Origin of the sequence: Amnibacterium soli (assembly GCF_039544415.1) — a bacterium.
Lineage (GTDB): Bacteria > Actinomycetota > Actinomycetes > Actinomycetales > Microbacteriaceae > Amnibacterium > Amnibacterium soli.
In genome coordinates this window covers 1-87,782 of sequence record NZ_BAABLP010000010.1, presented here as the reverse complement: position 1 = coordinate 87,782, position 87,782 = coordinate 1, and the positions used below count along the sequence as shown (strand labels likewise).

The window sequence follows — 87,782 nt, the reverse complement described above, 5'->3', positions numbered from 1 at the left end:
CGTCTGGGGGCGAGAAGGAACATTACGTGGACCCCCACCCCACCGCAAACACCACCGCCACCTCGGGCGTGTCGCACCCGGGTCTCCCCCTGAACGCGACGAGCCGCGTCCTCCCGATCGGCTCGGGTGGGCGCGGCTCCGTCGGAGGATCAGCGGCGATCAGGTCGTGGCGGTACCGGGACCGGTCGCCTCGGTCGCCTTGCCCGGTCGGTACGGCCCCCGACGGAGCGTGCCTCGTGCGGGAACGGGCACGGCACCGAAGCCGGCCTGCAGCTGCATCGACGCGAGGACCGCGCTCGTGTGCCGGCCCACCCCGAGGCGCATCGCGATCTCGAGGTCCTCCGGGGTGTCCACGTCACGGCGCAGCCGCTCGGTGCCGCGGATCAGCCGGTGCCCGAGGTCACGGTGCCGCATCGCCGATCCGACGCCGAACGCAGGGAGCAGCGGCATGCCCGGCTGCCCCGTGAGCAGCACGGTGCCGGTGCCCGGGGCGTCGGCGACGACCCCGAGAGGGATCTCCTCCGCGATCTCGAGCGTGCGTTCGAGGTCCTCCGGCGTGAGCGCCGGCAGGTCACCCGTGAGCACCGCCTGCCCGAACTCCGGCCAGCGGTCGTTCGCGACGCGCAGTCCCGTGGCGATGGCGTTGTTCAGTCCCGGCGCCTGCTGCGTGACCACCGTCACCGCGACGGGCAGGCCCAGGTCGTCGACCAGCTGCGGGTCGTCCGTGACGACGAGCAGCATGCGCACGTGCTGCGACGCCGCGACCGCGTCGAGCGTGTCCCGCGCGAACGCCTCCGCGAGCGCGGGCCGCTCCGGCCGGTCCCCCAGCCGCCGCTTCCCGTCGCTGAACCGCTTGATGGGCACCAGCACCACCCAGTCGATCACCAGGCACCTCCGTCGACCTCGTCGTCGGACGAGCCGCTCGTCTCCTGCGACCCCTCCGCGTAACCGTTCCGGTAGCCCTCGGCGTACGCCTCGGCGCTGCCCTGCCGGAACATGTCCTCGTTCCCGAGGCGCACGATCGAGCGCGCTCCCGGTCCGTCCACGTCCAGCACGTGCTCCCCCAGCCCCCGCACCACGGCGACGGGCCTGTTCTCGGCCTTGCCCTTCACCAGATCCGCCAGGGCGGCGATCTCGTCGGCGACGGCGACCACCGTCACACCCATGGTGCGCCCGTTCGCGTCGGGCAGGCCGCGCAGGTCGTCCACGACCCGGATGCCCGCCGCACCGATCGCCACGTCCGTCTGGCCTCGCCGCCACGGTCTGCCGAGCGTGTCCGAGACCACCACGCCGACCGGTGCCCCCGTCACCGCGATCAGCGCGGTCCGGAGACGCGCCGCGGACTCGTCGGGGTCGACCGGCAGCAGCAGCACCGTGCCGGGCTCGACGTTGCTGGAGTCCACCCCGGCGGCCGCGCCGACGATGCCGAGACGGTTCTCGACGATCCGGGTGACGCCGCCGCCCGGCTGCTCGCGCACCGCGACGACCCGCACGGTCTCGTCGGTGATCGCCTGCTCGCGGTCGTCCGCGACGACCTGCCGACCCTCCGCCTTCGACACCACCTTGCTCGACACCACGACGACGTCCCCTGCCTCGAGGCGCCCGGTCGCCGTGACCAGGATCGCGGCGAGGTCGTCGCCCGCGTGGATCTCGGGCACGCCGTCCGGCGCCCAGCAGCGGATCTCCGCGACGCTCATCGATGCAGCTTCGGCAGGACGTCGCGCGAGAAGACGTCGATCCACTCGCGCTGGTTCCGGCCGACGTTGTGGAGGTAGATGCGGTCGAAGCCGAGGTCGGCGTACCGCTGCAGGGCCCGCAGGTGCTCGTCGGGGTCGGCGGAGACCACCATCCGCCCCTCGAAGTCCTCCGGACGCACCATGCGCGCCATCTGCTCGAACTCGAACGGGCTGCGGATGTCGCCCTTGGGGAACTTCATGCCGCCGTTCGGCCACTCGTGCATGGCGTTGGCGAGGGCCTCCTCGTCGGTGGGCGCCCAGGACAGGTGGACCTGCAGCACCTTCGGCGCCTTCGACGGGTCCTTGCCCGCCTCCCGCTGCCCGGCGTCGAAGCGCTCGAACAGGCCGGAGATCTTCTCGAGCGGCGCACCCACGGTGATCAGGCCGTCGACCGCGCGACCCGCCCGCTTGGCCGTGACCGGGCCCGCGGTCGCCACGAGGATCGGCGGGCGCTCGTCCATCGTCCACAGCCGTGTGGACTCGAGCTTGAAGAACTGGCCCTGGAACTTCACGTCCTTGCCCGCGAGGGAGGCGGTGAACAGCTTGTCGATGATCTCGATCGCCTCGAACATGCGGTTGATCCGCTCGGGCGCCTCGGGCCAGTAGCCGCCGACGACGTGCTCGTTGAGCGCCTCCCCCGAGCCGAGGCCGAGCCAGTGCCGCCCCGGGTACATCGCGGCCAGCGTCGCGGACGCCTGGGCGACCATCGCCGGGTGCCAGCGGAAGCTCGGCGCCGTCACGCCCGGCCCGAAGTCGCCGGTGGTCCGTTCCCCGAGGGCGCTCAGCACGTTCCAGACGAACGCGCTCTGCCCCTGCGCCGGCACCCACGGCTGGAAGTGGTCCGCGGCCATGACGCCGGTGAAGCCCTTCGACTCCGCGTAGGCCGACAGCGCCACCGCCTCCGTGGGGTGGAACTGCTCGAGCATCGCGGCGTAGCCGATCTGGAGGGCGGACACCTGTTCATCCTCTCATTTCCCGATGATCGGCCCGTCTGAGGAGGCGGTGGGCCGACGCGGTCGGTCCCCGGCGGACCCGGAGGGTTCCGGGCGCACGACGGCGGCCCGGACGTGCTCGTAGACCACGCTCGTGCGCACGTCGGCGACCTCGGGCCGTTCGGTCAGCCGGTCGATCACGAAGGCGTAGAGCGCCTCGTTGTCCGCCACGGCGACGTGGAGCAGGAAGTCCTCCGCCCCCGCGACGACGAAGACCCCGACCACCTCCGGCAGCTCGATGGCCCAGGTGCGGAACCCGTCGATGTTCGCCCGGCTCGGCGGCCGGATGCGGACGGCGATCAGCGCCTGCACGCCGCGACCGATCGCGGCGAGGTCGACCTCGAGCCTCGCGCCGCGGATCACGCCGCGGCGGATCAGTCCGCGGACCCGGTCGAGGGCGGTCGTCGGGGCGATGCCGACCGCGGCCGCGACCGCGCGGTTCGTCTGCCGTGCGTCGCGCTGCAGCTCGGCCAGGATCGCCGTATCCAGTTCGTCCACGGACGGCATTCCAGCACAGCACCCGTACGTCGTACGGCGGAGCATCCGCCGGGCCGCGTCCTGCTCCTATCGTCGGCCCGCGAGATGGAGGAGGTACGGATGAGCACGATCGGGTTCGAGCCGGGCGAGGTCGACCAGAGCGCACCGACGCGGGACGCGCGACTGAAGTGGGTGGTGGTCGTGGACGACCAGCAGCCGGAGGGGCGGCGCGCCAACGCGGTCGCCTGCATCGCGGCGGCGTTCGGAGCGCGCGTGCCGGGCCTGCTCGGCACGGACGGGGCCGACGCGGACGGCGCCGTGCACCCGGGACTGCCCTGGGCGGGCTGCAGCCTGCTCGCCGGCGACGCCGAGCGGCTCGTCGCGCTGCGGACGCGCGCCGCGGAGGAGGAGGGCGTGCTCGTGATCGGCATGCCCGCCGCCGCCCAGGAGTCGCGGGTCTACGACGAGTACCTGGCAGCCCTGGCCGGCACGCCGACCGCCGAGCTGCGGGAGATCGCCCTCGGGCTGCTCGGCCCGCGCAAGGCGATCGAGCGCCTCACCCGCCGGCTGCGGCTGCTCGGCTGACCCCGCCGGGGTGCGGCACCCGACGGAGCCGGGTGCCGCACCGCCCCGCCGGACGGACGGTCAGGCGCGGGCGAGCGCCTTCTCGATCTTCCGGTGCACGTCGTCCTGCAGGCGGACCGCGCCGCTCGCCTCGGCTGCCAGCAGAGCGCGGGCGTCGGCCGGGGCCTGCTCCGTGAACCAGCGGCCGATGGTCACGCCGTGCGCCGGACGGTCGACGACCTCGATCGCGTCGCCGGCCTGCACGTCGCCCGCGCGGATCACGCGGAAGTAGACGCCCGGCGCACCGTGCTCGTCGAAGCGCCGCTGCCAGCCCTTCACGCCCATCCGGCGCTCGAACACCCCGCAGGGCGTCCGCGGGCTGGTCACCTCGAGCACGACCTTCTCGCCGATCCGCCAGCGCTCGCCGATCACGGCGCCGGTGACGTCGACGCCTCGGGTCCGCAGGTTCTCGCCGAACAACCCGGGCGGGATCTCGCGGCCGAGGTCCTGCGCGAACCACGCGGCGTCCTCCTCCGCGTAGGCGTAGACGGCCTGGTCCGCGCCGCCGTGGTACTTGCGGTCGGCCTGCACGTCGCCGTGCACGCCGAGCGCGCGGATCCGCAGCGGTCGCTCGACCGGGCGCTTGTCGATGGCGGTGACGCCGATGCTGCGCTCCGGAAGCAGCTGGTGCACGACGCAGACCGCGACGACCTCAGCCACGGGACGGCCCCTGCGGCTGCAGCGCGGCCGCGACGACGCGCGGCACGTACGGCGACACGTCGCCGCCGAGTGCGGCGACCTGCCGCACGAGCGAGCTCGAGACGTGGCTCGTCGCGGGCTGGGCCACCAGGAACAGCGTCTCCACGCCGGCGAGGTCGCGGTTCACGAGCGCCATCGGCGTCTCGTAGGCGGCGTCCGTCGCGCTCCGCAGCCCCTTCACGATCGCCTCGGCGCCGACGTGACGGCAGTAGTCGACGAGCAGCCCCTGCGACCAGGAGTCGACCTCGACGCCGTCGACGCCCGCCTCCGCGAGCGCCTCGCGCACCAGGCGCACCCGCTCGTCGACCGCGAGCAGAGCGGACTTGCCGGGGTTGTGCGTCACGAGCACGTGCAGGCGGTCGAACAGCCGCGCAGCGCGGCCGATCACGTCCAGGTGACCGAGGGTCACCGGGTCGAACGAGCCTGGGACGACCGCGATCCGCACCCGCCCATCCTGGCGGATGCCGCGTTTCCGAGGGATGACGTGCCTGCGGCGCGCGTCAGCTCTTGTCGAGGAACGCCCGCGACTCCTCGTCGCTGGAGCGCTCGATCGCGGCGCGCAGCACGGGGTAGGCGTCGAGGGCGGGGTCCTCCGCGAGGATCGCCGCCGCGGTGTCGCGCGCGAGCTCGATCAGCTCGCCGTCGCGGGTCACGCGCAGCAGCTTCAGCTGCGACCGGCCGCCGGACTGGCTCGCGCCGAGCACGTCGCCCTCGCGGCGCAGCTCGAGGTCCGTCTGCGCGAGCGCGAAGCCGTCGGTGGTGGCCGCGACCGCCTCCACGCGCTCGAGCGCCGGCGTGCCCGCCTCCGCGTGGGTCACCAGGAGGCAGAGCCCGGGCAGCCCGCCTCGGCCGACGCGGCCGCGCAGCTGGTGCAGCTGCGAGACGCCGAACCGGTCGGCGTCGAGCACCACCATGAACGTCGCGTTGGCGACGTCGACGCCGACCTCGACGACCGTGGTCGCGACGAGCAGGTCGATGCGGCCATCGGCGAAGGCCGTCATCACGGCGTCCTTCTCCTCCCCCGACATCCGCCCGGTGAGCGCCTCGATGCGGCGGCCCGCGAGCGCCGGCTGCGTGCGCAGGTCGGCGAGCACGCCGGTGACCGTCGCGCGCGGCACCGCGCCGTCCTCGCCCGCGAGCAGGTCGCCCTCGTCGTCGTCCGCGCCGATCGCGGGGCAGATGACGTAGCCCTGCCGGCCCTGCTCGATCTCCTCCCCCGCCCGTCGCCACACGTTCGGCAGCCAGCGCGGCTTCTCGGCGAGCGGCACGACGTGGGAGGTGATCGGCGCGCGCCCCGCGGGCAGGCCGCGGATCGTGGAGGTCTCGAGGTCGCCGAAGACCGTCATGGCGACCGTGCGCGGGATCGGCGTCGCGGTCATCACGAGCGTGTGCGGTGCGCTGCCCTTGCGGCGCAGGATCTCGCGCTGCTCGACGCCGAAGCGGTGCTGCTCGTCGACGACGACGAGGCCCAGGTCCTCGAACTCCGTGGTGTCCGACAGCAGGGCGTGCGTGCCCACGACGATCTTCGCCCGGCCGGTGATGATCTGCAGCGCGGCCTTGCGCCGCGCGGCGATGCCCATCTGCCCGGTGACGAGCGTCGGCATCAGCTCCGCGGAGAGGTCGGGGCCGAGGATCTTCGCGATCGAGCGGAGGTGCTGCGCGGCGAGCACCTCGGTGGGGGCGAGCAGCGCGGACTGGCCGCCCGACTCCGCGACCGCGAGCATCGCCCGCAGCGCGACGAGCGTCTTGCCGGAGGCGACCTCGCCCTGCAGCAGCCGGTGCATCGGCGCCTCGCCGGCGAGGTCGGCCAGGATCTCCGCGCCGACGGCCTTCTGGTCGTCGGTCAGCTCGAACGGCAGCCCCGCGTCGAAGCGCTCGAGGTGGCCGCCGGGCGCGGGCCGGCGCTCCGTCGCCGCGAACATGGCGCGGACCGCGCGGCGCTGCAGCAGGGCGGTCTGCAGCAGGAACGCCTCGTGGAAGCGCAAGGTGCGCTTGGCCTGCACCCAGTCGCCGTCGTGCGCGGGGCGGTGGATCCGCTGCAGCGCTGCCTCGTAGCCCATCAGGTGCGCGATGCGGCACACCTCGAGCGGCATCGGGTCCTCGAGGCCGCCGATGCTCGCGAGCGCGAGCTCCACCGCCTTCTCGATCTTCCAGGTGGTGAGCGCCGCGGTCGCCGGGTAGATCGGCAGCGGGATCTCCTCCCACCGCTTCGCCCCCTCCGGGTCCACCTCGGGGTCGGGCGGCTCCTGGCCCTCTTCCGTGAACATCTGGTGCTGCGGGTGCGCGAGCTGCCGCATGCCGTTGTAGAGCTTCACCCGGCCGCTGAACAGGCCGCGCCGACCGGGCACGAGCGCGTTCGCGTTCTTGTCGTCGGTCAGGAAGGGCTGGTTGAAGAAGACGAGGGAGAGCGTGCCGGTGCCGTCGGAGATCAGCACCCCCTGCATCGTGCCGCGGCGCGCGCGAAGCCCGCGGCTCGTGGCCCGCAGCACCTCCGCGACGATCGTCACGTCGGTCTCGAGCGGCAGGGCGTCGAGGCGGCTGAGCTCCCCGCGCTTCACGTAGCGGCGCGGGTAGTGCGAGAGCAGGTCGCCGACCGTGCGGATCTCGAGCTGCTTCTCGAGGAGCTTGGCGGTGCGGTCGCCCACGACGGCAGCGAGACGCTGATCGAGCGGCCCCGCCATGCGCCCCATCGTACGAACCCGCGCCGACACCGCGGGAGCGCGGGCTCCGCCGCCTGCGTGCATCGCGCCTCCGAGCGGCGGCTCCGGCCTGATCCGGCCGTCGGCGGCCGCCCGGCACGGGCCGCAGACGCCCGTCGTCCGGATGCGGGAGGCTTGCCGGATGCCGAGGATCGTCGCCGGGTGGGCCGGCTCGCTGCAGCTCGCCGTGCCGCCCGACGGCACGCGCCCCACGAGCGACCGCACGCGCGAGGCGATCTTCTCGATGCTGGAGGCGCGCGACGCGATCGAGGGCGCGGCGGCCGTCGACCTCTACGCGGGCTCCGGCGCGCTGGGTCTCGAGGCGCTGAGCCGCGGTGCCGCCTCCGTCGTCCTCGTGGAGAAGGCGCCGCGCGCCGCGAAGGTGATCCGCGACAACGTCGGGCGCATGCGCAGGGCGGCGCCCGGACCGCTCGACGCCAGCGTCGTGCAGCACGCCGTCAGCACGTGGCTGGCGACGGCCGCTCCGGGCATCGGGCTCGCGTTCCTCGATCCGCCGTACTCGATCTCCGACGAGCAGGTCCTCGGCGACCTCGCCGCGCTGCTGCCGCTGCTCACCGACGACGCGGTCGTGCTGCTCGAGCGCTCGTCCCGCTCGGGCGACCCCGCGCTGCCGCCCGGGCTCGAGCTGGTGCGCACCCGCAGCAAGGGCGACACCGCGGTGCACCTCCTGGTCCCCGCCGCGTCCTGAGCGGCGCGCGGGTCAGGAGGCGGTGAAGGAGTCCCAGCCGGAGGGGTCGACGGGCTCGCCGTCCAGCCGCACCCCGGCACCGCCCGCGCGGACGACGCCGAGCACGCGGAACGACTCCGGCACCGCTCCCGGGAAGCAGGCGAGCAGGCCGTGGTCCTCGCCGCCGCCGAGCACCAGGCCGAGCGCCTCGTGCGCGGTGAGCGCCGGCACCCGGGCCGGCAGGCCGTCGGGGTCCGAGACCGCGAGGACCCCCTCCGCCTCGCGCTCGAGCGCCGCCCGATCGAGGTCGAGCACGACGCCGCTGGCCTCCGCGATCCGCGTCGCGTCGAGCAGCAGCCCGTCGGAGACGTCGAGCATGGCCGTCGCTCCCGCTTCGGCCGCGAGCACCCCGTCGCCGATCGGCGGACGCGGTGCGAGCTGCTCCGCGAGCACGCCGGCGCGGGCCCGGCGGAGGGCCGCGATCGCCGCCGGGTCCTCCTCCCCCGTCGCGAACAGCAGGCGCAGACCCGCCGCCGCGAGCCCGAGCCGGCCCGAGTAGGCGATCGTGTGGCCGGGGCGGGCGCCGGAGCGGAGCACCGGGTCGCGGCCGTCCGCCGAGCCGGTCACCGTGAGGGCGAGCGACAGCACGGGCGAGCGGGTGAGGTCGCCGCCGACGACGCCGACGCCCGGCGCCAGCCGCTCGCACGCGGCGGCCATGCCGTCGGCGATGCCCTCGAGGTCGGCGACCGGCGTCGTGCCCGGCGCGGCCAGGGCCACGAGGAGGCCGGTCGGCCGCGCGCCCATGGCGGCGATGTCCGCGAGGTTCGTCGCGACGGCCTTCCAGCCGAGTTCGAACGGCGTGGACCAGGCGCGGCGGAAGTCGGGCCCGTCGACCATCGCGTCGGTGCTGAGCAGCACGCGGCCGTCGGGCGCCGCGAGCATCGCCGCGTCGTCGCCCGGCCCGAGCAGCGCCTCCGCCCGCGCGAAGCGGGGCAGGATCCGGGCCAGAGCGGCCCGCTCCCCGGCCGTCGCGAGGTCGTCGGTCATCGCTGCGTCTCCGAGATGGAGAGGCACCGGACGCCGGTCGCGCGGGTGGCGGCCGTGATCGGCTCGGCGACCGCGCGCAGCGCCGCGTCGGCGGGCACCTGGGTCGAGTCGATCACCAGGCGGGTCCCCGGGCTGCGCCCGTAGGTGGTCGCGACCTGCCGCTCGACGCCGTCGATCTTCTTCGTCTCGATCAGCCAGTCGATGCCGGCGACCGTGGCGCACTTCGTCGTGGCGACCTGCGGCGTCTGCACGCCGCAGGTCAGCGTCACGCCGGCGGGCAGCCCCCACGCGGCGGTCCCCTGCGCGTCCGTGGTGCGGCGGGCCGCGCCGTCGATCGCGTCCGGCAGCCGCACGACCACCCCGGCGCAGCGCGCGCTCGTCGCCTCCGGTGCGGGCCGCAGGGACACGGTCGGCGCGCAGGCGGCGAGCGGCAGGGCCAGCAGCAGGACGGGCAGCAGCGCCGCCCGCCTCATCGAGCGAGCTCGATGAGCTCCGCGATCAGGTCCGGGTAGGACAGGCCGGACTCCTGCCAGCACCGCGGGAACATCGAGATCGGCGTGAAGCCCGGCATCGTGTTGATCTCGTTGACCACGAAGCCCTCCTCGGTGAGGAAGACGTCGACGCGGGCGAGGCCGCGGCCGTCGATCGCCTCGAAGGCGCGGATCGCGGTGCGCTCCAGGTCCATCTGCTCGCCGTCGCCGAGGCGGGCGGGGCAGATCAGGTCGACGCCCGGCGCGTCGAGGTACTTGGCGTCGAAGTCGTAGAACTCTCGGCCGGAGACGACGACCTCGCCGACCGCGGAGGTGCGGGGGGCGCCGCCGGTGCGGCTGCCGAGCATGCCGATCTCGAGCTCGCGGCCGTGCACGGTGCGCTCGACGAGCACGCGGGAGTCCTCCGCGAACGCGACGTCGAGGGCACGGTCGAGGTCCTCCGGTCCCTCCACCTTCGAGACGCCGACCGACGAGCCGGCGCGGGCCGGCTTCACGAACACCGGGTAGCCGAGGCCCGCGACCCGGCGGCGGAGGAAGGCGCCGTCGCCGGCGCGGTCGGCGGGGGTCAGCGTGACCCAGGGCGCGACGGGCACGCCGGCCGCCTGCAGCACGGTCTTCGTGAAGTGCTTGTCCATGCCGACGGCGGAGGCGAGCACGCCGTTGCCGACGTAGGGCAGCCCGATCAGCTCGAACAGGCCCTGGACAGTGCCGTCCTCGCCCCACGGCCCGTGCAGGATCGGGAAGGCGACGTCGATGTCCCCGAGGGACTCCTCGGTGCCGTCGGCGCGACGGACGCGCAGCTCCCGCGTCGTCGTCGAGTCCGGCCAGAGCACGCGGGAGCCGTCGTCCCGCACCTCGGGCAGGTCGTCCGGGTCCAGCGCGAACGCCTCCGGGTCGTCCCGCTCGAGCACGAACGCGCCGTCGCGCGTGACGCCGACCGGCACGACCTCGTAGCGCTCGCGGTCGATCGCGCCGAGCACGCCTCCCGCGGTCGCGCAGGAGATGCTGTGCTCGCTCGAGCGCCCGCCGAACACGAGCGCCACCCGGACCTTGCCGTCGTTCCCCGTCACACGGCGAGGCTACCGACCGGAGACACCCGTCGCCCGCGTCGCCGGCCGACCCGCACGGCGGTGCCGGACGAGACCGGCTGTCCCGAGCCCGAGCGCCACGACGAGCGAGATGCAGAGCGCGATCAGGGGCGCCGGCACTCGAGCGACCTGCCGGTCCCCGATCGCGGCGACCGGGCCACCGGCGGAGGATCCGCCGCTCACGGTACCGGTTTCGAGATCACCGGGACCGGCCTCTGCGATCGCTTCGGTCGCCGACGCGGGCCCGTCACCTCGCGACACGGACGAGCCCGGTGCTCCTGCAGCTGCCGACGACCCGCCTGTCGCGTTCTGCGAAGCGGTACCCGGCGTCGTCGATCCGCTCGGATGGGGATTCGTCCCGATCGGCCGGGACGGGCGGCCCGGAGCACTCGGCTGTCCGACACCTGCAGACGGAACCGGCACGCCCGGCCCACCAGCACCAGCGGACGGGATCGGAACACCCGGCTGCCCCGCACCAGCGCTGCCGCCCGTCGGCGGAGCAGTCGTTCCGGGAGACGGGTCACCGGCGGCCGGCCGGCTCCCGCCCGTCGTGTCGCAGCCGGGCACTGCGACGGGAAGACGCACGGAGCGCGGCGCGTCCGAGTCCGCCGCCGTCACCACGGCGCGGCTGCCCCGGACGAGTCCGCCGAAGGCGACGGTCGCTGTGGAACCGGTCGGATGCAGCTCGCGTTCGCGCGGCGAGCCCGAGCCGACCTCGATCCCGACGCGGTAGTCGCGCCCTGGGACGAGGCCGGTCAGATCTGCCGCCAGCGACGCGGCAGCATCGTCGACCGAGCACGGGGAGAACCGGACGGACATGGTCGGGGTCGTGGCGCAGTCGCCGATCCGGACGACGGCGGCTCCGGACAGCACCGGGTTCGACTGGTCGGTCACGCGCGCGAGGTACGTGGCGCCCGCGGTGAGTCCGGTGAAGCGGTGCTCGACGACGGGAGCGGTGCGGAACTGGAAGTGCTTCACGACCTCCCCGTTCGCGTCGAGGACTTCGCTGACGTAGGTGATGCTTCGACGGAGGCCTGTGAACTCGAGCGACACCGACTGCTTGCCGGCACCCGACGAGCTCGTGCAGTTCGACCCCGCTCCTGTGACGACGACGGGCGAGCAGGGCGTGGTGCTGCCGGTGACGCGGACGTCACCACCGGTACCGGGCTCGAACGCTCGGCCGTTCGAGCCGTCTCCGAAGGAGTTGATCTCGACGGTGTACCGGTGCACGGCGTCCGGCTCGAAGGCGTAGACGCCGGGGAAGCTGCCCTTGAAGGTGGTCCAGCCGGTCTCGTCGCCGTCGGTCTGCACCTCGCCGTCGACGACGATCCGCAGCTCGCCCTTGGCGGCGTAGCCGTTCGGCTTGACCGTGAGGCCTGCGCAGCTCGCGGCGACGCCGGGCGTCTCCGCCTGCGCAGGGGTAGCGCCGAGTGCGACGAGGGGAAGCGCGATGAGCGCAGTGCCGATCACGCCCGTGAGGGCGCGACGGAACGGATGGATGGGTGCCATCGGTGAGGTTCCTTGGGTGAGGAAGACGCGGTCCGTGGGTGGCGGTCCGCGAGGGGGGTCGGGCCAGTATCGCGGGACGACGGACGCCGCCGCCGCCCCGCGATCAGGGGTCAGCCGGCGATCGGGTTCCAGCCGTCCGAGCCCGCGAGGTAGGCAGCCGCCGTGTAGCCGGCCTGGTTGTCCGCGGTCAGCTGCGGGCGGTTCGCATTCACCGCTGCACCGTCGCCGGTGTTCTGGTACTCGGAGAAGCGACCGCTGGACCAGAGGAGGGACCCGCTCCAGTCGTTCCAGGGCTTCGCCACGACGATCGCCGCCGGCAGGACGGAGTTCCTCACCACGACCTGCGCCTGCGCCGTGGCGCCGTCCGGGTACGGACGCCCCAGGTAGATGGAGTTCGGGGCGCCGTCGGCGACGATCGTGCTGTCGGTGATGAGGAAGCCGAGCGGGAACGCGGACGAGATCGAGGAGTCCGTCAGCGAGGCGCCGGGCCTGTCCAGGACGTGGATCGTGCTCTTCCGCACGACCACGACCGCACGGCCGAGCAGCAGATCAGAGCCGCCCTCGAGGTAGGACCCCGTGACGTAGACCCGGCTGGCGGTCGTCGTGTTGGCGGTCGATGCCAGCAGGGTCTGCTTGTCTCCGAGAAGACGGACGTTGTCGACGATCTGCTTGTCGCCCGACTTGATCTGGAGCGCGGTGGCCTGGTTCCCCGACGCCGTGGCCACGCTCTGCAGCGTGACCGCGCGGAAGGTCCACCCGTTCCCCGAGACCGAGAAGGTCGGCACGACCCCGCCCGGAGCGGTCAGCACGACGTCCTTCGGGTCGCCGGTGGCACCGATGATCCGGACGCCGTAGCGGTTGCCCGACACGAGCGCACCGCTGTAGGTGCCCGGCTTCACGAGGATCGTCCGGTAGCCCTGCGACGAGTAGTCGGCGTTGTTCGCGAGTGTCCCCGGGGCCGCCGGGTCGTATGCGCCGCCCGCCGTGGGGGTGCCGAGCACCGCCTGCAGCGTCGTCGCGTCGCCCGAGCCGTCGGCCGCCACCACGATGTCCACCTTGATCGGCGTCGCCGAAGCGGCGCTCGACGCCGCAGAGACGTTCGCCGAGGCATCCGACGCGGTCACGGTGTAGGCGTAGGTGGTCCCGACGACGACCGACGAGTCGGTGTACGAGGTCGTCCCGGCGCCGACGGAGGCGAGCTTCGTGCCGTCCCGATAGACCGCATAGCCGGCGAGGTCGTCGGCGTCGACCGCGGACCAGCGGACCGTCACCGAAGTCTTGCCGAGCACGGTGGACACGCCGGTCGGCGCGACCGGCGCCGTGTGGTCGCCGGGAGCGGGCGTCGACGTCACCGGGTCCGACTTCGCGGACTCGTTGCCCGCGGTGTCGACCGCGGCCAGCATGAACGTGCTCGCCGTACCGTTCGTCAGACCGGTGACCGTGTACGTGGTCCCGGTGATGAGGGCGTCGTTCAGGCGGGTGCCGTCCGCGCCGTACACGCGGTACCCCGCGAGGTCCGTCTCCGGATTCGCCGTCCAGGAGAGCACGACCTTCGAGTCCGCGCCGGTGCCGACGAAGCCCTTGGGCGCTGCCGGCGGGAGGCTGTCCGCGGGCGACGAGGTCGCGATCGCGGCGGCGGAGGCGTTGCCGGCGGCATCGATCGCGACCACCGCGTAGCGGTACGTCGTGCCGTTGGTCAGGCCCGCGTCGGAGAACGAAGCCGTCGTCGGGGACGCGACGAGGTTCGCAGCGGTCGGTGCGACCGACGCTGCGGTGGAGCGGTAGACCCGGTAGCCGGCGAGGTCGGCGTCCGAGGGAGCGGTCCAGCTGAGCGCGATCGCACCGTCGGAGGGGGTCGCCGTCAGGTCAGCGGGCGACGCCGGTGGGGTGACGTCGGACGGCGCAGCCGGGTCGGCCACCGCTGGGTGCCAGGATCCGGTGCCGAGCCACTGCGACACGGTGTAGGACACCGAGTCCGCGGGGCTCAGCTGGGGACGGGTCGCGCTGCTCGTCGCACCGGCGCCGGTGTTCCCGTACTCGGCGAAGCGGCCGAGCGTCCAGGGCTCGTTCGCCGGACCGGTGCCCCACGGCTGGGAGCTGCGGATGCCGGATCCGAGTACGGAGTCGCGGACCACGGCCTGACCGACGGACTTCGGGTCGTAGGTGTCGCCCCATGCGCGGTACGGGCGACCGAGCTGCACGTTGGTCACCCCCGTCGTGTCGACCGTGCTGTTGATCAGCAGGAAGCCCTTGAAGGTCGACGCGGTGCTGGGGGTCAGCACCGTCCCGCTCTGCCGGGGCCGGATGGTGCTGTCGTTGATCACGAGCGTCGCACGGCCGAGCACGATGTCGGAGCCGCCCACGATCGTCGAACCGGTGATCATCTGCCTCGCCGAGGCGTTGTAGGTGACGGTGTCCGCGAAGACGGTGCGGTTCGCGGTGCTGGTGAGCACGCTGTTCGCGACCAGGTCCTGGTCCCCCGTCATCGAGAGCGCGGGCGCGCTGCCCGAGGTCGACGTGTTGGCGAGCGTGAGTCCGCTCAGGGTCACGCCGTCGGCGGTCACCGAGACGGTCGCATCCGCCGTGCCGTTCGTGAGCACCACGTCGCCGGGCGTCGTCCCGCCGCCGATCACGGTGATCGACTTCGCGATGGCCGTCGTCCCCGTGTAGGTGCCGGGCTTGACCTTGACGACCCAGCCGGTCTTCGCCGCGGCGACGGCGGCGGCGAGCGTGGTGTAGTCACCGCTCCCGTCCGAGGCCACGACGGCGTCGACGACGAGCTTCGGCGTGACGACGGCGGGCGCGCTCTCCTTGGAGACGCGACCGGCGGCGTCGACGGCGACGACCGTGTACCGGTAGGCGGTGTCGTTCGTGAGGCCGGTGTCCGTGAACGAGGGCGAGTCCACCGTGCCGACGACCGCGCCGTCCCGCAGCACGCGGTAGGCGACGACGTCGGACGCCGTGCTCTCGTCCCAGGTGACGAAGGCCTGCTTGCTCGCGGCCGTCACGCCCAACCCCGTCGGGGCGGCCGGAGCGACGTCGACGGGCGCGTCGACCAGCGGGTTCCAGCCGTCGCTGCCGGCGAGCCAGCCGGTGGGCGTGATGGCTGCGGCCTGCGCGTCGGTGAGCTGGGGGCGGTTCGCGCCCGTCGTCGCGCCGGCACCGGTGCTCCGGTACTCGGCGAAGCGGCCGTCGGTCCACGCGTTGGGAGCGAAGTCCGTCCACGGGTGATCGGTCGTGAACCCGGCAGCGAACGAGCTGTTCATGATGACGGTCTGTCCGCGCGAGTCGTCGGCATAGGCGCCGTCGCTCCAGGCGCGCCACGGGCGGCCGAGGTAGAAGGACCCCGGGTCGTTGCGGCTGGTGAAGCGGCTGTCGAGGACGAGGTACCCGAGGGCCTTCTTCGCCGTGGAGGGCGCGAAGACCGTGCCGCCGCTGCGCTTCGTGGACGAGAAGGTCACGCGCTCGAACACCGCGCTGGCCCGGCCGAAGACGTAGTCGACGTTGCCCTGGATGAGGCTGTCGACGTAGTACTGGCGCGGGTAGCCGGAGCCGTCGGCGGAGATGCCCCCGGAGGCGTCGGCGTTCAGGGTGTCCTGCGCGCCGAGCAGCCGGACGTCACGGTAGACCTGCCGGTCGCCGGTGGCTCGCAGGGCGACGGCCTGGGTGTTGAAGTTGCCGATCTCCGGGTGCTGGGAGGCGTCGAAGGTGTTGGCGATGGTGAGGTCGCGGACCTGCACGCCGGCACCCGTGAGGGTCACCGTGGCGCTGCCGGCCGTGCCGCAGGTCGCGGTCGTCACCTGTGGGCAGGTGGTGGCGGACGTCGCGGTGCCGTTCGCGTTGTCGCCGGTGATGACGACGTCCGCGGCCGATCCGGTCGTCCCGGCGATGATCACGTTCGCCTTCGCGGACACGACCACCTCCCGGTAGGTGCCCGGCTTCACGAGCACGACCTTCGGCGCTGCGGCGGTACCGGCAGACACCGCGCTCAGCGCGGCCTGGACGGACGTGTAGTCCCCCGAGCCGTCCTTCGCGACGGTGACATCGGCGACGAGCGGCTTGACGGCGGCGGTCGCGCTGACGGCGGCGGAGGCTGCGGAGGCGCGTCCAGCGGTGTCGACGGCGACGAGCAGGTAGTGGTACTCGGTGCCGTTCACGAGGCCGTTGTCCGTGTAGGCGGGCTTCGCGACCTCGGCGACGAGATGCGCGGGGTCCGCGGTCACCTGGTCCGCACCGGAGGACCGGTACACGCGGTAGGTCGCGGCGTCGGCCTCCGGGTTGTCGTCCCAGGCGAGCGCGACCTGGCGGTCGCCGCCCGACGCGGAGAGCCCGGTGGGCGCCGAGGGGGCGGTCTGCGGCGCCGGATCGGCGACCGGGTTCCACCCGTCGGCACCGGCGAGGTACCGCTCCGGCGTCGCGTCCGCGGCCTGCGCGGCCGTCAGCTGCGGCGAACCGGCACCCGTCCCGGCGCCCGGGCCGGTGTTGGCGTAGGAGCCGAACCGGGCGGAGGTCCACGACGTCGTCGTGCCGCTGTTCACCATGTTGGTCCACGGGGCGGTCGGCGAGACGACGGGACCGAGCCAGCTGTCCCGCACCGTCACCTGAGCGACGGCGGTGGTGTCGGCGACCGAGCTGCCGTCCGGCTGCGCGATGCCGGGCTGCCACGGACGACCGAGGTTCTGCGAGCCGTCCGGCGCTTCGCCGATGATCCGGCTGCCCGTGATGAGGAAGCCGTGCGCGTTCGCCGCGTTGGTGCTGGCAGCGGTGACCGCTCCGTTCGGCGACGTGCCGTGGTCGAGCACGTGCAGCGTGGAGTCGTCGATGACGACGGTTCCACGACCGAAGACGAAGTCGACGTCGCCCTCGATGAACGAGTCGTGGATGTACGTGCGAGCGGTCGTCGTGGTCGACGGGCTGTTCGCGTAGAGGGTGTCCTGGTTGCCGAGCAGTCGGACGTGGTCGTAGCTCAGTCGGTCACCCGTCGACCGGACGGCGACGGCCTGCCCGTTGGCATAGGTGCCCTCCTCGTAGGCGTTCTCGACGGTCAGGTCGCGCAGGGCCACGTTGCTGCCGCTGATCACCAGCGTCGCGCTGCCGGAGGTGCCGTACGTGTCGGGCACCCCGTTCGTCGCGGTGCCCGTCGGCGTCCCCGCCGCGCGGTTCCCGGTGATCACGACGTCTTCCGGGTCACCGGTCGCGCCACGGACGATCGTCCACGGCTTGGCGATGGTCGTGTACTCGGCGTAGCGGCCCTTCGCGAGCTCGATCACCGTCGGGTCGGCGGGCGTGCCGGCCGGTGCGGCGGCGAGGGCCGCTGCGAGCGTGGTGAACGTGGTGGCGCCGGGCGTCGCGTTCGCGTCGACCGTGTAGTCGGCGGCGTGCGAAGCCGCGGCGACCGTGACGGCGACGATCGCGCTCTGACCGGACTCGACGCCCTGCCGGGTGATCGCGGTCACCGCGTAGCGGTAGGCGGCACCGGTGACGGCCGTCGAGTCCTGGTAGGCCGCGGTGTCGGACTGGCCGACCTTCACGAACGGGCCGGTCTGGTCGGCGCGGTACACGTTCCAGCCGACGACCCGAGCGGAGTCGTCGTCGGCCCAGGTGAGGTTCACGAGACGGGTGTCGGTCGAGGCGACGACAGCCGTCGGCGCGCTGGGCGCCGTGCCGGGATCGGCGACGACCGGGTTCCAGCCGTCCTTGCCGGCGAGCTGGATCTCGGGCGTGATCTTCGCCGCGTTGGCAGCGGTGAGCTGCGGCCGGTTCGCGGAGACCGTGGCGCCGGGACCTGTGTTCTCGAACTCGGAGAAGCGTCCCGTCGTCCAGGGGAAGTTGACCTTGGTGCCGGACGAGTTCGTGGACGCCATGTCGTCCCACGGCTGCGCCGTGTCGATCGCCGCGGGCAGGTAGGTGTGGACGATCACGACCGACCCCTGCGCGTCCGGGTCGGCGCTCGGGTGCCACGGGCGCCCGAGGTTGACGGTGCCCTTGGCGGCGTCGGACTCGACCTTGCTGTTCCAGACGAGGAAGCCGTACTTGCTGCCGATATCGGTGCTGGCCGCGGTGAGGTAGCCGTTGTTGCTCTTGCCGCGGTCGAGCGCGTGGAAGGTCACGCGGTCGAACACCGCGTTCGCGGCGCCGAACACGAAGTCGACGTCACCCTCGATGTACGAGTCCACGTAGTACTGCCGGATGCGCGTCGTCGGCTTCGGGGTGTCGGCGAGGAGGGTGTCCTGGTTGCCGAGGAGCCGCACGTGGTCGGCGACGAAGCGGTCGCCCTCGACTCGGAGCGCGACGGCCTGCTGGTCGTCGATCTGCGGGTTCGCGGCCTCGTCGAAGGTGTTGGCGACGGTGAGGTTCTTCAGCGCCACGTCGGACGCGTCGACGCGCACGACGGCGCTGCCGGCGGTGCCGAGGGTCTCGCCGGGTTCGTCCGGGTCGGGGCTGCCGGAGGCGCGGGCGGCGCTGATGACCGTCGCGGACGGGCCGGTGCCCGTGCCGTGCAGCTCCACGAACGGCGAGTCGATCGTGAAGTGCTCGGAGTAGGTGCCCGGTGCGATGTCGATCCGGTAGTGCTTCAGGTTGTTCGTGGGGATCGAGTCGACCGCTGCGGCGACCGACGTGAACTGCGCGCCCGGGCCCACGGTGAGCACCGTCGTGTCGACGGCGACGGGGACCGGGTTCGTGAGCGACGTCCCGGAGACCGTGCTGGAGGAGGACGAGGCGTTGCCGACCGCGTCGACGGCGGAGACCCGGTAGTAGACGGTCGCGCCCTTCGGTGCGCTCGTGTCGCGGAACCGCGGCGTCTGCCCGGCGGCCGCGGTGGTCAGCGTGGAGAGCAGCGCGAAGCCGCTCGAGGCGTTCGTGCTCCGGTAGACGGAGTAGCCCGCGAGATCGACGTCCGCCGGAGCCTTCCATGCCAGCGCGAGGCCGGCGGTGGGGTCCTGCGAGACGACGAGGGACGTGGGCGCGGCCGGCGCCTTGTCCGGGTTGTTCGCGGTGATCGACTTGTAGCCGGACAGGTTGCCGGAGGCGTCGACGGCTCGGAGTCGGTAGTAGTGCACGGTGCCCTCGATCGCGCCGTCGTCCGTGAAGGACGTCAGTGCGTAGGCGGCACCCGCGGTCGGCAGCCAGTCGCGGTACACGCCGTCGCCGTCACGGCGCTGGACGGTGTAGCCCGCGAGGTCGGCCTCCTTGTTCGCCGGCCAGGACACGGTCATGCCGCCGCCCGGGACGACCTTCACCGTCGGGCTGCCCGGGGTGGCGGGCGCCGTCGTGTCGCCGGGCACGGCGACCGAGGCGGTCGCAGCGCTCGACGCGCCGGCCGCGTTGACGGCGACGAGCCGGTAGTAGGCGGTCTGCTTCGCAGGCGCGGCTCCGTCGGAGTACGTCGTGCCGGTGAGCGTCGAGGACAGCACGACGCCGTCGGCCGCGGAGGTCGAGGCCCGGCTCAACCGGTAGCTGGAGGCCCCGGCGGACGCGGTCCAGGACAGCTGCGGGACGCCGGCAGACGACAGCTTCGCGGTGAAGCCGGTCGGCGTGCCGGGTGCCTGCGCGGCTGGCGGGACGACGACGGTGCCGGAGGGGCGCGTCGCCGAGGTGCTCGCGTACGAGGAGACGTTGCCGCTCAGGTCGGTGGCGGTGACGCGGTAGTAGCTCTTCACGGCCGCCGGCGCCTGCGTGTCGCTGAACGCCGAGGAGGTCAGCGAGGAGGCGGCCTGGGTCCAGGGGCCGCTCGAGGACGTGCTGCGGAGGACCTGGTACCCGGCGAGGTCCGGCTCGCCGTTGTCCTTCCAGTCCAGCGCGATCCCGGAGGTCGACGTCTTCGCCGTGAGGCTCGAGGGCGTGGAAGGCTTGTCCGTGTCCTTCGCGGTGACCTGCTTGATCGAGGACAGCCCGCTCTCGTTCCCGCTGCGGTCGACGGCCGTCAGCGCGTAGAAGAGCGTGGCCCCCGCGGTCGCAGCACGGTCGGTGTACGACAGCGACGTCGTGTCCCCCAGGCGCGTCGAGTTCGCGAGGGTCATCGCCTTCTGCGTCGAGCGGTAGACCCGGTAGGACGCCAGGTCGCTCGCGGACACCTTGCTCCAGGTGAGCACGGTGCCGACGCCGCCGTAGTAGCTGCTGGCCACGCTGCCGGGCTTGCCGGGAGCGGTCGTGTCCGGGGCGGCGGAGGCCATCTGCACCGGTACGGCGACGGCGACGACCACGAGTGCGGCGAGCGCCGCTGCGGTCCTCGGGCGGCGGAGCGAGGGCAGGACGAAGCGGGCGCGACGAGCAGAAGGCATCGGGGAGGTGCTTTCGGGTGCACCGTCGTACCGTGCGGCGGACGCGCGCGGAAGACGGGATTCGGGGGGAGAGAACCCGTTGCGGGGACAACGGGCGCCCATAGCATGCGGCATGGATCGAACCTGGACAACCGCTTTCGTTGTTCAGGGCTGCAAACTGCGCAAGATGTCCCTCGAACTGGGGACGCGCCCCGAGCGTGTCGATGACGCGCCCGGTGCCGCCGGACCGATCGCCGACTACTCCCCGACGGGGAGGGCGTCCTCGACGGCGTGCGGCGCGAGGTCGCGGGGGTGCAGGGTGCCTGCGATCACCTGGGACACCTGGGTGCAGATCGGCATGACGACGCCGCGCGCCGCCGCGAGGGCGAGGACCGGTTCGAGGGAGGCGAGCCCCTCCGCCACCTGGTCCATCGTGCGCAGCACGTCGTCCTTCGTGTAGCCCTGGCCGAGGAGGCGGCCGGCGCGGTTGTTGCGCGACCGCGGCGACTCGCTCGTCGCGATCAGGTCCCCCATGCCCGCGAGCCCGGCCAGCGTGTCGGGCTGCGCACCGAAGGTCGTGGCGAACGCGCTCATCTCGGCGAGGCCGCGGGTGAGGATCGACGCCTTGGTGTTGTCGCCGTACCCGACGCCGACGACGATGCCGACGGCCAGCGCGATCAGGTTCTTCAGCACGCCGCCGAACTCGGTGCCGATCACGTCCTGGTTGACGAAGGTGCCGAAGTAGCGGGTCGAGCACACCTCCGCGACGCGCATCGCGGTCGCGGCCGACGTGGAGGCGACGACGGCGGCGGTCGGCTCCTCGCGGGCGATCTCGAGCGCCAGGTTCGGCCCGGACACCACCGCGATGCGCTCGTCGGGCAGGCCGAGCCCCTCCCGGACGACCTCGCTCATGCGGAGGCCGGTGCCCTCCTCCACGCCCTTCATCAGGCTCACGACGATCGCGTGCTCGCCGAGCGCGGGCGCGACGTCGCGCAGCAGGCCGCGGAGGGACTGGCTCGGCACGGAGAGGAACACGATCTCGGCGCCGCGCAGGGCCCGGTTCAGGTCGCTGACCGCGTCGATGTCGTCGGGCAGGGCGATGCCCGGCAGGTAGTCGTCGTTGCGGTGGCGGCGGTCGATCGCATGCGCGACCGCGGGGCGGCGGGCCCACAGCACGACGTCGTTCCCGCCGTCGGCCAGCACCTTCGCGAACACGGTGCCCCAGCTGCCCGCTCCGAGCACGGCGACCCTCACCGGACCGCGCCCATCAGAAGAGCCCGGTCTCGGTCTGCCCGTGCTTCGCCGGGTCCCAGCGCTCGGCCGGCGCGGTCTCCCCGCGCAGCTCCTCCACCAGCGCCGTGACCGCGGCCATGATGCGGTCGGTCGCGGTCTGCAGCGCCGCGCGGTCCGCGACGCGGCCGAGGTCGGACAGGTCGACGGGGTCGCCGAACAGGACCTCGATGTGCGCGCGGGGCCGGAACCGGAGCCTCGTCGTGTTCACCGGCATCAGCGTCTGCGTGCCCCAGTGGGCGACCGGGATCACCGGCAGGCCGAGCTGCAGCGCGAGCCGCGCGGCGCCGGTCTTGCCGCGCATCGGCCACAGCCGCGGGTCGCGCGTGAGCGAGCCCTCGGGGTAGACGATGACGCCCTGCCCCTCCTCGATCAGGCGCTTCGCCGCCGAGATCGGGATCGCGCCGCGGGAGGCGCCGCCCCGCTCGACCGGGATCTGCCCGGCGGAGCGGAGCGCGGCGCCGACCAGGGGGATCGTGAACAGCGACGCCTTGGCGAGGAACCGCGGCGCCCGCCCGAGCCGCCACACGGCCATCCCGATGATGATCGGGTCGATGTTCGAGTGGTGGTTCGGCGTCAGGATGAACGGCCCGGAGGACGGCAGCTTCTCGCGGTCCCGGATCCGGATGGTCGCGATGGAGCGGATGAACGGCACCACCGGCGTCGCGAGGAGCCAGAAGACGGAGGGCCTGCGCTTCTCCGCGTACGGCTTCGCGGGCCGCGTCCGGACCCCCGCCAGCGCCGGGTCGGCGCCGCTGCGGTCCGTCATCAGCCCTCGACCGAGAAGCGCGCCCCCAGCGCCTTCAGCTTGTCGCCGAAGTTCTCGTACCCGCGGCTGATGATGCCGACGTTGCGCACGGTGCTCTGCCCCTCGGCGGTGAGCGCCGCGATCAGGTGCGAGAAGCCGCCGCGGAGGTCGGGCACGACGATGTCGGCGCCGTGCAGCGGGGTCGGGCCCGTGATCACGGCGGCCTGCTCCAGCTCGCGGCGGGGCACGCGCCGGTTCGGGGCCGCGAAGCCGCGCGGGTGCACGCGGATGTCCGCGCCCATCTTGAGCAGTGCGTCCGTGAAGCCGAACCGGTTCTCGTAGACCGTCTCGTGGACGGTGGAGACGCCGTCCGCCTGGGTCAGCGCGACGATCAGCGGCTGCTGCCAGTCGGTCATGAAGCCGGGGTGCACGTCGGTCTCGATGACGACCGGCTTCAGCGCACCGCCCGGGTGCCAGAAGCGGATGCCGTCCTCGAGCACGTCGAACTCGCCGCCGACCTTCCGGAAGACGTTGAGGAACGTCATCATGTGCTCCTGCACGGCGCCCTTGACGAACACGTTTCCGCGCGTTGCGAGGGCCGCGGAGGCCCAGGAGGCGGCCTCGTTGCGGTCGAAGATCGCGCGGTGCGTGTAGCCCCGCAGCTCCTTGACGCCCTCGATCAGGATCACGCGGTTCGGCTCGACCGAGATGATCGCGCCCATCTTCTGCAGGATCGCGATCAGATCCATGATCTCGGGCTCGATCGCGGCGTTCCGCAGCTCCGTGGTCCCCTCCGCGCGCGTCGCGGTGAGCAGCACCTGCTCGGTCGCGCCGACGCTCGGGTACGGGAGGTGGATGTGCGCGCCGTGCAGCCCGTTGGGCGCCGACAGGCGGATGCCCGCCGGCAGCTTCTCGACGATCGCGCCGAACTTCCGCAGCGCGTCGAGGTGGAAGTCGATCGGGCGGTCGCCGATGCGGCAGCCGCCGAGGTCGGGGATGAACGCCTCGCCGAGCTGGTGCAGCAGGGGCCCGCAGAACAGGATCGGGATCCGGCTCGAGCCGGCGTGGGCGTCGATCTCGCGGACGTGCGCGCGGCGCACGTTGCGGGTGTCGAGCCGCAGCTCGCCCGGCTGCGCGCCCTCCTCCACGATGACGCCGTGGATCTCGAGCAGGCCGCGGACCACGCGGACGTCGCTGAGGTCCGGCACGTCGCGCAGCACGCTGACGTCCTCCGACAGCAGCGACGCGACCATCGCCTTGGTGACGAGGTTCTTCGCCCCGCGCACGTCGACGGTGCCCTCGAGGGGCTTGCCGCCCTCGATGGTGAGCCGGTCGAACGTCAGGCCGACGCTCGCGGCGGCGCGCGCCGCGTCGGAGATGACGGCGATCTGGGCGGTGTTCGGCGCCGTGTCGAAGGTGGTGCTCAAGATTCCCTCACCGGAAGGGTCACGGGTCGCCACGCTTCGCGGCCCTGTTCGAATTGGGTGATGAGCGCTTCGTCGCGCAGCGTGAGGCCGATGTCGTCGAGGCCCTCGAGGAGCCGCCAACGCGTGTAGGCATCGATCTCGAACGGGTAGGTCGCCCCAGCGAGGGCGACGGTCCCCGCCTGGAGGTCGACGGTAGCCGTCGCCCCCGGGTCGGCTTCGATCGCGGCCCAGCATGTCGCGATCACGTCCTCGGGCAGCACCCCGGTCAGCAGCCCCTGCTTGCCGGAGTTCCCGCGGAAGATGTCGCCGAAGCGGGGCGCGAACACGGCGCGGAATCCGTAGTCGCGCAGCGCCCACACGGCGTGCTCGCGGCTGGAGCCGGTGCCGAAGTCGGGCCCGGCGAACAGGACCGATCCGGAGGCGTACACCGGGTCGTTCAGCACGAACGACGGGTCCTGCCGCAGGTTCGCGAACAGCGCGTCGTCGTAGCCGGTCTTGGTGACCCGCTTGAGGTAGACGGCGGGGATGATCTGGTCGGTGTCGACCGCAGATCGCGGCAGCGGGACGGCGACGCCGGTGTGCGTGGTGAACGGTTCCATCAGACCAGGGCCCCTTCCAGCACGTCGGAAGGCGCGCTCAGCGTGCCGCGGATCGCGGTCGCCGCAGCGACCAGCGGGGACACCAGGTGCGTGCGGCCGCCCTTGCCCTGCCGGCCCTCGAAGTTGCGGTTCGAGGTGGAGGCGCAGCGCTCCCCCGGCGCGAGCTGGTCGGGGTTCATGCCGAGGCACATGGAGCAGCCGGCGAACCGCCACTCCGCACCGAACTCCTCGAAGACCTTGTCGAGGCCCTCCGCCTCCGCCTCCAGCCGCACGCGGGCGGAGCCCGGCACGACCATGACGCGGACGCCGTCGGCCTTCGTGCGCCCCTTGATGACGGAGGCGAACGCGCGCAGGTCCTCGATGCGGCTGTTGGTGCACGAGCCCATGAAGACCGCGTCGACCTTGATGTCCTTCAGGCGCGTGCCCGGCTGCAGGTCCATGTACTCGAGCGCCCGCTGGGCGGAGTCGCGCAGCTGCGGGTCCTCGATGGCGGCGGGGTCCGGCACCTCGCCGGCGAGCGTGGTGCCCTGCCCCGGATTGGTGCCCCAGGTCACGAACGGCTCGAGCTCGTCGGCGTCGAGGAAGACCTCCGCGTCGAAGACCGCGTCGTCGTCGGAGGGCAGCGTCCGCCAGTACTCGACCGCCGCGTCCCAGTCCTCGCCCTTCGGCGCGTGGGGCCGGCCCTCGAGGTAGTCGAAGGTCGTCTGGTCGGGTGCGACCATGCCGGCACGCGCGCCCGCCTCGATCGACATGTTGCAGATCGTCATCCGGCCCTCCATGGAGAGCGATCGGATGGCGGACCCGCGGTATTCCAGGACGTAGCCCTGGCCGCCGTTCGTCCCGATCTTCGCGATGACCGCCAGGATGATGTCCTTCGCCGTCACGCCGGGCTTCAGCGCGCCCTCGACCGTGATCGCCATCGTCTTGAACGGCTTCAGCGGCAGCGTCTGCGTGGCGAGCACGTGCTCGACCTCGCTCGTGCCGATGCCGAACGCCATCGCGCCGAACGCGCCGTGGGTGGAGGTGTGCGAGTCGCCGCACACGACGGTGACGCCCGGCATCGTGAGGCCGAGCTGCGGGCCGACGATGTGCACGATGCCCTGCTCGGCGTCGCCGAGCGAGTGCAGGCGGACGCCGAACTCCTTCGCGTTCCGCCGCAGCGTCTCGATCTGCGTGCGGCTCGTGATGTCCGCGATCGGCTTGTCGATGTTCAGCGTCGGGGTGTTGTGGTCCTCGGTCGCGATCGTGAGATCGGGCCGGCGGACCGGGCGCCCCTCGGCGCGCAGGCCGTCGAACGCCTGCGGGCTCGTGACCTCGTGCACCAGGTGCAGGTCGATGTAGATGAGGTCGGGGGCGCCGTCCTCCCCCCGCTTCACGAGGTGGTCGGACCAGACCTTCTCGGCCAGGGTCCTGGCGCCGTCCGGGTTCGCGACCTGGGGCGCGGGAGTCGTCTCGGTCATGCCTGTCCTTCGGTGTCGTGCGATGGCGCGTCCTTCACGGACGCATCCCGGCAGGTCGAGACCTCCGCGACGAGGGAGCCGGTGGGTTCAGACCTCGTCGCGGCACGGAAGGAGGAGGACGCCGCGAAGCATGGGCGGCACGTTACCACCGTGTTACGCCGCGCGGTCCTCCCGCGTCCGACGGCGTCGTGCACCGCCGGCGGACACGTGCACCCGCCGGAGCCGGTGCACGTGTCCGCCCGCCGTGCACGACGGGCGGGCGCTCAGAGCTCGACGCCCGGCGGCACGGGCAGCAGCAGCTCCGTGTTGCGGTCGGACCGGGCGCCGCGGTAGCGCAGCGCGGTCGCCCTCGGCCGGTCCCAGCGGTGCGGGTCGTTCGCGGCGAGGTCGCGCGACAGGGAGGCGAGCTCGAGCGGCGAGTCGAGTCCTCCGCTCCAGCCGGCCTTCGCGGCCGAGTCGATCAGGGTGGTGAAGACGGAGAGGGTGCCGTCGCGGTTGTCCGCGAGCTCGATGCTGCGGGACTGCTGCGGCCAGTCGATGTGGCTCGCGGTCGTGACCTCCCAGAAGCCGCCGGGTCGGCCCGTCGCGCGGTGCGCCACGACGACGTTGCGGTGCACGTGCCCGTTGATCCACAGCAGCACCTGGGGGTGCGCGAGCAGCAGCCGGACCACCTCCGGGCCGAGCACGCGCGGGGCCGGTGCGCGCCGGTGGCCCGCGAGCACGTTCGCCATGGTCTGCGAGGTGTGGTGGCTGCAGATCACGGTCGGTCGCGTCGGCTCCGCCTCGAGCACGCGTCGCAGCCAGGCGAACTGCTCGAGGTCGAGGGACCCGTCGCCGTCGCCGTGCTCGTTGACGGAGTCGAGGACGACGAGCCGCAGCGGCCGCTGCGAGCCGCCGGGCGCGAGCGGTGCATCGGCGACGTAGTAGGCGGTGCCGTCCCGGAGGTTGTCCTCGGTCAGACCGTGCCCGACTGGGGTGCCGGTCGTGCGGAAGTGCTCCGCCACGACCTCCCCGCGGGTGAGCAGACGCCGCTCCGGGTCGGCGCTGACGTGCCGGGTGGCGAGGCGGTCGAGCACCTTCGTCTCGCCCTCCATCAGACGATCGACGAACGCCTGCGGCGCGAGGTGCTTCGGCAGGCCGACCGGCTTGCGGTCGCCGACGACCAGCTCCGCCAGCCGATCGGTGATCGCGATCCCGCCGCGCAGCAGCCCGTCGTGGTTGCCATGAGCCGAGAACCAGGGCATCGCCAGGCCCGTCGCGCGGAACCGGCGCAGCGAGGCGGCCTGCAGCCCGTGCACGCGCGGGAAGCCGTAGCGGCGGACGTACGTGTCGGCCTCGCCGCCCTCCGGGTGCCAGTAGGAGGGGTCCCGGTGGTCGAGCCCGCCGCCGACGCCCTCGTACACGCCCCGGCGCCCGCTGTCGGGCGTGATGGTGCCGCCGTCGAGCAGGTCGATCGACCACCGCATCTCGTTGTACTGGCAGCTGTCCGCCGCATCGCCGGTGCTGACGGCGAACGCGGGGCGCAGGCCGGTCGCGGGCGCGGTGCGCAGCGCGCTCACCGCCCGCACCATGCTCTCCGCGACCTGCGTCGCCAGCACGTCGTTCGGCCGGTAGGCGCCCCCGAACAGCGGCTCGCCCTTGCGATCCCGGTGGTGGTCCAGGAACTCGAACCGGCCGGGCGACTGCGCGTCCTGCACGTGGATGTCGGTGAGGTGCACGAACGCCGCGAGCGGGGTGCGGCGCTTCGCGCGGGAGGCGGAGGGGCGCGCGAGGTCGTCCCTGACCAGTCGCGGATCGCCGGCTCGAACGACGTGGTGGCGCCACCCGTGCGCGTTCGGCGCGCTGCGGACCACGGTGCGCGTGAGGGTCGTCCGCGCCGCGGCGGCCGCGGCGTGCGCCTCAGGAGCCGCCGCGGCGGGTCCGCCGATCGCGGCCGCGGCGCCGGTGGCCGCCGCCAGCCCGAGCGCCGTCCTCCTGGTGATCGCACCGATCGATCCGGTCGCCCGCTCGTCCATGCCGCCGCCTCCCCCTGGCCGCCGTCGGGGGCGCGACGACCGGTGGCAGCGTGTCCACCGCCGGTGGCGGGCCCGTGAACGACCGGCAGCGGCCCCGCGACCGCCCGGTGACCGCGGGCGTCGCGACCGCCTGCGCGGTGTGCACGACCGGCGGACGTGTGCCCGCGCCAGGGCGGGCGCACACGTCCGCGCGTCGTGCAGACGGCGGATCAGCCCCGGTTCTCGCTCATCCGGGCGGCGACCACCTGCGGCAGCAGCGCGGCGAGGTCGGACTGCACGTGCAGCGCCATCTCCACCTCGTCCGCCTCCGACGCGTTGACGCCGACGAGCAGCTCGTGGAACCCCTGGGGCCACGGCGTCTCCGTCACGGCGGCCCAGGTGCGCCACGCGACGAACGCCGTCTCGAGCGACTGAACCGAGACCACGTCCTCGACCTCGTGCGCGACCGTCTCCACCATCTCGCCCACCGAGAGGTCGTCGCCGCGATGCGCGCGGATGCGCTGGTCCGCGAGCTGCGCGATGGGCACCCACGCGTCCGTGCGGAGCAGCTCGTCGGGGTGGCGCGGCAGCCGCGCCGAGGCGGGCGGCGGCTCGTTCCGGCCGATCACGTGGTGCTCCACGGACCGCCGATGCCACACCGCGGATCGACGGATCCGCCCGAAGATGCCGCCCCGCACGAGGCGATGGTAGGCGCCTCTCGCCGGGAGCGCACCGCTCAGTCGTGATGCTGGGCGCGCTCCTCCTCCTCGGCCTGCCGGTTGCGCTCCGCCTCGACGTGCGAGGGCTTGAGGTCGGCGAGCGAGGCGTTCGGGTCGCGCTTGATGCTCACGAGGCTCGCGATGGTCGCGACCGCCATGGAGACGACGATCACCACGAGCGACAGCACGGTGCCGATCTCCGGCACGGCCGTGATGTGCTCGCCGCCGTTCAGGAACGGCAGCTCGTTCTCGTGGAGCGCGTGGAGGATCAGCTTCACGCCGATGAAGGCGAGGATGAACGCGATCCCGTACTTCAGGTACTTGAGGCGCTCCACCAGGTCGCCCAGCAGGAAGTAGAGCTGGCGGAGGCCCATCAGCGCGGAGATGTTCGCGGTGTAGACGATGAACGGGCTGTCCGTGATGCCGAAGATCGCGGGGATCGAGTCGAGCGCGAACAGCACGTCCGTCGCACCGATCGCGATCAGCACGATGAGGATCGGCGTGAACATGCGCTTGCCGTTCACGGTCGTGCGCAGCTTGCCGCCGTCGTACTCGTCGGTGACGGACAGGTGGCGCTTCGCGAACCGGATCAGCGCGGTGTCGGTCTGATCCCCGTGGTCGCCGCCGAAGGCCTGCGTGATGGCGGTGTAGATCAGGAACGCGCCGAAGATGTAGAAGATCCAGCTGAAGTTCTCGATCAGCTGCGCGCCGATGAGGATGAAGATCCCGCGGAAGATCAGCGCCAGGATGATGCCGATCATCAGGACTTCCTGCTGCCGCTTCTTCGGTACGGCGAAGCCGGTCATGATCACGATGAAGACGAACAGGTTGTCGATCGACAGCGAGTACTCGGTCAACCAGCCGGCGACGAACTCGGTCGCGTGGGTGGGGCCGTCCACGACGAGCAGCACGCCGGCGAACACCAGCGCGAGCACGACGTAGAAGACGACCCAGAGGGTCGACTCCCGCGTCGACGGGACGTGCGGCCGACGGTAGGCCAGCACGATGTCGCCGATCAGGATCAGGACGATGACGGCGAGCGAGACGATCTCGAACGCGACGGGGACTTCGGGCACTTCGGACTCCTCGAGGGCAGGGAACGGCCTCGAACGTCTCTCCCCGCCCTGACGGGCGCCGCGCCCCCGGATCCGCCGACGGTGCGGATCGTGCTGACGGGTGGCGCGGTATCGGGATACTCCCCTTCGCGAGCCGAACCCTACCGTGCGAGCGGAGCCCCCCGCTCGTGATCCGTCGGGCGGGTCGTGCGTCCCCGGGCGATCAGCACCGCCAGCACCAGGGCGACCGATCCCCAGATGAAGCCGGCGAGGTCGAGCCCGAGCTGCATCGCCCAGAACGGCGGCACCGTGGCGAGCGCACCCGCGACGACGAGCGCCGGCACGGAGGGCACGGGCCCGACGCGCTTCGGGCCGCGCTCGAACCGGGCGACGCCGAGCGAGAGCACGAGGAGCAGCACGAAGACGGACAGGTCGCCGGGCACGCGGGCCAGCCACCACGCGGTCGTGCCGACGGCCGGCACCACGTCCGGCGCGATCAGGACGGTGGCCGCGACGGCGATGACGAGCAGGAGGTGCCAGAGGTAGACGGTCATGAGGCGGGTGCCGGCGATCGCCACGAACGCCTGGGCCGGGCGACGCGTCATCAGCGCGTCGAGGGCCGGCTTCGCGAGCACGAAGAGCGCGGTCTGCCCCACTCCGATGAGCACGAGCGGCAGGGTCGGCGGGTTCAGGTCGTCGAGCATGTCGGGCGAGTAGAGGCCCGAGCTGCCGAGCACCCCGACCAGCGCGAAGGCGACCGCCGCGACCCCGAGCAGCGCCGGGCGGCCGAGGCGCCCGATCGAGCCGTCGGCGTAGAGGAAGCCGATCTGCTGCACGAGGGGCCAGACGAGCAGCAGGTTGAGCAGCCCCACCGCGTCCACGCCGGTCGCACCGCGCAGCGCGTCCACGGCCACGACGCCGGCCAGCAGCGCGGCGAAGGTCGTGACCGGCCGGGTCGTGTGGAGGCGGACGAGGAGGGGCACCGCGGCCTGGCAGATCAGGTAGGCGGCCAGGAACCACAGCGGCATGCCCAGCCCCTTCGCGAGCAGCTGCGCGACGGGCACGGGCAGCCCGGCGGCGGCGGCCGCCCACACGACGGCGCCGACGAGCACGTACCAGACGGCGGCCGGCGTCCCGAGGCGCAGGAGGCGGGCGCGGAAGAAGTCCGCGCCTCCCCCGCCGCGGCGGACGGTCGACGCCCAGCCCTGCCAGCTCGCAAACCCGCCGACGACGAAGAAGAGGGGCATCAGCTGCCCGAACCAGCTCGCCACCGCGAACCAGGGCTGCTCCTGCACCACGTTCCGCCAGCCGATGGCCCCGTCGGCCCGCACGTCGAGGCCGAGCATGAGGGAGTGGAGGACGACGACCAGCAGGACGCAGAGGACGCGCACGAGGTCGACGGCGAGGTCGCGACCGGCGAGCAGCTGCTGCCGATCGGTCGTCGTGAGGCTGGTCACGGGTGCTCCACTCCTGCCCGGCGGCTCCGCCGAGGTGGATCGATCGTGGAGGCGCGACCATGGACCGCGCGGATCGTTGTACGGATCCTGCAACCCGGGAGCCCCGGATCAGGAAGCGACGCGAGAGGAACCGCAGTGCTGCCCTGGTCCTCCCGGGCACTCGGATCCCGCTCGACCCGCGGCTCGCGCCCCCGCCCGTACCCCATGACGCTGGAGGCGTTCATCGGGGAATGCGCACCGCGCGTGCATCCAACGCAACGTGGAAGCACAGGCGGAGTCCGCACGCTGGTCCGAACGGAACGGAGAACACATGTCTGGACGGAACACCGTCGTGCACAGCATGCACGACCTCGGCTTGGCGGCATGGTTCGGCGGCGGCCTCATGGGCGTCATCGGCTTGAACGGCGCGGCGTCGAAGGCGAAGGACCCCACCGAGCGGCTCCGCCTCTCCTCGATCGGCTGGGGCCGCTGGGCTCCGGTGCAGTTCGCCGCGATCGCCGTGCACGGCATCGGCGGCATCGGCCTGATCCTCGGCAACAAGGGCCGCCTCGCATCGCAGGGCGAAGCCCGCACCAACACCGCGATCAAGCTGGTCTTCACCGGCCTCGCCGGTGCGGCGACCCTGACCGCCGCGATCGCCGGCTCCGGCATCGCGAAGCACGCGGACGAGGGCGCCAAGAGCGTGACCGAGCCCAGCGAGAACGCCTCCGACGAGCTGAAGACCGCGCAGCGCAACGAGAAGTGGCTGCAGTGGTCCATCCCGCTGCTCACCGGTGTGCTGCTGGTCCTCGGGGCGCAGCAGGACGAGCAGTACCGTCCGGTCGCCGGCTTCGGCGGCAGCCTCGGCAAGAAGGTCAAGGGCCTCGTCGGCCGCTGACACGACGAAGGGCGGGCCGGCTGCGGATGCAGCCGGCCCGCCCTCCGCGCGTCCGGACCCCGGGCTCAGTAGCGCCGCGGGCGGCGGGCGCCGCCGTCGGGCGCGGCCCGGCGCAGCGGGCCGCCGTCGGCGCCTAGCTTGATCAGCACGCCGCTGATGCGGGTGCCGCTCAGCTTGTCCAGCACGTCGCCGCTGAGGTCGACGGGCAGCTCGATCAGCGAGAAGTCCTGGCGGATGTCGATGCCGCCGAAGTCCTCGCGCTGCAGGCCGCCCTCGTTCGCGAGGGCGCCGATGATCTGGCGGGGCTCGACGCGCTGGCGCCGCCCGACCTCGAGCCGGTAGGTCGTCCGGGGACCGGAGGGGCGTGCGCGGCGCTCCGGGCGGTCGCCGCCCTCGTTCCGGTCGCGGCCGCGGTCGTCGCGATCGAAGCGCGTCGGCCGGTCGTCCTCCGGGGACAGCAGCAGCGGCGTCTCGCCCTGCGCGACGACCGCGAGGGCCGCGGCGACGTCCGCCTCCGGCACGTCGTGGTGCTCGACGTAGTGGGCGATGATGTCGCGGAACCGGGCGATGCGCTCGTTCTGCTCGAGCGCCGCGGTGATCTGGTCGTCGAAGCGCGTGAGCCGCGTCGCGTTCACGTCCTCCGCGGTCGGCAGCTGCATCTGCTGCAGCGGCTGGTGCGTGGCGCGCTCGATCGAGGTGAGCATGCGGCGCTCGCGCGGGGTGACGAAGCTGATCGCGGCGCCCGTGCGGCCGGCGCGGCCGGTGCGGCCGATGCGGTGCACGTACGACTCGGTGTCGATCGGCAGGTCGTAGTTGACGACGTGGCTGATCCGGTCGACGTCGAGGCCGCGGGCCGCGACGTCGGTGGCGACGAGGATGTCGAGCTTCCCGGACTTCAGCTGGTTCACGGTCCGCTCGCGCTGGGCCTGCGCCACGTCGCCGCTGATCGCGGCGGCCGTGTAGCCGCGGGCGCGCAGCTTCTCGGCGAGGGTCTCGGTCTCGTTCTTCGTGCGGACGAAGACGATCATCCCCTCGAAGTTCTCGACCTCGAGGATGCGGGTGAGGGCGTCGACCTTCTGCGGGTACGAGACGACGAGGTAGCTGGCTGATGTTCGCCGAGGTCGAGGTCTTCGTCTCGACCGTGATCTCCTCGGGATCGTGGAGGTACTGCTGCGAGATGCGGCGGATCTGCGACGGCATGGTCGCGGAGAACAGGGCGACCTGCTTCGTGTCCGGGGTGTCCGCCAGGATCGTCGCGACGTCCTCCGCGAATCCCATCTTCAGCATCTCGTCGGCCTCGTCGAGCACGAGGTACTTCAGCTGCGAGAGGTCGAGCGTGCCCTTCTCGAGGTGGTCCATGATGCGGCCGGGCGTGCCGACGACGATGTGGACGCCGCGACGCAGGGCGGACAGCTGGGTGCCGTAGGCCTGCCCGCCGTAGACGGGCAGGAGGCGGATGCCCTTCAGGTGCGCGGCGTAGCTCTCGAACGCCTCGCAGACCTGCAGGGCCAGCTCGCGGGTCGGCGCGAGCACGAGGGCCTGCGGCTCCGCCTGGTTCAGGTCGAGGCGGGAGAGGATCGGGAGGGCGAACGCGGCAGTCTTGCCGGTGCCGGTCTGGGCGCGGCCGACGACGTCGCGGCCAGCCAGCAGGGACGGGATTGTGGCGGCCTGGATGGCGGACGGGGTCTCGTACCCGACGTCCTTCAGGGCCTTCAGTACGGGTGCGCTCAGGCCGAGGTCGGAGAAGGATCGCTCGGTCGGCGCGGGCTCGACAGCATCCTGCTGCTCGGAGATATCAGGGTCGGACACCGCCCAAGGGTACCGGACGCGGCGCGGCGATTTCGGGCTCCCGTCAGGGGGCCCGCGGAGGTCGTGCCCGCGGGTCCGCCCGTCAGGGCCGCCGCAGGGCGCCGACCAGCCGGCCGAGCACCTCCGGCTCGATCGGGTAGCTCGCGCTGAACGACAGGCGCGTGACGAGGCCGGTGAACCGCGAGCGCAGCTCCGCCGCCACCGCCGTCGCGGAGCCGACCGCCGCGAACGCGCTCAGCACGTCGTCCGGCACCAGGTCGGGCATCGCCGCCCAGTCGCCGCGGCGCGACGCGACGTGCAGCCGCTCGTGGAGGTCGCCCCAGCCGTGCGCCTCCAGCACGGGGAGGTAGGTCGGCGTGCTGCCGTAGAAGGCGATCTGCCCCTTCGTCGCCCGGATCGCCGCGTCGAGCGACGCCTGGTCGTCGCCGACCGCGATGAGGGCGGGCAGGGCGACGCCGAGCTGCGCGGCGTCGCGGCCGGCCCGCTCGGCGCCGCGGCGGAGCGCGGGCGCGCTCACCTCCGCGAGGTAGCGGCGGGTCGTGAAGCTGTGGGCGTGCAGGCCGTCGCCGACCTCGCCGGCGACCTCGGTCATCCGCTCCCCCACCGCGGCGATCCAGATCGGTGGCAGGCCGACCCGCAGCGGCGGCGGGCTGAAGAACGGCGTCATGAGGGTGTGCGTGTAGAACTCGCCGCTGAACCGCAGCGGCTCCCCCGTCTGCCACGTCGCCCAGATCGCGCGGACGGCCCGCACGAACTCCGACATCCGCGCGGCCGGGCGGGACCACGGCATGGAGAAGCGCCGCTCGACGTGCGGCTTCACCTGCGAACCGAGCCCGAGCAGGAACCGCCCGTCGGCGATCGACTGCAGGTCGAACGCGGTCTGCGCGACCGTCATCGGCGAGCGGGCGAACGCGACGGCGATGGTCGACAGCAGCTCGATGCGGCTCGTCTCGCGGGCGGCGAGCGCCAGCGCGAGGAACGGGTCGTGCCGGGTCTCGGCCGCACCGACGCCGTCGAAGCCCTGCGCCTCCGCCTCGGCCGCTCGCGCGGCGAGGGCGACGGGGTCCATGCCGGGGTCCCCGCCGACGTCGAGGCGGAAGGGGACGGCGTCGTCGACCGGCATCGCCCCATCCTTGCTCACGCTTCGTGCCGCGCGACGACCGCGGCAGCGGCACGAAGCGTGAGCGAAGGCGGTCAGGCGGACTCGCGCAGCAGGAGGCGGTGCCGCACGGTGCGCTCCGCGTCGGCGCCCGAGCGGGGCGTGCGGCCGGCGACCATGCCGACCGCGAGGTCGAGCGCCTGCCGGGCGACCTCGTCGACGTCGACCTCGAGCGTCGTGAGGGCGGGGGCGACGAGCGCGCCCAGCGGGAGCCCGTCGACGCCGACCACCCGCACCTCGCCGGGCACGTCGACGCCGGCCCGGCGGCAGGCGGCGAGCACGCCGAGCGCCATCACGTCGTTGAAGGCGAGGACCGCGTCGGGGCGCGGGTCCTGCCGCAGGAGGCGCTCGGTCGCCGCCGCCGCGCGCTCGGCGGTCGGCTCGGCCACCGGCTCCACGGCGACGTGGAGCCCGCGGTCCGCGAACGCCGCCCGCATCCGCGTCGCCCGCCGGCTGGGCAGGTCGGGGCCAGCGGCGTCGAGCACGACCGGGTGCCGCACCCCGGCGGCGAGCAGGTGCTCGACGAGGCGCTCGACCGCGTCGCCCGGGTCGAGGTGCACGGCGGCGCCGGTCACCGGACCGGAGGGATCGAGCTCGACGACCGGAACGCTGCCGAGCAGTGCGATCCACTCCGGCGCGCGCTTCCCGAAGTAGCCGACGACCGCGTCGGTCTGCACGCCGAGCGCCTCCACCATGCGATCGGCGTCACCGGTGAGCGCGATGTCGGCGAGCATCACGTTCCAGCCCCGCCCCGCCGCGGCGCGCACGACCGCGGCGGCGAGCGCCGGCGAGTAGGGGTTCCGCAGGTCGTCGACGATCAGGCCGAGCTGCTGCTCCCCGCCGAGCACGAGTCCGCGGCCGAAGCGGGAGGGGCGGTACGCCAGGGCCTCCGCGGCGGCGAGGACGCGCTTCTTCGTCGCCGCGCTGATCCCCTCCATCCCGTTCATCGCGCGGGTCACGGTCTGCCGCGAGACCCCGGCGGCCGCCGCGACGTCGAGGATCGTCGCGCGGCCGGCCGGGTCCCCGGCGTCCCCCGGGGTCAGGCCCGCAGGTCCAGCCACTCGACCTGCTCCGGCGTCAGCTCGATCGTCAGCCCGCGCATCGACGACCGCGCCTCCGCGATGGTCCGCGGCCCGAAGAGCGGGAAGGTCGGGAAGGGCTGCGCGAGCACGTAGGCGAGGGCGATCGCGGTGGCCGGCACGCCGAGCCGCTCGCCCAGCTGCTCCGCCCGCTGCAGCCGCTCGAAGTTGTCGTCGCTGTAGTAGCAGCGCACGAGCTCCTCGTCGTCCAGGAAGTCCGGACGGGCCCGGGCGAAGAAGCCGCGCGCCTGCGACGACCACGGCAGCAGCGGCACCTGCCGCTCCTCGAGCCACTGCTTCGACGCCGGGTCGGTGACGTGGCGGCAGCCCGCCCACGGCACGTCGTAGGCCTCGGCGAGCCCGAAGTGGTTGCTGAGGACCGCGAGCTCCTCCTTGCCGTTCGCCCGGGCCCAGGCGTTGGCCTCGTCGAACCGCTCGAGGCTCCAGTTCGAGACGCCGTAGACATGGATGCGGCCGGCGCGGCGGTGCTCGTCGAGCACATCGACGAACTCCCCGACCGGCACCTCGGGGTTGTCGCGGTGCATCAGGTAGAGGTCCGCGTAGTCCGTGCCCTGCCGCTCGAGGCTCTCGAGCAGCTGGCGACTGAGGGACTCGGGGTCGCAGTACGGGGTGTGGGCGCCCTTCGTGATCACGACCACGTCCTCGCGGATGCCGCGGTTGGCGATCCACCGCCCGACGCGGCGCTCGTTCTCGCCGCCGCCGTAGATGTACGCGGTGTCGAAGACGTTGCCGCCCTGCTCCACGAAGTGGTCGAAGATCGCGGACGCGTGCGCCAGGTCGGGCTGGTTGTCGGCGCCGAGCACGAGGCGCGACATCCGCTTGCCGACGCCCGGGATCTCGCCGTAGCGCATCGGCGCGACCGGCGTCACGCGGAGGGGACGCCCGGAGACCGGCGGGATCGTCGCGTCCTCCGCCTCGAACGGGTAGCGCAGCCCGACCGCCGCGCGCCACCGGTCGAGGGTGCGCGCGGTCGCGAGCGTCTCGTCCTGCGTCATCTGCGGCACCTCGGTGGCACCGGAGGCGATCGCGTCGGCCAGCGCGGCGGCCTCGAGCCCGTACGCCTTCGCGTCGGGGAAGTCGAGCGTGCGCGGCTCCTCGTCCGTCACCGCCAGCTCGATCGAGGGCGTGCCGCCGATCGTCCACGGGGTCGGGAGGTGGATGCGGCCGCGGGAGCCGATCACCGTGACGGTGTTCGCGTCCTCGACGCGCACGCCCGTGCGGAGGGTCGCGGTGATGCCGCCGCGGTAGACGAGGTCGGCGACCGCCCACTCGTCGACGCCGGTCGGGCCGATCACGCCCGAGCCGACGAGGTCGACGGGCTCGGCGGCCGGCACGCCGGTCGCCGCGCTCACGATCGCCGCCGTCATCGTGACGGGGTAGCCGCCGACGTCGAGGATGCCGCCGCCGGCTGTGTCCACGTCGAACAGCCGTCCCTGCCGCTCGCCGACGCGGAAGGCGAAGGAGGCGTCGACGTGGCGGACCTCGCCGATGGCGCCGTCGCGGATCAGGTCGAGCAGCGCGGCCGTCGCGGGGTGGAAGCGGTACATGAACGCCTCGACGAAGGGCGTGCCCGCCTCCCGGGCCGCGTCGACGAGCGCCATGGTCGTGCCGAGGTTCGGGGTGAGGGGCTTCTCGCAGAGCACGGCCTTGCCCGCGGCGATCGCGTCGAGCACGAGCGGTGCGTGACCGGTGTGCACGGTCGCGATGTAGACGGCGTCGACGCGGGGGTCCGCGAGCGCCTCGGCGTAGGTGCCGGCGGTGACGTCGTCGTAGCCGAGCCCGGCCGCCTCCTCGGCGAAGGCCGCCGACCGCGCCGGGTCGCTGCTGCCCACGGCCACGAGCCGACCCGTCGTGGACGGCAGCTCCTTCAGGAACGTGCGGGCGATGCCGCCCGGTCCGAGGACCGCCCAGCCCGTGGCCGTGGTGCTTCCGCTCTGCGCTGACATCGTCGTCCTCCCGCCCGACCGTGAACGTTCACGGTAGCGCCGACGCTACGCCGACGGGCTCGTCGTGGTCAACGCGACGGGCCGCCTCAGAGCGTCGAGTGCGTCTCGTAGCGCCAGAGGGTCGGCGGGCCCGCCAGCACCCGGCCGAGGTCGGACGCACCCTCCGGGGTCGCCCGCCAGGCCCGGTAGGCGTCGTCGTGCTGCAGGGACTCCCAGCGCTCGACGACCGTCACGTGGGCGGGGTCGGCGACGTCGCGCAGCACCTCGATCCCCTGCGAGCCGTCGAAGGCGCGGGTGTCCGCGAGGACGGCGGCGAGCACGGCGGGCGCCTCCTCGAGGGCGTCGGCGCGGAGGTGCAGATCGAGGAACGCGGTGACGGCCATGGGGGCTCCTTCTCGAGCATCGACGGGGTGCGGGAGCGCCCTGCACCGCCGGACCATGGTCGACCCCCGCTCCCCGGGATTCCCCTGTGATCCGTCGCACCGCACGACGTCCCCGGACGCAGGACTCCTCGAGATGTGAGAACGTTTCCGGCCGATGGCGAGTGTGTTCGGGCGCAGGGCGCGCATGGAGCGGGCGGCGACCCCTCCGACTCCGGACGTCGAGGTGGAGCCGGCCCGTGCGGCGTCCCCCGTCACCGCATCCGCCGCGAGCGCACCGCTCGTGCTCGACGGGCGCTACGAGGTCGGCGAGCGGCTCGGCTCCGGGGGCATGGCGTCGGTGCACCGCGCCCGCGACCTGCTGCTCGGCCGCGAGGTGGCGGTGAAGCTGTTCCGCCGCGAGGTCACGGCGTCCCCCGACCTGCGGCTGCAGGAGATCGAGGCCCGCGTCGTCGCGGCCCTCAACCACTCCGCGCTCACCACGCTGCTCGACGCGGGCATCGACGCCTCGCACCAGCACGCGCCGCAGATCTACCTGGTGATGGAGTACGTCCGCGGGTCGACGCTGAAGGAGCGGCTGCGCCGAGGCCCGCTCGGGGTCGCCGACGCGTGCTGGCTCTGCTTCGACCTCGCCGAGGGCATCGACTACATGCACCAGCAGGGCTTCCTGCACCGCGACGTCAAGCCGGCGAACATCCTCATCTCCAGCCAGCGCAGCGCGAGGCCCGTCGTGGCGAAGCTCACCGACTTCGGCATCGCCACCGCGATCGGGCAGCCGGACCTCAGCGAGTACACCGTCGGCACCGCCGCCTACCTCAGCCCCGAGCAGGTCGAGGGGCACGACGCCCGGCCCGAGTCCGACATCTACTCGCTGGGCCTCGTGCTGCTCGAGGCGATCACCGGCGAGGTCGCCTTCCCCGGATCGGTGGAGGACTCGGCGTTCGCGCGGCTCGTCCGCGACCCGCACATCCCCGACGACGTGCCCGAAGCGGTCGCCTCGGTGCTCCGTCGCATGACGGCGCGCGCGCCGGAGGCTCGGATCGGGCTGCACCAGGTCGCGATCGAGCTGCAGCAGTTCCTCGCGGACGACCTCGTCAGCCGACGCACCGGCGGCGCGACGCTCGCCGCGCCCGCGGCGCCGCCCGCGGCCGTCGCGATCGACGACGCGCCGGACGCGGTCCTCGACGCGCTCCTCGCGCTCACCGCCCGCGCGCTGCAGGCGCCGAAGGCGCTGCTCGTGCTGGAAGGCCCCGCCGGCCCGGTGGTCAAGGCGCAGCTCGGCTGGGAGCGCCGCGTCGTGTCCGGCGATCTCGCGACGCCCCTCCTGAGCCAGGGAGCGGACGGTCCCCGGGTGCTGCCCGACGCCTTCCAGCGCCAGCCGGTGCGGATGCCGCCGCAGGTGCGGCAGGACGTGCACGCTGCGGCGTCCGCACCCCTCCGCGCGCACGACGGCACGCACCTCGGCGTCGTCGCCGTCTTCGACCACGCCCCGCGACCGTTCGGCGGTGACGACCTCGGCGCGCTCTCGGACTCGGCGACCCTGGTCGCGCACGAGCTGGAGCTGCGGGGAGCCGCACGACGGGCGCTGTTCGACGCATGATGCCGTCGGCACGAAGCGTTTCCTCAGGTCGGTTCCGGCAGCATCCCAGGCCGCGGATGGCGACTGTCGTCATCGAGAGGAGGCAGCCGCATGGGTGAGGTCGTCGCGCCGTGGGCGGTCCCGCTCACGGGTCTGGAGCGCTCGCTCACCTCCTACGGCCTCGTGGTCGCAGGGCTGGCGCTGCTCGCGATGCTCGTGCGCACCTGGACCGTGCGCACCGAGGTCAGCGGCCGCTACCGCCCGGCGATCGCCGCCTCGCTCGGCGTGCTCAGCGTCGCCTTCCTCTCCTACGTGCTGCTCGTCGTCAGCTTCGACACCGGCTACACCCGTCAGGGAGCGATGTGGGTGCCGAACGAGCAGGCCATGTGGGCCTGGTCGGCGCGCTACATGGACTGGACCGTGACGGTGCCGCTGCTCGTCATCGAGCTGATCGCCGTCAGCAGCCTCGCGGGTCGCGCGGTCGCCCGGACCCGCGTCATCGGCGTCGCCTCCGCGATCGCCATGATCGCAGCCGGCTACATCGGCGGGGTCGCGGTCGACGGCGGCGAGAACCGCGCCGCCCTGCTCGTCTGGGGCCTGATCAGCACGCTCTTCTTCGCGGTGCTCTACGTCGTGGTGCTGCTGACCGTGCTGCGGTCGATGCCGGCGCTGCCCACGGTCGCCCGCCCCGCCTACCGGAACGCGATGATCCTGCTGATGGGCACGTGGTTCGTCTACCCGATCGTGTTCGGCCTCCAGGGTGCGACGAGCGGGGGCGCCTGGGCGGTCACCGGGCAGCTGCTGCTCTGCGCCGCGGACGTCGCGGCCAAGGTCGGCTTCGGCCTGCTGATCCAGCGGGTCGCGAAGCTGCGCACGGCGTTCGACGTGCAGGCCGGCCTCGACACGCACCCCGAGACCCTGTGGCTGAACGGTGAACGACACTCCGACGCCCTCTACCCTGCGACGGCCGAGCCGGGCCACGCTGAACCCGTCGTCCCCCTGCACCGCTGAGCCCGACCCGGAACCCTCATGAACCTCGTGCCCCTGATCGTGCTGACGGCGATCGCCGTCGTCGGAGCGGTGATCGGCGTGCTCATGGCCCTGCGCGGCGAGCGCACCGGCGCGAGCGGCGCGTCGGCGCACGACGAGCAGGAGCAGGGCCTCGTACGGCTGACCGGCGAGATCCACACCGGCTGGGAGCAGACCCTCATCGGCCTGATCCGCGAGCTGCGCCTGCCCAGGGACGCGAACGACATCGCGTACGGGGCGCTGTACCTCGAGTCGCGCAGCGAGCACCGGATGCACGTGCGGACCCGCTCCGAGATCGGACGGGGGTTCCTCGGCGTGATCGACATCACCCCGAGGCGAGGTCCCACGCAGTTGACCTACTCCATCCGCCGCCTGCCGGGGGACGACCAGCTGCACGCGCGGGTGCTCGACTTCGAGCTCGACCTCATCTCCGCCGTGCGCCGGATCGACGCGAACGCGAACGTGCACCTCGCCGCCGAGGCGCTGCGGGAGTTCGACCGGCCGCGGTCGGCGGGTTGACCTCCCTGAGCGGCAGCCCGCACCGACCCGCACAGCACTTCACCCCACGACCGAAGCCGCATCCGCTGCTCCTGTCAGGACCGACCAGGAGACGATGACGATGCTGCAGCCGCCGTGGAGCGTGGTGCTGACGCAGAGCGAGCACGACCTGATCCTGTTCGCGATGGTCGCCGCCGGGCTCTCCCTGCTCGCGACCCTGGTCCGTGTCCGGTTCACGTCCGGGGAGGCGCACGGGTCGTTCCGCGTCGCGAGCCTGACCGCGAACGCGGTCGTCGCGATCGCGTTCGTCTCCTACCTCGCGATCATCGCCGCCTTCGTCATGGGGTACACCCAGGTCGGCGGCGAGTACCGCCCCAACTCCGGCGCTCGGCTCTCGTGGGAGCTGCGGTACATGGACTGGGTCGTGACCGTCCCCCTCCTCGTGCTCGAGCTCGTCGCGATCAGCGCCCTCGCGCAGCCGACCGCGGATCGGATCCGGCGCATCGGCATGGTGAGCGCCGTCGCGATGATCGCCAGCGGATTCCTCGGCGCGTTCATCGTCGCCGGCGGCCGGGACTCGACGTCCTACGCGCTGCTCGGCGTCCTCGGCGCGGTCTTCTTCGCGGTGCTCTACGGGCTCTTCGTCTACGCGATGCGGGTGTCGCTCCCCCGCCTGCCGGCCGCAGCCCGCGGCTCGTACCGCTCCGCCGCCGTCGTGCTGCTGATCACCTGGCTGGCCTACCCGATCGTCTACGGCCTGGTCGGCGCCTTCACGGGCGGTGCGGTCGTCGTCGTGGCGCAGCTCGCGCTGTGCGCCGCGGACATGATCGCGAAGATCGGATTCGGCACGCTCGTGCACCGCACGGCCGTGCTGCGCTCCCGGAACGACGAGAGCCTCGATCCGAGCACCGTCCGCCGCCCCCGTCCCGCCTCGCGGGACTCCGTGTACGTCGCCGACTCGCGCGTGGTCGAGTTCGACGAGGAGTGACGGCCACCCACCTTCTCTGAGAGCTGGCCGACCGACTCCTCCGCCCGCGCTGCCGGGACCTAGCTTTCAACCCATGGCGCGCAAGAAGGCTTTCATCGCGGTGTTCGACGACTACGGACCGGCCGAGGGCGTGCACGTCGACGAGGTCGACCGACCGATCCCGGGGCCGGGCGAGGTGCTCGTGCAGGTGGTGGCGTCCGGCGTGAGCCACATGGACGCCTACATCCGCGAGGGCCGCTTCCGCGACGCGCTGGCGCTCGAGCTGCCGGCGCGGCAGGGCGTGAGCTTCGCGGGCATCGTGCGCGCGGTCGGCTCGGACGTGCCGCACCTCGCTCCCGGCGTCGACGTGCTCGGGCACGACCCGCGGCACGGCGCGCACGCCACGCACGTCGTCGTGCCGGCAGGAGCGCTGGTGCGACGTCCGGCGCGGTTGTCGTGGGAGGTCGCCGGAGCGCTCTACCTCGTGGGGCTGACCGCCTACGACCTCGTGCAGGGCCTCCGGCTCGGGTCGGACGACGTGGTGCTCGTCTCCGCCGCGGCGGGCGGCGTCGGTCACATCGAATGCCAGCTCGCCCGGCTCGCCGGTGCCCGCGTCATCGGGATCGCCGGGCGGGAGAACCACGACTACCTCCGGTCGATCGGCGTGCGACCGGTGGCCTACGGCGACGATCTCGCTGCGGCGATCCGGAAGGCGGCCGAGGAGCGGCCGGTCACCGCGCTGCTCGACAACTACGGTCACTACGAGCAGCTCGCTGAGGAGCTCGGCGTGCCAGCGGGGAGGACGCGGACGAGCGACGACCGCCGCGCGGTCGAGATCCAGCACTGGTCGGCGGGCCCGGACGAGCGGGTCGCCCTGCAGCTGGCGGACGTCGCGGAGCTCGTCGCGTCATGGGACCTGAAGGTGCTCGTCTCCGGGTACTACCCGTTCATGAACCTCGTCGAGGCGCTGGTCGACCTCGACGCCCGGCACAGCCGCGGGGTCGTCGTGGTCGGCATGAGCCCGACGGCGCCGGCGCGCGAGTACCTGGGCCAGAAGCTGCGCGCCCGCTACGAGGCGACGGCTCCCGCGACCTCCTGAACGCCCGGGTCCTGGAGATCGCGTCGCCCTCGCTGCGGCGTCCCGTCCACCGGCCGACCGCCGAGCAGGATCGGCGCACCGGTCAGCGGCTGCGCTTCGCCCTGCGGCGCTCGCGCCAGGTCATCGCGGCGAGCGCCGCGGCCTCGCACTCCCGCTCCTCGGCCTGCGCGCGCTCGCGGGCCGCGCGGCGCTCCAGCGCGCGGGTGCGCCACGCCTCCAGCTCCGCCTCCACGTCGCGCGGCCGGGTGATGACCGGGGGTCCGCCCAGCAGCTGCCGCCGCGCCTCGCGGACGCGGTGGTTGAAGTCGTCGAGCGCCTCCCGCACCCTCGCCTCGGTGGGCAGCTCGTCCAGGCGGTCGCTGAGCCGCGCGTCCTCCGTGCGCAGGGTGAGCGCGGGCGGGCCGAGACCGGTGAGGTTCTCCCGCTCGATCTTGCGGCGGATCCACCAGTCCGGATCGCGCACGGTGCCGAGGTCGGCGAGCGGCTTGCCCGCGCCGGGCAGGTCGTCGAACTCCCCGCGGCGCATGGCCTGCTGGATCGCGATCTCGACCGCCTGCGCGCGCTGGTCCGGGCTGATCTGCCCGCGGTCGGTCGGCTCCTCGTCGTCCTGGACCTCGCGGTCGAGGGCGTAGCGGGCGGCCGCGAGGCGGCTGTCGGGCGGTCGTCGTTTCGTCATTCGCGTGAAGGCTCCGCCACGACGGTAACCGCGGCGGCTGGACGCGCGACCCCTGGACGCAGGGGGCGGGTCAGCGCGAGTCGACGACCGCGCCGGTCGCGTCGTAGCGGATCCAGCGGCCGCCCGACACGACCTCCGGCACCTCCGCGGGATCCCGGACGAGCAGCGCCGACTCGTCGTCGAGGAACCACACCGGAGCGCCCAGCGCCGCCGTGCCCGCAGCCGCCCACCGCTCGGCGTCCTCGGGCATGAAGTCCGCGCCGAGGTGGCAGAGCACGACCCAGTCGAGCAGCGGCGCCGCGGCCGCGACCTCCGTCAGCTGGAGCATCGCCACCTCCTCGTGGTCGTCGAACGCGTCGACGGCCTCCGCGTGCCGGGTCGAGAAGATCATCGAGCCGGCGCTGTGACCGACGTAGACCTTCTCGTCGAGCAGCTCGCGCAGCAGCGGGGCGAAGCCGGTGGTCCGCCAGGCGTGGGCGAGCCAGTGGTTGCTGCCGCCGTATCCGAACACCACGTCCGCCGATCGCAGCCGCGACTCGATCACCGAGCGGGGGGCGGAGAAGAGGGAGAGCACGTCGAACTCGGCCCAGCCGAGCGACCGGTTCTGCTCGAGGTGCCGCAGCAGCATCGACTTGTCGCCCGGGAACGGCAGGATCGCGTCGACGACCACCGCGATCCGCGCCTCCGCGATCGGCTTGCCGAGCAGCGCGACCAGCGCGTCGAGCACGGGGCCGGGCCGCAGTCCGCCGGAGGTCAGGAGCATGCGCACGCCCGAATCCTCGCACCGCGGGTCCCGCCCGGCCAGGGCCGGTCCGTACGCTTCGGCAGCGTGCGACTGCTCGCCCTGGTGCTCCCCCTCGCGCCGCTGCCCCTCGACGCGCCGTTCCCGCGTCGGGAGTGGCCCGCCCACCTCACCGTCCTCTCCAACTTCCTGAGCGACGGCACCGACGAGGACGTCGCCCGCGTCGTGCAGCCGGTGCTGGCGAGGACCGGGCCGGTGCACGGCCGCGTCGGCGAGCAGGCGTGGTTCGGGCTCGCGTACGACGTCCGCGTCCGGCTCGTCGACTCGGCGGAGGCGCACGTCCTGCACGGCGCGCTGCTCGACGCGATCCGCCCCGCGGGGTTCGAGCACCCGACGCACCAGGGCGCGGGGTACCGCCCGCACGTCTCGGTGACGCCGACGCCCCCGCTTCACGAGGGGGCGGACCTGGTGCTGCCCGAGATCGCGCTCGCGGCCATGGACGGCGCGCACGCGCGCATCCGCTGGGCGCAGCGGCTCGGCGGGCATGTCGATGCCGCCTGAGGCCGCCTCCGACGGCGGCGGTGCGGACCCGGAGGAGCCGGTCGTGGTCCTGATCGGCGCGCCGGGATCGGGCAAGACGACGGTCCGCGAGCAGCTGCTCGTCGATCGGCCCGGGACGCCGGTGCTCAGCCCCGACGACGAGCGGGCCCTCCTCCGCGAGCGCGACCTCGCCGCGGGCCGGGTGCCGCACGGCCTGCAGGACTACTCGCTCGCCGCGCTCGCGCGGTGCGCCGACGCCGCCGCCGACCTGCTCGCCGAGCGGCGCGGCTACATCGCCGACGCCACGAACCTGCGCCGCAAGGAGCGGGTGGCGCACGTCCGCGCCGCGCATCAGGCCGGGCTGCGGGCGATCGCCGTGCTGCTGCCGGACCTGCCCGTCGACGCCCTCGTGGCTCGGAACGCCCCGCGATCCGAGCTGCGCCGCGTGCCCGAGGACAGCCTCGCGCGGCACGCGAACCGGCGCTCGCTCATCGACGCGGCGACGCTGCGGCAGGAGGGGTTCGACGACGTGGTCGAGATCGACGCGGCGCCGTCCACGGCGTACGAGGAACGATCGACGTCGCTTCCCGGCGCGGAACGAGTCGGCCGCGCGATGCTGCTCCCCGTGCACGACCACGTCGACGACCGGGAGCCCTCCTGATGGACCTGTTCGACCTCACGGGCCGCAGCGCGCTCGTCACCGGCTCGAGCCGCGGCATCGGCCGCGCGCTCGCCGGCGGGCTCGCGCGGCCGGAGCGCACGTCGTGCTGCACGGCCGGGACGCCGAAGCGCTCGCGCGGGAGACGGACGCGCTCACGGCGGACGGCGCCTCGGTGTCGAGCGCGGCCTTCGACGTGACGGAGGAGGACGCGGTCGAGCACGGCGTGGCCCGCGTGCTCGAGCGGGTCGGCGCGATCGACGTGCTGGTGAACAACGCCGGCGTCCAGTCGCGAGCGCCCTTCACCGAATTCCCCACCGCCGAGTGGCACCGGCTCGTCGCGACGAACCTCACGAGCGCCTTCCTCGTCAGCCGGGCCGTCGCGCGCGGGATGCAGCAGCGCGGCAGGGGCAAGATCATCCACATCGGCTCCGTGCAGTTCATGCTCGGCCGGCCCGGCATCACGCCCTACGCCGCGACGAAGGGCGGCATCGCGATGCTGACGCGCGGCATGTGCGCCGACCTCGGGCCGTCCGGGATCCAGGTGAACGCGATCGCCCCCGGGTACTTCGCCACCGACCTCACCGCTCCCCTCGTCGCCGACCCCGACTTCAGCGACTGGGTCGAGCGCCGCACCCCCGCGGGACGCTGGGGACGCGTGGACGAGCTGATCGGCGCCGCGGTGTTCCTCTCGAGCCGCGCCTCCGACTTCGTGAACGGGCAGGTCCTCACCGTCGACGGCGGCATGACCGCCGTCGTGTGACGCGCAGCGCGGCGTGTGTAATGCCCGCCGCCCGTGCGAACACTTGGGAGGTGTGAGGGATCCTTCCGCCGACGAGGCCGCGCTGTGGGCCGCGGCGCTCGCGCAGGACGGCACCGCCTTCGGGCGCCTGTTCGACCTGCACCGCGACGCCGTGTTCCGTCAGGCCCTGCGCCTCACGGCCTCGCCGGCGGATGCGGAGGAGGTCGCGGCCTCGGCCTTCTTCGAGCTGTGGCGGAAGCGGGAGTCCGTGCGGCTCGTCGCCGGGTCCGTGCTGCCGTGGCTGCTGGTCACGGCCGCCAACCTCTCCCGGAACAGCCGGCGCTCGCTGGTCCGCCGCGAGCGGCTGCTGCGCCGCGCGCCGCGCGAGCACGACGACGCGGCGGCGCGCGCGTTCGCCCGCATCGACGACGACCTGCCGCGCAGCGCCCTGGTCGCCGCGCTGCGCCGTCTGCCGCCGGGCGACGCGGCGCTCGTGACGATGGCGGCGCTCGAGGGCTACCGCGTCGCCGAGATCGCGGAGCTGCTCGGGCTGACCGAGAACGCCGCGCGCGTGCGACTGCACCGCGCGCACAAGAAGCTCCGGGGCCTGCTCGCCCCGACGGACACCGGCCGGACCGAGACGCAGGAGGTGGCGAGGTGACCGCACCGCGCTGGAGCACCCCGTACGCGGACCGGGTGCGCGACGACCTCGTCCGGCTGGTCGAGGCACCCGAGGCGTCGACCGGGACGGCGCCGCGACGCACCCCGGTCGACCGCCCGCGCGTGCTCGTGACGGGCGTCGTCGCCGCGATCGTCGTGGTGCTCGCGGCCTTCGCGATCCGGGCCGGCATCGACCGTCCCTCCCCGGGACCCGCCGCCTCCCCCTCCGCGGTGACCGCGCAGCCGGCGCCGACGCGGCCTCCGGCCGAGGTCCGGGCGGAGCTGCACGAGGCGCTGTTCGCCCTGCTGCCGACGTCCGCCCGGAGCGCGCCGTCGCTGACCTGGAGCGACGACCGCGGCGCCCCCACAGGCGGCGCGATCGACACCGACGGGCGGTCGATGCTGCTCGCGGCCGCCTGCGAGGGCGGCGGCACCCTCTCCGTCATCGTGTCCGGCTCGAACGTCGAGCGGCCGACCAGGGTGCTGCGATGCGCCGAGCTCTCGACGCTCGGGCCGATCGACCTGTCGCAGGCCGGCGGCACCGACCCGCCGGGGCCGGTCGGGTTCGACGTGCGGGTGCGCAGCGGCCATCCCCGCTTCTTCGCGAAGGCCGTCGCGGTCGACCCGGAGGAGGTGGACCGGGCCAGGACCATTCGGCCCTGACGGACGCGGGCGGCCCGCAGCGCCTCCCCGTGCACGATCCGGCGTGCGGACGGTGCACGGGGAGGCGGCGTCCGCGGTTTCCCGGGGCAGCGCTCAGCGGACGCCCGCGCTACGGTCAGCCCATGATCCTCGACGGCGTCGCGAGCTGTCCCCGCTGCCTCCGGCCGCGCGAGATCACCGGGGTGGGCGAGTCGCTGTTCTGGGTGTGCGCGTGCGCCATCACACCGGTCGACCCGGAGTGACCGCCCGCCCCGCCGGCCCCGTCGCCTAGCGCGAGCCCGACAGCACGGGGCCGTAGAACTCCATCGGGTCGCGCGCGAGGGTGCCCTTGATCATGCGGCTCCAGTCGTCGGCGAGCACCTCGACGTCCCCCCGCTCGAGCCCGTCGAGGGAGGCGCGCGCCACGTCGCGGGGATCGATCTTGTCGCCGTCGTAGCCGGCGGTCATGTCGGTGTCCGCCGCCCCCAGGTGCACGCCCTGCACGAGCGTCCCCTGCCGGGCGAGCTCCAGCCGCACCCCGTTCGTCATGCTCCACTCCGCCGCCTTGGCCGCCGCGTAGGGGTTCGCGCCCTCGACCGCGAACCAGGACAGCGCGGACAGCACGTTCACGATCGCACCACCGCCGGTGCGCGCCAGCACGGGCGCGAAGGCTCGGACGACCGAGAGCGTGCCGAAGTAGTGGGTCTCCATCTCGAGCCGGATGGTCGCCAGGTCGCCGGTGAGCAGGGAGGTGGACGACGAGATCCCCGCGTTGTTCACGAGCAGCGTGACGTCCGGTGCGGCCTCGGCGGCCGCCGCGACGGACTCGGGCCGCGTGATGTCGAGCGGCAGCGCCGTGACGCCCGGCATGTCGACGGCGTCGGGCCGGCGGACCGCCGCGTACACCTTCACCGCCCCGCGACGCTGCAGCTCCTCGACGAACGTGCGGCCGATGCCGCGGTTGCCGCCGGTGACGAGCGCGACCGATCCTTCGATCTCCATGACTTCCTCCCGAGCGGCGGGGATCTCCCCCGCTCGAGCACCAGCCTGTAACCTGACACCCGTGTCAGGTGCAAGCGCCCTCGTCGTGACCGTGCGGGAGGTGGAGCACACCTGCTCACCGGTGGACGCGGACCGCGAGGACGAGGGCCAGGAGCTCCGGATCGGCGAGCTGGCGCGCCGCGCGGGGGTGAGCGTGCGCTCGCTGCGCTACTACGAGCAGCAGGGGCTGCTCGGGTCCGAGCGCACCGCCGGCGGGCAGCGCGTGTACGCGCCGAGCGCGGTCGAGCGCGTGCACTTCATCCAGCAGCTGTACGCGGCGGGCGTGCCCAGCCGGGTGATCGTCGACCTGCTGCCCTGCTTCGCCACGGGCGTGGCGACGACCTCGATGCTCGCGCTGATGGAGCACGAGCGCGACGCGATCGCCGAGCGGCTGCGCGAGCTGACGGCGGCCCACGAGCGGCTCGACCGGGTCATCGACGACGTGCGGCGCGCGGGTGTCGTGTCGGACGACGGGAGCCGGGCCTCGGCCTGACCCGCCCGGTCAGTCGGCCTGGTGCTGCCGCACGTAGGCGACCAGCGCGTTCGCGTGACCGTGCCCGAGACCGTGCTCGGTCTTGAGCAGGTCGACGACCTCCATGTGCCGGCGTCCCTCGAGCCGTTCGACGACGAGGTCGAGCCACTCCTGGATCGGGCGGCCGTACGTCCGCTCGATGCTCGGGAAGTAGGAGGCGGGCCCCTTCGTCCCGGCGGTGACGGTCGGGGCCAGGACTCGGCTCGGGGGCACGGTCGAACCCTGCTGACGAGCGGGGCGGTCGGCCACGATCTCGTCGAGGGCGGCGAGCAGGCGGTCGAACGCGGGATGCGCGGGGTCGATGACCGCCATGTGATCGCCCTCGACGACGGCGATCGCCACGTCCTGGCCGAGCCGCTCCGCCGCAGCGACATAGGTGTCCGTCTGGTTCATCGGCACGACGTCGTCCTGCCGGCCGTGCACGATCCGGACGGGCAGCCCGGGCTCGATGCGCGACACCGGATCGGCCGCCGCGTAGCGGTCCGGGTGCTCGGCCGACCCGCCGCCGAGGAAGCCCACCACCGCACCGTCGCCCATGTGCTCCTGCTCGCCGAGCCGCAGGTTCAGCGCACCCGCGAGGCTGACCGCGCCGGCGAGGGGCAGCACCCCGCTCGGCCGGGACAGCGCCCAGACGGCGAGGTGGCCGCCCGCGCTGTGCCCCACGGTGACGACCGAGCCGGTGTCGAGCCCCAGCGAAGCCGCGGCGACCGCGAGGTGCTCGACGCCCGCCGCGACGTCGTCGAGCGTGCCCGGCCAGCCGCCGCCGTTCGGCGTCTGGCGGTACTCGATCTGCCAGACGTGCCACCCGTGCTGCACGAGCGCCTCGGCGAGCGGCGTCGGGCCGTCGAAGTAGTCGGGGGTGCCGCGCCAGAAGCCGCCGTGGATCAGCACCACCGTGCCGCGCGCGGTGCCCTGCGCGGGATGGAGCACCCCGTACTGCATGGGACCGTCGCCGTACTCGAACCGTTGCGCCACGCGCCGGACGCTACCCCGCGCCCGCTGTGCCCGGGGCGGACTCGGCCGCCGTCGGCGAATCGGCCACCGCCGTCCGGGTCCTGCCGCTGCTGGGCGCGGCCCCACGGGGTCCCCGCCCCTCGCGGCTCCCGATTCCGGGGATGCGGGCGCCCGCCCGCATGCGCGAGCATCGGCGGCGCGGGTCACGGTCCCGCCTCGGAACGGAGCACCGCATGGCCATCGAAGCCCCCGCTGCCGCGACGCTCGAGATCCGCTCGCGAGCCGCCGGCCGGGTGCCGCCCCTGACGTGGGTGCTGCTCCTGCTGTCCTGGCTCGTCGCGGCGGCGACCCTGGTGCTGGCGCTGGTCTCGCCGCCCGGAGAACCGGTGCTGATCGCCGCACGGCGCATCGCGATCGTCCGCAGCAGCACCGGGCGGGAGGTGACGGGCGGGGTCTCCCCCGTGCTGCGCTCGCGGCGGCTGGTCGCGATGATGCGGCTCGATCTGACGCGGCTGACGGAGGAGCGCTTCCTGGCGGAGTGGGGCGACCGCGCCGCGTGGAAGGAGCGGTTCGCCGTGCGCGAGCGGGAGGCCGAGCGAGCGTGACGCCGCGACGCTCTTCCGCCCGCGGGCCGGCAGCGGGAGACTGGCGCCCGTGACCGACGAATGGGCCGCCGACTCGATCCGCCCGCTGCAGCAGGACGCCGCCGACGACTGGCGCTTCGTGCCGGCGGCGCTGCGCCCGGTGCGGGCGCGCGGCCTGCTCGCGGTGCTCGTGATCGCGTTCGCCGCGGCGCTCGTGGTCGTCTTCGGGCTGCCCTCGTACGGCTGAGCCCGAGCCGGCCCGGGTCCGCGGTCGCGCACGCGTGCGAGTCGGGGGTCAGGCCCGCTCGATGCCGGCACCCGTCGAGCGGGGCTGCGCGAGCGCCTCCTCGACGAGCTCGAGCAGCGTCACGTCCGTCGCGGTCCTCCCGAGCACGCGCGGCGCCGGTCGCGGACCGGGGATCGTGTGCCCGCCGCCCCGCACCTCGTGGAGCACGACCGGCGGCGCCCCCTCCTGCCGGTACGCGGTCCGGACGACCCGGGTCCCGGAGGCGGACCCCGCGCGCGGCGGGACGACCTCGATGACCGGCTCGGCTCGGATGCCGTTGCGGGCCGCGAAGTAGGCGGCGGTCTCCGGCGCCGACAGGGTCCGGCCGCCCACCCGGAAGACGACCTGCGCCCAGCGGCGCATGCCGCCGCCGGCGAAGGGCGCGATCGGGTCGCGGGTGCCGTGCACGAACGCGACCGGGACGGGCGCGGCGGGCAGGTCGGCGACGCCGTCGAGGAGGTTCTCCGGCGCCGGCATCGTCGCCGCGACCACCACGGCGGCGGCGACCAGGTCCGGCGCCTCGTGCAGCAGCCTCAGCACCATCTGCCCGCCGTTCGAGAAGCCGACCATCACGGCCGAGCGGCCCTCGAGCCCGCAGGTGGCGCGCAGGCGGTCGACGACGGCGCGAGCGAATCCGACGTCGTCCACCCCTCGGCGTCGGGCGGGGAAGGAGCTCTCGCTGCGCGCGTCGTTCCAGTTGCCCCGGTAGCCGTCGAGGTACGCGACCACGGCCTCCCCGCGCTGCGCGAGCGGCGCGAGGGCGTCGCCCGTGAACCGCCGGTGCGCGGCGGCGGACTGCTTCGACCCGTGGAAGACGAGGACGAGCCGTCGGGAGGCGGCCCCCTCCTGCGCACCGAGGACGGTGAAGGTCCGGCGCACGCCTCCGACGAGGACGGCGTCGTGCTGCACGACGGGTGCGGGATGCCTGCTCATGCCGCCGACCGTAGAGTCTGACATCGTGTCAAGGTCAAGCCGACGGAGGCGTCCGTGCAGATCGGCGAGCTGAGCCGGCGGAGCGGGGTGAGCGCGCGCTCGCTGCGGTACTACGAGCAGCACGGGCTGATCAGCGCCGAGCGCGGCGCGAACGGCTACCGCGAGTACGGCGACGACGTGGTGACCGCGGCGCGCGACCTGCACCTGCTGTTCGAGCTCGGGGTGGACCGGGAGCTGGCGCGCTCCGTGCTCGCCTGCAGCGGCGACGCCTCACCGGAGGTGCACCGCGCGACGCACGATCAGCTCGCGGCGGTGCTGGCGCAGATGACGCGGCGGATCGACGAGCTCTCGACCGCTCGGGAGGCGCTGGCCGCGATCGTCGATCGGACCCGCTGAACCCGTGACCCGGCGGGCGCTCCGCGGTAGCGTCCGCCCGTGCCCGGCATCCTGACCTCCTGCACGATCGGGACCGAGGTCTGCGACGACTCGAATGGCGTCGAGACGGGTCTGCTGCCCTGGTGGGGGCTCCTGGTCGTCGCCCTCGTGCTGGTCGCCCTGGCCGCCTGGCTCATCGGGATCCTGGTGCGCTCGCACCGCCGTCGCCCCTGGGACTGACGGAGTCCGCTCAGCCGCCGGGGGTGCGGTCACGCCACCGGCGCCTGCACCAGGCGCTCCGACTCCTCCCACAGGCGGCGCGCGTCGTCCATCCGCTCGAGCGGCGCCCACAGCGCCTGCCGGGTCGGCGGCCCCGCGAGCGTGCGCTTCGGACCGAAGAACTCGTCCCCCTCCGAGTCGGGCCCGGTCGCGGCGAGCAGCGCCGGCAGCGCGGAGCCCGCGACGGTGCCGACGACGCCGATGCGGGAGAGCGCGCCGATCAGGCGACGCTCGGGCGCGGCGCCGCTGCGGCCCATCCCGGGCTGGGCCGCCAGGAGGTTGCTCGGCGCGACGCCGGGGTGGGCGAGGTTGCTGCTGATGCCCCACCCGTTCAGACGGCTGCGGGCGTCGAGCTCCCGGGCGAAGAGGCCGACGGCGATCTTCGACGCCGCGTACGCTTGCATCACGCGGTAGTCGCGCTCGGACTGGAGGTCGTCCCAGCGGATCCCCCCGCTGCGCGCGGCGACGCTGGTCTGGTGGGTGACGCGGGCGCGCCCCTCGCGGAGCAGCGGCAGCAGGCCCGTCGTGAGCGCGAAGTGCCCGAGGTGGTTGGTGCCCAGCTGCAGCTCGAAGCCGTCGCTCGTCACCTGACGCTGCGGCGGCCGCATGACGCCCGCGTTGTTGACGAGCAGGTCGACGGGCCGGCCGTCCGCCTCCATCTCCGCGATGAACGCGGCGACGGACCGCAGCGACGACAGGTCGAGCGCGCGGAGGCGGAGGTCGGCCGCCGGAGCGTCCGCGCGGATCCGCTGCGCCGCGGCCTCGCCCCTCTGCTGCGACCGCACCGGCAGCACGACGGCGGCGCCGGCCTGCGCGAGCCGGGTCGCGATGACCAGGCCGATGCCGTCGCTGGCGCCGGTGACGACCGCGAGACGACCGGTCTGGTCGGGGACGGTGAACGGATGGGAGCGGGGCATGGAAGTCCTCCAGGTGGCCGGGCATCGTGCTGTCGCACTCATGCTCGGCGCGGAGAGGGGGCGCATCCAGGGCCCGCCGATCCGCGGCTCGGCGGATCCTGCCGAGCCGGAGGGCTCAGGCGGGCTGCGCGCCGATCACCGCGAGCAGCTGCAGCTTCTCGGCGCTCTCGCTGCCCGGGACCGCGGTGTACACGAGCAGCCGGTGCGACTGGTCGGGATCGAGCAGGGTCTGGCACTGCAGCTCGAGCGCACCGACCGCGGGGTGCAGGAACCGCTTCACCTCGGGCGGCCGCAGCCCGACCTCGAAGTCGTCCCACACCCGGCGGAAGGCCTCGTGGTCCTGCAGCAGCGCCACGAACCGCGCCGCCCTCGATGCGGGACCGCGCAGCGCCACGAGCTCGCGCAGGCCCGCCGCGTACACCCGGGACAGCTGCTCCCGCTCTTCCGGCGGGTACGCGTCCCGCAGCCGCTCGTCGGTGAACCACCGGTAGCCGAGGGCCCGCTCGGGGCCGGTCCGCTGCGTCGCGTCGCCCAGCAGCGCGATCCCGAGCGGGCTCTGCTGCAGCGTCTCGCCGAGCTCCGTGACCACCTCGGCGGGCGTGTCGTCCAGCCGGTCGAGGATCCGCAGCAGCCCGGGCGCCACGAAGTCGCTCGCCGCGCCCCGCACGGGCGGCCGGTGCCCGGCGAGGCGGATCAGGTGGTCGCGCTCGTCGAGCGTCAGGTGCAGCCCCTGCGCGATCGCGAGGATGATCTGCTCGGAGGGGTGCGGCCCGACCCCGCGCTCGAGTCGCGCGTAGTAGTCCGTGGACAGGTGGCAGAGCGCCGCGACCTCCTCGCGGCGCAGCCCGTCCGTGCGGCGCCGCTGGCCGCGGGTGAGGCCGACGTCCTCCGGCTGCAGCACGCCGCGGCGATGGCGGAGGAACGCTCCGAGACCCGCTCGATCGAACACGCGCGCCCTCCTGCCGCCCCGTCGTTCCTACCGGACCACGGGACGCCGAGCCACGCCCTGCCGATCCGCCCCTCGGGGCACGGCGGGCGGCCGCGCTCAGACGGCGAAGGACGACCCGCAGCTCGGGCAGGTGATCCTGCCCAGATCGCTGCGGACGTCGACGGCGAAGCGCTCGTCGCACTTCGGGCACCTGCCGTCCACCGCGGCCTTCACGGTCTGCGGATCGTAGGGCTCGAGGCTCGTGCGCACCCGGTGCGCGCGGTCGGCGATGGAATCGGACTCGGCCACGGATGCCTCCAGGATCGGCGATGGCGGCAGCGTATTGAGGCCTGCACACCAGCGACAGGGACAGCGGATCCCGGGCGTGTCAAGGGGCTGGCGCGGCGGTGCGCGGAGCGCTACTCGCCACCGCCGTCGTTCGAGTCGGGCTCGAGCGCCGCGGCGAGCTGCCCGGCCAGCGCGGCCACGGCGGCGCGGAGCTCCTCCCCGCCCTCGACGCGGAACGGGAAGGGCACGACCGGCAGCCACTCCCGCGCGTACATGTCGGCGTTGCTCGTCGTGCCGATCAGCACGCAGCCCGCCTCGTGCGGCTCGAGTCGCCCCATCGGCGGCCGGATCCACGGCCGCACGGCCTCGAGCGGCGCGGAGAAGACGACCCGGGTCGCGAAGGGCCACCCGGTGCCCAGGTGCTCGCCGAGCGCGGCGACCGGGTCGAGGTCGTCCGGCGGATCGAAGCGGCGCGTCGTGCGCTGCACCGAGCCGATGCGATCGACGCGGTAGGTGCGGACGGCGGCCACGTGGTGCGCCCAGCACAGGAGGTACCAGCGACCGGCGCGGGCGACGACGCCCCAGGGGTCGACGTCCACCGTCAGGGCCGTGCCCGCTTCGCTGCGGTACTCGATCACGACCCCGCGGCGGACGGCGATCGCCGTGATCAGCTCGCTCGCGAGCAGCGGGTCCGGCTGCTCGCCGGCGCGGTCGTCCGGCGTCGCCGCGGCCCGCTCCCGCAGCAGCGTCGCCTGGCGGCCGACGGCGTCGGGCAGCGCCCGGACGACCTTGTGCAGGGCGCCGCCGATCAGGTCGTCGTCCCGGCCGGCCGCCGGTCTGCCGCTCAGGACCTGGAGGACGAGGCCGAGCGCCTCCTCCTCGGTGAACCCGACCGGCGCGAGGGCGGTCCCCCTGCTCAACCGGTACCCGCCGGACGGCCCCCGGACCCCCTCGATCGAGATCCCGGCGGCGCGGAGCGTCGCGATGTAGCGGCGGGCGGCGCGCTCCGTCACGCCGAGGCGCGCGGCGAGGTCCTCGGCGGCGATGCCGGGATGCAGCCGGAGGATGTCGAGCGTCCGCATCGCCCGCGAGGTCGGGCTCCCGGTCTCATCCACGGCAGCAGGCTAGGACGCGGGACGGACCGCGCCCCCCGGGCCGATCAGCAGAACGGCATCGGCTGATCGCGACGCGGTGCGGCGACCGCTCCATCGACGGCCCTCGCACCGCCGTGACCGGGGTGCCGGTGCAGGACGGTCAGCAGCCAGGAGGCCCGGAAGGGCACCGCGGCCGTCCGCTCGGGCCGGCTCGCCGCCGGCGTCGGACGCCTGCCGGCCGTCGGCAGGTCGTGGCTCGAGATCGCTCCGATGGTGCGCATCCGTGTTCCTCCGCTCGGTGTGGAGCAGCGAAGCTACGAGCGGATGCGGATGGAACCGGTCCGCTTCTCGGACGCACCGATGCTTCCGGATCGAGTCCGTCCGCATCCCTCCCGGAGCTTCGTGGGACGGCCCGCTCAGGAGTGCTGGACCCGTGCGCCGCCCGCCGCGCCCGACCTCCGGGCACGGCGCCGGGCGAGCCGCAGCGCGATCGCGGCGAGCACGCCGCCCAGCACCGCGCCCAGCGCGTTCGTCAGCAGGTCGCTCGTGTCGCAGGCGCGGCCGATCCCCGGCAGGACGGCCTGCACGGTCTCGATCGCCGCCGACAGCAGCACGGCGCCGCCCGCCGCGACGGCGGGGCGGCGCAGCAGCACGCCGGCCAGCAGCGCCGTCGGTGCGAGCAGCAGGACGTTCGCCAGGGACTCGACCGAGGTCGCGCTGAGGTACGGCAGCTGCGCCGCGCACGCCACCGCCGGTGAGGGATCCCCGTCCGGCGTGAGCGTCAGCGCGACGACCGCGACGAGCGACCCCGCGAGCAGCGCCGCGCAGGCACGGGGCCGCCGGGCGAGCAGCCCGCCGAGCAGGGGGCCGAGCACGACGAACACGAGCAGCGACGTGATCGGCAGCCATTTGGCACCGACCAGGAGGGTGGAGAGCACGCCGCGACCCTAGGTGCGGAGGCGGCCGAGCCCTTCATCGACGCGGCGCTCCCGGCCGGCGCACGAAGCCGACCGGGAACGCCGGATCAGGTGGCTCCGGGCTGCGTCAGAACCCTCCTGCGGCGTTGCACTTGACGCCCTGGTCGAGGCAGTCGCGCACCCGCTGCGCGAGCGCGTCGTCGTCCCACGCGTTGAAGAAGTCCGCGTGCATCGAGAACGTCGTGCCCGACGCGAGGCTGACGTGGGAGACGTCCATCCCGGCCGGGTAGTCGATCACCAGCGACACGTTCGGGATCGGCACCGGGAACGCGGCGGGGCACTTCCCCGCGACGACCTGCGCGACGTGCGACTTGTGGTCGGGGCTGTCCAGGTGCAGGCCGTCCCAGCAGTCGGCGAACACGACCTGGCGGACGATGTGCGCCGTCTTCGCGCAGATCGGCATCGTGCCGTCCGCGGAGCGCCCGATCGACCCGCCGGTCCCGGCGCACGAGAAGTGGTTGCCCTGGTGGTCGGGGGTGTCCGTCTGCGTGGCCGCGTTGCCGGCGAGCTCCTTGAACCCCGCGGGGAACGGCTGGGTGCGGCTGGGGTCCTTCAGGCGGGAGCCGTAGTAGACGGTCACCTGCGTCGGGTCCTGCTGCACCCCGTTCGCGTACAGGGTCGGGACCCAGTACGCCGAGTGGTCCTGCTTCGGGTCGCAGTTCGTGGTCGCGGCCCGCAGCGAGTCGAGCGTCGACGACGCGTCCGTGGAGTCGTTGCCGAAGAACGTGTGGTGGTGCGACGCGCCGGGCATGCCCGGGAACACGATCGGGTCGTCCTTCGCGAAGTGGCTCACGGTGCAGGTCGCGTGGAACTCGGGGACCTTCACCGGCGCCTGGCGCGACACCGTGCTCTCCAGCCGCCTCCGCGACGATCCGGCTCCGGAGGAGGGACCGTCGACCGGTCCCGCAGCCTGACGGCAGGCAGGCGAACCGGCAGGCGGGCGCGCGGGTCGACGGGCCGGCGGCGGCCGTGTCAGTGCCCGTCGAGCGCGCGCTGGAGCGTGCCGACCAGCTCGCCGCCGCCGTCGATGAGCGCCTGCGGACCGACCAGCTCGAAGGGTGCGCCGAAGCCCGCGAACCGCGCGGCGAGCGCGGTCCACGACCAGGAGCCGAGCGTGACCCGCGTGCGCTGCGGCCCCAGCGGCTCGAGCGCCGCGTCCGGATCGACGAACGGCGCCACCCGCGCGACGGGCAGGCGCACGACGGCGGTGCCCGTGCAGGGCCATACGTCCTCGGTCGACGAACCCTTGAACCGGGCCGCGACGAACCGCGCCGCGTCCCCGCCCGGGATCGGTCGCGGGCGGAAGGTCCGCCGGGTCGGCGCGCTCGGCGCCAGCCGGTCGATCCGGAAGGTGCGCCAGTCCCCCGCCGCCTCCGGGTCGGCTGCTGAGCGGGCGTCCTCGTCCCACGCGAGCAGGTACCACCGCCCGCCGCGGGCGAGCACCGCGTGCGGCTCGACCCGGCGCGGCGCCCCGTCGCCGGGCTCGCCCGGCGAGGCGTAGGCGAAGCGGAGGACCTCGTGCTGGCGCGTCGCCTCGCTGACCGCGACGAGCACGTCCGGATCGACCACCGAGGCCCCGGGGGCGGCGACGACCTCGACCGAATCGATGCGCGCCCGCAGGCGGGACGGCATGACCTGGCGCACCGTCGCCAGCGCCCGGGTCGCGGCCTCGGCGATGTCCGCACCCGAAGCGGGCGCGACGGCGAGGGCCAGCGCGACGGCGACGGCCTGGTCGTCGTCGAACAGCAGCGGCGGCAGCTCCGATCCGCTCGCGAGCCGGTAGCCGCCGGCCGGACCGCGCAGCGACTCGATCCGGTAGCCGAGCTCCCGCAGCCGGTCGACGTCGCGCCGGACCGTGCGGGGGCTGATCCCGAGCCGGTCGGCGAGCACGTCACCGGCCCAGTCCCGCCGCACCTGCAGCAACGAGAGCAGGGTCAGCAAGCGCGAGGACGGATCGGCCATGCGAGCAGTCTGCCGCGAGAAGCGGACAGGATCTGACCGCATCGGCCGGAAGCATCATCGGCGAAGCGGCCGGACCCGGCTGCCACACCGAGGAGTCCACATGACCATCGCCACCACGCCCCACCTCAACTTCGACGGCGACGCGCTCGCGGCGCTCACCTTCTACGCCGCCGCGTTCGGCACCGAGCCGGTCGCCGTCACCTACGGGCAGATGGGTGCCTCCGACGACCCCGCGTGGGCCGACCGCATCGTGTTCGGACAGGTCGAGACCACCTCGGGGATCCGGATCATGGCGTTCGACGTCTGGCCGCACCAGCCCTACGACCAGGGCTCGAACGCCTTCTACGTCTTCCTGAGCGGGGACGACGCGGAGGAGATCACCGAGGCGTGGCACGGGCTGTCGGACGGCGCGGAGATCCGCCAGCCGCTCGGCGCGTCCGCGTGGTCGCCGCTGTCCGGCCAGCTGCGCGACCGCTTCGGCGTCGTGTGGCAGCTCGACGTCCGCGCGGACGAGCCCGCGGCGCAGTGAGGCCGAGGGCGCAGCGGGTTCCGCCCGCTGCGCCCCCGGACCCGATGAGGAACACCGGGGGCCGCGGAGCGTTGGGGCCCAGATGCCCGACACGATCTCCAGCCCCGACTTCGCCGCACGCGACGCCGCGATCGCCGTGAACTCCTACACGACGGTCGTCGGCCGCAGCACGGTGCCCGAGGAGCGGTTCCGTGCGTACTGGCGCGATGCGCACGGCCCGCTCTGCGCGCGGATCCCGGCGCTCGGCTTCTACGTGCAGCACCACTTCGCCCGCACGCAGGACGCCCACCTCTGGCCGGTGATCGACGGGGTCGCACCGCTGCCCGGCTACGTCCTCGACGGCGCGGTGGAGATCGGCTGGCCGTCGGAGGCGGCGCAGCAGGAGTTCCAGCGCGCGTCGAGCATCCTCTTCGGCGACGAGCAGAACGTGTTCGAGGAGACCGTCGCCTACCCGCTGCCGACCGGATCGACGACGGTCTTCGACCGGGAGCCCGACCCGATCCCGAACGGGCCCGACCGCTACGACCGCCTCCACGTGCACTTCACGCCCCGCGCCGGGCAGGCGGAGCGGCTCGCCGACCTGCTCCGCGGCGAGGTCGCGGACGCCGTCGCCACCGCGCCCGGCGCGATCAAAGTGCGGGTGCACGCTCCGGACGACCACGACAACAGCACCCCGAACCCTCCGGCGCCGAACGTGGCGCACACGGTCGTCGCCGAGCGGGTGCGGCTCGTCGTGCTCGAGGTGGCCTTCACCGATCCGCTGGCTCGCCGCCGCGCGTTCGACACCCCCGCGTTCACGGCCACGCTCGCCGCGCAGCGCGAGCTGGCGCAGCACATCACCGCCTTCCCGGTGAGCGGCGTCTTCACCTTCGTGCGCGACAGCGCCCTCACGACGGCCGGCCTCCGCGGCAGCCGGGTCGCCGAGGTGATCCGCGACCTGGCCGCGACCAACCAGGTCGCGGACGACGTGGTCGGGCTCATGCGCACCGGGGCACCGACGGCCTAGGCCGATGCCCCCACGCGGCAACGGGACGCGGTCATGTCATTTGCACGGTCCGCGACGGTCGGTGACGCCTCGCCGAGCGCACACGTCCGGTTCCCCTCCCGTTCAGCCGCGGTTCACGGAGGGCACCGGACGGCCTGGTGCCCGCGGATTAGAACCGAGGCGTGAGATACCTCCACCCCCCGCGACGCGCTCGAGCGCTCGTCGCAGCGGTCGCCGCCACCGGCCTCGTGCTGGCCGGCGTGTTCACCGCGACCTCGTCCACCGCTGCTCCGATCCGCTCGAAGCACTCCGTCTCCATCACGAGCACCGGCCTGAAGGCCGGGCAGATCAAGCACGTGTGGCTGATCATCCTCGAGAACAAGTCGTACGACGCGACCTTCACCGGGCTGAACCAGAACAGCTACCTCTGGAAGACGCTGCCGAAGCAGGGCGTGCTGCTCAAGAACTACTACGGCACCGGCCACTCGAGCCAGGACAACTACCTGTCGATGGTGTCCGGTCAGGCGCCGGAGGAGGACACGCAGTCGGACTGCAGCGTCAAGGACTTCGACTTCGGCAGCAACGCCTCCATCGTCCGCTCCGGGAAGAACCGCGGCCAGGTCGCCTCGCTCGCGAACCCGGCGCAGCCGAGCGGCGCGAACGCGCCCAACGGGGTGAACGGCTGCACCTACCCGCAGGACGCGCCGACGCTGTTCAACCAGCTCGACGCGGCGGGCAGGACCTGGAAGGGCTACGCCCAGGACCTCGGGAACCAGCCCGGCCGCGAGGACGCCGTCTGCGGCGGCCCCGGCACGGCTGCGAACGACCCGACGACGAACCCGACGGCGATGAGCGCGACCGCCGCGAACCCGTTCCCGGCCGGGGTGACGAGCTTCACCGGCGCCCAGCCGAACGACCAGTACGTCGCGAAGCACTTCCCGTTCCCGTGGTTCCACAGCCTGACCGGCACGAAGTCGGTCACCGGGATCACGAAGCCGGCGCTGACGAAGCCGGTGCACGGCGGCAGCGACTGCGACGCCAACCACATCGCGAACCTCGACAGCGCCTCGAAGGGGCTGTTCCACGACCTGCAGAAGAAGTCGACGACGCCGGCCTTCAGCTGGATCACGCCGAACAACTGCAGCGACGCGCACGACGCCGTCTGCAAGGGGAACAACCTCTCCGGTGCGTTCACCTCGACCGGTGCGGCGATCTACCAGAAGGGCGCACCGGACCCGCAGGCGACGACCCCCAAGAACCAGACCGGCGGCCTCTACGCCTCCGACCTGTTCCTCAAGTACTACGTGCCCATGATCGAGCGCTCCGCGGCGTTCAAGGACGGCGGCCTCATCGACATCACGTTCGACGAGGCGAACCCGCCGTTCACCTACACCGGGAACAGCTTCAACAACGCGAACGCCTACGGCCCCACGCGCAAGGACCAGCCGAACGCGAAGACGGCCATCAAGGCGGACGCGGCGGGCGAGAACATCTTCGGGCGCGACGTGCACCACGAGCCGACCGGCGTGAACTCGACGCTGGGCACGGACGCGAAGGGCGACCAGCTCTACCCCGGTCCGGGCAACAACGCGTTCATCGACCGGCCGGCCGCCTGCACGGCGACCTCCCCCTCCCCCGTCCCCGCGAACTGCGTGCCGGGTCTGGTCCGCGGCGGTTCGGGCACCACGCCTGCAGCGCGCACGGACGCGGTCACGGGCTCCACCGGCTCGACCTTCATCGCCGACCAGTCCGCCGTCGCGATCGACACCGGCCGGCAGGTGGTCGACACGGTCGACCGGACCGGCCCCGGCGGGACCAGCCCCATCCCGGCGGACACGTTCGTCGGCACGGTGAGCGACACCGGGCCGCAGTTCCCGACGACCAGCACCGGATCCGCGGTCAAGGGCTCCCTGCAGCTCGTCGACCAGTCGGGCGCGCCGGTGACGCCGACGGGGGCCGTGACCAGCCTGACGCTCAGCGCCGAAGGCCAGCCGGGCCACCTGGCCGCCGGTCAGACGCCGGACCCGCTGTTCGACGCGACCGACCCGACGCCCGGCGGCGGCGACACCGGCAGCGTGCTGATCAGCCCGTTCATCAAGCCGGGCACCTCGACGACGCGCTTCTACGACCACTACAGCTGGTTGCGGACGATGGAGGACGTGTTCCAGGTCGGCATCGGACGGGACCACGCGGCGCTGCCGGCCGGCACCGTCTCGGGCGGCCTGGACCGCAAGGGTCACCTCGGCTTCGCGGCCACCCCGGGTCTCGCCCCCTTCGGGCGGGACGTCTTCAACAACGCGTCGCGGAAGCACGCGTGAACGCACCGGCCGGCGCCGCGTCCTCGACGCGGCGCCGGTTCGGCGCGCTCGCGGGCGTCGCGGTCGTGACGGCGGTCCTCCTCTCCGGGTGCGCGACCGCCGCCCGCCCGACGCCGACCGACACCTACGGCGGGCTGCCCAGCTGGCTGCCGAAGGACACCGGTACGCCGAACAGCATGCTGATCGCCGACGTGCAGCACCCCGCGGTGACGTCCGAGGGCGACCCGGTGGAGGTCCACCTCGACGGCGGATCGGTGCAGGTGACCGTCATCGGGCCGGAGGTGCCGGGCGAGGGACTGCCCGTGCAGCCCGAGGACACGACCTGCACCTGGACCGTCACGATCAGCCGTGCGAGCCGCCCCCTCCACCTGCGCGCCGGCGACTTCAACACGCTCGATCACCTCGGCACCGTCTACCGGGTCGCCGCCGTGCCGGGGCAGCCTGCGATCCCGGACACGATCCGCCCCGGGCAGACGGCGCGGTTCGAGCTCCGCGCCGCGATGCCGACCGGGGAGGGCGTCATGCGCTACTCCGGCGGCACGGACGACGTGCTCGCGAGCTGGGACTTCGTGGTCGAGAACGACTGACCGGTCGCTCCGGCGGGTGCGCGCCCTCCGGACGCACCCGCCGGATCGGCGCTCGAGGCTCCGGAGATCCCGTACCCGACCTCCGACCAGCGGCCGGCCGCGGATTCGGCCCGCACGATCGCGTGCCCCGCAGCCTGTCGGTCCCCGACGCGCCCGGTGTCGAGGTGTCGCGCGACTCCTCCCGCTCGTGCACAGGCGACGGTCGATGGACGCGGCTGCAGCACGCTCCCTGCTCCAGGAGCCGGCACCCGCGCATCCACCCGAGGGAACAGGTGCACCATGAGTGCTGCACCTGCGGAGCGCTGCGGCTCCGCGTGCGAAGGAGGTCGCGATCATCGACTCCAGCCCCGAGTACGACGCGTTCGGCCCCTGGGTCCTGCCGGTGTCGGAGGAGTCCGAGGTCCCGCGCGTGTTCGCGGCCCACGACATCGACTTCCTCCGTGCGCAGGCCGTGCTGAAGGTGCCCCGCGACGTGGCGCGCCGCGACGTGACGCCGAGGTCGCACCTCTACGACCAGCTGCTCGTGCTGACGCCGACCGAGCTCGAGGTGCTCACGCGACGCGGGCACCGCTTCTCGGTGCAGCGGGTCGCGCGGGCGGAGGTCGTCGCGGTGAGCAGCGGATCGACCCTCCTCGACGGCTGGCTGACCGTGTGGGCCGCCGACGGATCGATGATCGACGTGCACTTCAACGGGTCGTCGCTGCCGACGATGACGACGTTCGCCGACCGGTTGGCCGACTGGGTCGACGAGTCGGAGTTCTCCGGCACGAGCCAGGAGCTCGAGCGGGATGCGCTCGGTCCGCTCGACGTCGGTCTCGTGAACGCCTACAACACCGTCGCGGGTCGCCGTGCGGCGTTCGAGGTGCTCACCGCCTACCCGAGCCGCCTGCCCGCCGTGCGCAGGTACCGCGTCCAGCGGCTCCGACGCGCCCGACCCCGACTGAGCGGTGCCGTCCTGTCCACGGGCAGCGGCGACCTCGTCGTCCTGTCACGCCGCGACTGGGTGCAGCACTCCAGCCAGCCGGACGTGTCGACCAGCAGGACGGTGATCCGCGGCGACCGCGTCACCGCGGTCTCCGTCCGGCCCGACCCGCTCCTCGAGGGCTGCGCGGAGGTGCTGGTCCACGGCGGGGCCGCGCACCTGCGGCTCATCGTCCCCGCGGACGAAGCACCGGCGTTCACGCGCGCCCGCCCCGGCGGCTGATCCCGGAGGCGCGGCCTCAGGCGCCCGTCACCGCGACCGCCCGTCGTCCCCCTCGCCCGTGTCGGCGGACGGATGCGTGCGGTCGTACTCCGCGGCCGCCTCGAGGGCCTCGTCCGCCACGAGATCCCGCTGCGCCCGGAAGCCCACGATCGTCGACCACACCCCGACCGCGAGCAGCGGAACGACACCGGCGGCCCACCACGGGCTGCGGCCGATCAGCGCCGCGCACGCCACTCCCCCGAGGAGCGCGAGCCGCCCGAGGACGTCGGACACCCTCCACCGCATCCGAGACCGCCGACTGCTGATGACCACGGATGGAGTGTGCCCGGTCGATCGACTGCGGAACCAGTGCAGCGTCCGGGTGGAGCGGCGGCACCCGACGGCCCCGGGCCGCACCCGTCCATCGCTGCGCCCGCCGGTCGCCTCCGATCGCACGACCGGACGAGGACGTCAGGTCCAGTCGCCGTCCTCGGTGCCGAGGCGCTCGTGCCCGAGGGGCGTGATCGGCACTGCGGCGAGGCTCGTGAGCCCCATCTGCAGCAGGGTCGCTCGGGCGACGCCCGCCCGGCCGAGCGTCGACATGCCCTCGATGACGGCGCAGAAGTAGGTGCCGAGCGCCTCGGCGTCGGCGTCGACCTCGATCTCACCGGCCTGCTGCGCGTCGGCGATGCAGGCGGTGTAGTCGGCGCGGATCGAGTCGAAGGCCGTCGTGACGGTCGACGCGACCTCGGGGTCGCTGCCGGAGAGCTCGACAGCGGCCCGCAGGAACAGCGACGCCGGCGCCTTCGCGGCCCCGTGCTCGACGGCGGTGCTCACCAGCTTCGTGCGAATGCGGGCGATCGGGTCCTCAGCGCTCCGCATCACGGTCGTCACCGCGTCGACGGCGCTGGCGGTGTCGCTGAGGAAGGCGCGCATGAACAGCTCCTTCTTCCCGCCGAACGCGTTGTAGAGGCTCTGCCGCGCCAGGCCGGTCGCTTCGAGCAGGTCGTCGAGCGAGGTCCCGGCGAACCCGGTCTCGGCGAACGTCCGGCGAGCGCGGTCGATCACGTCGGCCTCGTCGAACATGCGCGGTCGTGGCATCGGAACCTCCCGGGACGGGTATTTGACTGATTGATCCAGTATGTCGTACGGTTCTGGAACAAGCAGTCTACAACTCGACTCGGAGGACATCATGGCAGGAGCACTGCAGGGGAAGACGGCGCTGGTCTCGGGCGGCACGTCGGGCATCGGCCTGGCGGTCGTGCAGCGGTTCGTGGCGGAGGGCGCCCACGTCTTCGTCACCGGCCGTCGCCAGGAGGCGCTCGACGCCCTCCGCTCGGAGCTCGGCGACGCGGTCACGCCGATCCGCGCGGACGCCACCGAGCCCGAGGGCATCGCCACGGTCTACCGCGCGGTCGCGGAGCGCGGCGACGGCCTGGACGCGGTCCACGTCAACGCGGGGATCGGCGAGTTCAAGCCGCTGGCGCAGGTGACGGCCGAGGACATCGACCGGACGTTCGGCACGAACGTCCGCGCGACGACCCTCACGGTGCAGGGCGCGCTGCCGTTCCTGCACGAGGGGTCGGCGATCGTCGTCACCGGTTCGTCGTCCGCGTCGGGCACCGAACCGGCCTTCGGCCTCTACGGCGCCTCGAAGGCCGCCGTCGCCACGTTGACCCGCACCTGGGCGGCCGAGCTCGCGCCGCGCGGGATCCGCATCAACACGGTCGTCCCCGGGCCCACCGAGACGCCGGGCCTCAAGGGGCTCGCCGGGGAGGACGGCGACGCGCTCGTGGCGAAGATCGCGAGCAGGCTCCCCTTCGGCCGCGTCCTCGCGCCGGAGGAGGTCGCCTCGGCCGTCCTCTTCCTGGTCTCCGACCAGAGCTCCGGCATGACCGGCAGCGAGCTCGCCGTCGACGGCGGCAGCACCATCGTCTGACCCCGCCGCACCGGGCACGCGGCAGCCGCATCGAGCGCGGCCGCCGCGTCCCGGCGCCTCCTCCCCGGCCGGTGACCGCCGGCTCCAGCGGGACCCGACGTCCCGCCCAGCAGAGACAAGGAGCACCTCCATGACCCGCACACGCACGGGCGGCTGGTTCGGGATCGCGGCCGTCGCCGCCGGATCCTTCGCGACCGTCCTGTCCGAGTTCCTCCCGATCGGGACCACCGGCCTGATGGTCGTCACCACGGGCCTCGCCGCCGCCGTCGCAGCGCCCGCCGTGGCCGTGACCACCTCCCGCCTCGACCGGCGGACGGTCCTCGCCGGCCTCAGCGCGGTCCTCGTGCTCGCCGACGTCGTCGCCGCGACCGCGGCCGCGTTCCCGGTCCTGCTCGTCGCCCGCATCCTGGTCGGCGTCGCACTCGGCGGGTTCTGGGCCGTCGGCGCAGGCATCGCGCCCCGACTGCTGCGCGCGGAGGACACCATCCGCGGGACCTCGGTCATCACGGCCGGGATCTCGATCGCGACCGTCGTCAGCCTGCCGCTCGGCGCACTCGTCGCCGCGACGTCGACCTGGCGGCTCGCCTTCGTCCTCGGCGCCGCGCTCGGCCTGCTCGCGCTGGTGCTGCAGCTGATCGCACTGCCCTCGATCCCCTCGCGCGAGCGCGTGCGCCTCGTCGAGCTGCTGTCACTGTTCGGCGTGCCGCGGGCCCGGACCGGCCTCGTCGTGGCGGCGCTGCTCTTCGCCGCGCAGTTCGCGGCCTACACCTTCATCAGCCCGTTCCTCCAGGAGACGGCGAGGATCAGCCCGGCCGGGATCTCGGCCGCGCTGCTCGTGTTCGGCGTCGCCGGCATCGCCGGCAACTTCGTCACCGGCGCCGCGCTCGCCCGCTCCGTGCCGGCGACGCTCGTGGCCGGCGGCCTCGTGCTCGCCGCGGCCGTGGCGCTGCTCCCCCTCGCCGCGCACCTGCCGATCGCGGTCTTCGCGCTGCTCGTGGTCTGGGGACTCGTCTGGGGCGGGCTCCCCCTCGGCCTGCAGACGTGGATGGTCCAGGCGACGCCGTCAGTGGCCGAAGCCGGGCTGGCGATGTTCGTCACGACGCTCCAGGTCGCGCTCGCGATCGGGTCCACGATCGGCGGCGTCGTCGTGACGTCGTCCGGCATCGCCGTCGACTTCGGCCTCGCGGCCGTCCTCGCGCTGCTCGGCTCGGCCGCCCTGGTCCTGCTCGGCCTGCCGGTGCGCAGGGCGCGGGTCGCCCTCGCCCACCGCTGACACCGCCCCCTCCACGACTCCACACCCCCGCAACGGAAGGAATCGATCGATGACGAACCACGACCAGAAGCGCCTCCTCCTCATCGGAGGCAGCTCCGGCATCGGACGCGCCATCGCGCTGGCCGCGCTCGAGCGCGGCGATCAGCCGATCATCGGCGCCCGGGATCCGGAGCGCACCGCGTCGGCGCTGCCGGAGGCGCTTCGCGGCGTGCCGCTGGTGCACGCCGACCTCGCGGACGAGCGCAGCATCGCGGTGCTCGCGCAGGAGGGACCGTTCGACGCCGTCGTCTCCCTCGCGGCCGCGTCCGCGAACGGCCCCGTCGCGACGCTCGAACGGGCGGCGGTCCACGCGGCGTTCGACGCCAAGGTCGTCGGCCCCATGCTGCTCGCGAAGCACCTCGCCGACTCCATGCGGCCGGGCGGCGTGTTCGTGTTCTTCTCCGGGGTCGCCGCGTGGAAGCCGGCGCCGGGCCTCAGCGCGATGGCGACCGTGAACGGCGCGGTGGCGTTCATGGCCGAGGCGCTGGCGGTCGAGCTCGCTCCGGTGCGCGCGGTCGCGGTGTCGCCGGGCGTCGTCGACTCCGGGCTGTGGGACTTCATGGGCGACGACGGCAAGCGCGAGTTCTTCGCGGCGACTGCGGCCTCGAACCCCGCACGCCGGATCGGCGCTCCGGCCGACATCGCCGACGCGGTCCTCTTCGCCGTCGACGACACCTTCCTCACCGGTACGACCCTGCACGTCGACGGAGGCGGGCGCCTGGGCTGACCGGCCGGGGCGGCCCGCGCTCCCGGTGGCTCGGGCGGCCCTCGCGTCAGCCGATCAGGGCGTCCGCCCGACCGCGACGCCGCGACCGACGAGGAACCACGCGAGCGGCCCGGCGATCGGGAGGACGAGCGTCACGAGGACCCACAGCGCGAGCAGCGGGGTGCGCTCGCGTCGAAGGATGCTGATCAACGCGCCGATCCAGAGCAGCAGCGGCGGCACGGCGATCAGGAGGAGGAGTGCGATCTGGGATGTCTGCACGGCCGCGACGCTCCAGGGGTTCTGCCTCGGATCCGCCACCGCGGGATGCGGCAGCGGAGCGGCGTGAGACCGCGAGCAGGACGCTAGGAACGCCGGCGCCGTCGCGGATCGCCCCCGGGTGCCGAGGCCCGAGGCACCCGGGTACCACGGGCAGTCGCACCGGTCCGCGAGCGCGATGACGGCGCCGAGGCACGTGAACAGTCCCTCGGAGCGTCCGCCGGCCCACCTCCGTGCTTCGAGGAGGAGCGCGATCCGGCTCAGCGCGCGAGCTGCTGCTCGATGGACTTCGTGCCCTCGACGACCACGTCGCCGGTGTGCGCGGTGGTCACCGTCTCGACGAGCACGATGTGCACCTCCTCGTCCGCGATCGGGTTGTGCCGCACCCCGCGCGGGACCACGAAGAACTCGCCGGGGCCGAGCCGCACCTCGGGCCGATCCTCGAGCTCGATGCGCAGGGCGCCCGACACGACGAGGAACAGCTCGTCCTCGTCGTCGTGCGCGTGCCACACGAGCTGCCCGAGCAGCTTCGCGACCTTGACGTACTGATCGTTGACGCGCCCCACCACGGTCGGCGACCAGTGCTCGGTCACCCCGCGGAGCGCTGCCGCGATCCCCACCACGTCCTGCTGCATGTCGCTCATCCTCGAATCATCCGCGTGCTTCCGCAGCTTCAGGTGCATCCCTTCGCCGGTGCCGCGACGCCGCGAGGAGGTCATGCAGTCGGTGGACCCGAGCGGCGTGCAGTGCTCTACTGAGCATGAGGCACCGAGGGAGGAGCACGCCGATGGAGCTGCTCGCGTCCGCGGCTGCCGGTGCGGCGGATCTGGTCGTCCACGCCCTCTTCGACCTCGGCGCCGCCGTGCACAGGCGGTTCCGTTCGTCGCGAGGGCGGACTCCTTCGTAGCCGATCTGCACCGCGGCGCCTGAGGCGGTCCCTCGCTGCCACCGCTTCCCGGGGTCGAGGGCGATCCCCGGTCGCACGGCTGCTCCCTCGTGACCCGCGCTCTGGGGCCGGTTCGGACCTGAGCGTGCGCCTGTGTCCCGCAGTGCACCGGCGCGTCGGCCGCCTCCGGTGATGTGCTCACGGTCACATGCCCACCCCGCTGTCGGAAGGACCCCCATGTACGAGAACGAGCTCACCCAGGCTTTCTGCGTCCCCTGCTTCACGCCCATGGTCCGCATGGGGGACGCGCACGAGCGGGCCTGGGAGTGCCCGGAGTGCGGCCCCCGCGCCGCGGGACGGATGAGCGCCGCCGCCTGAGCCGCGGGTTCCACGCTGCCGGCTCGCCGCGCCGTCGCCGAAGGCACGGCGGGGCGGCGGCACGGCGGCGGCACGCAGAGCGTCGGGTGCCACCGACGAACCGCGGAGCCCGCTCAGCGAGCCGCGCCTACAGTGCCGCGACGCGTCCGAGCACCTTGGAGATCACATGCCCCTCGTCAGGATCGACCTCATCGCCGGCACCGAGCCGGAGCAGGTCCGGCGGATCGCCGACGCCGTCCAGGAGGCGCTCGTGAGCACCTTCGGCATCCCGGAGCGCGACCGGTTCCAGATCATCACCGAGCACCCCGCGTCGCAGGTCATCGCGCTGGACGCCGGACTCGGGTTCGAGCGCTCGGAGGGCGTCGTGATGATCCAGATCTTCACGCAGCAGGGCCGCACCCCGGAGGCGAAGCAGCAGCTGTACGCGGCCGTCGCCTCCGGTCTCGCAGCACTCGGCGTCCGCCCCGAGGACGTCTTCATCGGCTACGTCGAGAACGGACCCGAGGACTGGTCGTTCGGGTTCGGGCGCGCCCAGTACGTCACCGGAGAGCTCGCCGTCCCGCACGCCGGCTAGCGGACCGCTCCCCTGCAGGTGCACGGTCGAGACGGCGGGGCGGATGCCGCGGGCCCCGTCCGGGCCTACCGTCGTCCGGGATGACCGATCCGGTTCAACAGCGCACGTGCAGCGCACGAAGCTGATCCGCAGGAACGGAAGAGGTTCGGAAATGGGTGTGGTGTCGATCGCGGTCCCCGCAATCGATCGGTGGTACTTCACCGAGATGGTGCGGGGTGCGCAGCAGCGGATCGTCGCGGCCGGCCACGAGCCGCGCCTCCATCGCGTCGCGCTCTCGGACGGATCGACGGCCGTCGCGACCGCCACGCTTCATGCGGACTTCCAGGATCCGGAGGTCATCGGCGCGGTCGCGGGAGGCTTCCGCTACCGAGCAGGCGCGCAGACCGTCGAGACGTCGTGGAAGCGCCCGCTGGTGCTCGTCGGCGGGAGCGCACTCGGCTTCCCCACCGTGATGGTCGACGATCTGACCGCAGGACGCACCGCGACGGAGCACCTCCGCGGTCTCGGCCACACGCGCATCGCGCACTTCACCACGTCGATGGAGCACCAGGCCGGGCATCTGATCATCCGACGGCGCGCGAAGGGCTACCACCTCGCCATGGGGGCGGGCGGCCTCGAACCGCTCGTCGTCGAGCACGACCTCGACCAGACCGCGGCGTTCGAAGCGGCGCGCAGGGTGCTGCGCGCTCCCGATCGACCCACCGCGGTGTTCGGCGTGACCGACGACATCGCCATCGGCGTGCTCGAGGCCGCCCGCGAGCTCGGCCTCCAGCCCGGACGCGACCTCTCCGTCGTCGGCTTCAACGATCAGCCCGAGGCCCTCGCGGAGGACCTCACGACCATCCGGATCCGACCGGCCGAGATGGGCGCAGCCGCCGTCGACATGCTCCTCGCCGGGCTCACCCCGGGCCTCGATCCCGCCCGGTCCCACCTGCACTCCAGCACCCTCGTCATCCGCAGCAGCACGGGCCCGGCCCGCACCGCGACGGGCCGGAGCTCAGCGGTCCGGTGAGCCGCGATCGACCGTGGGAGTGCGCTGGATTCAGCACGTGGACGACCCTCGACGATGACCGAGCAGCAGCGGAGGCGCCTCATCGTCATCTGCGGTCCGAGCGGCAGCGGCAGGACGACGCTGGCCGATGCGGTCTCCCGCGAGCTGCACATCGCCTGCCCGCACGAGGACGCCATCAAGGCCGCACTCCACGACGTCGGCATCACGACCCCGCACTCCTACGAGATCTTCCGGACCCTCGCGGAGCAGCAGCTCGCGAACCGGGTCGACCTCATCCTGGAGGCGACATTCCACGGTCCCGATGCCCCGGACCTCCTTCGCAGATGGCAGCGCACCGACGAACTCGACCTCACGACCGTGGTCTGCTCCGCCGCTGACGGGACGCGACGCATGCGCATCCTCGCCCGGCCACGCCACCCTGCGCACGCTGAAGCCGACCGACAGCAGCTGCAGGACCCCGGCTCCACGACGGACCACACCGCCTTCCCCGGTCGGCTCGTGCTCGTCGACACGGACCACCCGTTCGCCGACACCCTCCGGAGCGCCCTCACCCAGTCGCTCTGAGCGGCGCGCATCGCCCGTGGCCGAGCTTTCAGACGCCCGGCCGCGGGAACCGGGCAGCGGGCGTCAGAGGATCGGCTCCCACGGCGAGAGCAGCGTCCAGGTCCGCGCGTCGAATCGGAAGCAGCTGCCGAGTCCCGGCTGGTCGAACGCGCGACTGATCGGTGCGGACATGAGGCTCGCCATGAGCAGGGCACCGACCCCGCCGTGCGCGACGAACGCGATCGCGGGATCGGCTCCGGCGCACAGGTTCCTCCGCACCGCGGTCTCGATCCGGTGCTGCGCGTCGATCCCGCGCTCCCAGCCGCGCACCGACACCTCCGGCTGCGCGAAGAAGTCGTCGGCCGTCTGCTCGAACTCGCCCGGCGGGAGGTAACCGGTCGCGGTCCGGTCCATCTCGCCGAGCCCGGGATCGACGGTCGTCTGCAGGTCGAGTGCCTCGGCGAGGATGGTCGCGGTCTCGATCGCCTTCCTCTCCGCGCTGCAGATGACCGCTTGAGGCGCATCACGCAACTGGCCGGGAAGTCGAGTCGCCCGGTTCCTCCCGACCTCCGACAAGCTCCAGTCCGCGATCGGCACGCCTGGATCGACGACCACCTCCGGGTGCGTGATGGAGATGCATGCCACGCGCTGAAGCTACCGATCGACCGGTGCGCGCTTCATGCCGGACGGAGTGCTGAGGCGCACTCCCCCGACTCGACGGAAGGCACCGTCCCGGGCGACGGACCGGCTCGTGGTCGCCCCGGGCCGTCGCCCCTCGAGCGCGGTGGTCAGACGGCGATGCGGCCTCCGTCCACGGGGACCACGGCGCCGTGGATGAAGCCGGCTCCATCGGTGGCGAGGAAGACGATCGCCTCGGCGATCTCCTCGGGCTGTCCGGGTCGTCCTGCGGGTCCGGCCGCAGCGAGCTGGTCGAGCGCCTCGCCCATGGCGGCGGTGCCCTCGGTGCGGGTCGGGCCGGGGCTGACGGCATTGACCCGGACGCCGGCGGGCCCGAACTCGGCCGCCCACGACTTCGTCAGCAGCACGAGAGCCGCCTTGCTCGCGCCGTAGAGCGCCATGCCGGCCGCGCCGAACTCGGCGACCATCGTGGTGACGTTCACGATCGCGCCATCGCCGCGCTCGGCCATCCCGGGTGCGAGGGCAGCCACGAGGAAGTAGGGCGCCGCGACGTTGGTCGCGAAGACCTGGTCGAAATCGCCCTGGGTCGTCTCGGCGGTGGGACCGAACGGGAAGATGCCGGCGCTGTTGACCAGGACGTCGACGTGCCCGCTGCCGAGCTCGGTCGCACGAGCGGCGAGCGCGCGGGCGCTGTCGGCGTCGGCGAGGTCGGCGCGCACGAAGTCCGCCGAGCCGCCGGCGGTCCTGATCGCGGTCACGACCTCCTCACCACGAGTGGAGTCGCGGCCGGACACCACGACGTGCGCGCCGCGCGCAGCGAGCATCACGGCGGCGGCACGACCGATGCCGCTCGTCCCTCCGGTCACCAGCGCGGTCTTGCCTTCGAGCGATGCAGTCATGTCGAGTCCCTTCAGACTGGAGTAGTCGCTCCAGACTGGCCGTCTCATTTTGGAGTGGCAACTCCATTCCGCGCTAGGCTGCCGTCATGCCATCGACGACCATCGCGGAGCACGCAGCACCGACGCGACGACTGACCGCGAAGGGCGAGGCAACCCGTGCGCGGATCGTCGAGGCGGCATCCGCCCTCGTGTTCCTGCACGGCGTCACGCGCACGGGCGTGGAGGACGTCCAGCGGGAGGCAGGGGTCAGCGCCTCGCAGCTGTACCACTACTTCGGCGACAAGCAGACGCTCATGCGCGCCGTCATCGCGCACCAGACCGTCGAGGTCCTCGCCGCTCAGGGGCCTGAACTCGACGCCCTGGACAGCTTCGAGGCGTTGGACCGGTGGCGAGACGGGCTCGTCGCGCTCCAACGGGCACGCCACTGCGCCGGCGGCTGTCCGATCGGGTCGATCGCGGCCGAGATCGCCGAAGACGACCCCGACGCTCGAGCCGACCTCGTCGACAGCTTCGAGCAGTGGGAGGCGCCGCTCCGGAGCGGGCTCGCGACGATGCGGGACCGAGGGGCCCTTCGCAAGGACGCCGACACGGACCGGCTCGCACTCGCGCTGCTCGCCGCCCTCCAGGGCGGCCTGGTGCTCACCCAGCTCCGCCGGACGACCCTCCCGCTCGAGACCGCGATCGACGCCTCCCTCGAACTCATCCGCAGCTACCGCGCCTGACCGACTGCGTCGCCCGCGCCGCCGCCTCACGCACTCCAGAGCTGGTCGCCGTCCTTCGGCCGTGCACCGCCGGTGGCATGCACGACCTTGAGCAGCAGCCGGTTCAGCTCCGCGCTCTCAGGCAGGGACAGCCCCGCGTCGGTCAGGTCGTTCGCGCCGAGGGCGACGTCACGGACCTCGTCCAGCGCCCGGCGCCCCTGCTGCGTGATGCGCACCGGGTTCCGCCGGCCCCGCGCCCGGTCACCGCTCCGCGCGATCAGGCCGCGCTGCTCCAGGCCGTCCACGAGCGGCGCGACGCTCTGCGGCCGCACCAGCACGGACCGGGCGAGATCCGCCTGCGTCATCTCCGCTGCGACCGCCAGGTGGGCGAGCACGCCGAACTGGATCGGGTTCAGGTCGTGCACGGCGAGGCGGTCGGTCAGGCGTTGACCCGCCAGACGGGCCACCCGCACGAGACTCCAGGTCAGGTTGGCGTCGAGCTCCCCCGCGGTCATCGCCCCGTCCGGCACGCGCACATCCCTCCACCAGGTGGCCGACCTACCGTCAGCATGCAGTTTCCTGTTAGTCCTCGAGAGGATACGACCATGAGCGACTCCACGACCGATGACCGCCAGCACGTCGCCGACCTGGTGCGCGACGCGAAGGTGGCGATGCTGACCACCATGACCGCGGACGGCAAGCACGTCAGCCGGCCGATGGGCCTGCAGGAGGCCGAGTTCGACGGCGACCTGTGGTTCTTCGCCTACGACGACTCCGCGAAGGCGGCGCAGATCCGGCAGATGCCGTCCGTGAACGTCTCCTTCTCCGACACCAGGGGCCACTCCTGGACCTCGATCGCCGGCCGGGCCGAGGTCGTGCACGACCGCGCGAAGGCCGAGCAGCTGTGGTCCCCGGTCCTGAAGGCCTGGTTCCCGGACGAGCTCGAGACCCCGGGCATCGCCCTGATCAGGATCGAGGCGGAGACCGCCGAGTACTGGGACGCGCCGACCAGCACCGTCGCGTTCGTCGCGGGCAACCTCCGCGCGGCCGTGACCGGCAACCCGAAGAAGGACCCGATCACGAACGAGACCGTCGAGCTCTGACGACGAATGGCTCGGACGGCCCGAGTGGACCCGCCCCCGAGCGCGCCCGGGCGGTTCCTCGTCCTCGGCGCAGACGGGCCGTCCAGCCGACTCGTCGTCCAGCAGCCCCTCGATCACGGGCTCCGCATCGCCTCCACACGCGCTGATCGAGCAGATCCGGGCGGTGTCGAGGGCGCCCTCGTGGTCCGCCACCGCGACCCGATCCGACATGATGTGCGCGTGATCACCGGAATCGCGTCCATCGCCGTCGTCGTCATCGTGGTCGCGGTGATCCTGCTGATCGTGCTGTTCACGCTGCTGCGCGGCATCAAGGTCGCCAAGCCGGACGAGGCGATCATCGTCACCTCCCGCCAGCGCGGAGCGCGCACCGGCGAGGAGGCCGACGAGAACGCGGGCCAGCGCGTGGTCTTCGGCTCGCGCGTCTTCGTGAAGCCGATCGTGGAGGCGCACTTCAAGCTGAGCCTCCGCAGCCGGCAGCTGAACGTGCAGGCCACCGCGCAGACGCGCGACGCGATCACGATCAAGGTGAACGCCGTCGCCGTGGTGAAGGTCGGCGGGTCGGAGCAGATGGTCCGCGCGGCCGCGCAGCGGTTCCTCAACCAGCAGGACCAGATCGAGTCCTCCACCGAGGAGGTCCTGTCCGGCTCCGTCCGCTCGATCGTCGGCCAGCTGACGGTCACCGAGATCATCACCAACCGTCAGGCCCTGCAGGGGCAGGTGCTCGAGGCCGTGCGGGAGTCGCTCGACGTGCAGGGCCTGCAGATCGACACCCTGCAGATCAAGGAGATCGACGACGACAACGGCTACATCCGCGACCTCGGTCGCGGTGAGGCGGCCCGGGTGAAGCAGGTCGCCGAGATCGCCGAGTCCGTGGCGCGGCAGGCGTCGGAGGAGGCGCGGATCGGCGCCGACCAGGCGGTCGCCGAGCAGCAGCGCAAGCTCGACCTCCGGCGTGCGGAGATCCGCAAGGAGACCGACCGCGCCGGTGCCGAGGCCGCTGCTGCCGCACCGCTCGCCGAGGCGATCGCGCAGCAGGAGGTCGTGTCGCAGCAGGAGGTGACCGCGGGCAAGCGGGTCGGCCTCCGCAGGCAGGAGCTGGACGCCGAGGTGCGGGCCGTCGCCGACGCGGAGGCGTACGCGGTCGCCACCCGCACCCAGGCCGAGGCGCAGGCCGAGCGGAACCGCCGCATCGCCGCCGCCGAGGCGCTGCGGGCCGAAGGCGAGGCGGAGGCCGGCCGCATCCGCGCGACCGGTGCCGCGCAGGCCGAGGCCAGCCGGGCGCAGGCCGAGGCGCTGCAGGAGCGCGCGGCCGAGCTGCTCCGTCAGCAGCTGATCGAGCAGCTGCCGGAGATCGTCCGCGCCGCCGCAGGCCCGCTCTCCGGGATCGGCGCGCTGACGATCGTCTCCACCGACGGCGACCCCACGGGGCAGCTCGGGCAGAGCGTCGCGGGCCAGCTCGCCACCTCCACGAAGCTGATCAAGGACCTCGTCGGCATCGACATCGCGGAGATCGTGAACGGGCGCGCAGCAGGGGCGGCAGCAGGCGCGGCCGCGGGCGAACAGCTCGCGCAGCGGGCCACGCGCACGACGACGCCGGACGCCGCCGCCGCGGAGTGACACGAGGGGCTGATGCAGGAACGGTCGACGGAGCGGAGACTGACGCCGTGAGGATGCTCCCCGCGAAGAAGTCGACGCTGCTGCTCCTCGACCGCGGTGTCGTGTTCGTCGTGCTCCTCCTGCTCGGCGCCCTGGCCCTGAGCTCGCCGCTGCTGGCCGGCATCAACGGCATGCGCATCACGGGATGCCGAAGCGCCTGCAGCGCCTCGCTCGTCGGCGCCGGCGGCGCGGTGATCATGGCCGGAAGCATCGGGGCGACGGCGATCGCGTTCATCGGCCTGCTCGTCCTGCCCCGACCCGACCGCTACCTCTGGTGGCTGCCCTGCTCGGCCCTCGTGATCGCCGCGGGCATGCTGCTGCTCGGGAACCACCTGATCGACCTCGGGGTCGGAGCCTGAGGCCTGCCCCGGAGGCGGCATCGGGACGTCCCGCTCCCGTTCGCTCGAAGGCCGGGAGCACGGCCACCGGAGCAGGTCCACGATCACGGACCTGCGAGCGCCGTACTCAGCCGATCGCAGATGAGCGGATCAGGCACGCAGGGGCGCGACCGGTGCGTCCCTGGAGTCGGTTCGTGATGCCCGACGACAGCATGGTTGCGATGCGTGCAGCCCTGCTCAGCGCGCGTGATGTTCTGTCGTTCGTCCGACTCTCGCGGACGCCGAAGCACGCGGACGTGCTCGACGGGTTCATCACCCACGTCGGCGACAAGTGGGCCCTGGTCCAGACGACACGGGACGGCAGCTACTCCGACGGCTGGAACGCGTTCCGGATCGTCGACGTCGCACAGGTGAAGCCGCACGGCGAGACGTTCGAGACCCGCGTCAGTGAACGACAGCCCGAATGGCCACCCCGTGCTCCCTTCCCACTCGAACTCGACGAGACGGCCGACCTGCTCCTCAGCGTTCCTCGGTCGGAGTTGATCGGCATCGAGAAGGAGCGCCGGCGAGCCGCCGTGTGGATCGGGCAGGTGGTCGAAGTCGATCAGCGACGAGTGCGGCTCCATGAGGTCGACCCTCGAGCGCGATGGGCAGATGAACCGCTCGGATACCGGCTCGGGGCCATCAGCCGTGTCCAGCTCCGCTCCACCTGCATCACTGCGCTCAGCAGCGTCATCGACCTGACCATCGACGGCGGCTGGTCCCCCGGGCGGCCGTGACAGCGCCGCCGCACCAGGTCTGGGCCCGCCGAACCCCGCACCGGCTGACAGCCAGGCGCGGCGTCGAGCATGTGCACATGCGGCACCTGGAGCACGTCGACGTCCTCATCGTCGGATCGGGGCCCGCCGGCAGCGCAGCGGCGCTCGCTGCACTCCAGCAGCGCCCGGACGCGAGGGTCGTGATCCTCGACCGTGCGCCGCTCGGTCGGGACAAGGTCTGCGGTGACGGCATCGCACCGCAAGCCATCGCCGGCCTCGCCACGCTCGGAGTCGACGCGGTGGTGCCCAGCGAACTCGTCCCGGCCGTCCGGCTCTCGATCGCCGGCGGCGGGGGCACGGCCGCGGTCACGGCCGACCCCGGGGCGGTCGTCCCTCGCACCGTCTTCGACGAGCGGCTCGCTCGGGCCGCGATCGGGGCGGGGGCGGAGTTCGTGCAGGAGCGGGTCACCTCGCTGGTCCAGGACGGCGACGGGGTCGAGGTCGACGGGCGGTGGAGGGCCGGCGTGGTCATCGGCGCGGACGGAGCGCACTCCCGCGTCCGGCGGTTGACCGGGACGCCCGGGAACCGGGGACGCTCGCTCGCGATCGCCGTCCGCGGCTACGCGCCGACGCCGACGGCTCGGCCGCACGAGCTGCTGATCCGGTTGGACGCGCGCCGCGGCGGCGGCCTCTCGTACGCCTGGGCGTTCCCGCTGTACGACGGAACCACCAACGTCGGCTACGGCCTGTCGAGCGACGCGAGCGGCGGCGGCCGCGACGCGCTCACCCGCCGCCTCCGCGAGCTGCTGCCCGAGTACGACCTCACCGGGGTGCAGCTGACCGGGCATCCCCTGCCGCTGTCCACGTGGACGCCGCGCGCCGCGATCGGGCGCGTGCTCCTGGTCGGCGACGCCGCGAGCCTCATCAACCCGCTGACCGGGGAGGGGATCTACAGCGCCATCGTCTCCGGTGCGCTGGCCGGCGCGGCCGCGGCGGTCGAGGCGGCGACCGCCTCGACGCGGTACCGGCGGGCCCTCGCCCGACGGTACGGCCGACAGCACCGACAGCTCCGGCTGCTGATGCCCCTGACCGGCGTACCCGCCGTGCTGGATGCGGTCGTGCGGGCCGGCGCCGACGAACCCGCGCTCTTCAACCGGCTGCTCGATGTGGGACTCGGCGAGGGCGTCTTCCGGCTGCGGGACGCGGCGGCACTCCTGGCGCGGATCGACCCGCTCCGCTCCGCGCTGCGACCCTGACGAGCATCACGAGGTCACCCGGGCCAGACCTCCGGACAGCACCAGCATCGCGACGCAGAGCCCCGCCGCGAGCATCACCGCGACGAACGCGAGTCGGAGGCGTCGACCTGTCCGGGCGATCGCGATGGTCGCCCCGGCCAGCGCCACCACCAGCGCGGCCAGCGGCACCGCGGCCGGGCTGACGAGCACGGCCGGGGTGAACACCAGCGCTGCGGCCGACACGACCGCCGCGGCCGCCACGCTCGACGACAGCGCCGAGCCAGCCCGCTGCGGAAGCCCGAGCACACCCGCCTCGCGATCCGCTCGGATGTCCGGGAGCACGTTGCCGAAATGGGCCCCGACACCGAGCAGCGCCCCGGCGGTGACCGCCCACCACGGAGGCGCCGCGGGTGCGGATCCTGACAGTGTCGCGACGGCGGGCAACGCACCGAAGGCGACCGCGTACGGCACCGGGGAGAACGGCGTCGCTTTCAGCCCCAGGTTGTACGCCCACCCGAACGCGACTCCGAGCAGGTGCGCAGCGGCCGCCTGCCAGCCCAGCGCGAACGACAGCGGCACGACCGCCGCCGTCGCGACGGCGAGTGCGATGCCGAGCGTGCGCCGGGGCAGTGCGCCGGCAGCGACCGGTTTGTCCGTCCGCCCGGCGGACCGGTCGCGCTCGGCGTCGAGGAGGTCGTTGGACCACCCGATCGACAGCTGCCCGGACAGGACGGCCAGCAGCACCAACGCGACGACGCCGGGCGCACCGCCCGCGGCCAGTGCCTGCACGGTCGCGATCGCGGTCACCGCCGCCGTCGGAACCGGGTGGCAGGACAGGAGCAGCGAGATCCAGGGGGATCGGGCCGCGGGCACGCCCCACCATATGTGCGTCCGCGGAGAACACGCCCGCGCGGCGGCCCGCGCCCGTAGCGTCCAGCCATGCACATCGGCCAGCCCGAGCACCGACGGTGATCGACGTCCTGGTCGTCGGCGGCGGACCGATCGGTCTTGCGACGGCTCTGCATGCCCACGCGGCAGGTCTGCGCGTCGAGGTGCTCGAGCCGCGGTCGGGCCCGATCGACAAGGCGTGCGGTGAGGGGTTGATGCCTGCGGCGGTCGCCTCGCTCGCCGCACTCGGTGTGCGACCGGTCGGGATGCCGCTGCGCGGCATCCGCTACGCCGACCGCGGCCGGGCGGTCGAGGCGGCCTTCCCCGACGCCCCGGGCCGCGGAGTGCGCCGGCTCGAGCTGCAGCGCGCGCTCACCGAGGCGATCGAGGAGGCCGGCATCGCGGTCCACCGTGAACGCGCGGAGCGGATCCGGGTGGGTCCCGATGACGTCGCGGTCGGTGCTCGACGAGCGCGGTACCTGGTGGGCGCCGACGGGCTGCACTCCTCCGTCCGACGCGCAGCGGGACTCGATCGACGCGTCCGGAGCACCGCGAGGTACGGGCTGCGCCGCCACTTCCGCATCGAGCCTCGCTCCGACCTGATCGAGGTGCACTGGGGTCGACACGCGGAGGTCTACCTGACACCGGTGGGCCCGCAGGAGCTCGGCGTCGCACTGCTCGCCGCGCGCCGAGGCACGTGGGCCGAGCAGCTCGAGGACTTCCCCGACGTCCGCGATCTCATCGCCGGTGCCGAACCGGCATCAGTCGTGCGCGGCGCGGGTCCGATGCGACAACGCGCTTCCCGGGTCGCTGACGGCCGCGTCGCACTGGTCGGCGACGCCGCGGGATACGTCGACGCGCTGACCGGCGAGGGCCTTGCAGTGGGCCTCGCCGCGGCGACGGAGCTGGCGCGATGCCTCGCCGATGATCGGCTGCAGGACTACCCGGCTGCGCATCGACGCGTGACCTGGCGGTCGCATGCGCTGACCCTGGGCATGCTCTCGATCGCCCGCTCCCCGGTGCTGCGTCGAGCGATCGTCCCGATCTCGTCGTCCGTGCCGTGGGCCTACCGCGGGATGGTCGGTGTGCTCGCGCGCTGACGAGGCAGTCCACGTCGGGGCCGGGCTTCTCGAGCCGCTCTCCTCGCGACGCGCCCGCCCGCCCGCCCGCCTGCTCGCGGGGCGCAGCCAGCGGACAATGCGGGCGAGCAGCAGAACCCGCAGCGGTTCGCGATGACGGTCCCCGGAGCACCGACGACGGTTCCGGGGTCTTCTGTCATCCGCGCGACGAACCCCCTTTTGAAGCAACCCTGCATGCGGCCGCCGAGCGGGCCTCAGCCGTCCAGCTGCTTCTTGGCCGCGCGTTTGGCGAGGACCGAGACGTAGTCCTGCACGGGCCGGTCCTGGAGGTCCTCGACCTGGGCCCGCACCACCCGCTCGACCTCCTCGGGGTCCTTGCCGGGGTACTTCTTCTGCAGCACCCCCGCGACCTCTCGAACGACCTGCTCCGCATCGAAGTGCTCTGCCATGGTCCGGACTCTAGGCACCCGAGGTGAACCGGATCACTTCCGGTCCCTCTCCCGCGTCCACCTGCATCGGTCACCTGAGTCCTGGTAAGCGCCAGCCCGTCACCCGTCGATGGAGTTCCACAGCCTGCGCGTCGTCCTGCCGTTCATGCCGCGCCCCTCGCGCACAGCGGCGTCAGCACCTCCCTTCCGGTCATGACCCGTCCTCAGACCGGCACGATCGCCGCCGGCGGATTCCTGATGCTGATCGCGCTCGGGCTCGTCGACGCGCTGGCACTCCTCCCACGCGTGCTGGCTCCCTCCTCGAATGCGCCCGAGGTCTGGGCGAGCATCGCGACCAGGAGCGACCTGGCACCGGTGCTGGCCGGTCCCGTCCTGTGGGGACTCGTCTGCGCCGCCATGGCCGTGTGGTCTCTGCCCGCGTCACGCCGCCCCTCCGCACTGCGCATCGATGCGGTAGCACTCATCGGGCTCGGTGCACTCGCTCTGCTCCTCCAGTGCGCAGCCCTCGGGATGACCCTGTGGCTGTCGAACCACCTGCCTCCGTTCGAAGGCGGGGCCACCGCGCTTGGGACCGCACTCGCGCTGCTCGGAGCGCTCGCGACCAGTGCGGGCCTCCTTCTGCTCGCAGCACGAACAGCCCGACGGCGGAGACAAGAGTCGGCCACTTGATCGACGCGTCTCACCGACCTGCTGGTGCGACACCAGGCGCGGGGGTCCGGCCGACGCGGTCGTGGGCGGTCACCGTGCATCGGCATGGAGAAGTCGAACTCCTCCGACCGCTTCATCGTGCTCCGCGAGGACGCGGACCCGGACGTCCTCTGGAACATCGAGGTGTTCCGATCCGACGAGGCCAAGGACGGCTACGAGACCAGCGACATGGCCGACGAGCTCCGCGACGAGATCATCGGCCTGCTCGGCGAGCCACCGATGCGCATCGAAGCCCACCCCTACTCCGCCATCCCAGTGCTGCCCGGCGACGCCGAGTAGGCGCAGGGGCCGCCGTCGAGCCGGGAGGGGCTTCCGGCGCGACGAGGCGTCGGCCAGTCCGAGACGTGCTGGGGAGCGTCAAGAACACCCCTGGGGGTGGTGCTCGCTGGTTGTAACGGTCGCTACCGTCTCTCCGTGGGCAGCATGGTCATCGGAACGGCCCTGGTGGTCGTGGGGTCGGCTGTCGCCGTGCTCGGGCTGGTCGTCGGGATGCTGGTAGCGGGGCACCGCCGACTCAGTGATCCCGGCACGGCAGACCGGCTCGACCCGTGGTTCACCGTCATGGTCGCCGGGCTCGTAGTGGTCATCGTCGGCGCCGGCGACCTCGTGCTGCTGGTGCTGAGCGCCTAGGTCGCTGCTTCTGAGACGTCTCCATCGGCCCCGGATGCGAGACATGACATGTGTCCACTCGAAAGACCCCACACTGACCCGGGATCGAGATCGCAGACAGTTCGTCCGGGTGGACGCATTCTGGGGCTGTCGAGGAATCGCCCCCCGAAGAACACTGCCTCTCATGGGGTCGCGATGGCAGTAGCACTGGGGTTGATAGCCACAGGAGTCCTGATGCTGGCCTATGCGGTCAGCGGAGTACCGGTGAATCGCACCGACGGACCGCCGCAGGGAGATGTGATCCTCATCGCGACCAAGTCGAAGAAGAAAGGCTAGCCGCGCGGGTGGCGACCGAGGCGGCGAGATCTGGTGACGTCTCGTCAGAGCACGCCGAGGTGTTCGAGGAGGACCTGCGTGCCGATGCCGATCAACACCACGCCACCTGCGAGTTCAGCCGGCTTCTGGAACCGGGTGCCGACCTTGTGGCCGATGAGCACCGCGGCGATGGAGAGCACGAGCGTGGTCACGCCGACGAGAGCGACGGCGGTCCAGACGTTCACGTCGAGGAATGCGAAGGAGATGCCGACGGCGAGGGCATCGACGCTGGTGGCGAAGGAGAGTACGAGCAGTCGTCGCACACCCAGACTTCGTGCGACCTGTTCGTCGTCGGAGCGACGGAGGGCCTCCCACAGCATCTTGGCGCCGAGCAGGCCGAGCAGCACGAACGCGACCCAGTGGTCGACGGCGGTGATGTAGCCGGCGAAGAGGGTGCCGATCGACCAGCCGATGAGCGGCATGCCGACCTGGAAGAGCGCGAATGCGGCGGCGATGATCATCGCGTTGCGCAGCACCCGCCGGCGCAGCTGCACGCCTTCGGTCAGGGCGACGGCGAACGCGTCGGCGGAGACGCCGAAGGCGACGAACAGCAGGGCGGGCAGCGACATGCGCGGTGTCCTCACGAGCGGTGTCGAGGCAGCAGAGCGCTTCGACACGATGGTGTCGAAGGTCTCGCTCGCCCGGAACCGGGTGGCGCACCGGACAGGATCGTTCCTGTCAGCATGTCGATGCACCGCTCGCGCTGCTGCGCTGGGAGCTACTCCCCTTCGCCGTTCAGCCTAGATGACACGGGATCCCATGCTGCTCGCCGCCCTCGCACTCACCGCCGTTCCTGTCGCCGCCGCTCTGCTGTCCGGTGTCGTCGCGGCGATTCGTCGGCCGGGCCCTCGGACGACGAGTGCGCTGCAGCACTTCGCCGCCGGGGTCGTGTTCGCGGCGACCGCCATCGAGCTGCTGCCCGCGGTGCTCGAGCGGTCCCCGATCGTGGCGATCCTGGGCTTCGCAGCCGGCATCGTCGTGATGTTCAGCTTCCGCAAGCTCGGCGACGTGATCACGGTCCGCCGGGACGCACGCGGTGCGACCGGTTTCCCGGTCGGTCTGACCGTGGCGACGGGCATCGACTTCCTCATCGACGGCGTGATCCTCGGTGCCGGCTTTGCCGCCAGCAGCGCCGTCGGCGTCCTGCTGACCATTGCCTTGGCCGTCGAGTACCTCTTCGTCGGGCTCTCCCTCTCCGCAGTCCTCGCCGGCACCGTGCAACGCAGAACGGTCGCCCTCACCCCCGTGCTGCTGGCTCTGCTCACAGTCGCCGGCACCGCCGCCGGCGTGATCGTATTAGGAAGCGCGAGTCCCGCCGTACTCGCCGGGGTGCTCGCCTTCGGAGCCGTGGCGTTCATGTACCTCGCAACCGAGGAGCTTCTCGTCGAAGCCCACGAGAAGGGCGAGACCAGCCCCGGCAGCATCGGCTTCTTCATCGGCTTCCTCCTCTACCTCGTCCTCTCGGAGCTCATCCACTGACCGATGTTGGAGGTCGATCTCAACGACAGGTCAGCGGGCGCTGTACTGTCAGCACGTGCTGACGAGTGCTTCGCGGGTCGACGTGATGAACCGGCTGGGCCGCGCGATGGCCGATCAGACGCGGTCGCGGATCCTGATCGCCCTGCTGGAGAAGCCCTCCTACCCGGGCGAGTTGGCGCAGGATCTCGAGCTGACCCGGTCGAACGTGTCGAACCACCTGGCGTGCTTGCGCGGGTGCGGCGTCGTCGCCGCGGTCCCCGAGGGCCGTCAGACCCGGTACGAGATCGCGGACCCGCACATCACGGTGGCGCTTCAGGCGCTGCTCTCTGTCGTGCTGGCCGTCGACGACGGTCAGGCTTGCACCGCTGTGGACTGCGACGTGCCGCTGTGCTGCGGAGTCGGCGCATGAGCCAGCTCATCGCGCTCGGTACAGCGCCTCGCCTCGACGTCGCGCGCCGGATCGTGCAGCAACGACGGATCCGCTGGATCGTCGCGGCGACGATCACCTACAACGCCATCGAGGCGGTAGTCGCCCTGATCGCTGGAACGATCGCCTCCTCGACCGCATTAGTCGGATTCGGGCTCGACTCCATCGTCGAGGTCCTCTCCGCCGCCGCGGTCGCGTGGCAGTTCGCCGCGCCTGACCCGGAAACGCGAGAGCACCTCGCGCTGAAGGTGATCGCGGTGTCCTTTCTTGGACTCGCGCTCTACGTCACCGTCGACGCCGTCCTCACCCTCACCGGGCTGCGGCAACCCGAGCACAGCCCCGTCGGCATCGCGCTGACGGTGGTCAGCCTTGCGATCATGCCGCTGCTGAGCCTGCTCGAACGCCGTACCGGCCAGCAACTCGGCTCCGCCGCAGCGATCGCCGATTCGAAGCAGACCCTGATCTGCAGCTACCTCTCCGCAGCCGTCCTCGTCGGCCTGCTGCTCAACACCCTGCTCGGCTGGACCTGGGCCGACCCGATCGCCGGACTCATCATCGTCGTCTTCGCCATCCGCGAAGGCCTCGAAGCGTGGCGAGGCGATGCCTGCAAACAACCCGTCGCCGCCCTCACCGGCGATCAGCCGGCCACCACCTGCGACTGCTGCTGACCAGGCGGGGCGCCATGAACTCGGGCGAACGATTCCTACTCGACTACTTCGAGCTCGAAGCCACCGGCGCGGGCTATCGACTCTGGGCACCCGACGACCCCTCCCCCGTCGCCGAGATCGCCACGCTCCCCGAGCAGTGCCGCATCTGCATGCTCCGATCCGGACTCGAGTTCCGCTGCACCAGCCTCGACGAGGCCGAACGCAAGATCGCCGCCTGCCACACCCTCGGCCTTTGACGCTCTCCCTCCAGGTGTCCGCTCCCGGGCCACGTTCCGACGTCAACGCTCGTTCGAAGCCGCTTGAAGCCTCGTCTCGAATACCTCCTCGTGAGACGTTCCGCTCGGCAAGCTCGCGCCTACAGCCGCACTCATCCCGTCGAGGCAAAAGTCACCGGCGATCCCGGCTCGACTGAGTCCTGAGAAGCAGTCGACCTCGTCGCCCGCGGCTGCATCTCAAATCCCTGCTCGCGAGACTGCCTCGTCAGCGCAGGTGCGACTACGAGGCCGCGGTTCGTTGGAGCGTCTCTGTCCACGCCTGAAGGACGTCGCGCCATGCCGCAAGAGGCTGCAGGCGGACGATCCCTCGCGCTTCGTGATCCCACACCTGGAGCCCGGCCTCGTGCTCCATCGCGTACCTGCGCACGATTGCCACTGCATCAATTACGTACAGCGACTCAGGCACGCGCCCCTTGTAGCTGCGCGGTAACGGCTTCATCTCCTCGTCGACGGACGTGACGCTCGACTCTCCTTCGAAGTAGAGCACCGGGAACCGAACTGAGGTCAGGTCGCTCAAAGCGACCTCCGGATGACTCTCCGTGAAGGAGAGGTAGTCCCATACCGGCAGGTCGGGGCGGTCGGGTGAAGCAGGAGCGTCCAGCTCACCCATCAGCAGGTTCTCGAGATCCGCGTCAGGACGTTCTTCGAGCATGTTGCGCTTCATCTCGTCGCGCTCGGCATCGCTGACTCGGGCATCCCACCAAGGCATCGACCGACCCTTTCACGACCAATGAGCGAGACGTCTCACTCACCTGCTTCTGAGAAAGTCGGATGAGTCGCCTCCCGGCCCGGCCGCACTGGCCCATCGTTGCGGAAGCCTCCTCCGCGGCGTGGCACCACCGGCGGCCCCGTCAGGCACTACTGAGTCCGCCCTCCTCGATGGGCGGATCCGCCGGCGGAACGACAACGGGACGTGCTCGGCGCGAGCAGGCAGGTCCTCGACGGGTGGCGCCCG

91 protein-coding genes and 2 pseudogenes are annotated in these 87,782 nt (G+C 73.0%); 43 read left to right on the top strand and 50 right to left on the bottom strand.

The annotated features are described in order from the left end of the window. Positions 1–159: 159 nt before the first annotated feature. Genes cofC through ABEA53_RS16820 form a run of 4 tightly spaced genes read right to left on the bottom strand, consistent with a single transcriptional unit; the run spans position 160 to position 3,226 of the window. Entirely contained in the window at positions 160–885 is a 726-nt protein-coding gene (gene cofC, locus ABEA53_RS16835; protein ID WP_345482474.1) for a 2-phospho-L-lactate guanylyltransferase, read from the bottom strand. Further along, positions 882–1,697 carry a coenzyme F420-0:L-glutamate ligase gene (gene cofE / locus ABEA53_RS16830; RefSeq protein WP_345482473.1) on the bottom strand — a complete coding sequence of 272 codons (816 nt, stop codon included), beginning with the start codon at positions 1,695–1,697 and terminating at the stop codon, positions 882–884. The genes cofC and cofE overlap by 4 nt, the downstream gene beginning before the upstream one ends. Further along, the gene (locus tag ABEA53_RS16825) at positions 1,694–2,662 is read right to left on the bottom strand and encodes a TIGR03557 family F420-dependent LLM class oxidoreductase (RefSeq protein ID WP_345482478.1); all 969 of its coding nucleotides are present in this window, start codon (positions 2,660–2,662) and stop codon (positions 1,694–1,696) included. Before ABEA53_RS16825 ends, cofE begins: the two co-directional genes overlap by 4 nt. Positions 2,663–2,704: 42 nt before the next feature. After that, positions 2,705–3,226, bottom strand: a complete 522-nt coding sequence (locus ABEA53_RS16820; RefSeq protein WP_345482472.1) for an Lrp/AsnC family transcriptional regulator — start codon at positions 3,224–3,226, stop codon at positions 2,705–2,707. 99 nt (positions 3,227–3,325) lie between these two features. Between ABEA53_RS16820 and ABEA53_RS16815 the strand changes: the two genes are divergently transcribed. Beyond that, positions 3,326–3,790, top strand: coding sequence for a DUF2000 domain-containing protein (locus tag ABEA53_RS16815; protein WP_345482471.1), 465 nt, complete (start codon positions 3,326–3,328; stop codon positions 3,788–3,790). Between the two features lie 60 nt (positions 3,791–3,850). Here ABEA53_RS16815 and ABEA53_RS16810 read toward each other — a convergent pair whose 3' ends face one another. From ABEA53_RS16810 to ABEA53_RS16800, 3 genes are read right to left on the bottom strand one after another with little or no spacing between them, the layout of a single operon-like run. Then, positions 3,851–4,489, bottom strand: a complete 639-nt coding sequence (locus ABEA53_RS16810) for an MOSC domain-containing protein (protein WP_345482470.1) — start codon at positions 4,487–4,489, stop codon at positions 3,851–3,853. After that, entirely contained in the window at positions 4,482–4,973 is a 492-nt protein-coding gene (gene coaD, locus ABEA53_RS16805; RefSeq protein WP_345482469.1) for a pantetheine-phosphate adenylyltransferase, read from the bottom strand. The genes ABEA53_RS16810 and coaD overlap by 8 nt, the downstream gene beginning before the upstream one ends. A 55-nt stretch (positions 4,974–5,028) precedes the next feature. Beyond that, positions 5,029–7,209, bottom strand: coding sequence for an ATP-dependent DNA helicase RecG (locus ABEA53_RS16800; protein WP_345482468.1), 2,181 nt, complete (start codon positions 7,207–7,209; stop codon positions 5,029–5,031). A 160-nt stretch (positions 7,210–7,369) separates the two neighbouring features. On the opposite strand from ABEA53_RS16800, the gene ABEA53_RS16795 reads away from it, so the two are divergent. Then, entirely contained in the window at positions 7,370–7,936 is a 567-nt protein-coding gene (locus ABEA53_RS16795; protein ID WP_345482467.1) for an RsmD family RNA methyltransferase, read from the top strand. Between the two features lie 12 nt (positions 7,937–7,948). On the opposite strand, the gene thiL is transcribed toward ABEA53_RS16795, so the two are convergent. The 14 genes from thiL to ABEA53_RS16725 form a co-directional block, all read right to left on the bottom strand. Beyond that, positions 7,949–8,962, bottom strand: a complete 1,014-nt coding sequence (gene thiL / locus ABEA53_RS16790; protein ID WP_345482466.1) for a thiamine-phosphate kinase — start codon at positions 8,960–8,962, stop codon at positions 7,949–7,951. Then, positions 8,959–9,435 (bottom strand): DUF3515 family protein, encoded by a 477-nt coding sequence (locus tag ABEA53_RS16785; protein ID WP_345482465.1) that lies wholly within the window; start codon positions 9,433–9,435, stop codon positions 8,959–8,961. Before ABEA53_RS16785 ends, thiL begins: the two co-directional genes overlap by 4 nt. Beyond that, positions 9,432–10,523, bottom strand: coding sequence for a D-alanine--D-alanine ligase family protein (locus tag ABEA53_RS16780; protein ID WP_345482464.1), 1,092 nt, complete (start codon positions 10,521–10,523; stop codon positions 9,432–9,434). Before ABEA53_RS16780 ends, ABEA53_RS16785 begins: the two co-directional genes overlap by 4 nt. Before the next feature lie 9 nt (positions 10,524–10,532). Beyond that, on the bottom strand, positions 10,533–12,050 hold the full coding sequence (locus ABEA53_RS16775; protein WP_345482463.1) for a hypothetical protein: 1,518 nt from the start codon (positions 12,048–12,050) through the stop codon (positions 10,533–10,535). Between the two features lie 110 nt (positions 12,051–12,160). Next, entirely contained in the window at positions 12,161–20,332 is an 8,172-nt protein-coding gene (locus tag ABEA53_RS16770) for a pectinesterase family protein (RefSeq protein WP_345482462.1), read from the bottom strand. Between the two features lie 237 nt (positions 20,333–20,569). After that, positions 20,570–21,553: an NAD(P)H-dependent glycerol-3-phosphate dehydrogenase gene (locus ABEA53_RS16765; protein WP_345482461.1), complete on the bottom strand. Its 984-nt coding sequence runs from the start codon at positions 21,551–21,553 to the stop codon at positions 20,570–20,572. A 25-nt stretch (positions 21,554–21,578) separates the two neighbouring features. Next, on the bottom strand, positions 21,579–22,370 hold the full coding sequence (locus ABEA53_RS16760; RefSeq protein ID WP_345482460.1) for a lysophospholipid acyltransferase family protein: 792 nt from the start codon (positions 22,368–22,370) through the stop codon (positions 21,579–21,581). Further along, entirely contained in the window at positions 22,370–23,728 is a 1,359-nt protein-coding gene (murA, locus tag ABEA53_RS16755; protein ID WP_425550648.1) for a UDP-N-acetylglucosamine 1-carboxyvinyltransferase, read from the bottom strand. Before murA ends, ABEA53_RS16760 begins: the two co-directional genes overlap by 1 nt. A gap of 44 nt (positions 23,729–23,772) precedes the next feature. Further along, positions 23,773–24,375, bottom strand: a complete 603-nt coding sequence (gene leuD, locus ABEA53_RS16750; RefSeq protein ID WP_345482459.1) for a 3-isopropylmalate dehydratase small subunit — start codon at positions 24,373–24,375, stop codon at positions 23,773–23,775. Next, on the bottom strand, positions 24,375–25,835 hold the full coding sequence (leuC, locus tag ABEA53_RS16745) for a 3-isopropylmalate dehydratase large subunit (protein WP_345482458.1): 1,461 nt from the start codon (positions 25,833–25,835) through the stop codon (positions 24,375–24,377). Before leuC ends, leuD begins: the two co-directional genes overlap by 1 nt. Positions 25,836–26,098: 263 nt before the next feature. After that, positions 26,099–27,850 carry a TIGR03767 family metallophosphoesterase gene (locus ABEA53_RS16740; protein WP_345482457.1) on the bottom strand — a complete coding sequence of 584 codons (1,752 nt, stop codon included), beginning with the start codon at positions 27,848–27,850 and terminating at the stop codon, positions 26,099–26,101. A 209-nt stretch (positions 27,851–28,059) separates the two neighbouring features. Further along, positions 28,060–28,527 (bottom strand): hypothetical protein, encoded by a 468-nt coding sequence (locus ABEA53_RS16735; protein ID WP_345482456.1) that lies wholly within the window; start codon positions 28,525–28,527, stop codon positions 28,060–28,062. Between the two features lie 38 nt (positions 28,528–28,565). Next, on the bottom strand, positions 28,566–29,624 hold the full coding sequence (locus tag ABEA53_RS16730; protein WP_345482455.1) for a TerC family protein: 1,059 nt from the start codon (positions 29,622–29,624) through the stop codon (positions 28,566–28,568). Positions 29,625–29,764: 140 nt separating this feature from the next. Beyond that, positions 29,765–31,060, bottom strand: coding sequence for an acyltransferase family protein (locus tag ABEA53_RS16725; RefSeq protein ID WP_345482454.1), 1,296 nt, complete (start codon positions 31,058–31,060; stop codon positions 29,765–29,767). A gap of 310 nt (positions 31,061–31,370) precedes the next feature. On the opposite strand from ABEA53_RS16725, the gene ABEA53_RS16720 reads away from it, so the two are divergent. Further along, positions 31,371–31,937, top strand: coding sequence for a hypothetical protein (locus ABEA53_RS16720; RefSeq protein WP_345482453.1), 567 nt, complete (start codon positions 31,371–31,373; stop codon positions 31,935–31,937). Positions 31,938–32,002: 65 nt separating this feature from the next. Here ABEA53_RS16720 and ABEA53_RS16715 read toward each other — a convergent pair. From ABEA53_RS16715 to ABEA53_RS16695, 5 genes and pseudogenes are all read right to left on the bottom strand, one after another. Continuing rightward, a pseudogene (locus ABEA53_RS16715) lies at positions 32,003–33,731 on the bottom strand (DEAD/DEAH box helicase). Between the two features lie 97 nt (positions 33,732–33,828). Continuing rightward, the gene (locus ABEA53_RS16710; RefSeq protein WP_345482452.1) at positions 33,829–34,869 is read right to left on the bottom strand and encodes a TIGR03617 family F420-dependent LLM class oxidoreductase; all 1,041 of its coding nucleotides are present in this window, start codon (positions 34,867–34,869) and stop codon (positions 33,829–33,831) included. A gap of 71 nt (positions 34,870–34,940) precedes the next feature. Beyond that, complete coding sequence (locus tag ABEA53_RS16705; RefSeq protein WP_345482451.1) at positions 34,941–35,966, bottom strand: LacI family DNA-binding transcriptional regulator; 1,026 nt, start codon at positions 35,964–35,966, stop codon at positions 34,941–34,943. Next, entirely contained in the window at positions 35,945–37,951 is a 2,007-nt protein-coding gene (locus ABEA53_RS16700) for an aldo/keto reductase (protein WP_345482450.1), read from the bottom strand. Before ABEA53_RS16700 ends, ABEA53_RS16705 begins: the two co-directional genes overlap by 22 nt. Positions 37,952–38,037: 86 nt before the next feature. Beyond that, positions 38,038–38,334 carry a putative quinol monooxygenase gene (locus ABEA53_RS16695; protein ID WP_345482449.1) on the bottom strand — a complete coding sequence of 99 codons (297 nt, stop codon included), beginning with the start codon at positions 38,332–38,334 and terminating at the stop codon, positions 38,038–38,040. Positions 38,335–38,488: 154 nt separating this feature from the next. Here ABEA53_RS16695 and ABEA53_RS16690 point away from each other — a divergent pair, with 154 nt between their 5' ends. The 5 genes from ABEA53_RS16690 (at position 38,489) to ABEA53_RS16670 (ending at position 43,503) form a co-directional block, all read left to right on the top strand. After that, entirely contained in the window at positions 38,489–39,931 is a 1,443-nt protein-coding gene (locus tag ABEA53_RS16690) for a serine/threonine-protein kinase (RefSeq protein WP_345482448.1), read from the top strand. Positions 39,932–40,021: 90 nt separating this feature from the next. Beyond that, complete coding sequence (locus ABEA53_RS16685) at positions 40,022–40,921, top strand: bacteriorhodopsin (protein ID WP_345482447.1); 900 nt, start codon at positions 40,022–40,024, stop codon at positions 40,919–40,921. Between the two features lie 18 nt (positions 40,922–40,939). Beyond that, positions 40,940–41,458: a hypothetical protein gene (locus ABEA53_RS16680; protein ID WP_345482446.1), complete on the top strand. Its 519-nt coding sequence runs from the start codon at positions 40,940–40,942 to the stop codon at positions 41,456–41,458. Positions 41,459–41,552: 94 nt separating this feature from the next. Continuing rightward, positions 41,553–42,425, top strand: a complete 873-nt coding sequence (locus ABEA53_RS16675) for a bacteriorhodopsin (RefSeq protein ID WP_345482445.1) — start codon at positions 41,553–41,555, stop codon at positions 42,423–42,425. A 73-nt stretch (positions 42,426–42,498) separates the two neighbouring features. Next, on the top strand, positions 42,499–43,503 hold the full coding sequence (locus ABEA53_RS16670; RefSeq protein ID WP_345482444.1) for an NADP-dependent oxidoreductase: 1,005 nt from the start codon (positions 42,499–42,501) through the stop codon (positions 43,501–43,503). Between the two features lie 82 nt (positions 43,504–43,585). Here ABEA53_RS16670 and ABEA53_RS16665 read toward each other — a convergent pair whose 3' ends face one another. Next, a complete protein-coding gene (locus ABEA53_RS16665; RefSeq protein ID WP_345482443.1) occupies positions 43,586–44,179 on the bottom strand; it encodes a DnaJ family domain-containing protein in 594 nt (197 codons plus the stop codon). Positions 44,180–44,249: 70 nt separating this feature from the next. After that, positions 44,250–44,942 carry a Type 1 glutamine amidotransferase-like domain-containing protein gene (locus ABEA53_RS16660; protein WP_345482476.1) on the bottom strand — a complete coding sequence of 231 codons (693 nt, stop codon included), beginning with the start codon at positions 44,940–44,942 and terminating at the stop codon, positions 44,250–44,252. A gap of 66 nt (positions 44,943–45,008) precedes the next feature. Here ABEA53_RS16660 and ABEA53_RS16655 point away from each other — a divergent pair, with 66 nt between their 5' ends. The 5 genes and pseudogenes from ABEA53_RS16655 (at position 45,009) to ABEA53_RS16635 (ending at position 48,184) form a co-directional block, all read left to right on the top strand. Then, positions 45,009–45,482: a 2'-5' RNA ligase family protein gene (locus ABEA53_RS16655; RefSeq protein WP_345482442.1), complete on the top strand. Its 474-nt coding sequence runs from the start codon at positions 45,009–45,011 to the stop codon at positions 45,480–45,482. After that, positions 45,466–46,122: an AAA family ATPase gene (locus ABEA53_RS16650; RefSeq protein WP_345482441.1), complete on the top strand. Its 657-nt coding sequence runs from the start codon at positions 45,466–45,468 to the stop codon at positions 46,120–46,122. The genes ABEA53_RS16655 and ABEA53_RS16650 overlap by 17 nt, the downstream gene beginning before the upstream one ends. After that, positions 46,119–46,882: pseudogene (locus ABEA53_RS16645) on the top strand (SDR family oxidoreductase). Before ABEA53_RS16650 ends, ABEA53_RS16645 begins: the two are co-directional and overlap by 4 nt. A gap of 52 nt (positions 46,883–46,934) precedes the next feature. Next, the gene (locus tag ABEA53_RS16640) at positions 46,935–47,522 is read left to right on the top strand and encodes an RNA polymerase sigma factor (protein WP_345482440.1); all 588 of its coding nucleotides are present in this window, start codon (positions 46,935–46,937) and stop codon (positions 47,520–47,522) included. Further along, positions 47,519–48,184: a hypothetical protein gene (locus tag ABEA53_RS16635; RefSeq protein ID WP_345482439.1), complete on the top strand. Its 666-nt coding sequence runs from the start codon at positions 47,519–47,521 to the stop codon at positions 48,182–48,184. Before ABEA53_RS16640 ends, ABEA53_RS16635 begins: the two co-directional genes overlap by 4 nt. 267 nt (positions 48,185–48,451) lie before the next feature. Here the strand turns inward: ABEA53_RS16635 and ABEA53_RS16630 are convergent, their stop codons facing one another. After that, positions 48,452–49,165, bottom strand: a complete 714-nt coding sequence (locus ABEA53_RS16630; protein ID WP_345482438.1) for an SDR family oxidoreductase — start codon at positions 49,163–49,165, stop codon at positions 48,452–48,454. Between the two features lie 61 nt (positions 49,166–49,226). On the opposite strand from ABEA53_RS16630, the gene ABEA53_RS16625 reads away from it, so the two are divergent. Then, positions 49,227–49,697: a MerR family transcriptional regulator gene (locus ABEA53_RS16625; RefSeq protein WP_345482437.1), complete on the top strand. Its 471-nt coding sequence runs from the start codon at positions 49,227–49,229 to the stop codon at positions 49,695–49,697. 9 nt (positions 49,698–49,706) lie between these two features. Here the strand turns inward: ABEA53_RS16625 and ABEA53_RS16965 are convergent, their stop codons facing one another. Beyond that, positions 49,707–50,711: a DUF4287 domain-containing protein gene (locus tag ABEA53_RS16965; RefSeq protein ID WP_425550647.1), complete on the bottom strand. Its 1,005-nt coding sequence runs from the start codon at positions 50,709–50,711 to the stop codon at positions 49,707–49,709. Between the two features lie 212 nt (positions 50,712–50,923). Here ABEA53_RS16965 and ABEA53_RS16610 point away from each other — a divergent pair, with 212 nt between their 5' ends. Both ABEA53_RS16610 and ABEA53_RS16605 read left to right on the top strand, forming a co-directional pair. Then, entirely contained in the window at positions 50,924–51,295 is a 372-nt protein-coding gene (locus ABEA53_RS16610) for a hypothetical protein (protein WP_345482436.1), read from the top strand. A gap of 49 nt (positions 51,296–51,344) precedes the next feature. Further along, positions 51,345–51,521, top strand: a complete 177-nt coding sequence (locus tag ABEA53_RS16605; protein WP_345482435.1) for a hypothetical protein — start codon at positions 51,345–51,347, stop codon at positions 51,519–51,521. Positions 51,522–51,569: 48 nt separating this feature from the next. Here ABEA53_RS16605 and ABEA53_RS16600 read toward each other — a convergent pair whose 3' ends face one another. After that, positions 51,570–52,493: a CE1 family esterase gene (locus ABEA53_RS16600; RefSeq protein WP_345482434.1), complete on the bottom strand. Its 924-nt coding sequence runs from the start codon at positions 52,491–52,493 to the stop codon at positions 51,570–51,572. A gap of 54 nt (positions 52,494–52,547) precedes the next feature. Between ABEA53_RS16600 and ABEA53_RS16595 the strand changes: the two genes are divergently transcribed. Continuing rightward, positions 52,548–52,889 (top strand): MerR family DNA-binding transcriptional regulator, encoded by a 342-nt coding sequence (locus tag ABEA53_RS16595; RefSeq protein ID WP_345482433.1) that lies wholly within the window; start codon positions 52,548–52,550, stop codon positions 52,887–52,889. Positions 52,890–52,928: 39 nt separating this feature from the next. After that, complete coding sequence (locus tag ABEA53_RS16590; protein ID WP_345482432.1) at positions 52,929–53,108, top strand: hypothetical protein; 180 nt, start codon at positions 52,929–52,931, stop codon at positions 53,106–53,108. A gap of 29 nt (positions 53,109–53,137) precedes the next feature. Here the strand turns inward: ABEA53_RS16590 and ABEA53_RS16585 are convergent, their stop codons facing one another. The 8 genes from ABEA53_RS16585 to ABEA53_RS16550 form a co-directional block, all read right to left on the bottom strand. Further along, positions 53,138–54,064, bottom strand: coding sequence for an SDR family oxidoreductase (locus ABEA53_RS16585; RefSeq protein WP_345482431.1), 927 nt, complete (start codon positions 54,062–54,064; stop codon positions 53,138–53,140). Between the two features lie 115 nt (positions 54,065–54,179). Next, positions 54,180–55,013, bottom strand: coding sequence for a helix-turn-helix transcriptional regulator (locus tag ABEA53_RS16580; RefSeq protein WP_345482430.1), 834 nt, complete (start codon positions 55,011–55,013; stop codon positions 54,180–54,182). A gap of 96 nt (positions 55,014–55,109) precedes the next feature. After that, positions 55,110–55,301 carry an FmdB family zinc ribbon protein gene (locus ABEA53_RS16575; RefSeq protein ID WP_345482429.1) on the bottom strand — a complete coding sequence of 64 codons (192 nt, stop codon included), beginning with the start codon at positions 55,299–55,301 and terminating at the stop codon, positions 55,110–55,112. 110 nt (positions 55,302–55,411) lie between these two features. Continuing rightward, complete coding sequence (locus ABEA53_RS16570; protein ID WP_345482428.1) at positions 55,412–56,395, bottom strand: helix-turn-helix transcriptional regulator; 984 nt, start codon at positions 56,393–56,395, stop codon at positions 55,412–55,414. A 44-nt stretch (positions 56,396–56,439) separates the two neighbouring features. After that, positions 56,440–56,655 carry a hypothetical protein gene (locus ABEA53_RS16565; RefSeq protein WP_345482427.1) on the bottom strand — a complete coding sequence of 72 codons (216 nt, stop codon included), beginning with the start codon at positions 56,653–56,655 and terminating at the stop codon, positions 56,440–56,442. A 135-nt stretch (positions 56,656–56,790) separates the two neighbouring features. After that, the gene (locus ABEA53_RS16560) at positions 56,791–57,312 is read right to left on the bottom strand and encodes a VanZ family protein (protein WP_345482426.1); all 522 of its coding nucleotides are present in this window, start codon (positions 57,310–57,312) and stop codon (positions 56,791–56,793) included. Positions 57,313–57,418: 106 nt separating this feature from the next. Next, positions 57,419–58,195, bottom strand: a complete 777-nt coding sequence (locus ABEA53_RS16555) for a DUF1996 domain-containing protein (protein ID WP_345482425.1) — start codon at positions 58,193–58,195, stop codon at positions 57,419–57,421. Between the two features lie 128 nt (positions 58,196–58,323). After that, positions 58,324–59,313: a helix-turn-helix transcriptional regulator gene (locus ABEA53_RS16550; RefSeq protein WP_345482424.1), complete on the bottom strand. Its 990-nt coding sequence runs from the start codon at positions 59,311–59,313 to the stop codon at positions 58,324–58,326. Positions 59,314–59,413: 100 nt separating this feature from the next. Between ABEA53_RS16550 and ABEA53_RS16545 the strand changes: the two genes are divergently transcribed. The 5 genes from ABEA53_RS16545 (at position 59,414) to ABEA53_RS16525 (ending at position 64,936) form a co-directional block, all read left to right on the top strand. Beyond that, positions 59,414–59,842: a VOC family protein gene (locus tag ABEA53_RS16545; RefSeq protein ID WP_345482423.1), complete on the top strand. Its 429-nt coding sequence runs from the start codon at positions 59,414–59,416 to the stop codon at positions 59,840–59,842. Between the two features lie 82 nt (positions 59,843–59,924). Further along, a complete protein-coding gene (locus ABEA53_RS16540) occupies positions 59,925–60,848 on the top strand; it encodes a hypothetical protein (protein WP_345482422.1) in 924 nt (307 codons plus the stop codon). Between the two features lie 161 nt (positions 60,849–61,009). After that, a complete protein-coding gene (locus tag ABEA53_RS16535) occupies positions 61,010–63,145 on the top strand; it encodes an alkaline phosphatase family protein (protein ID WP_345482421.1) in 2,136 nt (711 codons plus the stop codon). Then, complete coding sequence (locus ABEA53_RS16530; protein WP_345482420.1) at positions 63,142–63,732, top strand: hypothetical protein; 591 nt, start codon at positions 63,142–63,144, stop codon at positions 63,730–63,732. Before ABEA53_RS16535 ends, ABEA53_RS16530 begins: the two co-directional genes overlap by 4 nt. A 283-nt stretch (positions 63,733–64,015) precedes the next feature. Continuing rightward, complete coding sequence (locus tag ABEA53_RS16525; RefSeq protein WP_345482419.1) at positions 64,016–64,936, top strand: hypothetical protein; 921 nt, start codon at positions 64,016–64,018, stop codon at positions 64,934–64,936. Between the two features lie 27 nt (positions 64,937–64,963). On the opposite strand, the gene ABEA53_RS16520 is transcribed toward ABEA53_RS16525, so the two are convergent. Continuing rightward, on the bottom strand, positions 64,964–65,209 hold the full coding sequence (locus ABEA53_RS16520; RefSeq protein WP_345482418.1) for a hypothetical protein: 246 nt from the start codon (positions 65,207–65,209) through the stop codon (positions 64,964–64,966). Between the two features lie 177 nt (positions 65,210–65,386). Beyond that, positions 65,387–66,016 (bottom strand): TetR/AcrR family transcriptional regulator, encoded by a 630-nt coding sequence (locus ABEA53_RS16515; RefSeq protein ID WP_345482417.1) that lies wholly within the window; start codon positions 66,014–66,016, stop codon positions 65,387–65,389. Between the two features lie 91 nt (positions 66,017–66,107). Here ABEA53_RS16515 and ABEA53_RS16510 point away from each other — a divergent pair, with 91 nt between their 5' ends. The 3 genes from ABEA53_RS16510 (at position 66,108) to ABEA53_RS16500 (ending at position 68,893) form a co-directional block, all read left to right on the top strand. Further along, a complete protein-coding gene (locus tag ABEA53_RS16510) occupies positions 66,108–66,854 on the top strand; it encodes an SDR family oxidoreductase (protein WP_345482416.1) in 747 nt (248 codons plus the stop codon). A gap of 130 nt (positions 66,855–66,984) precedes the next feature. Then, positions 66,985–68,127 (top strand): MFS transporter, encoded by a 1,143-nt coding sequence (locus ABEA53_RS16505; protein ID WP_345482415.1) that lies wholly within the window; start codon positions 66,985–66,987, stop codon positions 68,125–68,127. A gap of 49 nt (positions 68,128–68,176) precedes the next feature. Continuing rightward, entirely contained in the window at positions 68,177–68,893 is a 717-nt protein-coding gene (locus ABEA53_RS16500) for an SDR family oxidoreductase (RefSeq protein WP_345482414.1), read from the top strand. 54 nt (positions 68,894–68,947) lie between these two features. Here ABEA53_RS16500 and ABEA53_RS16495 read toward each other — a convergent pair whose 3' ends face one another. After that, entirely contained in the window at positions 68,948–69,151 is a 204-nt protein-coding gene (locus tag ABEA53_RS16495) for a PLDc N-terminal domain-containing protein (RefSeq protein WP_345482413.1), read from the bottom strand. Between the two features lie 257 nt (positions 69,152–69,408). Continuing rightward, complete coding sequence (locus ABEA53_RS16490; protein WP_345482412.1) at positions 69,409–69,792, bottom strand: cupin domain-containing protein; 384 nt, start codon at positions 69,790–69,792, stop codon at positions 69,409–69,411. 786 nt (positions 69,793–70,578) lie between these two features. On the opposite strand from ABEA53_RS16490, the gene ABEA53_RS16485 reads away from it, so the two are divergent. From ABEA53_RS16485 to ABEA53_RS16475, 3 genes are all read left to right on the top strand, one after another. Continuing rightward, complete coding sequence (locus ABEA53_RS16485; protein ID WP_345482411.1) at positions 70,579–70,986, top strand: tautomerase family protein; 408 nt, start codon at positions 70,579–70,581, stop codon at positions 70,984–70,986. A gap of 151 nt (positions 70,987–71,137) precedes the next feature. Then, a complete protein-coding gene (locus ABEA53_RS16480) occupies positions 71,138–71,998 on the top strand; it encodes a LacI family DNA-binding transcriptional regulator (protein WP_345482410.1) in 861 nt (286 codons plus the stop codon). A gap of 54 nt (positions 71,999–72,052) precedes the next feature. Next, the gene (locus tag ABEA53_RS16475) at positions 72,053–72,562 is read left to right on the top strand and encodes a P-loop nucleotide/nucleoside kinase family protein (RefSeq protein WP_345482409.1); all 510 of its coding nucleotides are present in this window, start codon (positions 72,053–72,055) and stop codon (positions 72,560–72,562) included. Between the two features lie 63 nt (positions 72,563–72,625). Here ABEA53_RS16475 and ABEA53_RS16470 read toward each other — a convergent pair whose 3' ends face one another. Together ABEA53_RS16470 and ABEA53_RS16465 are read right to left on the bottom strand one after the other, a co-directional pair. Continuing rightward, on the bottom strand, positions 72,626–73,186 hold the full coding sequence (locus ABEA53_RS16470; protein WP_345482408.1) for a histidine phosphatase family protein: 561 nt from the start codon (positions 73,184–73,186) through the stop codon (positions 72,626–72,628). A gap of 143 nt (positions 73,187–73,329) precedes the next feature. Further along, the gene (locus tag ABEA53_RS16465) at positions 73,330–74,079 is read right to left on the bottom strand and encodes an SDR family NAD(P)-dependent oxidoreductase (protein WP_345482407.1); all 750 of its coding nucleotides are present in this window, start codon (positions 74,077–74,079) and stop codon (positions 73,330–73,332) included. A gap of 86 nt (positions 74,080–74,165) precedes the next feature. Here ABEA53_RS16465 and ABEA53_RS16460 point away from each other — a divergent pair, with 86 nt between their 5' ends. Next, positions 74,166–74,801: a TetR/AcrR family transcriptional regulator gene (locus tag ABEA53_RS16460; RefSeq protein ID WP_345482406.1), complete on the top strand. Its 636-nt coding sequence runs from the start codon at positions 74,166–74,168 to the stop codon at positions 74,799–74,801. Between the two features lie 26 nt (positions 74,802–74,827). Here the strand turns inward: ABEA53_RS16460 and ABEA53_RS16455 are convergent, their stop codons facing one another. After that, entirely contained in the window at positions 74,828–75,310 is a 483-nt protein-coding gene (locus ABEA53_RS16455) for a MarR family winged helix-turn-helix transcriptional regulator (RefSeq protein WP_345482405.1), read from the bottom strand. Positions 75,311–75,385: 75 nt separating this feature from the next. Here ABEA53_RS16455 and ABEA53_RS16450 point away from each other — a divergent pair, with 75 nt between their 5' ends. From ABEA53_RS16450 to ABEA53_RS16430, 5 genes are all read left to right on the top strand, one after another. Continuing rightward, positions 75,386–75,883, top strand: coding sequence for a pyridoxamine 5'-phosphate oxidase family protein (locus tag ABEA53_RS16450; RefSeq protein ID WP_345482404.1), 498 nt, complete (start codon positions 75,386–75,388; stop codon positions 75,881–75,883). Positions 75,884–76,102: 219 nt separating this feature from the next. After that, the gene (locus ABEA53_RS16445; RefSeq protein WP_345482403.1) at positions 76,103–77,500 is read left to right on the top strand and encodes an SPFH domain-containing protein; all 1,398 of its coding nucleotides are present in this window, start codon (positions 76,103–76,105) and stop codon (positions 77,498–77,500) included. 47 nt (positions 77,501–77,547) lie between these two features. Next, positions 77,548–77,898: a hypothetical protein gene (locus ABEA53_RS16440; RefSeq protein WP_345482402.1), complete on the top strand. Its 351-nt coding sequence runs from the start codon at positions 77,548–77,550 to the stop codon at positions 77,896–77,898. Positions 77,899–78,071: 173 nt separating this feature from the next. After that, positions 78,072–78,656 (top strand): hypothetical protein, encoded by a 585-nt coding sequence (locus tag ABEA53_RS16435; RefSeq protein WP_345482401.1) that lies wholly within the window; start codon positions 78,072–78,074, stop codon positions 78,654–78,656. A gap of 77 nt (positions 78,657–78,733) precedes the next feature. After that, a complete protein-coding gene (locus tag ABEA53_RS16430) occupies positions 78,734–79,891 on the top strand; it encodes a geranylgeranyl reductase family protein (RefSeq protein WP_345482400.1) in 1,158 nt (385 codons plus the stop codon). A gap of 6 nt (positions 79,892–79,897) precedes the next feature. Here ABEA53_RS16430 and ABEA53_RS16425 read toward each other — a convergent pair whose 3' ends face one another. Further along, complete coding sequence (locus tag ABEA53_RS16425) at positions 79,898–80,743, bottom strand: UbiA family prenyltransferase (RefSeq protein WP_345482399.1); 846 nt, start codon at positions 80,741–80,743, stop codon at positions 79,898–79,900. 95 nt (positions 80,744–80,838) lie between these two features. Between ABEA53_RS16425 and ABEA53_RS16420 the strand changes: the two genes are divergently transcribed. Next, a complete protein-coding gene (locus ABEA53_RS16420) occupies positions 80,839–81,858 on the top strand; it encodes an NAD(P)/FAD-dependent oxidoreductase (RefSeq protein ID WP_345482398.1) in 1,020 nt (339 codons plus the stop codon). Positions 81,859–82,091: 233 nt separating this feature from the next. Here the strand turns inward: ABEA53_RS16420 and ABEA53_RS16415 are convergent, their stop codons facing one another. Further along, positions 82,092–82,286 carry a three-helix bundle dimerization domain-containing protein gene (locus ABEA53_RS16415; RefSeq protein ID WP_345482397.1) on the bottom strand — a complete coding sequence of 65 codons (195 nt, stop codon included), beginning with the start codon at positions 82,284–82,286 and terminating at the stop codon, positions 82,092–82,094. Positions 82,287–82,478: 192 nt separating this feature from the next. On the opposite strand from ABEA53_RS16415, the gene ABEA53_RS16410 reads away from it, so the two are divergent. The 3 genes from ABEA53_RS16410 (at position 82,479) to ABEA53_RS16400 (ending at position 83,624) form a co-directional block, all read left to right on the top strand. Then, the gene (locus tag ABEA53_RS16410) at positions 82,479–82,955 is read left to right on the top strand and encodes a hypothetical protein (protein ID WP_345482396.1); all 477 of its coding nucleotides are present in this window, start codon (positions 82,479–82,481) and stop codon (positions 82,953–82,955) included. A gap of 84 nt (positions 82,956–83,039) precedes the next feature. Next, positions 83,040–83,273 (top strand): putative quinol monooxygenase, encoded by a 234-nt coding sequence (locus ABEA53_RS16405; protein WP_345482395.1) that lies wholly within the window; start codon positions 83,040–83,042, stop codon positions 83,271–83,273. 135 nt (positions 83,274–83,408) lie between these two features. After that, the gene (locus ABEA53_RS16400) at positions 83,409–83,624 is read left to right on the top strand and encodes a hypothetical protein (protein ID WP_345482394.1); all 216 of its coding nucleotides are present in this window, start codon (positions 83,409–83,411) and stop codon (positions 83,622–83,624) included. 359 nt (positions 83,625–83,983) lie between these two features. On the opposite strand, the gene ABEA53_RS16395 is transcribed toward ABEA53_RS16400, so the two are convergent. Continuing rightward, positions 83,984–84,547: a manganese efflux pump MntP gene (locus ABEA53_RS16395; RefSeq protein ID WP_345482393.1), complete on the bottom strand. Its 564-nt coding sequence runs from the start codon at positions 84,545–84,547 to the stop codon at positions 83,984–83,986. A 175-nt stretch (positions 84,548–84,722) separates the two neighbouring features. On the opposite strand from ABEA53_RS16395, the gene ABEA53_RS16390 reads away from it, so the two are divergent. Genes ABEA53_RS16390 through ABEA53_RS16375 form a run of 4 tightly spaced genes read left to right on the top strand, consistent with a single transcriptional unit; the run spans position 84,723 to position 86,788 of the window. After that, positions 84,723–85,457, top strand: coding sequence for a ZIP family metal transporter (locus ABEA53_RS16390; RefSeq protein ID WP_345482392.1), 735 nt, complete (start codon positions 84,723–84,725; stop codon positions 85,455–85,457). Positions 85,458–85,512: 55 nt separating this feature from the next. After that, positions 85,513–85,866, top strand: coding sequence for a Cd(II)/Pb(II)-sensing metalloregulatory transcriptional regulator CmtR (gene cmtR, locus ABEA53_RS16385; RefSeq protein WP_345482391.1), 354 nt, complete (start codon positions 85,513–85,515; stop codon positions 85,864–85,866). Next, positions 85,863–86,552: a cation efflux transmembrane domain-containing protein gene (locus tag ABEA53_RS16380; protein WP_345482390.1), complete on the top strand. Its 690-nt coding sequence runs from the start codon at positions 85,863–85,865 to the stop codon at positions 86,550–86,552. The genes cmtR and ABEA53_RS16380 overlap by 4 nt, the downstream gene beginning before the upstream one ends. 14 nt (positions 86,553–86,566) lie before the next feature. Beyond that, positions 86,567–86,788 (top strand): hypothetical protein, encoded by a 222-nt coding sequence (locus ABEA53_RS16375; RefSeq protein ID WP_345482389.1) that lies wholly within the window; start codon positions 86,567–86,569, stop codon positions 86,786–86,788. 259 nt (positions 86,789–87,047) lie between these two features. On the opposite strand, the gene ABEA53_RS16370 is transcribed toward ABEA53_RS16375, so the two are convergent. Then, on the bottom strand, positions 87,048–87,536 hold the full coding sequence (locus ABEA53_RS16370; RefSeq protein WP_345482388.1) for a hypothetical protein: 489 nt from the start codon (positions 87,534–87,536) through the stop codon (positions 87,048–87,050). Positions 87,537–87,782 lie beyond the last annotated feature (246 nt).

Bases quoted from the DNA above. Each gene is read 5' to 3' on its own strand.
- cofE (WP_345482473.1), bottom strand. From the start codon at position 1,697: ATGAGCGTCGCGGAGATCCGCTGCTGGGCGCCGGACGGCGTGCCCGAG.
- ABEA53_RS16825 (WP_345482478.1), bottom strand. From the start codon at position 2,662: ATGCTCGAGCAGTTCCACCCCACGGAGGCGGTGGCGCTGTCGGCCTAC.
- ABEA53_RS16815 (WP_345482471.1), top strand. From the start codon at position 3,326: ATGAGCACGATCGGGTTCGAGCCGGGCGAGGTCGACCAGAGCGCACCG.
- ABEA53_RS16800 (WP_345482468.1), bottom strand. From the start codon at position 7,209: ATGGCGGGGCCGCTCGATCAGCGTCTCGCTGCCGTCGTGGGCGACCGC.
- ABEA53_RS16795 (WP_345482467.1), top strand. From the start codon at position 7,370: ATGCCGAGGATCGTCGCCGGGTGGGCCGGCTCGCTGCAGCTCGCCGTG.
- thiL (WP_345482466.1), bottom strand. From the start codon at position 8,962: ATGACCGACGACCTCGCGACGGCCGGGGAGCGGGCCGCTCTGGCCCGG.
- ABEA53_RS16785 (WP_345482465.1), bottom strand. From the start codon at position 9,435: ATGAGGCGGGCGGCGCTGCTGCCCGTCCTGCTGCTGGCCCTGCCGCTC.
- ABEA53_RS16775 (WP_345482463.1), bottom strand. From the start codon at position 12,050: ATGGCACCCATCCATCCGTTCCGTCGCGCCCTCACGGGCGTGATCGGC.
- ABEA53_RS16770 (WP_345482462.1), bottom strand. From the start codon at position 20,332: ATGCCTTCTGCTCGTCGCGCCCGCTTCGTCCTGCCCTCGCTCCGCCGC.
- ABEA53_RS16760 (WP_345482460.1), bottom strand. From the start codon at position 22,370: ATGACGGACCGCAGCGGCGCCGACCCGGCGCTGGCGGGGGTCCGGACG.
- leuD (WP_345482459.1), bottom strand. From the start codon at position 24,375: ATGGAACCGTTCACCACGCACACCGGCGTCGCCGTCCCGCTGCCGCGA.
- leuC (WP_345482458.1), bottom strand. From the start codon at position 25,835: ATGACCGAGACGACTCCCGCGCCCCAGGTCGCGAACCCGGACGGCGCC.
- ABEA53_RS16740 (WP_345482457.1), bottom strand. From the start codon at position 27,850: ATGGACGAGCGGGCGACCGGATCGATCGGTGCGATCACCAGGAGGACG.
- ABEA53_RS16720 (WP_345482453.1), top strand. From the start codon at position 31,371: ATGTCTGGACGGAACACCGTCGTGCACAGCATGCACGACCTCGGCTTG.
- ABEA53_RS16710 (WP_345482452.1), bottom strand. From the start codon at position 34,869: ATGCCGGTCGACGACGCCGTCCCCTTCCGCCTCGACGTCGGCGGGGAC.
- ABEA53_RS16700 (WP_345482450.1), bottom strand. From the start codon at position 37,951: ATGTCAGCGCAGAGCGGAAGCACCACGGCCACGGGCTGGGCGGTCCTC.
- ABEA53_RS16695 (WP_345482449.1), bottom strand. From the start codon at position 38,334: ATGGCCGTCACCGCGTTCCTCGATCTGCACCTCCGCGCCGACGCCCTC.
- ABEA53_RS16690 (WP_345482448.1), top strand. From the start codon at position 38,489: ATGGCGAGTGTGTTCGGGCGCAGGGCGCGCATGGAGCGGGCGGCGACC.
- ABEA53_RS16685 (WP_345482447.1), top strand. From the start codon at position 40,022: ATGGGTGAGGTCGTCGCGCCGTGGGCGGTCCCGCTCACGGGTCTGGAG.
- ABEA53_RS16680 (WP_345482446.1), top strand. From the start codon at position 40,940: ATGAACCTCGTGCCCCTGATCGTGCTGACGGCGATCGCCGTCGTCGGA.
- ABEA53_RS16675 (WP_345482445.1), top strand. From the start codon at position 41,553: ATGACGATGCTGCAGCCGCCGTGGAGCGTGGTGCTGACGCAGAGCGAG.
- ABEA53_RS16670 (WP_345482444.1), top strand. From the start codon at position 42,499: ATGGCGCGCAAGAAGGCTTTCATCGCGGTGTTCGACGACTACGGACCG.
- ABEA53_RS16665 (WP_345482443.1), bottom strand. From the start codon at position 44,179: ATGACGAAACGACGACCGCCCGACAGCCGCCTCGCGGCCGCCCGCTAC.
- ABEA53_RS16660 (WP_345482476.1), bottom strand. From the start codon at position 44,942: ATGCTCCTGACCTCCGGCGGACTGCGGCCCGGCCCCGTGCTCGACGCG.
- ABEA53_RS16650 (WP_345482441.1), top strand. From the start codon at position 45,466: ATGTCGATGCCGCCTGAGGCCGCCTCCGACGGCGGCGGTGCGGACCCG.
- ABEA53_RS16630 (WP_345482438.1), bottom strand. From the start codon at position 49,165: ATGGAGATCGAAGGATCGGTCGCGCTCGTCACCGGCGGCAACCGCGGC.
- ABEA53_RS16610 (WP_345482436.1), top strand. From the start codon at position 50,924: ATGGCCATCGAAGCCCCCGCTGCCGCGACGCTCGAGATCCGCTCGCGA.
- ABEA53_RS16600 (WP_345482434.1), bottom strand. From the start codon at position 52,493: ATGAGCAGGCATCCCGCACCCGTCGTGCAGCACGACGCCGTCCTCGTC.
- ABEA53_RS16585 (WP_345482431.1), bottom strand. From the start codon at position 54,064: ATGCCCCGCTCCCATCCGTTCACCGTCCCCGACCAGACCGGTCGTCTC.
- ABEA53_RS16565 (WP_345482427.1), bottom strand. From the start codon at position 56,655: ATGCGCACCATCGGAGCGATCTCGAGCCACGACCTGCCGACGGCCGGC.
- ABEA53_RS16550 (WP_345482424.1), bottom strand. From the start codon at position 59,313: ATGGCCGATCCGTCCTCGCGCTTGCTGACCCTGCTCTCGTTGCTGCAG.
- ABEA53_RS16545 (WP_345482423.1), top strand. From the start codon at position 59,414: ATGACCATCGCCACCACGCCCCACCTCAACTTCGACGGCGACGCGCTC.
- ABEA53_RS16540 (WP_345482422.1), top strand. From the start codon at position 59,925: ATGCCCGACACGATCTCCAGCCCCGACTTCGCCGCACGCGACGCCGCG.
- ABEA53_RS16515 (WP_345482417.1), bottom strand. From the start codon at position 66,016: ATGCCACGACCGCGCATGTTCGACGAGGCCGACGTGATCGACCGCGCT.
- ABEA53_RS16510 (WP_345482416.1), top strand. From the start codon at position 66,108: ATGGCAGGAGCACTGCAGGGGAAGACGGCGCTGGTCTCGGGCGGCACG.
- ABEA53_RS16505 (WP_345482415.1), top strand. From the start codon at position 66,985: ATGACCCGCACACGCACGGGCGGCTGGTTCGGGATCGCGGCCGTCGCC.
- ABEA53_RS16500 (WP_345482414.1), top strand. From the start codon at position 68,177: ATGACGAACCACGACCAGAAGCGCCTCCTCCTCATCGGAGGCAGCTCC.
- ABEA53_RS16490 (WP_345482412.1), bottom strand. From the start codon at position 69,792: ATGAGCGACATGCAGCAGGACGTGGTGGGGATCGCGGCAGCGCTCCGC.
- ABEA53_RS16485 (WP_345482411.1), top strand. From the start codon at position 70,579: ATGCCCCTCGTCAGGATCGACCTCATCGCCGGCACCGAGCCGGAGCAG.
- ABEA53_RS16480 (WP_345482410.1), top strand. From the start codon at position 71,138: ATGGGTGTGGTGTCGATCGCGGTCCCCGCAATCGATCGGTGGTACTTC.
- ABEA53_RS16475 (WP_345482409.1), top strand. From the start codon at position 72,053: ATGACCGAGCAGCAGCGGAGGCGCCTCATCGTCATCTGCGGTCCGAGC.
- ABEA53_RS16465 (WP_345482407.1), bottom strand. From the start codon at position 74,079: ATGACTGCATCGCTCGAAGGCAAGACCGCGCTGGTGACCGGAGGGACG.
- ABEA53_RS16460 (WP_345482406.1), top strand. From the start codon at position 74,166: ATGCCATCGACGACCATCGCGGAGCACGCAGCACCGACGCGACGACTG.
- ABEA53_RS16450 (WP_345482404.1), top strand. From the start codon at position 75,386: ATGAGCGACTCCACGACCGATGACCGCCAGCACGTCGCCGACCTGGTG.
- ABEA53_RS16430 (WP_345482400.1), top strand. From the start codon at position 78,734: ATGCGGCACCTGGAGCACGTCGACGTCCTCATCGTCGGATCGGGGCCC.
- ABEA53_RS16415 (WP_345482397.1), bottom strand. From the start codon at position 82,286: ATGGCAGAGCACTTCGATGCGGAGCAGGTCGTTCGAGAGGTCGCGGGG.
- ABEA53_RS16410 (WP_345482396.1), top strand. From the start codon at position 82,479: ATGACCCGTCCTCAGACCGGCACGATCGCCGCCGGCGGATTCCTGATG.
- ABEA53_RS16405 (WP_345482395.1), top strand. From the start codon at position 83,040: ATGGAGAAGTCGAACTCCTCCGACCGCTTCATCGTGCTCCGCGAGGAC.
- ABEA53_RS16395 (WP_345482393.1), bottom strand. From the start codon at position 84,547: ATGTCGCTGCCCGCCCTGCTGTTCGTCGCCTTCGGCGTCTCCGCCGAC.
- ABEA53_RS16390 (WP_345482392.1), top strand. From the start codon at position 84,723: ATGACACGGGATCCCATGCTGCTCGCCGCCCTCGCACTCACCGCCGTT.
- ABEA53_RS16380 (WP_345482390.1), top strand. From the start codon at position 85,863: ATGAGCCAGCTCATCGCGCTCGGTACAGCGCCTCGCCTCGACGTCGCG.
- ABEA53_RS16375 (WP_345482389.1), top strand. From the start codon at position 86,567: ATGAACTCGGGCGAACGATTCCTACTCGACTACTTCGAGCTCGAAGCC.
- ABEA53_RS16370 (WP_345482388.1), bottom strand. From the start codon at position 87,536: ATGCCTTGGTGGGATGCCCGAGTCAGCGATGCCGAGCGCGACGAGATG.